99 protein-coding genes, 2 pseudogenes and 2 riboswitches (2 of these 103 running past the window's edge) are annotated in these 112682 nt (G+C 74.6%); of the genes and pseudogenes, 48 read left to right on the top strand and 53 right to left on the bottom strand.

The features are described 5' to 3' along the window. Nucleotides 1–1470, top strand: partial view of a transglutaminaseTgpA domain-containing protein gene (locus tag GTY84_RS06730; RefSeq protein WP_161225173.1) — the 3' portion only. It extends 933 nt beyond the left edge of the window; the window shows 1470 of its 2403 coding nt (coding positions 934–2403); the start codon falls outside the window, past its left edge; its stop codon occupies nt 1468–1470. Between the two features lie 368 nt (nt 1471–1838). Here GTY84_RS06730 and GTY84_RS06725 read toward each other — a convergent pair whose 3' ends face one another. The 3 genes from GTY84_RS06725 to GTY84_RS06715 all read right to left on the bottom strand — a co-directional run bounded on the left by GTY84_RS06725 (nt 1839) and on the right by GTY84_RS06715 (nt 4075). Beyond that, the gene (locus tag GTY84_RS06725) at nt 1839–2240 is read right to left on the bottom strand and encodes a DUF3040 domain-containing protein (RefSeq protein WP_161225172.1); all 402 of its coding nucleotides are present in this window, start codon (nt 2238–2240) and stop codon (nt 1839–1841) included. Nucleotides 2241–2506: 266 nt separating this feature from the next. Beyond that, entirely contained in the window at nt 2507–3355 is an 849-nt protein-coding gene (locus tag GTY84_RS06720; protein WP_161225171.1) for a methyltransferase, read from the bottom strand. 201 nt (nt 3356–3556) lie between these two features. Continuing rightward, the gene (locus GTY84_RS06715; RefSeq protein WP_161225170.1) at nt 3557–4075 is read right to left on the bottom strand and encodes an SAV_6107 family HEPN domain-containing protein; all 519 of its coding nucleotides are present in this window, start codon (nt 4073–4075) and stop codon (nt 3557–3559) included. Between the two features lie 198 nt (nt 4076–4273). Between GTY84_RS06715 and GTY84_RS33530 the strand changes: the two are divergent. From GTY84_RS33530 to GTY84_RS06695, 4 genes and pseudogenes are all read left to right on the top strand, one after another. Continuing rightward, a pseudogene (locus tag GTY84_RS33530) lies at nt 4274–4529 on the top strand (ATP-binding cassette domain-containing protein); the annotation flags it as partial. After that, nucleotides 4518–5071 (top strand): annotated as a pseudogene (locus GTY84_RS06705) (YhgE/Pip family protein); the annotation flags it as partial. The pseudogenes GTY84_RS33530 and GTY84_RS06705, both read left to right, overlap by 12 nt. Nucleotides 5072–5120: 49 nt before the next feature. Further along, nucleotides 5121–5750, top strand: coding sequence for a TetR/AcrR family transcriptional regulator (locus GTY84_RS06700; protein ID WP_161225169.1), 630 nt, complete (start codon nt 5121–5123; stop codon nt 5748–5750). A 442-nt stretch (nt 5751–6192) separates the two neighbouring features. Further along, on the top strand, nt 6193–7692 hold the full coding sequence (locus tag GTY84_RS06695) for an NAD(P)/FAD-dependent oxidoreductase (protein WP_161225168.1): 1500 nt from the start codon (nt 6193–6195) through the stop codon (nt 7690–7692). A gap of 88 nt (nt 7693–7780) precedes the next feature. On the opposite strand, the gene GTY84_RS06690 is transcribed toward GTY84_RS06695, so the two are convergent. The 5 genes from GTY84_RS06690 to GTY84_RS06670 all read right to left on the bottom strand — a co-directional run bounded on the left by GTY84_RS06690 (nt 7781) and on the right by GTY84_RS06670 (nt 12712). Continuing rightward, on the bottom strand, nt 7781–8764 hold the full coding sequence (locus GTY84_RS06690) for a hypothetical protein (RefSeq protein WP_161225167.1): 984 nt from the start codon (nt 8762–8764) through the stop codon (nt 7781–7783). Between the two features lie 55 nt (nt 8765–8819). Next, nucleotides 8820–9743: a methylenetetrahydrofolate reductase [NAD(P)H] gene (gene metF, locus GTY84_RS06685; protein WP_161225166.1), complete on the bottom strand. Its 924-nt coding sequence runs from the start codon at nt 9741–9743 to the stop codon at nt 8820–8822. 160 nt (nt 9744–9903) lie between these two features. Continuing rightward, nucleotides 9904–10554, bottom strand: coding sequence for a thiamine phosphate synthase (gene thiE, locus GTY84_RS06680; protein ID WP_161225165.1), 651 nt, complete (start codon nt 10552–10554; stop codon nt 9904–9906). A 246-nt stretch (nt 10555–10800) separates the two neighbouring features. After that, nucleotides 10801–11166, bottom strand: a complete 366-nt coding sequence (locus tag GTY84_RS06675; RefSeq protein ID WP_161225164.1) for an Rv2175c family DNA-binding protein — start codon at nt 11164–11166, stop codon at nt 10801–10803. Between the two features lie 304 nt (nt 11167–11470). Next, nucleotides 11471–12712 carry an FAD-dependent oxidoreductase gene (locus tag GTY84_RS06670; RefSeq protein WP_345943355.1) on the bottom strand — a complete coding sequence of 414 codons (1242 nt, stop codon included), beginning with the start codon at nt 12710–12712 and terminating at the stop codon, nt 11471–11473. Between the two features lie 221 nt (nt 12713–12933). Beyond that, nucleotides 12934–13045, top strand: a riboswitch (TPP riboswitch). Between GTY84_RS06670 and thiO the strand changes: the two genes are divergently transcribed. From thiO to GTY84_RS06645, 5 genes are all read left to right on the top strand, one after another. After that, a complete protein-coding gene (gene thiO / locus GTY84_RS06665) occupies nt 13042–14241 on the top strand; it encodes a glycine oxidase ThiO (RefSeq protein ID WP_161225163.1) in 1200 nt (399 codons plus the stop codon). (Overlaps the previous riboswitch by 4 nt.) After that, the gene (gene thiS, locus GTY84_RS06660; RefSeq protein ID WP_161225162.1) at nt 14238–14462 is read left to right on the top strand and encodes a sulfur carrier protein ThiS; all 225 of its coding nucleotides are present in this window, start codon (nt 14238–14240) and stop codon (nt 14460–14462) included. The genes thiO and thiS overlap by 4 nt, the downstream gene beginning before the upstream one ends. Nucleotide 14463: 1 nt before the next feature. Beyond that, complete coding sequence (locus GTY84_RS06655; protein ID WP_161225161.1) at nt 14464–15261, top strand: thiazole synthase; 798 nt, start codon at nt 14464–14466, stop codon at nt 15259–15261. A 336-nt stretch (nt 15262–15597) separates the two neighbouring features. Further along, the gene (pknB, locus tag GTY84_RS06650; protein WP_161225160.1) at nt 15598–17517 is read left to right on the top strand and encodes a Stk1 family PASTA domain-containing Ser/Thr kinase; all 1920 of its coding nucleotides are present in this window, start codon (nt 15598–15600) and stop codon (nt 17515–17517) included. Nucleotides 17518–17591: 74 nt separating this feature from the next. Next, entirely contained in the window at nt 17592–18470 is an 879-nt protein-coding gene (locus GTY84_RS06645; RefSeq protein ID WP_161225159.1) for a deoxyribonuclease IV, read from the top strand. Between the two features lie 112 nt (nt 18471–18582). On the opposite strand, the gene GTY84_RS06640 is transcribed toward GTY84_RS06645, so the two are convergent. After that, on the bottom strand, nt 18583–19230 hold the full coding sequence (locus GTY84_RS06640; RefSeq protein ID WP_161225158.1) for a sulfite oxidase-like oxidoreductase: 648 nt from the start codon (nt 19228–19230) through the stop codon (nt 18583–18585). Nucleotides 19231–19412: 182 nt separating this feature from the next. On the opposite strand from GTY84_RS06640, the gene bfr reads away from it, so the two are divergent. Next, nucleotides 19413–19931: a bacterioferritin gene (gene bfr / locus GTY84_RS06635; RefSeq protein ID WP_161225157.1), complete on the top strand. Its 519-nt coding sequence runs from the start codon at nt 19413–19415 to the stop codon at nt 19929–19931. Between the two features lie 49 nt (nt 19932–19980). On the opposite strand, the gene GTY84_RS06630 is transcribed toward bfr, so the two are convergent. Together GTY84_RS06630 and GTY84_RS06625 are read right to left on the bottom strand one after the other, a co-directional pair. Further along, nucleotides 19981–20229, bottom strand: coding sequence for a (2Fe-2S)-binding protein (locus GTY84_RS06630; RefSeq protein ID WP_345943354.1), 249 nt, complete (start codon nt 20227–20229; stop codon nt 19981–19983). A 167-nt stretch (nt 20230–20396) separates the two neighbouring features. After that, a complete protein-coding gene (locus GTY84_RS06625; protein WP_161225155.1) occupies nt 20397–21752 on the bottom strand; it encodes a 3-deoxy-7-phosphoheptulonate synthase class II in 1356 nt (451 codons plus the stop codon). A gap of 281 nt (nt 21753–22033) precedes the next feature. On the opposite strand from GTY84_RS06625, the gene GTY84_RS06615 reads away from it, so the two are divergent. Next, nucleotides 22034–23917, top strand: coding sequence for an anthranilate synthase family protein (locus tag GTY84_RS06615; protein WP_161225153.1), 1884 nt, complete (start codon nt 22034–22036; stop codon nt 23915–23917). Here GTY84_RS06615 and GTY84_RS06610 read toward each other — a convergent pair. From GTY84_RS06610 to GTY84_RS06595, 4 genes are all read right to left on the bottom strand, one after another. Next, nucleotides 23869–24864, bottom strand: coding sequence for a 2-hydroxyacid dehydrogenase (locus tag GTY84_RS06610; RefSeq protein WP_161225402.1), 996 nt, complete (start codon nt 24862–24864; stop codon nt 23869–23871). The genes GTY84_RS06615 and GTY84_RS06610 overlap by 49 nt on opposite strands. A 739-nt stretch (nt 24865–25603) precedes the next feature. After that, the gene (locus GTY84_RS06605; protein WP_161225152.1) at nt 25604–26281 is read right to left on the bottom strand and encodes a response regulator transcription factor; all 678 of its coding nucleotides are present in this window, start codon (nt 26279–26281) and stop codon (nt 25604–25606) included. Between the two features lie 127 nt (nt 26282–26408). Beyond that, nucleotides 26409–27611 carry a DUF5931 domain-containing protein gene (locus tag GTY84_RS06600; RefSeq protein WP_161225151.1) on the bottom strand — a complete coding sequence of 401 codons (1203 nt, stop codon included), beginning with the start codon at nt 27609–27611 and terminating at the stop codon, nt 26409–26411. 46 nt (nt 27612–27657) lie between these two features. Continuing rightward, nucleotides 27658–28425, bottom strand: a complete 768-nt coding sequence (locus GTY84_RS06595; RefSeq protein WP_202549990.1) for a lysophospholipid acyltransferase family protein — start codon at nt 28423–28425, stop codon at nt 27658–27660. 175 nt (nt 28426–28600) lie between these two features. Here GTY84_RS06595 and GTY84_RS06590 point away from each other — a divergent pair, with 175 nt between their 5' ends. Then, the gene (locus GTY84_RS06590; protein WP_161225149.1) at nt 28601–29404 is read left to right on the top strand and encodes an alpha/beta fold hydrolase; all 804 of its coding nucleotides are present in this window, start codon (nt 28601–28603) and stop codon (nt 29402–29404) included. Then, complete coding sequence (locus tag GTY84_RS06585) at nt 29397–29993, top strand: hypothetical protein (protein ID WP_161225148.1); 597 nt, start codon at nt 29397–29399, stop codon at nt 29991–29993. The genes GTY84_RS06590 and GTY84_RS06585 overlap by 8 nt, the downstream gene beginning before the upstream one ends. Before the next feature lie 344 nt (nt 29994–30337). Here the strand turns inward: GTY84_RS06585 and GTY84_RS06580 are convergent, their stop codons facing one another. The 6 genes from GTY84_RS06580 to GTY84_RS06555 form a co-directional block, all read right to left on the bottom strand. Further along, nucleotides 30338–31102: an endonuclease/exonuclease/phosphatase family protein gene (locus GTY84_RS06580; protein WP_161225147.1), complete on the bottom strand. Its 765-nt coding sequence runs from the start codon at nt 31100–31102 to the stop codon at nt 30338–30340. Between the two features lie 387 nt (nt 31103–31489). Beyond that, on the bottom strand, nt 31490–32443 hold the full coding sequence (locus tag GTY84_RS06575; protein WP_161225146.1) for an ROK family glucokinase: 954 nt from the start codon (nt 32441–32443) through the stop codon (nt 31490–31492). 181 nt (nt 32444–32624) lie between these two features. Next, a complete protein-coding gene (locus GTY84_RS06570) occupies nt 32625–33296 on the bottom strand; it encodes a DUF5304 family protein (protein WP_161225145.1) in 672 nt (223 codons plus the stop codon). Nucleotides 33297–33353: 57 nt separating this feature from the next. Further along, nucleotides 33354–34577, bottom strand: coding sequence for an ArsA-related P-loop ATPase (locus GTY84_RS06565; protein WP_161225144.1), 1224 nt, complete (start codon nt 34575–34577; stop codon nt 33354–33356). 29 nt (nt 34578–34606) lie between these two features. After that, nucleotides 34607–35047, bottom strand: coding sequence for an SRPBCC family protein (locus GTY84_RS06560; RefSeq protein ID WP_161225143.1), 441 nt, complete (start codon nt 35045–35047; stop codon nt 34607–34609). A gap of 487 nt (nt 35048–35534) precedes the next feature. Further along, a complete protein-coding gene (locus tag GTY84_RS06555; protein WP_161225142.1) occupies nt 35535–36338 on the bottom strand; it encodes a metallophosphoesterase in 804 nt (267 codons plus the stop codon). A gap of 260 nt (nt 36339–36598) precedes the next feature. On the opposite strand from GTY84_RS06555, the gene GTY84_RS06550 reads away from it, so the two are divergent. After that, complete coding sequence (locus GTY84_RS06550; RefSeq protein WP_161225141.1) at nt 36599–38395, top strand: AMP-dependent synthetase/ligase; 1797 nt, start codon at nt 36599–36601, stop codon at nt 38393–38395. Nucleotides 38396–38529: 134 nt separating this feature from the next. Here GTY84_RS06550 and GTY84_RS06545 read toward each other — a convergent pair whose 3' ends face one another. Next, nucleotides 38530–39672, bottom strand: a complete 1143-nt coding sequence (locus GTY84_RS06545) for a glycosyltransferase family 4 protein (RefSeq protein ID WP_161225140.1) — start codon at nt 39670–39672, stop codon at nt 38530–38532. Between the two features lie 292 nt (nt 39673–39964). Here GTY84_RS06545 and GTY84_RS06540 point away from each other — a divergent pair, with 292 nt between their 5' ends. Then, a complete protein-coding gene (locus tag GTY84_RS06540; RefSeq protein ID WP_161225401.1) occupies nt 39965–41212 on the top strand; it encodes a glycosyltransferase 87 family protein in 1248 nt (415 codons plus the stop codon). A gap of 251 nt (nt 41213–41463) precedes the next feature. Here GTY84_RS06540 and GTY84_RS06535 read toward each other — a convergent pair whose 3' ends face one another. The 5 genes from GTY84_RS06535 to GTY84_RS06515 all read right to left on the bottom strand — a co-directional run bounded on the left by GTY84_RS06535 (nt 41464) and on the right by GTY84_RS06515 (nt 47262). Continuing rightward, nucleotides 41464–42657 (bottom strand): hypothetical protein, encoded by a 1194-nt coding sequence (locus GTY84_RS06535; RefSeq protein ID WP_161225139.1) that lies wholly within the window; start codon nt 42655–42657, stop codon nt 41464–41466. A gap of 170 nt (nt 42658–42827) precedes the next feature. After that, nucleotides 42828–43850, bottom strand: coding sequence for a C40 family peptidase (locus tag GTY84_RS06530; RefSeq protein ID WP_161225138.1), 1023 nt, complete (start codon nt 43848–43850; stop codon nt 42828–42830). Between the two features lie 214 nt (nt 43851–44064). After that, nucleotides 44065–45165 carry an NlpC/P60 family protein gene (locus tag GTY84_RS06525; protein ID WP_161225137.1) on the bottom strand — a complete coding sequence of 367 codons (1101 nt, stop codon included), beginning with the start codon at nt 45163–45165 and terminating at the stop codon, nt 44065–44067. A 448-nt stretch (nt 45166–45613) separates the two neighbouring features. Beyond that, nucleotides 45614–46963, bottom strand: coding sequence for an NYN domain-containing protein (locus GTY84_RS06520; protein WP_161225136.1), 1350 nt, complete (start codon nt 46961–46963; stop codon nt 45614–45616). A gap of 59 nt (nt 46964–47022) precedes the next feature. After that, entirely contained in the window at nt 47023–47262 is a 240-nt protein-coding gene (locus tag GTY84_RS06515) for a hypothetical protein (protein WP_161225135.1), read from the bottom strand. Between the two features lie 159 nt (nt 47263–47421). Between GTY84_RS06515 and GTY84_RS06510 the strand changes: the two genes are divergently transcribed. Together GTY84_RS06510 and GTY84_RS06505 are read left to right on the top strand one after the other, a co-directional pair. Continuing rightward, nucleotides 47422–48183: a rhomboid family intramembrane serine protease gene (locus GTY84_RS06510; RefSeq protein WP_161225134.1), complete on the top strand. Its 762-nt coding sequence runs from the start codon at nt 47422–47424 to the stop codon at nt 48181–48183. Beyond that, nucleotides 48180–48461 (top strand): Lrp/AsnC ligand binding domain-containing protein, encoded by a 282-nt coding sequence (locus GTY84_RS06505; protein WP_161225133.1) that lies wholly within the window; start codon nt 48180–48182, stop codon nt 48459–48461. The genes GTY84_RS06510 and GTY84_RS06505 overlap by 4 nt, the downstream gene beginning before the upstream one ends. Nucleotides 48462–48663: 202 nt before the next feature. Here GTY84_RS06505 and GTY84_RS06500 read toward each other — a convergent pair whose 3' ends face one another. The 6 genes from GTY84_RS06500 to GTY84_RS06475 form a co-directional block, all read right to left on the bottom strand. Further along, complete coding sequence (locus GTY84_RS06500) at nt 48664–50109, bottom strand: aminotransferase class V-fold PLP-dependent enzyme (RefSeq protein WP_161225132.1); 1446 nt, start codon at nt 50107–50109, stop codon at nt 48664–48666. Nucleotides 50110–50277: 168 nt separating this feature from the next. Then, nucleotides 50278–50394: riboswitch (SAM riboswitch) on the bottom strand. An 84-nt stretch (nt 50395–50478) separates the two neighbouring features. After that, nucleotides 50479–51543, bottom strand: a complete 1065-nt coding sequence (gene trpD, locus GTY84_RS06495) for an anthranilate phosphoribosyltransferase (RefSeq protein WP_161225131.1) — start codon at nt 51541–51543, stop codon at nt 50479–50481. Nucleotides 51544–51670: 127 nt separating this feature from the next. Next, nucleotides 51671–53329 (bottom strand): cytochrome bc complex cytochrome b subunit, encoded by a 1659-nt coding sequence (locus GTY84_RS06490; RefSeq protein WP_161225130.1) that lies wholly within the window; start codon nt 53327–53329, stop codon nt 51671–51673. Next, nucleotides 53326–54384 carry a Rieske 2Fe-2S domain-containing protein gene (locus tag GTY84_RS06485; RefSeq protein ID WP_161225129.1) on the bottom strand — a complete coding sequence of 353 codons (1059 nt, stop codon included), beginning with the start codon at nt 54382–54384 and terminating at the stop codon, nt 53326–53328. Before GTY84_RS06485 ends, GTY84_RS06490 begins: the two co-directional genes overlap by 4 nt. Continuing rightward, a complete protein-coding gene (locus tag GTY84_RS06480) occupies nt 54381–55190 on the bottom strand; it encodes a c-type cytochrome (protein WP_161225128.1) in 810 nt (269 codons plus the stop codon). The genes GTY84_RS06485 and GTY84_RS06480 overlap by 4 nt, the downstream gene beginning before the upstream one ends. A gap of 64 nt (nt 55191–55254) precedes the next feature. Then, on the bottom strand, nt 55255–55866 hold the full coding sequence (locus GTY84_RS06475; RefSeq protein ID WP_161225127.1) for a heme-copper oxidase subunit III: 612 nt from the start codon (nt 55864–55866) through the stop codon (nt 55255–55257). A 206-nt stretch (nt 55867–56072) separates the two neighbouring features. Here GTY84_RS06475 and GTY84_RS06470 point away from each other — a divergent pair, with 206 nt between their 5' ends. Continuing rightward, nucleotides 56073–56474 (top strand): hypothetical protein, encoded by a 402-nt coding sequence (locus GTY84_RS06470; RefSeq protein WP_161225126.1) that lies wholly within the window; start codon nt 56073–56075, stop codon nt 56472–56474. Nucleotides 56475–56712: 238 nt separating this feature from the next. Here the strand turns inward: GTY84_RS06470 and GTY84_RS06465 are convergent, their stop codons facing one another. The 4 genes from GTY84_RS06465 to coxB form a co-directional block, all read right to left on the bottom strand. Next, entirely contained in the window at nt 56713–57987 is a 1275-nt protein-coding gene (locus GTY84_RS06465; RefSeq protein WP_161225125.1) for an Ig-like domain-containing protein, read from the bottom strand. A gap of 129 nt (nt 57988–58116) precedes the next feature. Beyond that, on the bottom strand, nt 58117–58515 hold the full coding sequence (locus GTY84_RS06460) for a cytochrome c oxidase subunit 4 (RefSeq protein ID WP_161225124.1): 399 nt from the start codon (nt 58513–58515) through the stop codon (nt 58117–58119). Further along, the gene (ctaD, locus tag GTY84_RS06455; RefSeq protein ID WP_161225123.1) at nt 58512–60248 is read right to left on the bottom strand and encodes a cytochrome c oxidase subunit I; all 1737 of its coding nucleotides are present in this window, start codon (nt 60246–60248) and stop codon (nt 58512–58514) included. Before ctaD ends, GTY84_RS06460 begins: the two co-directional genes overlap by 4 nt. Next, nucleotides 60245–61204 (bottom strand): cytochrome c oxidase subunit II, encoded by a 960-nt coding sequence (coxB, locus tag GTY84_RS06450; RefSeq protein WP_161225122.1) that lies wholly within the window; start codon nt 61202–61204, stop codon nt 60245–60247. The genes ctaD and coxB overlap by 4 nt, the downstream gene beginning before the upstream one ends. A gap of 235 nt (nt 61205–61439) precedes the next feature. On the opposite strand from coxB, the gene GTY84_RS06445 reads away from it, so the two are divergent. Continuing rightward, nucleotides 61440–62822: a cysteine desulfurase/sulfurtransferase TusA family protein gene (locus tag GTY84_RS06445; protein ID WP_161225121.1), complete on the top strand. Its 1383-nt coding sequence runs from the start codon at nt 61440–61442 to the stop codon at nt 62820–62822. Between the two features lie 175 nt (nt 62823–62997). On the opposite strand, the gene GTY84_RS06440 is transcribed toward GTY84_RS06445, so the two are convergent. Continuing rightward, nucleotides 62998–63972: a carbohydrate kinase family protein gene (locus GTY84_RS06440; protein ID WP_161225120.1), complete on the bottom strand. Its 975-nt coding sequence runs from the start codon at nt 63970–63972 to the stop codon at nt 62998–63000. 129 nt (nt 63973–64101) lie between these two features. On the opposite strand from GTY84_RS06440, the gene GTY84_RS06435 reads away from it, so the two are divergent. Together GTY84_RS06435 and GTY84_RS06430 are read left to right on the top strand one after the other, a co-directional pair. Then, a complete protein-coding gene (locus GTY84_RS06435) occupies nt 64102–64326 on the top strand; it encodes a hypothetical protein (RefSeq protein ID WP_161225119.1) in 225 nt (74 codons plus the stop codon). A 388-nt stretch (nt 64327–64714) separates the two neighbouring features. Beyond that, entirely contained in the window at nt 64715–66241 is a 1527-nt protein-coding gene (locus tag GTY84_RS06430) for a hypothetical protein (protein WP_161225118.1), read from the top strand. A 135-nt stretch (nt 66242–66376) separates the two neighbouring features. Here the strand turns inward: GTY84_RS06430 and erpA are convergent, their stop codons facing one another. After that, on the bottom strand, nt 66377–66733 hold the full coding sequence (gene erpA / locus GTY84_RS06425; protein WP_161225117.1) for an iron-sulfur cluster insertion protein ErpA: 357 nt from the start codon (nt 66731–66733) through the stop codon (nt 66377–66379). A 261-nt stretch (nt 66734–66994) separates the two neighbouring features. On the opposite strand from erpA, the gene nadA reads away from it, so the two are divergent. After that, complete coding sequence (gene nadA, locus GTY84_RS06420; RefSeq protein ID WP_161225116.1) at nt 66995–68179, top strand: quinolinate synthase NadA; 1185 nt, start codon at nt 66995–66997, stop codon at nt 68177–68179. A gap of 299 nt (nt 68180–68478) precedes the next feature. On the opposite strand, the gene GTY84_RS06415 is transcribed toward nadA, so the two are convergent. The 5 genes from GTY84_RS06415 to GTY84_RS06395 all read right to left on the bottom strand — a co-directional run bounded on the left by GTY84_RS06415 (nt 68479) and on the right by GTY84_RS06395 (nt 75300). Then, nucleotides 68479–71610, bottom strand: coding sequence for an efflux RND transporter permease subunit (locus GTY84_RS06415; RefSeq protein WP_161225115.1), 3132 nt, complete (start codon nt 71608–71610; stop codon nt 68479–68481). Nucleotides 71611–71768: 158 nt separating this feature from the next. Further along, nucleotides 71769–72455, bottom strand: coding sequence for a response regulator transcription factor (locus GTY84_RS06410; protein WP_161225114.1), 687 nt, complete (start codon nt 72453–72455; stop codon nt 71769–71771). Continuing rightward, nucleotides 72452–73741, bottom strand: a complete 1290-nt coding sequence (locus GTY84_RS06405) for a histidine kinase (protein ID WP_161225113.1) — start codon at nt 73739–73741, stop codon at nt 72452–72454. The genes GTY84_RS06410 and GTY84_RS06405 overlap by 4 nt, the downstream gene beginning before the upstream one ends. Before the next feature lie 468 nt (nt 73742–74209). After that, the gene (locus GTY84_RS06400) at nt 74210–74494 is read right to left on the bottom strand and encodes a hypothetical protein (RefSeq protein WP_161225112.1); all 285 of its coding nucleotides are present in this window, start codon (nt 74492–74494) and stop codon (nt 74210–74212) included. 20 nt (nt 74495–74514) lie between these two features. Continuing rightward, nucleotides 74515–75300, bottom strand: coding sequence for a PspA/IM30 family protein (locus tag GTY84_RS06395; RefSeq protein WP_272919161.1), 786 nt, complete (start codon nt 75298–75300; stop codon nt 74515–74517). A gap of 187 nt (nt 75301–75487) precedes the next feature. Here GTY84_RS06395 and GTY84_RS06390 point away from each other — a divergent pair, with 187 nt between their 5' ends. The 3 genes from GTY84_RS06390 (at nt 75488) to GTY84_RS06380 (ending at nt 78331) form a co-directional block, all read left to right on the top strand. Then, entirely contained in the window at nt 75488–76159 is a 672-nt protein-coding gene (locus GTY84_RS06390; protein WP_161225399.1) for a DUF3043 domain-containing protein, read from the top strand. 83 nt (nt 76160–76242) lie between these two features. Beyond that, entirely contained in the window at nt 76243–76947 is a 705-nt protein-coding gene (locus tag GTY84_RS06385) for a methyltransferase domain-containing protein (protein ID WP_161225398.1), read from the top strand. Nucleotides 76948–77248: 301 nt separating this feature from the next. Beyond that, a complete protein-coding gene (locus GTY84_RS06380) occupies nt 77249–78331 on the top strand; it encodes a trypsin-like peptidase domain-containing protein (protein ID WP_161225111.1) in 1083 nt (360 codons plus the stop codon). Between the two features lie 145 nt (nt 78332–78476). Here GTY84_RS06380 and GTY84_RS06375 read toward each other — a convergent pair whose 3' ends face one another. Then, on the bottom strand, nt 78477–78776 hold the full coding sequence (locus GTY84_RS06375) for a hypothetical protein (RefSeq protein ID WP_161225110.1): 300 nt from the start codon (nt 78774–78776) through the stop codon (nt 78477–78479). Between the two features lie 164 nt (nt 78777–78940). Between GTY84_RS06375 and GTY84_RS06370 the strand changes: the two genes are divergently transcribed. Beyond that, nucleotides 78941–80140, top strand: a complete 1200-nt coding sequence (locus GTY84_RS06370) for a bifunctional adenosylcobinamide kinase/adenosylcobinamide-phosphate guanylyltransferase (protein ID WP_161225109.1) — start codon at nt 78941–78943, stop codon at nt 80138–80140. Here GTY84_RS06370 and GTY84_RS06365 read toward each other — a convergent pair. Continuing rightward, nucleotides 80129–80800, bottom strand: a complete 672-nt coding sequence (locus tag GTY84_RS06365) for a methyltransferase domain-containing protein (RefSeq protein ID WP_237532091.1) — start codon at nt 80798–80800, stop codon at nt 80129–80131. The genes GTY84_RS06370 and GTY84_RS06365 overlap by 12 nt on opposite strands. 199 nt (nt 80801–80999) lie before the next feature. Between GTY84_RS06365 and cobT the strand changes: the two genes are divergently transcribed. Beyond that, on the top strand, nt 81000–82058 hold the full coding sequence (cobT, locus tag GTY84_RS06360; protein WP_161225107.1) for a nicotinate-nucleotide--dimethylbenzimidazole phosphoribosyltransferase: 1059 nt from the start codon (nt 81000–81002) through the stop codon (nt 82056–82058). Nucleotides 82059–82734: 676 nt separating this feature from the next. Here the strand turns inward: cobT and GTY84_RS06355 are convergent. Then, complete coding sequence (locus GTY84_RS06355; protein ID WP_161225106.1) at nt 82735–83475, bottom strand: hypothetical protein; 741 nt, start codon at nt 83473–83475, stop codon at nt 82735–82737. A 60-nt stretch (nt 83476–83535) separates the two neighbouring features. Here GTY84_RS06355 and GTY84_RS06350 point away from each other — a divergent pair, with 60 nt between their 5' ends. Together GTY84_RS06350 and GTY84_RS06345 are read left to right on the top strand one after the other, a co-directional pair. After that, on the top strand, nt 83536–84321 hold the full coding sequence (locus GTY84_RS06350; RefSeq protein ID WP_161225105.1) for an adenosylcobinamide-GDP ribazoletransferase: 786 nt from the start codon (nt 83536–83538) through the stop codon (nt 84319–84321). Nucleotides 84322–84414: 93 nt separating this feature from the next. Then, nucleotides 84415–85032 carry an RDD family protein gene (locus tag GTY84_RS06345; protein WP_161225104.1) on the top strand — a complete coding sequence of 206 codons (618 nt, stop codon included), beginning with the start codon at nt 84415–84417 and terminating at the stop codon, nt 85030–85032. Here the strand turns inward: GTY84_RS06345 and GTY84_RS06340 are convergent. Further along, entirely contained in the window at nt 84980–85777 is a 798-nt protein-coding gene (locus GTY84_RS06340; RefSeq protein ID WP_161225103.1) for an endo alpha-1,4 polygalactosaminidase, read from the bottom strand. The genes GTY84_RS06345 and GTY84_RS06340 overlap by 53 nt on opposite strands. A 242-nt stretch (nt 85778–86019) precedes the next feature. Between GTY84_RS06340 and GTY84_RS06335 the strand changes: the two genes are divergently transcribed. The 7 genes from GTY84_RS06335 (at nt 86020) to GTY84_RS06305 (ending at nt 97270) form a co-directional block, all read left to right on the top strand. After that, the gene (locus GTY84_RS06335) at nt 86020–87546 is read left to right on the top strand and encodes a leucyl aminopeptidase (RefSeq protein WP_161225102.1); all 1527 of its coding nucleotides are present in this window, start codon (nt 86020–86022) and stop codon (nt 87544–87546) included. Between the two features lie 502 nt (nt 87547–88048). Continuing rightward, nucleotides 88049–89437, top strand: a complete 1389-nt coding sequence (gene lpdA, locus GTY84_RS06330; protein WP_161225101.1) for a dihydrolipoyl dehydrogenase — start codon at nt 88049–88051, stop codon at nt 89435–89437. A 60-nt stretch (nt 89438–89497) separates the two neighbouring features. After that, on the top strand, nt 89498–91303 hold the full coding sequence (gene sucB, locus GTY84_RS06325; protein ID WP_161225100.1) for a 2-oxoglutarate dehydrogenase, E2 component, dihydrolipoamide succinyltransferase: 1806 nt from the start codon (nt 89498–89500) through the stop codon (nt 91301–91303). Nucleotides 91304–91513: 210 nt separating this feature from the next. Then, nucleotides 91514–92137 (top strand): GntR family transcriptional regulator, encoded by a 624-nt coding sequence (locus tag GTY84_RS06320; RefSeq protein WP_161225099.1) that lies wholly within the window; start codon nt 91514–91516, stop codon nt 92135–92137. A 480-nt stretch (nt 92138–92617) separates the two neighbouring features. Next, nucleotides 92618–95320, top strand: coding sequence for a pyruvate dehydrogenase (acetyl-transferring), homodimeric type (aceE, locus tag GTY84_RS06315; RefSeq protein ID WP_161225098.1), 2703 nt, complete (start codon nt 92618–92620; stop codon nt 95318–95320). A gap of 85 nt (nt 95321–95405) precedes the next feature. Beyond that, a complete protein-coding gene (locus GTY84_RS06310) occupies nt 95406–96749 on the top strand; it encodes a WYL domain-containing protein (RefSeq protein ID WP_237532090.1) in 1344 nt (447 codons plus the stop codon). After that, nucleotides 96749–97270 carry a DUF4240 domain-containing protein gene (locus tag GTY84_RS06305; RefSeq protein ID WP_202550068.1) on the top strand — a complete coding sequence of 174 codons (522 nt, stop codon included), beginning with the start codon at nt 96749–96751 and terminating at the stop codon, nt 97268–97270. The genes GTY84_RS06310 and GTY84_RS06305 overlap by 1 nt, the downstream gene beginning before the upstream one ends. 251 nt (nt 97271–97521) lie before the next feature. Here the strand turns inward: GTY84_RS06305 and GTY84_RS06300 are convergent, their stop codons facing one another. Both GTY84_RS06300 and GTY84_RS06295 read right to left on the bottom strand, forming a co-directional pair. Further along, entirely contained in the window at nt 97522–98343 is an 822-nt protein-coding gene (locus GTY84_RS06300; RefSeq protein WP_161225096.1) for a peptidoglycan recognition protein, read from the bottom strand. 73 nt (nt 98344–98416) lie between these two features. Then, nucleotides 98417–98914, bottom strand: a complete 498-nt coding sequence (locus GTY84_RS06295; protein ID WP_202549985.1) for a GNAT family N-acetyltransferase — start codon at nt 98912–98914, stop codon at nt 98417–98419. 73 nt (nt 98915–98987) lie between these two features. Here GTY84_RS06295 and GTY84_RS06290 point away from each other — a divergent pair, with 73 nt between their 5' ends. Then, nucleotides 98988–99926, top strand: coding sequence for a TIGR01777 family oxidoreductase (locus GTY84_RS06290; RefSeq protein WP_237532089.1), 939 nt, complete (start codon nt 98988–98990; stop codon nt 99924–99926). A gap of 439 nt (nt 99927–100365) precedes the next feature. Then, nucleotides 100366–101769, top strand: a complete 1404-nt coding sequence (locus GTY84_RS06285) for an NAD(P)/FAD-dependent oxidoreductase (RefSeq protein ID WP_161225094.1) — start codon at nt 100366–100368, stop codon at nt 101767–101769. Nucleotides 101770–101830: 61 nt separating this feature from the next. On the opposite strand, the gene GTY84_RS06280 is transcribed toward GTY84_RS06285, so the two are convergent. Beyond that, complete coding sequence (locus GTY84_RS06280; protein WP_161225093.1) at nt 101831–103297, bottom strand: regulator; 1467 nt, start codon at nt 103295–103297, stop codon at nt 101831–101833. 255 nt (nt 103298–103552) lie between these two features. Here GTY84_RS06280 and lipB point away from each other — a divergent pair, with 255 nt between their 5' ends. From lipB to GTY84_RS06260, 4 genes are all read left to right on the top strand, one after another. Then, on the top strand, nt 103553–104440 hold the full coding sequence (gene lipB / locus GTY84_RS06275) for a lipoyl(octanoyl) transferase LipB (RefSeq protein WP_161225092.1): 888 nt from the start codon (nt 103553–103555) through the stop codon (nt 104438–104440). Between the two features lie 253 nt (nt 104441–104693). Then, nucleotides 104694–105659 carry a lipoyl synthase gene (gene lipA, locus GTY84_RS06270; RefSeq protein ID WP_161225091.1) on the top strand — a complete coding sequence of 322 codons (966 nt, stop codon included), beginning with the start codon at nt 104694–104696 and terminating at the stop codon, nt 105657–105659. Between the two features lie 271 nt (nt 105660–105930). Next, a complete protein-coding gene (locus tag GTY84_RS06265; protein WP_161225090.1) occupies nt 105931–106134 on the top strand; it encodes a hypothetical protein in 204 nt (67 codons plus the stop codon). Nucleotides 106135–106287: 153 nt separating this feature from the next. Next, nucleotides 106288–106992: a DUF4191 domain-containing protein gene (locus GTY84_RS06260; RefSeq protein WP_161225089.1), complete on the top strand. Its 705-nt coding sequence runs from the start codon at nt 106288–106290 to the stop codon at nt 106990–106992. A 389-nt stretch (nt 106993–107381) separates the two neighbouring features. Here the strand turns inward: GTY84_RS06260 and GTY84_RS06255 are convergent, their stop codons facing one another. Beyond that, the gene (locus GTY84_RS06255; RefSeq protein WP_161225088.1) at nt 107382–107849 is read right to left on the bottom strand and encodes an RDD family protein; all 468 of its coding nucleotides are present in this window, start codon (nt 107847–107849) and stop codon (nt 107382–107384) included. A 383-nt stretch (nt 107850–108232) separates the two neighbouring features. Between GTY84_RS06255 and glnA the strand changes: the two genes are divergently transcribed. The 4 genes from glnA to GTY84_RS06235 all read left to right on the top strand — a co-directional run bounded on the left by glnA (nt 108233) and on the right by GTY84_RS06235 (nt 111815). Further along, the gene (gene glnA, locus GTY84_RS06250; RefSeq protein WP_161225087.1) at nt 108233–109642 is read left to right on the top strand and encodes a type I glutamate--ammonia ligase; all 1410 of its coding nucleotides are present in this window, start codon (nt 108233–108235) and stop codon (nt 109640–109642) included. A gap of 281 nt (nt 109643–109923) precedes the next feature. After that, nucleotides 109924–110181 (top strand): hypothetical protein, encoded by a 258-nt coding sequence (locus GTY84_RS06245; RefSeq protein WP_161225086.1) that lies wholly within the window; start codon nt 109924–109926, stop codon nt 110179–110181. 57 nt (nt 110182–110238) lie between these two features. Beyond that, a complete protein-coding gene (gene htpX / locus GTY84_RS06240) occupies nt 110239–111150 on the top strand; it encodes a zinc metalloprotease HtpX (protein ID WP_161225085.1) in 912 nt (303 codons plus the stop codon). Nucleotides 111151–111155: 5 nt separating this feature from the next. Then, nucleotides 111156–111815 (top strand): hypothetical protein, encoded by a 660-nt coding sequence (locus GTY84_RS06235; protein ID WP_161225396.1) that lies wholly within the window; start codon nt 111156–111158, stop codon nt 111813–111815. A 173-nt stretch (nt 111816–111988) separates the two neighbouring features. Here the strand turns inward: GTY84_RS06235 and GTY84_RS06230 are convergent, their stop codons facing one another. Continuing rightward, complete coding sequence (locus tag GTY84_RS06230; protein WP_161225084.1) at nt 111989–112321, bottom strand: hypothetical protein; 333 nt, start codon at nt 112319–112321, stop codon at nt 111989–111991. Nucleotides 112322–112664: 343 nt separating this feature from the next. On the opposite strand from GTY84_RS06230, the gene GTY84_RS06225 reads away from it, so the two are divergent. After that, nucleotides 112665–112682, top strand: partial view of an arsenate reductase family protein gene (locus GTY84_RS06225; protein ID WP_161225083.1) — the 5' end (the start) only. 342 nt of this gene lie beyond the right edge of the window; only the first 18 of its 360 coding nucleotides appear in the window; it begins with the start codon at nt 112665–112667; the stop codon falls past the right edge of the window.

The following is a 112682-nucleotide window of genomic DNA, read 5'->3' as shown; positions in this document are numbered from 1 at the left end:
TCCAAGCGGCGCATCACCACCGTGCCGGAGGGCGCCTTCCCGCCCCCCATGGGCCTCGGCCCGGACGTCGCGCGGACGCAGGTGCGCAGCACGATCACGGCGGCCGGCGGATACGCCCAGGAGTGGCTGCCGATGCCGTACCCGCCCACCGGTGTGGCGGTCGGTGGCAAGTGGCGCTTCGAGCCGGTGGGAATGACCCTGATCGGCGACCACGGGCAGCGCACGAGCGGGCTGACGTACGAGGTGACGAGCCTGGACGTGCGCCCGACGGCAGCGCAGCTGGCCGGGGCTCCCCCACCGCCGGCCGCGGTGGTGCGGGAGTACACGGAGCTGCCGGACTCACTGCCGGAGGTGGTGCGCCGCACCGCCCGGGAGATCACGGCGGGCGCGGCGAACCCGTACGAGCGGGCCGTCCGGCTCCAGGAGTTCTTCGCGGTCAACGGCGGCTTCACGTACGACACCGAGGTCGACGTGGGCAGCGGTCCCGCGGGCATGGTCCGGTTCCTCGACGAGCGGCGCGGCTTCTGCGTGCACTTCTCCTTCGCGATGGCGGCGATGTCCCGCTCGCTGGGCATCCCGGCGCGGGTCGCGGTCGGCTTCGCGCCGGGCTCCACGCGGGCGGACGGCTCGGTGTCGGTGAGCCTGAAGGACGCGCACGCCTGGCCGGAGCTGTACTTCGAGGGGGTGGGCTGGACCCGCTTCGAGCCGACGCCCACCCGCGGCTCGGCCCCGTCGTACACGATGACGGACGCGCCGGACCGCGCGGACGCGGACCCGGCGCTGCCGTCACGGGCCCCGGAGGCGGAGCCCTCGGCGGCGCCCTCGGCCGAGGAGGAGTGCGCCGCGGGCGGCGGGCAGCCCGGCATGTGCGCCGGTGAGTCGGCCCGGGCCGCGCCGGTCACGGGCGGCGGCGGTCCCGGATGGCCGGGGGCGGCGGGCAAGGTACTGGGCGGGCTGCTCCTCCTGCTGGTCCCGCTGACGCCGATGCTGTGGCGGCTGCGGGTCCGGGCCAGGCGGCTGGGGGCGCCCGGCCGCTCGGAGGCGGACGCGGTGACGGCCGCGCTGGCCGCCTGGGAGGAGCTGACCGACTCGGCCTGGGACCACGGCATCCCGCCCCTGGAGTCGCGGACACCGCGCCGGGCGGCGGACCGGATCGTGCGGCTGGGCCGTCTCGGCCCCGAGCCCTCGGCGGCGGTGCACCGGGTGGCCGGTGCCGTGGAGCAGGCGCTCTACGCCCCGCACCCGCACCCGACGGCGGGACTGGCGGAGGACGTCCGCCGGGCGGCGGCCGGACTGCGGGACGGCGCCGGGCGCGGCGCGCGGCTGAGGGCACGGGTCGCTCCGCGTTCGGCCGTGCGGGTGGTCTGGGCGGTCTCGGCCCGCTGGACGTCCCTCCGGGGGCGTATCGCGGCGGCGCTGCGCGTGCCGCGGATTCCGCGGATGCGGAGGGCGGCGGACAGACGCGGCTGAGGAGCGCCGGGGGCCGCAGGCGCCCGGGGCACCAGGGGCCGGAGGCCCCGGGCTGCGGCCCCCTGGTGCTCGGAAGCCCCGGGCGGCGGCTTCCCGTGACGGCGGCGCCCGCCGGTGGCCGGGGCGTGGTGCCCGCCCGAGGCTGTCGGTGGTTCCGGGCGGATGCGGTCCCGGGCGGGCCGGCCCTCCCCCGGGGCGAGCCGGTGGATGCCGCACCGGGATGGCCAGTGGCCCCCTGGGCTGTCCGGGGCCGGGGAGCGGTGAGCGTTCGGCGCCGTCCGGCATGTGCGCGGGGGCACCGGCACGCGTGGAGGGGGCGACCACCTTCGCGGTGGTCGCCCCCTCACGACGTGACGGGATGCGGGCGGCTACTGGCCGCCCTGCTGTTCGTCGCGGCGACGCTGCCAGCGCTCCTCGATGCGGTCCATCACCGAGCGCCGCTGCCGCGCCTGGGGGCCCGCCTGCGGCCCGGCTCCGGCCGCCGGCTGCTCGCCCGGCTTGGGCGCCTTGCGCCAGCCGGTCACGGCGAGGACCGCGCACCCCAGCATGACCAGGAAGCCCACGACACTCAGCCAGACCTGCTGGGCGACCATTCCGGCCATGAGGAGCGCAATACCCACGAGGAAGCCCGCGACCGCCTGGTAGACCCGCCGTCGGGTGTACGTGCGCAGCCCGCTTCCCTCGAGCGCCGACGCGAACTTGGGATCTTCGGCGTAGAGCGCTCGCTCCATCTGCTCGAGCATGCGCTGCTCGTGCTCCGAGAGCGGCACGGAGTCCTCCTCATCGTGCAGTCGCCGGGGCGACCCGGGGGGGTCTCTTCAGGATAGGCAGGGAATCGCCCCCGTGAAACCCGCCCCTCTGCGCCAATTGGCCAACCGGTTTCCGCCATGCGCACGCCGGCTCGCTGAAGTTCCCATTCCCCAGCGGCCGACCCGTCATGCCGGATGGTGTCCTTCGATCATACGGCGCCCGGCCGCGGTTCGGGCGGCCTGTGTCGTACTCCATCTGCCGCCGCGCCGCTGCTCAGCGGCGTACCTCAGCCGGCGGCCCGGGCATCCGGCGCCTCCTGGGCCCCTTCCGTCTCGCCCAGCACGTGGAGCTGCGTGGCCATGGAGTGGAAGGCGGCGAGTCCGGCCGCCGCGGCCTCCAGCTCCAGGAGGGCGTCCAGGGCGCCGGGCTCGTTGTCGACGAGGCCGCCGGGCACGAGGTCGGTGAAGATCCGCACGCCGTGCACGGCCGCGACCCGCAGGCCCGCGTCCCCGACCAGCGCGGTGAGCTCCTCGGCGGTGAAGCGGTGCGGCACCGGGTCACCCTCGCCCCACCGTCCGTTCGGGTCGCCGAGGGCGTGCCGGGCCTCCTTGAAGTGCCCGGCGAGGGCCCGGGCGAGCACGGCTCCGCCGACACCGGCGGCGAGCAGGCTGAGGACGCCCTCGGCGCGCAGGGCGGCCACCACGTTGCGGACGCCCTCGGCCGGGTCGTCCAGGTACTCCAGCACGCCGTGGCAGAGCACCACGTCGTAGCCGCCGCGCTCGGCCACCTCGAAGAGGCCGCGGGCGTCCCCCTGGACGCCCCGCACCCGGTCGGCGACGCCCGCCTCGGCGGCACGGCGCTCCAGGGCGAACAGGGCGTTGGGACTCGGGTCGACGACGGTGACCCGGTGGCCGAGGGCGGCCAGGGGCACCGCGAGGCTGCCGCTGCCGCCGCCGGTGTCCAGGACGTCCAGCGAGGGGCGGCCGGTGGCCCCGGTCCGGCGGTCGACCGCGTCCCGCAGGACGTCCCAGACGACGGCGGTGCGCTGGGCGGCACGGGGGCGGGAGGGGTCGGAGCGCGGGGACGCCGCCCGGGGCCGGTGGTGCGGGGCGGGCTGGCGCATCGGGTCCGGCACGGCAGTTGACTCCTCGGCGCGGCACCGCCTCCGGGAGGGGCGGAGCGAACGGACCGCCGGCCCCTCCCGGACACGGGAAGGAGGGCGGTTTCAGGCACCTCCCACCCTATGGCCTCCGGCGGGCGGACCGATCACTACGGTGCCGGCGTACGCGGCGGCCGGGCCCGGCCCGCGCGCTCGGGGACCGCCCGGGGGCCGGGATCAGCCCGCGTCGGGGCGGGGGCGGGGCAGGAGGGGCTGGAGGACCAGCAGCCGTTCGACGATGCGCAGGAACACCGCGGCGTCCCGTATCAGGTCGTCGGCGTCCCGCCTGCCGGCCGCGCCCCGGATGCCCGCCTCGGCGCGGGCCCGGCGCGGGGCGCCCGAGGCGAAGAGCGCGCTCCACTCGGCCAGCTCGGGGGCGATCTCCGGGAGCACCTCCCAGGCGCTGCGGATGCGGGCCCGCGCCCTCGGGGTGGCCTCCGGGCGGCCCCGGGCGGCGAGCACGGCGGCGGCGGTGCGCAGGGCGGCGAGGTGGGCGGTGGCGTAGCGCTCGTTCGGCGTCTCGAGGCGGGCGGCCTCCTCGAGGTCGGCGTGGGCCTGGGCGAGCAGGTCCAGGGCGGCCGGCGGGGCGGTGGTCCGGCGGAGCACGGGGTGCACGTCGCTCGCCGGGCCGGTCGGTGAGGGGGCAGGGCCGGCCGTGTGGGGCCGCCGGGGGGCGGCCGCGGACGAATGGGCCATGACGATCCTCCTGTCGTCGCGTGACGGCGCGGGGCCGCATGGGTCCATCGTCGGGGGCGCCACTGACAATCCGTTCCGACCTGCGCCTTTGCCCTGATCGGGGGTTCGGGTTGGTTTTTGCGCTGACCAGTCGGTTCAAAAACGGGATCGGGACGTCCGCAGGTCCACGCGGTCCCGGCGGAGCAGTGGGTGGGGGCCGTGGACGGCCCGTTCGGACCGGAGGTGACGGCCCGCGGCCTCGGCGTGCGGGGGGCCGCACGGCTGGGCGTTCCGGGGGGTGTCGTTCGACGCGGAGCCCGGGGCGCTGGTCGCGGTGCGGGGACCGTCCGGCTCGGGGCGCACCGCGCCGCTGCTGACGCTGACCGGGCGGATACGGCCCACCGAGGGGCGGGCCGTCGTGGGCGGGCTGCGGCTGCCCCGGGGGATGGCCGCCCTGCGGCGGGTCAGCGCCATGGTGGCGTACATGCCGGTCCCGCCGCTGAACAGGGGGGCGCTCGCCGCGGGAGCCTTGACCCGGCGGACCGCACCGGCCGGCTGCCGGTGGTGGCGCTCGGGGCCCTCCGGACCACGGCGCTGATGGCGGTACCGCACTGGGCGGTGGGCCCGGAGATGGTCCGGGCGGCCGGGACGGTGGGCTTCCTGTGCCTGGTGTCGGCGTGCTTCGCGGCGATCGTGCGGTGGCTCGACGCCCGCTTCGGGGCGGCCGGGCGCGTCCTGGTGCTCGCCCTGCTGATGCTCCAGCCCACCTCGGCGGGCGGCACGTACCCGGTGCGGACGAGTCCGGGCCTCTTCAACGCGCTGCACCCCTCCCTGCCGATGAGCCATGCCGTCGAGGCGCTCCGCAGTCTGATCACGGGCGGCGGCCTGGTACCGGTGTGGCAGGCGTGCGCGGTGCCGGCGCTGTTCACCGCGGCGGCCCTCGCGCCGACCGCGCCGGCGGCCCTCCGCCGCCAGGTGTGGACCCTGGACCGGCCGCACCCGGAGCCGAGCCTGTGATGATCCGTTCGGTGACCGCGGGCGGGGGGTTCCTGTGACAATCGGGACCATGGACAGCAGCAGCACCTCCCCGCCGGGCGGCGGCCGGCGCGAGGCCACCCGGCAGAAGCTCTACGAGGCGGCGGTCACCCTCATCGCCGAGCAGGGCTTCTCCGCGACCACCGTGGACGAGATCGCCGAGCGCGCCGGGGTCGCCAAGGGCACGGTCTACTACAACTTCTCCAGCAAGTCCGTCCTCTTCGAGGAACTGCTGCGGCACGGGGTGGGGCTGCTCACGGCGTCGCTGCGGGAGGCGGCGGAGCGCACCGAGCGGGAGGGCGGCGGCCGGGTCGACGCGCTGGACGCGATGGTCCGGGCGGGGCTGGTCTTCATCGACCGCTACCCGGCCTTCACCCAGCTCTACGTGGCCGAGCTGTGGCGCACCAACCGCGCCTGGCAGTCGACGCTGCTGGTGGTGCGGCAGGAGGCGGTGGCGGTGGTGGAGGGCGTGCTGCGGGCGGGGGTGGCGGGCGGCGAGTTCAGCCCGGAGACCGATGTGCAGCTCACCGCGGCGGCGCTGGTCGGCATGGTGCTGGTGGCCGCGCTGGACTGGAAGTCGTTCCAGGCGGAGCGCTCCCTGGACGACGTGCACGCCGCGCTGTCCCGGCTGCTCCAGGGACGCGTGGGCGCCCCCTCCTGAACGCCGCGGGGCCGGGGACGCTCCGGGCGCTCCCCGCGCCCGGCGCCCGACGGTCGGCGGTCGGCGGTCGGCGGTCGGCGGTCGGCGGTCGGCGGTCGGCGGTCCGGTACGGGAAACACCGGCCGCGAGCGGGAACCGCGGCCCCGGACGGGAACGCCGACCCGCCGCGGCCGCGTCCCCCGCGGGCCTCCGGCGGGCCGGCGCCGTCCTGCTCCCCCGTGCCTCCCCCGTCGGATCGCGGCCCCGCTCCCGCTCCGGCGCCCCGTGTCGCCGGTACCGGGCAGTGCCCCTCTCCGTCACCCCCCACTCTCCCCTCCGGGACGGTCCTCCCCCATCCGTGCCCGTACTCATCCCGGGCCCTGAGTACGGCTACTCAGGGCCCGGTACCCGGACCCGGTCCCTCGGGCCGGGGCGGCTCCCGGTGGCCGATAGGGTCCCCCACATGGCACGGATTGCGGTGATCGGCGCCGGGACGGGCGCGATGGCTGCCGCCGCCCGGCTGGCCGTCGCGGGCCACCGGGTGACGGTGTACGAGCGGACGGAGACGTACGGCGGAGCGGTGCGCCGGGTGGAGCGGGACGGGTTCCGCTTCGACACCGGCCCCGGGCTGCTGCCGCTGCCCGCGGTCTGGCGCGATCTGTTCGTCAAGACCGGCCGGGAGCCGCTGGAGGAGCGGGTCGGCCTGGTCCAGGTCGACCCCTCGGCGCGGCACGTCTTCGCCGACGGCACCGCCGTGTCGCTGCCCAACGCCTCGCGCGCCGGTGTGGTCGCCGCCCTGGACGCGGCACTGGGCGCGCCGGCGGGGCGGCGCTGGGGCGACTTCCTGGTCCGGGCCCGGGAGGCCTGGGACCGGACGCGGCGGCCCCTGCTGGAGGAGCCCCTCTGGCCCGACTGGGAGGTGCTGGCCGGACGCGAGCCCTATCCGGCGGTCCCCCACAAGCGGCTGCTGCGCACCCGCCGGGCCGGGACGCTGGCCGAGGTGGGGGCGTGGGAGCTGCGGGACCCCCGGCTGGCGGCGCTGCTGGAGGGCCACGCCCTCGCGCACGGGCTGGACCCGCGCACCGCCCCGGCCAACGCGGCCGTACTGCCGTACATGGAGTACGCCTTCGGCATGTGGTACGTCCGCGGTGGGATGCGGGAACTGGCGCGGGCGGTGTACGAGCGGTGCCTGGCCCGGCGGGTGGAGTTCCGCTTCGGGCACGGGGTCACCGGGATCGTGGTGGAGGACGGCCGGGTCGCGGGCGTCCGGACGGGTGACGACGGGACCGTGGAGGAGGCGGAGTTCGTGGTGGCCGGGGTCGCGCCGGACGCGCTGGAGCGCCTGTGCGGGACGGTGCCGCCGCGCGGCGCGGGCGACGTCCCGGCACCCGGGGGGGCGATGAGCCGGCTGACGGTGCTGCTGGCGCTGCGCGGTGCGCGTCCCGAGGGCACGCCGCACCGCACGGTGGTGCACGCGGCGGACCGCGACGCCGAGTTGGCGGCGCTGTTCGGTGCCGTGCCGTCGGCGCCCGAGCACCCCACGGTCACCGTGCTGCGGCCCGGTGACCCCGGGTCGGTGCCGGACCCGGACCATGAGGCGGTCACGCTGACCTCGGTGGTGCCCGCGGACGGCGCCGGGGAGGCGGAGGCGCACGCCGGGCGTATGATCACCGCCGCCGCGGGCGCGGTCCCGGGGCTGCGCGAGCGCCTGCTGTGGCACGAGACGCGCACCCCGGCCGACATCGCGGCGGAGACGGGCGCGGCGGGCGGCGCGGTGCCGGCGCCCGCGCTGGCGGCGGCCGGTGGGCGGCTGCTGCGCCCGGCCAACGGCACGCGGATCGCGGGGCTGTTCACGGTGGGCGGCTGGTCGCACCCCGGCGGCGGCCTGCCGCACGCGGGCATGTCGGGCGCACTGGTCGCCGGACTCGTCGTGGAGGGGCCGGAGTTCCGCGGCTCCCAGTGAGCCGGGGGCGTCCCCGGGGGCCGCGGCGTCCGGCGCGCCGGGACGACCGCCGGGCCGGGCCCCCGTGTCCCGGGCGGGCGCCGGACCGTCAGAAGCGGTACTGCTGCTCGTCGTACCCCTGGTTCCGCTGCTGCCCGTCGCCCGGGTAGGGGTACTGCTGCTCCGGTGGGAGGTCGCCGCCGTAGGGGATGTCGGTGGTGCGCTGCTGCGGGACCCACACCCCGCCGGGCGGGGTCTCCCCGGCGTAACCGTCCGGCGTGCCGGGGGTGCCCGGGGCGTACGGGTCCTGCCCGTAGCCCTGCGGGTCGTGGGGGGCACCGCCGGGGGCGGCGTAGCCGCCGGTGTCGTAGGCGGCGCCGCCGTAGCCGTGGCTGGTGCCGATGTACGGGTCGGAGTAGGCGGCGTACTGCTGCCCGTTGTTGTCGTAGCCGTAGTCCTGGCCGGTGTAGCCCTGGTAGTCGTAGCCGTAGGACTGGTCGGCGCCCTGCGCGGCGGCCGGCTGCGGCTGCTGGTCGCCGCCGTAGCCGGGGTCGCCGCCGTAGACGCCGTAGGAGCCGGAGTCGTCCGGCATCGGCTGGGGCGCGTAGACGGAGGTGGTCCCGGCGTCGGGCGCGTCGGCCGGGCGGGCCGGGGTGAACACGTCGTCGCCGTCGAACTCCTCGTGGCCCTGGCCCTCGTGGGCGCCGGGAGCGGGAACGGCCTCCTGGAGCTGGGTCGGCGCGTCGTGCAGCGCGTCGGCGGCCTCCGGGCCGGAGACCTCCGGCGACGGCTGCTGGCGCCCGCGTTCGGGACGGCGCCGCTTGCGGGCCAGGCCCGCGGGGGCGTTGACGGCCCAACCGGAGTCGAAGCCCCGGCGGAAGGACAGGGTGACGTAGGTCTGGCCGACCGCGAACGCCGCCGCGCCCAGCGCGATGACGACCACGGACGGGATCAGGACGCCGAGGACGACGCCGAGGAATCCGCCGAAGGCCAGCAGCCGCCAGCGCAGCCGCGCCTTGTACTGCAGCAGGACCTCGCCCAGCAGCCACAGTGCGACGCCGCCGAACGCGATGTAGAGGACCGTCCAGCCCATGTACGCCCCTCTCCCAGTGGCCGCAGTGCAGTGTCTCGCACGACTGGCGACCGGTCTAGACCTGCGGAGGTTGGTGCAGGCCCAGGTTCTCGTAGATTTCCAGGGTCGCCGTGGAACTGTTCAGCGTGATGAAGTGCAGACCCGGCACTCCCTCGGCCAGCAGCCGCGCGCTGAACTCCGTGGCGAACTCGATCCCCATGGAGCGTACAGCGGCCGCGTCCTCCCGTGCCGCGAGGATGCGCTCTTTCAGCTCGTCGGGGAAGGCCGCGGTGCTCAGCCGGGGCAGCCTCTCCAGCATCCTCACACTGGTGACGGGCATGATCTCGGGGATGACCGGGGTCTCGCAGCCGGCCGCGACCACCCTGTCGCGCAGCCGGAGGTAGGACTCGGGGTCGAAGAACATCTGCGTGATCGCGTAGTCCGCGCCGGCCCGGCACTTGTCCACGAAGTGGGCCACGTCCGCGTCCCAGTCCGCGGAGCGCGGGTGCATCTCCGGGAAGGCGGCCACGCCCACGCAGAAGTCACCGGACTCCTTGATGAGCCGGACCAGTTCGGCGGCGTAGGTGAGGCCCTGGGGATGCGGGACCCACTCGCCCATCGGGTCGCCGGGCGGGTCGCCGCGGACCGCGAGCATGTTGCGGATACCGGCGTCGGCGTACTGGCCGATGATGTTGCGCAGTTCCGCGACGGAGTGGTCGACGGCGGTGAGGTGGGCGACCGGGGTCAGCGTGGTGTCGGCCACGATCTGCTCGGTCTCCTTGACCGTCCCGGCCCGGGTCGAACCGCCCGCGCCGTAGGTCACGGAGACGAAGTCGGGGGCGACCGCCTCCACCCGGCGGAGCGCGTTCCACAGATTCTTCTCGCCCTTGGGGGTCTTCGGCGCGGAGAACTCGAACGAGAACGTCGCCTTGCCGGTGGCGAGCATGTCACGCACAGTACGGGCGCGATCCGTCCTGATGGACGCGGTTCCTAGGGCCATACCGGAAGGGTAGCCAGGGGACGGCGGCCCCCCAACCGGATGAGCGACTTTGTCCCGATTTGACGGTTTGGCTGTCCATCCCTTGGACAATTTTCCGGACACCCGGGCCGGGTGGACACCCGGGGCCCGGGGCGGGCCGGCCGCCCGGCCCCGGACCCCGTCAGGCGGCCTCGCGCAGCCGTGCGGCGAAGGCCGCCGCCGCCGCTCCCGGGTCGTCCGCCCCGGTGATCGCGCGGACGACGACGACCCGGCGGGCGCCCGCCTCCAGCACCTCGTCGAGGTTGCCCAGGTCGATGCCGCCGATGGCGAACCAGGGGCGGGCGGTGCCCAGCGCGGCGGTGTACCGCACGAGGTCCAGTCCCGGCGCGTGGCGGCCGGGCTTGGTGGGGGTGGGCCAGCACGGACCGGTGCAGAAGTAGTCCACGCCCTCCTGGACGGCGGCAGCGGCGGCCTCCGCCTCGGCGTGGGTGGACCGCCCGATCAGCACCTCGCCGCCGAGGACGGCGCGGGCGGCGGGGACGGGCAGGTCGCCCTGGCCCAGGTGCAGCACGTCGGCGCGGGCGGCGTGGGCCACGTCCGCGCGGTCGTTGACGGCGAGCAGCCTGCCGTGGCGGGCGCAGGCGTCGGCGAAAACCTCCAGGTGCGCCAGTTCCTCGGCGGCCTCCATGCCCTTGTCGCGCAGCTGCACGATGTCGACGCCGCCAGCCAGCACCGCGTCCAGGAACTCGGGCAGGTCGCCCTGCCGGGTGCGGGCGTCCGTGCACAGGTACAGCAGGGCGCCGGAGAGCCGGTCGCGCGCGGATTCGGGCATAGGAGTCCCCCAGATCGGTGACGGTGTGCGGACGGGCCCCGCCGGGAGGACGCTCGGGGCCGGGACGGTGTGGGGCGGAGCGGGATGGCTCCGGGTGGCCGGGGCGGCGTACGGGCGGGTCGGCGGTCCGCCCGTACGCCGGGTGGTGCCCGGTGGCCGACGCTCCGGCGCGCGCCCGAGCGCGGTGCGCGTGGACGCGGTGCGTGGGAGCGGTGCCCGGGTGCCGTGTCCGGGCGGACGCCCGGGTCAGACGGCGAGTGCCTGGGCCCGGCGCTTCACCTCCGTGCCGCGGTTCTCAGCGAGCGCCTGGGCGGGGGTGCCGGGCAGGCTCGGGTCGGGGGTGAACAGCCACTCCAGCATCTCCTCGGCCGTGAAGCCGTCGTCCCGCAGCAGGGTGAGGGTGCCCACCAGGCCCTTGACGACCTTGTCGTCGTCGATGAAGGCGGCGGGGATGTGCAGCGCGCGGTTCTCCCCGCGCCGGACGGCGATGAGCTGGCCCTCCTTGATGAGCTGCCGGACACGGGTCACCTCGACACCGAGCATCTCGGCGATGTCGGGGACGGTGAGCCAGGCAGGCACGAGCGCATCGGTCTTTGCGTCAGTCTCGGTCACGCTTCCAGCCTGCCACCTTCCACCGACACCGGGAAACCGGCCCCCGTCGGCCCGGGCGCACGCGCGGGGGTCCGGACCGGTGGACCCGGACCGCCGGGGCCCTTCCCCCCGGATCCCGTCGCGATCCCGTCGCGCGCGGAGGCGGTCCGCTCCGCCCGCCCGGACGGGGCCGGTGCGTACGGACGCGCGACGGAGGGGGCGATGCGGGGCGCCGACGAGGGAGGACGGCCCCCGCGGATGTGCGTACGAGGCGCCGCGACCCGCGGTGGCGTCCGCGAGCCCGGCATGATCCAAACGAGAGGCCCTAGACCACGGCCTTCTTGAGGGGGACGGAGGGGTCGGACAGGAGGGCCCGGTCCATGGGGGTGCCCGCCTCGATCAGGCGGCGGCCCTGGGCCAGGTCGCGGGGGCGGCCGACCGCCAGGAGCGCCACCAGCCGGCCCTCGCGCAGCCAGCAGACGGTCCAGGCGGGCCCGGAGGGGTCGCCGCGCCGGACGGTGGTGTCGGCGGACGGGTGGTGTCCGGCGTACTGGACGAAGCGGCCGAACTGCTCGGACCAGAAGTACGGCACCGGGTCGTAGACCTCGGGGGCCTCGCCGGTGGCGGCGCCGGTGATGTTCGAGGCGACCACCCGGGGGCCCTGGAGGGCGTTGTCCCAGTGGTGCACCAGGAGCCGTTCGCCGTAGCGCCGGGAGGGGAAGGAGGCGCAGTCGCCGACCGCGTACACGTCCGGCGCCGAGGTGCGCAGCAGATCGTCGGCGAGGACCTCGCCCCGCTCGCCCAGCGCGATCCCGGACCCGGCGAGCCATCCGGTGGCGGGCCGGGCACCGACGCCGACGAGGACGGCGCCCGCGGGCAGCCGGGTGCCGTCGTCGAGCACCACCTGGCCAGGCTCGACGCGCGCCACCCGGGCCCCGGTGCGCAGCACCACCCCGGCGTCGGCGTACCAGGCGGTCATGTGCGCGGCGATCCCGGCGGGCAGGGCGTCGGACAGCGGCCGGTCGGCGGCCTCCACGACGGTGACGGCGCAGCCCGCCTCGCGCGCGGCGGTGGCGAACTCGGCGCCGATCCAGCCCGCGCCGACGACCACGACGTCGTGCCGGCGGGCGAGGACCGGGCGCAGCCGCTCGGCGTCGTCGAGGGTGCGCAGCAGGTGCACGCCGGGGGTGTCCGCGGTGCCGGGCAGCCGGACCGGTTCGGCGCCGGTGGCCAGGACGAGGACGTCGTACGGCTCGGGGCCGTCGGAGGTGTCCAGGACATGGTCGCCGGGGCGGACTCCGAGCGCCTCGCGGCCGAGACGGAGTCCGACGCCGAGGGACTCGAAGTCGACGTCGAGGGCGGAGCCCTCGGCGGTGCCGAGCAGGACGGCCTTGGACAGCGGCGGCCGGTCGTAGGGCCGGTGGGGCTCGGCCCCGATCAGGGTCACGGCGCCGGTGAACCCCTGCTCCCGCAGCGCGACCGCAGTCTGCACCCCCGCCATTCCCGCGCCGACCACGACCACGCGCCGCGGCGCGTCCGCTCCCGGTTCCCGCCTCTGCTCGCTCACCCGATCACCATAGACACCCGGCGGGGCCGGGGCGGGCGGCACCCGGCACAACCACCGGGACGGAGGCCCGACGGGCCCGGCGGCACCACCCCCCGCCCGGGTCCCCCGGGCCACCCGGCGGTGCCGCCGCCCCCTCCCCGGTGGCGCCCCCGCGCCCCGCCCGGGGCGGTGCCGCGGCTCCCTTACGGGGCCGCGACGGTGAGGACTAGGCTGGCGGGCGTACACACACTCGCGGGAGTCCGGCGCACCGGGCTGAGAGGGAGGCTGGCGGCCTCCGACCGTACGCACCTGATCCGGGTCATGCCGGCGAAGGGAGGAGCTGGACGCCCATGCCGTCCCCAGCTTGCTCTGTCCATGTACCGCCACCGACGCGCACGCCCGACGTGCTGGTCGTCGGGGGCGGGATCATCGGTCTGGTCACCGCCTGGCGGTCCGCGCAGCGCGGACTCGCCACGGCGCTCGTCGACCCCGAGCCGGGCGGCGGGGCCGCCCAGGTGGCGGCCGGGATGCTCGCCGCCGTCACCGAACTGCACCACGGCGAGCAGACCCTGCTCGCGCTCAACCTGGCCTCGGCCCGGCGCTACCCGCGGTTCGCGGCGGAGCTGACCGAGTGCACCGGCCGCGATCTCGGCCACCGCCGCTGCGGCACCCTCGCCGTGGCCCTGGACGCCGACGACCGTGCCCATCTGCGCGAGCTGCACGCCCTCCAGCAGAGCGCCGGGCTGGAGTCCGAGTGGCTCTCGGGGCGGGAGTGCCGGCGCCTGGAGCCGATGCTCGCCCCCGGGGTGCGCGGCGGCCTCCGGGTGGACGGCGACCACCAGATCGATCCCCGCCGGCTCGCCCGGGCCCTGGTCATCGCCTGCGAACGGGCGGGCGTGGCCTTCCACCGGGTGTGGGCCGAGCGGCTCACCGTGGCCGGCGACCGGGCCACCGGCGTCGTCACCGCCGACGGGACCGCCCTGACCGCCGGTCAGACCGTCCTGGCCGGGGGCAGCTTCAGCGGGCGGCTGGCGGGCGTGCCCGAGGAGGTGCGGCCCCCGGTGCGGCCGGTGAAGGGGCAGGTACTGCGGCTGACGATGCCGCGGGCGCACGGCCCGCTGCTGCACCGCACGGTGCGCGCCGTGGTCCGCGGCGGCCACCTCTACCTGGTGCCCCGGGAGAACGGCGAACTGGTCGTCGGCGCCACCAGCGAGGAGCTGGGCTGGGACACCACGGTGACCGCGGGCGGCGTCTACGAACTGCTGCGGGACGCCCACGAGCTGGTGCCCGGCATCACCGAGCTGCCCCTGACCGAGACCCGGGCCGGGCTGCGCCCCGGCTCCCCGGACAACGCCCCGCTGCTCGGCCCCACCGGCCTGCCGGGGCTGCTGCTGGCCACCGGCCACCACCGCAACGGCGTGCTGCTGACCCCCGTCACCGGCGACGCTCTGGGGCACGCCCTGGTCACCGGGGAACTCCCGGACGAGGCCCGCCCCTTCACCCCCCGGCGGTTCGACGCCGCCCCCGTCCTCACGGAGCGGTCCGCATGAACAACCCGCCGCACACCGCGGTCGCCATCTCGGTCAACGGAGAGCCCCGCCGGGTGGCCCCCGGCACGCCCCTGGACGCGGTGGTGGCCACGCTCACCGCGGCGCCCTCCGGGGTGGCCGCCGCCGTCAACGAGGCCGTCGTCCCGAGGAGCCGCTGGGCGTCCACCGCCCTGGCCGAGGGCGACCGCGTCGAGATCCTCACCGCCGTGCAGGGAGGCTGAGATGGCCGACGACCCCCTCGTCCTGGGCGGGCTCTCCCTCACCTCCCGCCTGATCATGGGCACCGGCGGGGCGCCCAGCCCGGAGGTGCTGGAGCGGTCGCTCGCGGCCTCAGGCACGGAGCTGACGACGGTCGCGATGCGCAGGGTGGACCCCTCGGTGCGCGGTTCCGTGCTGTCGGTGCTGGAGCGGCTCGGCATCCGGGTGCTGCCGAACACCGCGGGCTGCTACACCGCCGGGGAGGCCGTCCTGACCGCGCGGCTGGCCCGGGAGGCGCTGGGCACCGACCTGGTCAAGCTGGAGGTGGTCGCGGACGAGCGGACCCTGCTGCCCGACCCCGTCGAGCTGCTGGACGCGGCCGAGACCCTGGTCGACGACGGCTTCACCGTCCTGCCCTACACCAACGACGACCCGGTGCTGGCGCGGAAGCTGGAGGACGTGGGCTGCGCGGCGGTGATGCCGCTCGGCTCCCCCATCGGCTCCGGGCTCGGCATCCGCAACCCGCACAACTTCCAGCTCATCGTGGAGCGGGCCCGGGTGCCGGTCATCCTGGACGCGGGCGCCGGGACGGCGTCGGACGCGGCGCTGGCGATGGAGCTGGGGTGCGCGGGGGTGATGCTCGCCTCGGCGGTGACCCGGGCCCGGGAGCCGGTGCTGATGGCCGCCGCGATGCGCGGGGCGGTGGAGGCCGGCCGGCTGGCGCGGCTCGCGGGCCGGATGCCGCGACGGCACTTCGCCCAGGCGTCCTCCCCGGTGGAGGGCCTGGCGGCGCTCGATCCGGAGCGCCCGGCGTTCGGCTGAGGGACGGCTCCCGGGCCGGGAGGGCGGCGGAGCCCCGGCCCGGGCCGCTGCCGTCCGGGGGCCGGCCCGTGCACGCGTGCCGCACCCCGCGCTCTCGCCCGCGCGTCCCGGAGTCCGGCCCCCGGGAGACGGGCTCCGGGGAGGCGGACTCCGGGACGCGGCCCCGCCTCGAACCCGGCGGGGCGGGATCCCGGGCGCCCGCCCTCCCGGGGTCCGTTCCGCCCCGGCGGCCGTCCCGTCCGCCGCGCCCCGGCCCACGTCACAGGTGGGCCGCAGTACGGGCGGGAACCCCGGCCGGGGCCCCGGTGGGCGCGCGGCGGCTCGTAGACTCGGCCCGTGGACACGACCCTTCAGGACCCTCTGGTCGGGCAGGTGCTCGACGGCCGGTACCGCGTCGACGCGCGGATCGCGGTCGGCGGGATGGCCACGGTCTACCGGGCCGTGGACACCCGCCTGGACCGCGTGCTCGCGCTGAAGGTGATGCATCCGGCGCTGGCGACCGACGCCACGTTCGTCGAGCGGTTCATCCGCGAGGCGAAGTCGGCGGCCCGGCTCGACCACCCCAACGTCGTCCAGGTCTTCGACCAGGGCGCCCAGGGCGCGTACGTCTACCTGGCCATGGAGTACATCGCCGGCTGCACCCTGCGGGACGTGCTGCGCGAGCGGGGCGCGCTGCGTCCGAGGGCCGCGCTGGACATCCTGGAGCCGGTGCTGGCCGCGCTCGGCGCCGCGCACCGGGCCGGGTTCGTGCACCGGGACATGAAGCCGGAGAACGTGCTCATCGGCGACGACGGCCGGGTCAAGGTCGCCGACTTCGGCCTGGTCCGCGCCGTGAACACGGTCACCAGCACCACCGGGGCGGTCCTCGGCACCGTCGCCTACCTGGCACCGGAGCAGATCGAGAAGGGCACCGCCGAGCCGAGGGTCGACGTGTACGCCTGCGGCGTCGTCCTGTACGAGATGCTGACCGGCGGCAAGCCGCACGACGGGGAGTCCCCCGCGCAGATCCTCTACCAGCACCTCCACGAGGACGTGCCGCCGCCGTCGGCCGAGGTGCCGGGGCTGCCGTACGAGCTGGACGGGCTGGTCGCCTCCGCGACCGCGCGGAACCCGGAGGTCCGCCCGCACGACGCGGTGGCGCTGCTCGCCGAGGCGCGCGAGGCGCGGTCCCGGCTGAGCGCGGAGCAGCTCGACGCGGTGCCGCCGGGGGCGCTGGCCGCCGGCCACGACAACGCCGAGGACCGCACCAGTGTGATCCCGCGCCCGCCCGCCGCCGGGCCGTCGGCCAGCGGTGCCGGGGACGACGGCGTGCTGCGCACCAGCCGGCTGGCCGCTCCTCCCCCGCCGCCGCCCCGCCGCCGCGGCCCCGGCGTGCCGCGCGGACCGCTGGCGGTCGTGCTGGCGGTCCTGCTGGTGCTCGGGGTGGGCACGGGGGTGTGGTACATCAGCTCGGGCCAGTTCACCGAGGTGCCGCCGCTGCTGTCCAAGACCGAGGCGCAGGCCCGGGAGCGGCTGGAGTCGGCCGGGCTGGGCGTGGGCACGGTGGGGCACTCCCACAGCGACACGGTCGAGCGCGGCCGGGTCATCGACAGCGACCCCGGGGCCGGCGCCCGCATCCGCAGGAACGGCTCGGTGTCCTTCACCGTCTCGGACGGGCCCCGGACGGTGAAGCTGCCCGACGTGGGCGGCTACCGGCTGGACCGCGCCCGGGCCGCGCTGAAGGACGAGGGGCTGGAGCCCGGCATGGTGACCGAGGAGTTCAGCGAGGACGTGCCCGCGGGCTACGTCGTCGCCACGAAGCCGGGCGCGGACACCTATGTGCGCGGGGGCGCCGCGGTCGCGCTGGTCGTCAGCAAGGGCCGCGCCGTGGAGGTCCCGGACGTGACCGGCGACTCCCTCGACGACGCCCGGGAGGAGCTGGCCGACGCCGGTCTGAAGGTGGAGGTCGCCCCGGGGCGGGTCACCTCCGAGTACGAGGAGGGCGAGGTCGCCCGGCAGAGCCCGGAGGGCGGCGGCGAGGCGGCCGAGGGCGACACGGTGACGCTGACGGTGTCCAAGGGGCCGGAGCTGGTCGAGGTCCCGGACGTGGTCGGGGACAGCGTGGACGACGCCACCCGGGCGCTGAGGGACGCGGGCTTCGAGGTCCGGGAGGAGCGGGGGCTGCTCGGCCTCTTCGGGGACACCGTGAAGAAGCAGTCGGTGGAGGGCGGCGACACCGCGCCCCGGGGCTCCACGGTCACGATCACCATCAGGTGACCGGGCGCGGGGCGGGCGCGGGCCGGGGGCGCGGGCACGTCCGGTCGGGTGATCCCGCATGACACCCTGGACGGGTGACGACACAGCGCACCGCCCTTCCCCGCAACCCCGTCGGCGGCCATGTCCCCGTGGCCGGCGGACTGCACTCCGTCGGGATGTCCTACGCCCGTGAGCTGGGGGCCGAGGCGGTGCAGGTCTTCGTCGCCAATCCGCGCGGCTGGGCCACCCCGGCCGGGAACCCGGCGCAGGACGAGGCGTTCCGGGAGGCGTGCGCCGCCGGGTCGGTGCCCGCGTACGTGCACGCGCCGTACCTGATCAACTTCGGCTCGCACACCGAGGCGACGGTGGAGCGCTCGGTGGAGTCGCTGCGGCACTCGCTGCGGCGGGGCAGGGCGATCGGGGCGCGGGGCGTGGTGGTGCACACGGGCAGCGCGACCGGCGGCCGGGACCGCGCGGTGGCCCTCCGGCAGGTCAGGGAGAAGCTGCTGCCGCTGCTGGAGGAGCTGACCCACGACGACGACCCGTACCTGCTGCTGGAGTCGACGGCCGGGCAGGGGTCCTCGCTGTGCTCCCGGACCTGGGACTTCGGGCCGTACTTCGAGGCGCTGGACGCGCATCCGAGGCTGGGCGTGTGCCTGGACACCTGCCACGTCTTCGCGGCGGGGCACGACCTGACCGGCCCGGACGGGATGCACCGGACACTGGACCTGCTGGTGGGGACGGTGAGCGAGGGGAGGCTGCGGCTGATCCACGCCAACGACTCCCAGGACGTCGCCGGGGCGCGCAAGGACCGCCACGCGAACATCGGCGCCGGGCACATCGGGGAGGACCCGTTCCGGGCGCTGATGACGCACCCGGCGACAAAGGGCGTGCCACTGGTGATCGAGACGCCGGGCGGCCGGGAGGGGCACGCGGCGGACGTGGAGCGGCTGAAGAAGCTGCGCGACGGCTGATCCGGGGCACGGGGCCCGGGGCCGGCCGGGCCGGCCGGCCGCCGCGGGGCCGCGGACGGAGGGCGGGGCCCGCGGACGGGTGCGGGGCAGCGGGAGGCGGTCCGCGGACGGCTCAGAGCTCCGGGCCGTCCCCGGGCTCCTCCTGGTAGGAGTAGCGCTGCTCCCGCCAGGGGTCGCCGATGTTGTGGTAGCCGCGCTCCTCCCAGAAGCCCCGCCGGTCGGCGGTCATGTACTCGACGCCCCGGACCCACTTCGGGCCCTTCCAGGCGTAGAGCTGGGGGACGATCAGGCGGAGCGGGAAGCCGTGCTCGGCGGTGAGCAGCTCACCGTCCTTGTGGGTGGCGAAGAGGGTGCGCTCGGCGGCGAAGTCGGCCAGCCGCAGGTTGGAGCTGAAGCCGTACTCCGCCCACACCATCACATGGGTGACCGAGGGCGCGGGCGGGGCGAGGCCGAGGATGGTGCGGGCCGGGACGCCGCCCCACTCGGCGCCGAGCATGCTGAACCGGGTGACGCAGTGCAGGTCCGCCACGACCGTGGTGTACGGCAGGGCGGTGAACTCGTCGTGGTTCCAGCAGTGCTTCCCGCCGTCGGCCGTGGCGCCGAAGACCCGGAACTCCCAGCGCTCGGGGCGGAACTTGGGAACGGGGCCGTAGTGGGTGACCGGCCAGCCGCGCTGGAGCCGCTGCCCCGGCGGAAGCTCGAACCGCGGGGCTTCCTCCGTACCGCCTTCTCCCGACGCGCGTTCCACCGGCTGACCCATGTCTCCATCCTGACAGACCGGGACCGATGCCCCCGCTCGGGGTCACCCGAACACGGACAGAGGACGACCAATGCGTGCAAGCGTGCACGTACTCACTAAGTCAAGACTTACTGGACGATCTTCCCCTCCGGTGCAATCATGCGGCGCAACCCTCCTGTTCCCGCTGGAAGGAGTCCCACACGATGCAGGGCGACCCCGAGGTCATCGAGTTCCTCAACGAACAGCTCACCGCCGAGCTGACCGCGATCAACCAGTACTTCCTGCACTCCAAGCTGCAGGACCACAAGGGCTGGACGAAGCTGGCGAAGTACACCCGCGCCGAGTCCTTCGACGAGATGCGCCACGCCGAGCTGCTCACCGACCGCATCCTGCTGCTGGACGGGCTGCCGAACTACCAGCGGCTGTTCCACGTCCGGGTGGGCCAGTCGGTGACCGAGATGTTCCAGGCCGACCGCGAGATCGAGATCGAGGCGATCGACCGGCTGCGCCGCGGCGTCGAGGTGATGCGGGCCAAGAGCGACATCACGTCGGCCAACATCTTCGAGGCGATCCTCGCCGACGAGGAGCACCACATCGACTACCTGGAGACCCAGCTCGACCTGATCGAGAAGCTGGGCGAGTCGCTGTACCTGTCGACGGTCATCGAGCAGTCCCAGCCGGACGCCTCGGGACCGGGCACGGACGGCTTCTCGTCCCACTGACCGGGACGGGCGGGCCGCCGGCGCCGGGCCGGACCCGGCAGGGGGCCGCTCAGGCGGCTTCGGGGAGGCCGGTCCCGGGAAGTTCCGCGAGAACCGGTCCGCCCCGGTCGGCGACGGTCCGGCGGGGGCAGGCGCCGCGGCCCAGCAGGGCCTGGATGCGCCGGACGCAGCCGCCGCAGTCGGTGCCGGCCTTGCAGGCGGAGGCGATCTGCCGAGGCGTGCAGGCGCCCGCCTCCGCGTGGTTCCTCACCTGTTCCTCGGTCACACCGAAGCAGCTGCAGACGAACACGCGGTTCACCTCCCGACGGGATCGATCAGTGGCGCCGCCCCGATTGATCGGTGAGGCAAACCTAACCTTACCCATGTCGGCGGAGGTGCGACAGGGAAAGGGGCGCGGATCGGCTGTGACCCGCGCCCCACTCCGTGCCGTGCCGCCCCGCGCACGGGGCGCGCACGGGCCGGGCCTCACTGGTCCCGGTACATCTCCGCGACGAGGAACGCCAGGTCCAGCGACTGGCTGCGGTTGAGCCGCGGGTCGCAGGCCGTCTCGTAGCGCTGGTGCAGGTCGTCGACGAAGATCTCGTCGCCGCCGCCCACGCACTCGGTGACGTCGTCGCCGGTCAGCTCCACGTGGATGCCGCCCGGGTGGGTGCCGAGGCCCTTGTGGACCTCGAAGAAGCCCTTGACCTCGTCGAGCACGTCGTCGAAGCGCCGGGTCTTGTGACCCGAGGCCGCCTCGAAGGTGTTGCCGTGCATCGGGTCCGTCACCCAGGCCACCACGGCGCCGGACGCGGTGACCTTCTCGACCAGCTCGGGGAGCTTGTCGCGGACCTTGTCGGCGCCCATGCGGACGATGAAGGTCAGCCGGCCGGGCTCGCGGTCGGGGTCGAGGCGCTCGATGTACTGCAGCGCCTCCTCGGCCGTGGTGCTGGGGCCGAGCTTGATGCCGATCGGGTTGCTGATCCGGGAGGCGAACTCGATGTGCGCGTGGTCGAGCTGCCGGGTGCGCTCACCGATCCACACCATGTGCCCGGAGACGTCGTAGAGGTTCCCGGTGCGCGAGTCGACGCGGGTCAGCGCGGACTCGTAGTCGAGGAGCAGCGCCTCGTGGGAGGCGAAGAACTCGACGGTCCGGAACTCCTCCGGGTCGGTGCCGCAGGCCCGCATGAAGTGCAGCGCGTTGTCGATCTCCCGGGCGAGCTGCTCGTAGCGCTGGCCGGACGGGGAGGACTTCACGAAGTCCTGGTTCCACGCGTGCACCTGGCGCAGGTCGGCGTAGCCGCCGGTGGTGAAGGCGCGCACCAGGTTCAGCGTCGAGGCCGAGGCGTGGTACATCCGCTTGAGCCGCTGCGGGTCGGGCACCCGGTCGGCCTCGGTGAACGCGAAGCCGTTGACCGAGTCGCCGCGGTAGGTCGGCAGGGTCACGCCGTCGCGGGTCTCGGTGGGCTTGGAGCGCGGCTTGGAGTACTGGCCGGCGATCCGGCCGACCTTCACCACGGGCACGGACGCGGCGTAGGTGAGGACGGCGCCCATCTGGAGCAGCGTCTTCAGCTTGGCCCGGATGTGCTCGGCCGACACCGCGTCGAACGACTCCGCGCAGTCACCGCCCTGGAGCAGGAACGCCTCGCCCCGGGCGACCGCGGCCATCCGCCCGCGCAACTGGTCGCACTCACCGGCGAAGACCAGCGGGGGATAGGTGCCCAGCTCGGCGATCACATCGCGCAGGGCCTCGGCGTCCGGGTACTCGGGCTGCTGCGCCGCAGGCAGGCTTCGCCACGTCGCCTCGGCGGCGACACTTCGGGAATCAGCGTTGACGGTCACGCTCCAAACAGTACGCGGTCGGCCGGGGTGCACCGCCGCCCGCCCAGTCCGTGAGACGGCACTGTCCGGACACGGTCCGTCACGACCGCCACCCGCCCGATCGTGTACGCTGCCCGCCATGTTCGCGCACTCGACCCGTTCCTGGTGGTGGACCGCTCATCCGGCGGCCCACTGACTGCGCGTACGCACGACTTTCGCGAAGGCCGCCCCGAGGGGCGGCCTTCGGTGTCTCCGCGGCCGGGACCGTCCCTCTCCTCCACGACGAGAAGGACCCGGATCACATGAACCCGCTCGACACCCTCGCGGCCGGCACCCGGCCGTTCGCCCTGCTGCGCCGCCGCTCCCCCGGCCGCGACCACGACGTGGTGGAGCTGCTGACCGGACCGGTCACCGAGCACGCCCGGCTGGCGTCGCTGCCCGACGAGGGGCTGGCCCTCGTCCCCTTCCGGCAGATCCGCGAGCGCGGCTTCGACGTCCGCGACGACGGCACGCCGCTGCTGGTGCTCACCCCCGAGGAACGGCACGAGGTGCCGCTGGCCGAGGCACTCGACGCGCTCCCGGGGCACGCGGTGCGCGTCGAGGACGGCGGCTTCGACACCGGCGACGAGGAGTACGCCGCGATCGTGCGGCGGGTGCTGGAGGAGGAGATCGGCCGGGGCGAGGGCGCCAACTTCGTGATCCGGCGCACGTACCGGGGCACCGTCCCGGGCTTCGGGCGGGCCGACGCGCTGGCGCTGTTCCGGCGGCTGCTGGAGACCGAGCGGGGCGCGTACTGGACGTTCGTCGTGCACACCGGGGAGCGGACGCTGGTCGGGGCGAGCCCCGAGGCGCATGTGCGGATGTCCGGCGGGACGGTCGTGATGAACCCGATCAGCGGCACCTACCGCTATCCCGCCGGGGACCCCTCCCCGGAGCACCTGCTGGAGTTCCTCGCCGACGCCAAGGAGATCGAGGAGCTCTCGATGGTGGTCGACGAGGAGCTGAAGATGATGTGCGACGTCGGGGACATGGGCGGGGTCGTCGTCGGTCCGCGGCTGCGGGAGATGGCGCATCTCGCGCACACCGAGTACGAGCTGCGCGGCCGGTCCTCGCTGGACGTGCGCGAGGTGCTGCGGCGGACCCTGTTCGCGGCGACGGTGACCGGCTCGCCGGTGCAGAACGCCTGCCGGGTCATCGAACGGCACGAGAGCGGGGGGCGCGGCTACTACGCCGGGGCGCTGGCGCTGCTCGGGCGGGACGCGGGCGGTGCCCGGACCCTCGACTCCCCCATCCTCATCCGCACCGCCGACATCGACGCCGCCGGGCGGCTGCGGGTGCCGGTCGGCGCGACCCTGGTGCGCGGCTCGGACCCGGCCGGCGAGGTCGCGGAGACGCACGCCAAGGCGGCCGGGGTGCTGGCGGCGCTGGGGGCGCGTCCCGCGCGGCCCCGCACCGGGGCGGCGCGGCCCCGGCTCGCCGACGACCCCCGGGTGCGGGCGGCACTGGACGGGCGCCGGGCCGCGCTGGCGCCGTTCTGGCTGCGGATGCGGGAGCCGGTGCCGGCGGACGCCGGACACGCCCTGGTGGTGGACGCGGAGGACACCTTCACGGCGATGCTCGCGCACCTGCTGCGCTCGGCCGGGTACGCGGTGGACGTCCGGCGCCACGACGAGCCGGGGCTGCGCGGGGCGGTGCGCGGGCACCGCGGGCTGCTGGTGCTCGGGCCCGGACCCGGCGATCCGGCGGACGCCGCCGACCCGAGGATGCGCCTGCTGCGGGCGCTGACCGCCGAGGCGCTGCGGGAGCACCGGCACGGGCTCCTCGGGGTCTGCCTCGGGCACGAGCTGATCGCGGCCGAGCTGGGGCTGGACATCGTCCGCAAGGAGGTGCCGTACCAGGGGGCGCAGACGGAGATCGACCTGTTCGGACGGACGGAGACGGTCGGCTTCTACAACAGCTTCGTGGCCCGCTGCGACGACGGGCGGGCCGCCGCGCTGGCCGCGCGGGGCGTCGAGGTCAGCCGGAGCCCGGGGCACGAGGTGCACGCGCTGCGCGGGCCCGGGTTCGCCGGGACGCAGTTCCACCCCGAGTCGGTGCTGACGCTCGACGGGGCGGCGCTGGTGCGGGAGCTGGCCGGTCAGGCGCGCGGCACCAGCACGTTCTCCGAGCGGCGCCCGACCCGGTAGTCCGCGACGTTGCGCACGGTGGCGTCGATGATCTGGCCGACGGCGTCCCGGGTGTAGTACGCCTGGTGGGAAGTGACCAGGACGTTGGGGAAGGTGACCAGGCGGGCCAGGGTGTCGTCCTCGACGGGCTCCAGGGACTTGTCGAGGTAGAACAGGCCCGCCTCCGCCTCGTACACGTCCAGGCCGACCCCGGTGAAGCGGCCCGCGCGCAGCTCCCCGACCAGGGCGGCGGCGTCGACCAGTCCGCCGCGGCTGGAGTTGACGAGGATGGCGTCGTCCTTCATCGACTTCAGCGCGGCGGCGTCGATCAGGTGCCGGGTCTCGGGCATCAGCGGAACGTGCAGGGTGATCAGGTCGGACTCGGCGAGCAGCCGCTCCCGGGTGACGTACTCCATGCCGAGCGCGGCGCAGGCCGGGTTCTCGGCGACGTCCCAGCCGAGCAGGCGCATGCCGAAGCCGTGGGCGATCCGGGCGAACGCCTCGCCGATCTTCCCGGTGCCGAGCACCCCGGCGGTGCGGCCGTGCAGGTCGCGGCCCATCAGCCCGTCGAGCCGGAAGTCGAAGTCGCGGGTGCGGTTGGAGGCCCGCACGATGCGGCGGTTGACGGCCGTCGCGAGGGTCCAGGCGAACTCGGCGACCGAGAACGGGGAGTAGTACGAGACCCGTGCGACGGTCAGCCCGAGCCGCTCGGCCGCGGCCAGGTCGATGTTGTTGAAGCCGGTGGAGCGCTGGGCGATCAGCCGGGTGCCCCCTGCCGCGAGGATCTCCAGCACCGGGGCGCCGAGCACCGCGTTGACGGACGAGGAGACGATCTCGTGGCCGGCCGCGATGGGGGCGGTGTCCTCGGTGAGGAAGACGTCCAGGCAGCGGATCTCCTCCAGGCCGAGGAACGCCCGCTCGATCAGGGGCTTCTCGTCGGCCTGCACGCCGAAGGCGAGGATCTCCACGGACACTCCCGGATCGCCGGTCGGTCCGGACGGCCGCCCGGACCCGGGCCCGAATATACGGCGCGCGGCCGTCCGGCGCCGGACGGAACGGGGGCCGGGCGTGCCCGGCGTGGCGGGGCACGGACCGTGGCCGGACGGACCCACCCGGTGTGCCCGGCACGGGCGCGGGCCGGAATGCCCAGCGGCGTGTCCGGTGCGCAGGCGCGAGCGGTACCGGGACGGGCCTGCCCGGCGCACGGGGGGCCGGGCGGTGCCGGGGCGGGAGCGCGGGCCGGGACCGCCGGGGGCCGTGCCCGGTGTGCCGGGGCGGGCGGGCCGGACGGCGCGGGGAGGGTGCCCGGTCTACCGGGCAGGCCAGGCGGCGCCACGGGCGGCAACCGGGGCGGGGCCGCGGGCCGGGACCGCCGGGGACCGTGCCCGGTGTGCCGGGGGCGGGGCCGGGCGGCACGAGGAGAGTGCCCGGTGTGGCGGGGCGAGCCGGGCGGCGCCGTGGGCGGCAGCCGGGGCGGGGCCGCGGGCCGGGACCGCCGGGGGCCGTGCCCGGTGTACAGGGGCGGGCTGGACGGCGCGGGGAGGGTGCCCGGTGTGCCGGGGCAGGCCGGGCGGCGCCATGGGCGGCAGCCAGGCCGGGAGCGCGGGCCGGGACCGCCGGGGCCCCGTGCCCGGTGTGCCGGGGGCGGGCCGGGCGCGGCACGGGGAAGGTACCCGGTGTGCCAGGGCGGGCCGGGGGCGGCGGGGCTCAGTCGGTGTCGAGTCCGCGCTCTATGGCGTAGCGGACCAGCTCCACCCGGTTGTGCAGCTGGAGCTTGCCCAGGGTGTTCTGGACGTGGTTCTGCACGGTGCGGTGGGAGATCACCAGGCGTTCCGCGATCTGCTTGTAGCCCAGGCCCTTGGCGACCAGCCGCAGCACCTCGGTCTCCCGGTCGGTGAGCCGGGGGGCGCCCGGCTCACCGGTGCCGGACGCCGGGGCCGGCTCCGAGGCGAGGCGGCGGTACTCGCCGAGGACCAGGCCGGCCAGGCCGGGGGTGAAGACCGGGTCCCCGGCGGCCGTGCGGCGCACCGCTTCCTGGAGTTCCTCGGTGGAGGCCGACTTCAGGAGGTAGCCGGTGGCGCCGGACTTGACCGCCTCCAGCACGTCGGCGTGCTCACCGCTGGCGGAGAGCACCAGGACGCGCAGCGAGGGATCGGCGCCGACGGCCTCCTTGCAGACCAGCGCGCCGGGCTTGCCGGGCAGGTTGAGGTCGAGGACGAGGACGTCGGGCCGGACCGCCCGGGCACGGCGCACCGCCTGGTCGCCGTCGCCCGCCGTGGCGACCACCTCGAAGCCGGACTCGGCCAGGTCGCGGGCGACCGCGTCGCGCCACATCGGGTGGTCGTCGACGACCATGACCCTGATCGGCCGCTGCTCTTCACTCATGGCCCGCTGCCTTCCCCCGGACGTGGATCCCGCCGGTGTTCGTCGATGCCTTCGGTACCTTCCGCGCGCCCGCGCCACCCGCGTGCCCGCGCCGCTGCCGTCCGCGGGCCCGGTCGCCGCCGCGCCCTCAGGTCCTCCTGGGGACCCTCAGTTCGACCTCCGTGCCCTGGCCGGGCACCGAGATCAGCTCGGCGGTGCCGCCGAGGTCCCGCAGCCGCCCCCGGATGGACAGGGCCACGCCGAGCCGCCCCTGGCCCTCCGCCTCCGCGAGCCGCCCCTCGGGGATGCCGGGGCCCTCGTCCCGGACGGTGACGACCACCCCGTCCGGCTCGTCCTCGACCAGCAGCCAGGCGCGGGCGTCCGCGCCCACGTGGCGGCGGACGTTGTCCAGAGCGGCGCCGACGGCCGCGGCCAGCTCCCGCGCCGCCGCCGGGGCCATCGGCACCGGGGTGCCCGGCTCGGCCAGGTGCACCCGGGCGCCCGCGTACGGGGCGAGCAGCGCGCGCAGGTCCACCGGGGCGTCCGGGGCGTCCTCCTCCGGCTCATCCACCACGCGGACCACCGCGCCGTCGGTGCTGTCCTCGGAGACCCGGGAGACGGGCACCAGCCCGCCGGAGACCAGGGTGCGCAGCGCGACCTCCTGCTCCCCCGCCATCCGGCCCAGCTCGGCCGCCTCGCCGCCGATGACGGCGCCGCGCCGCTGCACCATCGCCAGCACCTGGAGCACCCCGTCGTGGATGTCCCGGGCGAGCCGCTCCCGCTCCCTGGTCGCCGCCTCGATCTCCAGGGCGCGGGCGAGGGTGCGCTCGGAGGCGCGGGCGACCTCGACGACGTAGCCGATGGCGATGGAGGCGATCCAGACGAGGAGGACGTTGTGCAGGGTGTCGCGGGCGAAGGTGCCGCGCTCGGCCAGGTTGGCGGCGGCGACCAGGGTGGAGGCGAGGGCCGCCCAGCGCCAGCCGCCCTTGAGGGCGAAGGCCAGCACCGAACCGGCGGTCCATATCGACGGCAGGGTCGGGCCGCCCCCCATGACCCGCTCCGGGTCGTCGGTGAAGGGGGTCAGGAGGATGCCGGTGAGCGCGACGGTCAGGTCGGCGGCGAGGAACCGCTTGGTGCAGCTCGCCGCGTTGGCGACGCGGGGCAGGGTGGCGAGGGTCCAGACGAGGAGGACGGTGTAGTAGCCGACGGCCGGCCAGGGGCGGACGAAGCCGGAGTGGGCGGTGGCGAAGAAGCCGATGGCGTACAGCATGGTGAGCACGCGGTACCCGGCGAGCGCGCGCCACATCGGCAGCTCGACCGACATCCTCATGACCCTCGCGCGACCGGCCATCCGCCCCGCCCCCCGTCCCCGCTCCTCGCTGTGCCCCGCCCCGGCGCTACCGCGCGGGCCGGTCCCTCTCCTCCCGGGCGAGCGACGCCCGGGCCCCCCGGCCCGCGTCCTTCTCCGCCCGCCCGGCCTCCCGGCCGGCCTTCGCCGCCTCCATGAGCTGCCGCTTCATCGCGGTCGCGTACACGTCGACGTACTCCTGGCCGGAGAGCTTCATGATCTCGTACATGACCTCGTCGGTCAGCGCCCGCAGGACGAAGCGGTCGTGCTCCATGCCCTGGTAGCGGCTGAAGTCGAGGGGGCGGCCGATGCGGATGCCGGGCCGCATCAGCTTGGGCACGACCTTCCCCGGCGGCTGGATCTTCTCGGTGTCGATCATGGCGACGGGAACGACCGGCGCGCCCGTCGCCAGCGCCACCCGGGCGAGGCCGCCGGGCTTGCCCCGGTAGAGGCGGCCGTCCGGGGAGCGGGTGCCCTCCGGGTAGATGCCGAACAGCTCGCCGTGCTCCAGGACCTCGATGCCGCTCCGGATGGCGGCCTCCCCCGCGCCCCGGGCCCCCGAGCGGTCCACCGGGAGCTGGCCGACGCCCTTGAAGAACGCCGCCGTCAGCCTGCCCTTGACGCCCGGGGTGTTGAAGTACTCCGCCTTGGCGATGAAGGTGACCTTGCGGTCCAGGACGGCGGGGAGGAAGAAGGAGTCGGAGAAGGACAGGTGGTTGCTGGCCAGGATGGCGGGCCCGTGGGCCGGGATGTGCTCGCGGCCCTCCACCCAGGGACGGAAGGCGAGCTTCAGCGAACCCCCGATGGTGAGCTTCATCGCGCCGTACAACAACCGAATGCCTCCCGTATGCGTGGGTCGACCTTATCCCGGGGGACCGTCAATGGCCCCGACGGCCCTGGTCGGTGTCGGTGTCGTCGCGTACGGTGAAGTACCCGCACGTACCGCACCCCCGCGCCGGCTGCGCCGGCCCCCCACGACAGGAGACCGACCCGTGCCGGTCCTGCCCGGAGCCGAGCCGTACCGCCACGAGGGCGGTGACACCGGCGTGCTCCTCTGCCACGGCTTCACCGGCTCCCCGCAGTCCCTGCGCCCCTGGGCCCGGTACCTGGCGGCGCGCGGTCTGACCGTCTCGCTGCCACTGCTGCCGGGCCACGGCACCCGCTGGCAGGACATGCAGCGCACCGGCTGGCAGGACTGGTACGCCGAGGTGGACCGGGAGCTGCGCGCCCTGCGCGGGCGCTGTGCCCGGGTCTTCGTGGCCGGGCTGTCCATGGGCGGCGCCCTGGCACTGCGGCTGGCAGCGCGGCACGGGGACGCGGTGAACGGCGTGATGGTGGTCAACCCGGCCAACCGGATGCACGGGGCGGCCCGGCACGCGCTGCCGGTGCTGCGCCATGTGCTGCCCTCGACGCGGGGCATCGCCAGTGACATCGCGAAGCCGGGGGCCGAGGAGCTGGGGTACGACCGGGTGCCGCTGCACGCCGCGTACTCGCTGCGCTCGTTCTTCCGTCTCGTCGACGGCGAACTGCCGCAGGTGACCCAGCCGTTGCTGCTGATGCGCAGCCCGCGGGACCATGTCGTGCCGCCGGCCGACGCGGCGCGCGTGCTGGGCCGGGTGTCGTCGGCGGACGTGACGGAGATCCTGCTGGAACAGAGCTACCACGTGGCGACGTTGGACCATGACGCGGACCGGATCTTCGCGCGGAGCGTCGCGTTCATCGGCCGGCTCGCGCCCGGTGCGGTGGGGGAACCGGTGCCCGGTCTCGGTGAGGAAGGGACGACAGCAGGTGGCTGAGTACGAGTCCGAACGCGAGGACCGGGAGGACCGGGAGAGCGGGGAGCGCCGGGACGAGGCGGCCCGGGGCCAGGGCGTGCCGTTCGACGAGGACGCCGCCTGGCAGTCCATCGTCGCCGGGTACGGGCAGGAGCCGCCGGACCCGCCGGGCGCCAAGCCGTTCAAGTCGGTGGAGGACCTGGCGCTGCTGGAGGCGGAGCCCAACGACGGGAAGCCGGACCCGGAGCCGGAGGCGTCGCCCGCGGCCCGGCCGCTGGGCAGCTCGATCGCCTTCGCGCCCGGGGTCGGCCCGCGCGACCACAGTCTGGCCGAGGCGTCCGAGGACGACTTCGACGAGGACGACGAGGGCCACTTCGTACCGCCCGAGCCGCCCCCGATGGCCGGTGGCGACGCCACCGACCGGTTCGCCTGGCTGGGTGTGCTCGGCGGTCCGGTGCTCCTGCTGCTGGCGGTGCTGCTGTCCTGGGACATGACCTGGTGGCTGACGACGCTCAGCATCGGCGGCTTCCTCGGCGGTGTCGCGACGCTGGTGACGCGGATGCGCACGGACGAGGACGACGAGGACCCGGGGCGCGGGGCCGTGGTCTAGGCCCTGTCCGACGGTTGCCGTCGTCGCCCCGGGGCGGCCGCGCGGCGTCGTCCGCGTACTCCCGGCGCGCGGGCCCCAGGGCTTCGTCCGGGACGTACTCGGGGCCGGGGCCGGTGCGGCGAGAGTGCGTGCACGGCCTCGTGAGGCGGACGGGAATCCTCGGACAGGTCTCAGGCCCTGTCGTCGCCCCTCCCCCGTCCGCGCGGGCGGGTCCGGCGGCGTCCGATGGGTGCTCCCGGTGGCCCCGGCCCGGTGGGCAGGGCCCACCGGCCCGCCGCGCCGCCGTCCGGCCGGGGCCGGGCGCGGTCCCGGCCTCCCGCCGGGCGGGCGCCGGTGACGCGGCCTCAGGCCGCGGGGACGCGGAGGGCGGCCAGGACCGGCAGATGGTCCGTGGCCGCCCGCAGATCGGCCGCCGCCACCCCGGGCAGCCCCGACGGCACCCCGCAGCCCAGCACCTCGACGCCCGCGGTGGCGAAGACCGCGTCCACGCGCCGCCGGGGGTCGGCCGGGGTGAAGGTGTGCTCGCCGCCCCAGGGTGCGACGGTCCGGCAGTCCCGCAACTCCTCGCCGAACCGCTCGAAGACCGGGCCGCCGGGGGCCTCGTTGAGGTCGCCGCCCACCACGGCGTGCTTCACGTCCAGCCCGGCGAGGGCGTCGAGGACCAGCCCGGCCTGCGCGTGGCGCTCCCGCGGGTCCAGGGAGAGGTGGCAGCCGATGACGCCGAGCCGGGCGCCACCGATCCGGACCACGGCCGTGGCCAGGCCCCGGCGGTGCCGCCCGGGGACGAGCGGGAGCAGCAGGTCCCCGGTCCGCTCCACGGTGGCCCGCAGCGAGCAGAGCAGGGCCGGACCGGCGGCCGTGCCGCCTCCGGAGAGGATCACCAGGCCGGAGGCCGCGGCGAGCCGGGCGAGCTTCTTGCGCCAGCGGAAGAAGCGGGGGGCCTCCTGGAGGAGGACCAGATCGGGGGTGCAGGCGGCGATGACCCGGGCGAGCGCGCCGGTGTCGTCGCGCAGCGAGCGGACGTTGTAGCTGAGCACCCGGACGACCGCGGAACCGTCGGTCTCGGTACGGGAGTTGGGGAGCGGGGGGAGGGAGGTGGGCGTGGCCATGCGCGCCAATCTACGCCGCGTCCACCCACCACACCCGCTGGTCACGCCGGGTACGGCGCCGACCGGAAGACCCCGGACACCCGACGCACACCGGCACGGCCCGCCCGACAGCAGCCGGGAGGGCGGGGCCGCCAGGTGGAGACCGGAACGGGCACACCGGACCGGGACCGGCACGGTCGCACCTGGCGGACACCGGCGGGACACCGGACACGTCCGACGGGGAGCGGTCCACCCTGGTGGACACCAGGAGCAGCGGAACGGGGGCGGGTACGCCCGGCCGCGGGCAAGGGCCGGACGTGCCCCGGAGGTGCGGAACCCGGAGGTGCGTGCGAGCGAGCGCGCGGGTCCCGGAGGCGCGGGACCCGGGGTCCGGTCCGGCCCGGGCCGTCACATGATCGGGTCGGGCTCCCGGGCCAGGTCGGCCGCGCCCACCAGCCCCGCCTTGTTGCCCAGGCGCGCGGCGATGACCTCGGCGACGGGGCGCCAGTTGCCGCCGACCAGCCAGCGCTTGTAGGACTTGCGGATCGGGTCGAGGACCAGCTCGCCCTCGTCCGAGAGGCCGCCGCCGACGATGAAGGCGGACGGGTCGAACAGCGAGGCCAGGTCCGCGAGGCCGGCGCCGGCCCAGCGCGCCAGCTCCCGGTAGGAGTCGACGGCGACCGGGCAGCCCTGCCGGGCGGCGACGGAGATGTGCTTGCCCTCGATGCCGTCGGGGGTGCCGTCGCCCAGCGCGAGCAGCAGCTCGGCGCGCTCGGGGGTGGCGCGGGCGCGCTGCCTGGCGTAGCGGACGAGGGCGCGGCCGGAGGCGTACTGCTCCCAGCAGCCCTGGGAGCCGCAGCCGCAGAGCAGGCCGTCGGGCACCATGCGGATGTGGCCGAACTCGGCGGCGACGCCGAAGTGCCCGCGCCGCAGCTTGTTGCCGATGATGATGCCGCCGCCGAGGCCGGTGCCGAGGGTGATGCAGATGACGTTGCGGTGGCCCTTGCCCGCGCCGAAGCGGTACTCGCCCCAGGCGGCGGCGTTGGCGTCGTTCTCCACGACCACGGGGAGGCCGACGCGGGCCTCGACCTTCTCCTTGAGCGGTTCCTGGCGCCAGTCGATGTTGGGCGCGAAGTAGACCGTGGACCGGTGGCGGTCGACGTATCCCGCGGCGCCGATGCCCACGCCGACGATCTCGTGCCCCGAGCGGGCGCCCTCCACTGCGGAGGCGATGGCGTCCACGATCGCCTCGGGGGTACCGGGGGTCGGCACCTTGAAGGTGGAGAGGATGGCGCCTTCCTCGTCGACCACGCCGGCCGCGATCTTCGTGCCGCCGATGTCGACGCCGATGGTGAGTCCCATGAATCCCTCAGTTCGGTCGAGCCCGCTACGGCCAACCGTACCCGAGCCACCGCAGCCGGGAGGGCGCCGTCCGCAGGCCCCCCGCCCCTCGGACGGAGGCCCGGCGGGCATGCCGGAAGAGGCGCCGGCCACCGCGCCTGGACGGCCCCCGGCGCGGTGGCCGGGAGCGGGCCGGAGGGCGTCAGTCCAGGTCGATGCGGCGGCCCGGACCGGTGCCGTCGTCCCCGCCGTCGTCCCCGTCCCCGCCGGGCCCGTCCCCGTCGCGGGCGTCCGGGTCGCGGGTGTCGCGCGGGTCCTCCCCGGAGGTCCAGCGGGCCTCCTGGCCGCGCACGGCCGAGCGGTAGGCGGCGAGGATCTCGCCCCCGGCCGCCGCGAGGTGGTCGAAGACATCCGGGTTGCGCTCGATGACGGGCTCCACGGCGGCCCGGGCCTGCTGGACGACCTGCCGGACCACCTGCTGTGCGGCGGGCCCGGCGAACGGGCCGAACGGCGGCGGCTGGAGGCCGGAGAGCTTGTCGGCGACGGTCTCGACGAGCCGCCGCAGCTCCTCGGCGGCGGAGCCGGGCGGCGCTCCCCGGTCGGCCCGGCGGCGGGCCCGCTCGGCCTCCAGGTCCTCGGCGCAGGCGGTGGCCCAGGCGTCGGCGTCGGTCGCGCGGACCCGGTCGCCGTCGGCGCGGGCGGACCGGGCGGAGGACGCGGTCGGCCCGGACGGCGCCCCGGACGCCTCCTGCGGCTCGGACGCCCCGGGGCCCTCGGACGCTCCCGACGGCTCCGGCGGTCCGGACGGCCGGTTCCCGGCCGGGTCGGTCCCGTCCGGGCGGTCCGCCTCGGACGGGGGGAGGTCTTCGCTCATGACGGGCTCCTGATGACGGTTCGCCCTTACGACGTTACCCGAACGGCCGCCCCGTGTTCACCGGCTCCGGGGCCACAGCCGGGGGTCCGGGGCGAAGCGGACGGTGAGGGTGCCGTCCCTGAGGGCGGCCCCGTCGACGGTGCAGCGGCGCAGCGCGGAGGGCAGGGCGACGATGCGGCGGAACGGCCCCGCGGTGAGGACGAGTTCGTCGCCGCGCCGGATCAGGTCCAGCTCCTCGCGCAGGGCGCCGGGCAGGGGGATGTGCCAGACCAGGACGCCGTCCCCGGCCAGCCGGTCGGTGACCGGCCACGCGACCCGCCCCACCGCGGGGGCGCCGTCCCCGCCGGTGCCCGGGCCCGCCTCCGCGCCCGGGACGGCCGGGGCCGCGGCGAGCGCGGCGAGGTCGTCCGCGCCGCGGGGGTCGCGTCCGAGGTGGGCGACGCGGTGCACGGCGTGGGTGCCCTGCCACTCCTCCAGGGCCTTGCGCTGCTGCGCCACCGGCCCGGCGAGCCAGCCGTCGGCCGCGCCGTCCCCGGGCAGGACGCGGTTGGCGACCAGCAGGTCGGCGCGCAGTCCGTGCAGGGCGAGGCCGAGGACGGCGGTGCGCACGGCGTCGGCCCCGGCCGGGCCGGGTTCGGCGACCAGCCGGACGACCGTGCCCGGGTCGGCCAGGACGTCCTCGGTGGCGGCCAGCTCCAGGTCCCAGCGGGCGGCGGCCTCGTAGAAGGACTCGGTCGGCATGGGCACCCCGGCGAGCCGTCCGAGGACGGGGCGCAGGGCGCGGGCCGCCTGCCGTTCGGGCGGGAGGAGGCGGCGCAGATAGCGGCGCAGCTCCCCGGGCAGGGCGAGCAGCGCGAGGGCGCGCGCGGCGGGCGGCAGGTCGACGACGAGGAGGTCGTACGCCGGTCCGTCCCCGCCGGGGGCGGCGGTGCGCAGGGCGCGCAGCAGGGCCAGTTCGTCGGCGCCGGGCAGGGGGGTGAGTTCCTCGGGGTCGAGTCGGGCGGCGCCGAGCAGTTCCAGGGCGGAGGCGGCGCGTTCCTGGAGGGCGGCGAGGTCGTCCCGGAAGCCCTGCGCGGCGTCGGGGCGCCAGGCGGTCAGCCCGGGGGCGACGGCGGCCGGGGCCGGTCCGGTGGGCGTCCCGAGGACGGCGCCGAGGGTGTCGTCGCGGTCGGCGCCCAGGAGCAGGGTGCGGGTGCCCGCACGGGCGGCGGCGAGCGCGGTGGCGGCCGCCACGGTCGTCCGTCCGCTGCCGCCGGGGCCCGTGATCAGGAGGGTGCGCATGAGGGTGAACGCTACCCGCGCGGGCGGGGCTACTTCGCGGTCGTCTCCACGCGCTTCTTCAGCCCGGCGAGGGCGCGGTCGATGATGACCTTCTCGGCCTTGCGCTTGATCATGCCGAGCATCGGGATCTTGACGTCGACGGTCAGCCGGTAGGTGACCTCGGTGCCGGTGCCGGACGGGGTGAGCAGGTAGGTGCCGTCCAGGGAGCGCAGCATCTGGGACTTGACCAGCGTCCAGGAGACCTCGTGCTCGCCGGTCCAGGTGTAGGCGAGGGTCTGGTCGTCCTTGATCGCCCCGGCGTCCATGACGAGGCGCACCTGCTCGGCGCGGCCCCGGTCGTCGGTCGCGAGGACCTCGGCCTCCTTGACCTCGCCGGTCCAGTCCGGGTACCGGGCGAAGTCGGCGATGACCGCCATGACAGCGCCGGGTGCCGCCTCGATGGTAATGCTCGAACTGGTGTGTTCCGCCATCGTCGTGGCTCCTCCGGATGCGGACGGGTGTGATGGGTGGCCGTGCGTCGCGGTGCGCCGCCGCACGCCGCCGTGACGCTCGTGCGCGCCGCGTGCAGGCTATCGCGCACGGACCCCCCGGATGTCACCACCTGCCCCGGGGCTCCGGGCCGCCCCGCTCCCGTCCGGCCCGCACACTGCTCCCGTCCGGCCCGCACACTGCTCCCGCGCCGCTCCTCCGTCTCCCCGGGCCGCGCCCCCGGCGCCTCCCGGGCGCGCCCCTCGCCCGCCGACGGCTCCCCCGGGGCGACGCCCCGGACCGCGGGACCCGGTGCGCGGCCCGGCGCGGGTTCCCCGCGCTCGCGGCACCCGGCGGGGCCCGACGCACCGCGTCCACGCGGGGCCCGCGTCGCGCCGCCGGCCCCGGGTGCGGCGCTCACCGTTGCCGGCGGGCCCGCCGGGAACGGCACCGGCCCCGTCACCGCTCCCACCGTCCGCGCCGCCGCCGTCACCACTCCAGCACCCACGGCCTCCCCGTGGCCGCGAAGTGGCCGACGTTGACGCACTCGGTCCGGCCGATCCGCATGCGCCGCGCCAGCGGCTGGTGCACGTGGCCGAACAGCGCGTAGCGCGGCCGGGTGCGCCGGATCGCGTCCAGCAGGGCCCGGCTGCCCTGCTCGAACCGGCGCGCCACCGTGTCGTAGACCAGCTCCGGGACCTCGGGCGGGATGTGGGTGCAGAGCACGTCGACCTCGCCGACGGCCTCGATCTTCGCGGCGTACTCCTCGTCCCCGATCTCGTACGGCGTGCGCATCGGGGTGCGCAGTCCGCCGCCGACGAAGCCGAAGACCCGGCCGCCGATCTCCGCCCGCTCGCCGTCGAGCACGGTGGTACCGGGCCGGGCGTACTCCGGCCACAGGGGCGGCATGTCGACATTGCCGTAGGTCGCGTACGTCGGGGTGGGGAAGGCGGCGAACATCTCGGCGTATTGTCCGCGCACCGCCCGTTCGATCAGTCCGGCGCGCTCCCCGCCCACCCCCGCCCACAGCCGGCTCGCGAACTCCCGCGCCTCGGTGAAGCGGCGGGCGGTGCGCAGCGCCACGATGCGGTCGGCGTTCTCGACGCCGAACAGGTCGGGGAAGATGCCGCGCGCGTGGTCGGCGTAGTCGAGGAAGAGGACGAGGTCGCCCAGGCAGATCAGGGCGTCGGCGCCGTCACCGGCGCGGGCCAGGTCACGGGCGTTGCCGTGGACGTCGCTGACCACATGCACCCGGGTCGTGCGGGTGCCGGACGGGGAGGAGGAGGGTGCCATGGCGATCAAGCCTAGGCAGAGCCGGGAGCCGCTGAACAGACCGTTCCGACCTGCGGTTACTGGCTCGGCTCCCGGAGTGTCGACTACTGTGCGCGAAGCAGACCCCAACCGTGTGACGCGGCGAACATCTCGCGGAGACCCCCTGTCGGAGAGGCCATACCGGCGGGTAACGTCCGGCCCGTCCACTCGTGCCCGAGCCATGGACACACCGTCGCAGCACACAACGTCGTGGCGCCGGCGCCCTATGAGGAGCAGCAGTCTTGCGCGAGTTCAGCCTTCCGGCCCTGTACGAGATCCCCGCGGACGGAAACCTCACCGACATCGTCCGCAGAAACGCCGCGCAGCATCCCGAGGTCGCCGTCATCGCCCGGAAGGCGGACGGGGTCTGGCAGGACGTGTCCGCCCGCGACTTCCTCGCCGAGGTGTGCTCCGCAGCCAAGGGGCTCATCGCCTCCGGGGTGCAGCCGGGCGACCGGGTGGGCCTGATGTCGCGGACCCGCTACGAGTGGACGCTGCTGGACTTCGCGATCTGGAGCGCGGGCGCGGTCACCGTGCCGGTGTACGAGACCAGCTCGGCGGAGCAGATCCGGTGGATCCTCGGCGACTCGGGCGCGACGGCCTGCGTCGTGGAGTCGGCCGGGCACACCGCCGCCGTGGAGTCGGTGCGCGAGGACCTCCCGGCGCTGAAGAACCTCTGGCAGATCGACGCCGGGGGCGTGGCGGAGCTGGAGCGGCTCGGGCAGGACGTCAGCGACGCGGCGGTCGAGGAGCGCGGCTCCATCGCGAAGGCCGACGACACGGCGACCATCGTCTACACCTCCGGCACCACCGGGCGCCCCAAGGGCTGTGTGCTCACCCACCGCAACTTCTTCGCGGAGTGCGGCAACGTCGTCGAGCGGCTGCGCCCGCTGTTCCGCACCGACGAGTGCTCCGTGCTGCTGTTCCTTCCGCTGGCCCACGTCTTCGGCCGGCTGGTGCAGATCGCGCCGATGATGGCGCCGATCAAGCTGGGCTGCGTCCCGGACATCCGCAGCCTCACCGACGAGCTGGCCGCCTTCCGGCCGACCCTGATCCTCGGGGTGCCGCGGGTCTTCGAGAAGGTCTACAACGCGGCGCGGGCCAGGGCGCAGGCCGACGGCAAGGGGCGGATCTTCGACCGGGCCGCCGGGACGGCCATCGCCTACAGCCGGGCGCTGGACAGCCCCTCGGGCCCCTCCCTGGGGCTGCGGATCAGGCACCGGGTCTTCGACCGGCTGGTCTACGGCAAGCTCCGCGCGGTGCTCGGCGGGCGCGGCGAGTACGCCATCTCCGGCGGCGCCCCGCTGGGCGAGCGGCTCGGCCACTTCTTCCGCGGCATCGGCTTCACCGTCCTGGAGGGCTACGGCCTGACCGAGTCGTGCGCGGCCACCGCCTTCAACCCCTGGGACCGGCAGAAGATCGGCACCGTGGGCCAGCCGCTGCCCGGCTCGGTGGTGCGCATCGCGGACGACGGGGAGGTGCTGCTCCACGGCGAGCACCTGTTCAAGGAGTACTGGAACAACCCGGCGGCGACGGCGGAGGTGCTGGCGGACGGCTGGTTCCACACCGGCGACCTCGGCACCCTCGACGAGGACGGCTATCTGCGGATCACCGGCCGCAAGAAGGAGATCATCGTCACCGCGGGCGGCAAGAACGTGGCCCCGGCGGTGATCGAGGACCGGGTCCGGGCGCACGCGCTGGTCGCGGAGTGCATGGTGGTCGGCGACGGGCGCCCGTTCGTGGCCGCGCTGATCACCCTGGACGAGGAGTTCCTCGGCCGCTGGTGCGCGGAGCACGGCAAGCCCGCCGGGTCGACGGCGGCGGCGCTGCGGGACGACCCGGACCTGCTGGCGGCGGTCCAGACGGCCGTCGACGACGGGAACGCGGCGGTGTCCAAGGCGGAGTCGGTGCGCAAGTTCCGGGTGCTGGCCACCCAGTTCACCGAGGAGTCGGGGCATCTGACACCGTCGCTGAAGCTGAAGCGGAACGTGGTGACGCGGGACTACGCGGCCGAGATCGAGACGCTCTACACCACGTAGACGGCGGCGCGGGCACGTCGGCCGGGGAACGCCGGGCTCCGGGCCACCGCCCCGCGTCCCCGGCCCGTGCCCGGACCACGGCCCCCGCTCCCGTACCCGTGCCGGACCACCGCCCCGCGCCGGACCGCGGCCCGCTACAGCAGCGCCCTCAGGTTCCCCGCCAGCAGGTCCCACCGCCAGGTCTCCTCGACCCAGGCCCGGCCCCGCTCCCCCATCCGGCGGCGCAGCTCCGGGTCGCCGAGCAGGGTGACGAGCCGGTCGGCGGTCTCCTCCGGGGAGCCGCCGCGCACCACCCAGCCGGTCTCGCCGTCGAGGACCGCGTCCGGGGCGCCGCCGGAGTCACCGGCGACGACGGGCAGCCCGGTCGCGGACGCCTCCAGGTAGACGATGCCGAGCCCCTCCACGTCCAGGCCGCCCCGACGGGTCCGGCAGGGCATCGCGAACACGTCGCCGGCGCCGTAGTGCGCGGGCAGCTCGGCCCAGGGGACGGAGCCGGTGAAGCGGACCGCGTCGGCGACCCCGGTCCCGCGGGCCAGGCGGCGCAGGTCCTTCCCGTACGGTCCCCCGCCGACGACCAGCAGCACCGCCTCCGGGTGAGCGGCCAGGACCCTGGGCATGGCCCGGATCAGCGTGTCCTGGCCCTTGCGGGGCACCAGCCGGGAGACGCACACCACGACCGGCCGCCCGGCGAGCCCCAGCCGGGCCCGCACGGCGTCGCCGCCGCTGCCCGGGTGGAAGGTCCCCTCGTCCACGCCCGGCGCCAGCCGACGCATCCGGGCGGCGGCCGACGGGGTCAGCGCGGAGGCGATCCGGGAGCGCGTGTACTCGCCCAGGTAGGTGATGGTGTCCGTCGACCCGCCGATGCGGCGCAGCAGTCGCCGGGCGACGGGGAGCTGGGCCCAGCCCGCCTCGTGGCCGTGGGTGGTGGCGACGATCCGCTCGGCGCCGGCGGCCCGCAGCGCCGGTGCCATCAGCCCGAGGGGCGCCGCCGCCCCGAACCACACCGCCGTGCACCCGTGTTCGCGCAGCAGCCCGGCCGCCCGTCGGGTCGCGCCCGGGGTGGGCAGGAGCATGGTCGTGCGGTCGCGCACGACGGTGAAGGGCTGCTCGGCGTCGAAGGCGGCGGTGGCCTCGGCTCCCTCCCGGCCACGCTTCCAGGTGGAGGCGTAGACGACCAGCCGCTCGGGGTCCAGGCGCAGCGCCATGTTGTGCAGGAACGCCTGGATGCCGCCGGGGCGGGGCGGGAAGTCGTTGGTGACGATCAAGGTCTTGCGCATCGCCGCCGACCCTACCGAACGGCCCCTCCGGGACGGCTCCGGGCCGCGCGGCGGCACCGGGTGAAGGGGCGCGGGGCGCGGGTGGCGCGGGGGTGAGCGGGTGTGGAGGGCCCGGGGGAAGCGGCGGACACGGGTGGCGCGGGCGCGGGTGGCCGGGACATCATGGCCCGACCGGCAGGACAGGCGCGGACGGGTGGTCGAACAGGTGGAGACGACGGACACGAGGCCCTCCCGGGCCCCGCTGCCGGTGACCGGAACGAAGGGACTGCCGCTGCGCCTGCCCCTGGGCGGGCTGTCGCCGGCCCGGCTGGCCCGGGGCGGGCCCGCGGTGGCCGCGCTCGTGGCGGTGTGGGCCCTGTCGCGGCTGGCACTGCTGCTGTTCGTGCTGAAGGTGTGGATCTTCCCGGGCTCGGACGTCACCGGCGACGTGTCGGTGATCTACCAGGGCTGGTCCGACGTCCTGCGGGGCGGAAGGTTTCCGCTGGACGACATCACCTGGCAGTACCCCCCGGCCGCGGCCCTGCCCGTCCTCTCCCCGGCGCTGCTGCCGTTCCTGGACTACGCGACGGCCTTCTTCGTCCTGGCCTGTGCCGCCGATCTGACCGTCCTCGCCCTGCTGGGGTACGCCGGCCGGGGCGGGGGGCGCTCCCTGCTCGGGGCCTGGGCCTGGGTGGTGGGCATGCCGCTGATCGGGCCGACGGTGTACGCCCGCTACGACGTGATGGTGACCGCCGTCGCGGTGGCCGCGGTGCTGGCCGCCGGTCGGCACCCCCGGGCCGCGGGGGCGCTGGCGGCGTTCGGGGCGCTGCTGAAGGTGTGGCCGGTCCTGGTGCTGCTCGGGATGCGCGGGCGCCGGGTGTGGGCCGCGGCGGTGGTGACCGGGGCGGGGCTGGCGGCGCTGTTCGCGGCGGCCATGCCCGGGGCGTTCGCCTTCCTGACGTTCCAGCGCGACCGGGGCACCGAGGTGGAGTCGCTGGGCGCGCTCGTCTTCCACTTCGCCCGGCAGGCGGGCTGGGAGGGCCGGGTGCTGCTGAACTACGGCTCGATGGAGTTCCTCGGCCCCCATGTGGCCACGGTGAGCACGGCGGCGATGGCGCTGACCGGGATGGTCCTCGGCTGGCTGCTGCTGTGGCGGCTGGCGGCGTCGCGGTTCACGGCGCACACGGCGGCGGACGCGGCGTTCACGGCGGTGCTGATGTTCACGGTGACCAGCAGGGTGCTCAGCCCGCAGTACATGGTGTGGCTGGTCGGCCTGGCGGCGGTCTGCTGCTGCTTCCGCACGACCCGGATGCGGCAGCCCGCCGCGCTGGTGCTGATGGCCTGCCCGGTGACCGCGCTGGAGTTCCCCGTCTGGTTCGGCCATGTCGTCACCAGCGACGCGCTGGGCGTCGGGCTGCTGCTGATGCGCAACGGGCTCCTGGTGGCGGCCGCGGTCATCGCCGCCGTCGCCCTGTGGCGCGACGCGGTCCCCCGCGACGCCGCCCTCCCGCTCCCCCACCGCGCCGGGACCCGCCCCGAGGGCGCCCCGGCGGGGCGCTGACCCGGACGAGACGCGCACCGCGTCCGGCCCCGGCCCCGGCCCCGGCCGACGGTCAGCCGGGGACGGAGCCCCCACGGCCCGGGACCCGGCTGCCCTGGGACCCGGTATTCGTGTGGACAGTGCGCCCCCGGCGGGCGCGGCCCCGCCGGTCCCCGGGGCGCCCGCTGACCGCGGCGCCCCGGGACACCGGTCCCAGGGGCCCCGGCGGCGTACCGGAGCCCCTGGACGCCGCCCCGGGCGCATCCGCCCCGTCAGCCCAGTTCCGTCCGCAGATAGGCGCGCCAGCGCTCCGTGAAGGCGTCCGGGGTCGTGCCGAGGATCCGGTCCATCGCGTCCTCCAGGGCGCCCGGACGGACGTCGTGGGAGCCGACGGCGCGGTAGAAGGCGCCGAGCCGCTCCTCGCCCCACCGGTCGGCGATCATCCGGCAGGCCAGCCAGCCGCCCTCGTAGGCGCGGGCCAGCCGGTCGGTGCGGCCGGTGAAACCGAAGTCCTCGTCCAAGGGCAGCACGGCGGGCAGCCGCCCCGCCACGACGGCGCGGGCCAGTTCGGGCGCGGCCCCGGACACGGAGCGCTCGCCGCCCCGGTAGCCGACCCAGTCGGCATACCCCTCGGAGAGCCACAGCGGGGTCGCGGGGGTGGTGTGCGGTCGGGTGGCGACATGGGCGGTCTCATGGGTGAGCACCATCTGCCTGCCCTGGTCGCCGAGGAGTTCGTACGCCTCGGGGTTGACGATGATCCGGTCGGCGGGGCCGAGACCGCTGCGACCGGTCTCGCCGGTGGTGACCGCGGCGATGCCCCGGTAGGAGGAGGGGGGCGCGGCCAGCAGCCCGGCCATGCCCGCGAGGGACCCCGGGACGAGGACGACGACCCGCCCGGCCCAGTCGCCGTCCCACGCGTCCCGCACGGCGGGCACCGCCCGGTCGGCCAGGGCGGCGAAGCCGCGCAACTCCCCGGCGGACCGGCCGACGCCCAGCACGAGGCTGTGCGCGCCCCGGACGGCCTCGACGCGGCCCTGGTCCCACGGCTGCTGGGGCGCCCCCGCCGCCGGGCGATCGGTCTCCACCTTCCAGCGCCCCTCCTCCCCCATGCGGAGCCGGACGGTGCGCCGGGCGAGGACGTCGCCCCGGTCGTACCCCTCGACCCGGTAGCGCAGGTCGACGGCGGCGGTGGCGGAGCCGCCCGTCCGCTCCACGCCCGTCACCCGGTAGGACCAGGTGGCCAGGGGCAGCGCGCCCAGGTTCGCGGACCCGGCGTCGGCGCCGGAGCGGGCGAGCACGGCCGGGTCGCGGGCCAGGACCGCCGCCGCGCGCAGGTTCAGCGTCCGCTGCACCTCGTCCCGCACGGTGTCGGCGGGCGTCCGGGCGCCGCAGCCCACGAGGGAGACGAGCAGCAGGAGCACCGCTCCCGCCGCGCGCCCCGATGTCCGACGTCCACGACCAGCCACCCGCCCGATCGTACGGGCGGCGGAACGGCGGAGTCCGGAGGGTCGGCGGTGCGGGGCTGATCGGACCCGGGTGACGAACCGCTCAGACCCCGGTGACGAACCGCTCAGACCCCGGTGACGGACCGGTCGGACCCCGGTGACGGACCGGTCGGGCCCCGGTGGCGGACCGCTCAGACCCGGGTGACGGAGGAGACCGGCATCATGCCGACCGGGTCGTAGCGCACCGCGGCCCCGGGGTAGGGGGCGTGGATGACCCGGCCGCCGCCGACGTACATGCCGATGTGGCTGGCGTCGTCCCGGTAGGCGACGAGGTCGCCGGGCCGGGCCTCGGAGAGCGGGACCCGCCGCCCCGCGTACCGCTGCGCCTGCGAGGTGCGCGGTAGCCCCACCCCGGCCCGGGCGTACGACCACTGCATCAGGCCCGAGCAGTCGAAGCCGCCGGGGCCGTTGGCGCCCCAGACGTAGGGCCTGCCGAGGGCGGAGCGGGCGGCGGCGACGGCCGCCGCGGCGCGGCCGGAGGCGGCCGGCCCCTCGGGCCCGGCCAGTCCGGCGCGGCCGGAGCGGGAGGCGCGGCCGAATCCGGCGCGGTCGTCCTCCGGGAGGGAGTTGAGCAGCCGCCGGGCGGCGGCGAGCTTGCGCTCCACGGTCTTCTTGTGGGCGGCGACGGTCCGCCGCCCCCGCTCCAGCTCGCCGAGCCTGCGGGCGGCCTCGGCGCGTTCCTGGGCCAGCTCCCGCAGGGCGCCCCGCAGTTCGGTCAGCCGGCCGGCCGACCGGCCCTCGATCCGGTCCAGCACGGAGGCCCGGTCGAGGTAGTCGTCCGGGTGCGCGGAGAGCAGCAGCTCCAGGGACGGGTCGATGCCGCCGGAGCGGTACTGGGCGCCCGCCAGCGAACCGAGGCCGTCCCGCAGGGTGTTGACCCGCTCCTGGTCCCGGGCGATCCGGTCCTGGGCGGTGCCGATCTCCGCGCGCAGGGCGCGGGTGCGCTCCCCGGCCCGGTTGTACGCCTCGGTCGCCCGCTCCGCCTCGGTGTACAGGCGGTCCACCTCGGCCCGCCGGTCCCGGCGGGAGTCGTCGTGCGGCGCCGCGGCGGCCGGCACGGCGGCGAGCACGGCGGCCGCCGCGGAGAGCAGGCCGACGGCGGCGACGGCGCCGCGGTCCGGACCGGACGGTGCAAGGCGGCGATGGGAGCCCACGGGAAGCCGCACTCCTTCCGCTGTCTGTCGGGGAAACGCGGCAGACAGTAGCCCCGTGACGGGACCCCGGCCAACGACCGAGCGGTTCGAACAAGCCGACGCCCCGTCGCTGACGCAGGTCAGCGGCGGGGCGGGAGGCGGCGACGCCGTACCGTGATTCGCCCGAACGGGCGGCACGGCAGGGGGGTGTTCCGGGGTGGCGCGGCGCCGGGTGTCAGACGCGGACGCCGAACATGAAGGGGCCGCCGATGGTGTTCATGGACTCGTACCGGACGTTGGTGCCGGTGCGCGGGGCGTGCAGCACCTGGCCGTTGCCGGCGTAGAGGCCGACGTGGTGCAGGTCGTTGAAGAAGAAGACGAGGTCGCCCACCTGGAGCTGGCTCGCGGAGTAGATCCGCGTGCCGTAGTTGGCCTGCGCCTGGGAGGTGCGCGGGATGCCGACTCCCGCCTGGGCGTAGGCCCAGGACGTCAGACCGGAGCAGTCGAAGGAGGACGGGCCGGTGGCGCCGTACACGTAGGGCGTGCCGATCTTGCCCTGCGCCGCGCCGAAGGCCGCCCCGGCACGGCCGGAGGAGGGCGCCGCGGGGGTCGCCGTCGACGGGGAGGCGGAGGACGAGGAGGAGGAGGACGACGACGAGGACGGGTTGGCGGAGAGCGCCTGGCGCTCGCTGGCGCGGGTGGCGCGCTGCTCCTCGGCGGCGATGGCCGCCTTCTCCGCGGCGGTGAGGGTGTTCAGCAGTCTCTGGGCGGAGGAGAGCTTGCCCTGGACTTCCTTCTTCTTCTTGCCCAGTTCGGTGCGGGTGGCGGAGAGGTCCTTGAGCTTCTCCGTGGCCTCGGCACGCTGCTGGGAGAGGGTGCGCTGCTTCTCCTGGATCTTCTTCAGCGCCTCGACCTGCTGACCGCTGAGCTGGTTGAGCGTGGACGCCTTGTCCAGATAGCTGTCCGGGTCGGCCGACAGGAAGAGCTGCAGGGACGGGTCTATGCCGCCCGAGCGGTACTGGGCGCTCGCCATCGAACCGAGGCCGTCGCGCAGGTCGTTGAGCTCCTCCTGACCGCGGGCGACGTTGTCCTGGATGGTGGAGATCTCCTTCTGGAGCTTCTCCTGCTTCTCCTTGGCCCCGTTGTACTTCTCGGTGGCCTGCTCCGCCTCTTCGTAGAGCTTGTCGACCTTGGACTTGACCTCGTCCTTGTTCGGCTTCTCGCTCGGCGCGGCGTTGGCGGCCTGCGAGCTGAGAGCGACAGCGGCGGCGGCCGCGGTGGTGAGCACGGTCACACGGGTGCGGCTCGGCTGTTTGGGACGACGGTGGGACGCCACGGAGACGAGCTCCTTCTTGAGAGGGACAACCCGTTCGAGGGTTCGAAGCCAGACCCTAGTGACCAAGTCGTGATGAGTTCAAATCCTCAGCCGAAAATAGTGTGAGTGGTGAGGCATATTTTGCCGTGAAATCACCGCTGGTGAGGCGCCCCTGACAGTCCGTCGCCCCATATCACCTCAATCCGGTCATGCGGCATGTGAGCCGCATACGGAACATGGATGAGCTGAACGGATGGATCGGTCACAGCGGTTGACACGGACGGTCCGGACGGTCTTGCAGGGGCGGCGGGGCGGCCCGGGCCTCCTCGCTCGGGGCACGGACGGCGGGGCGGCCGTGCCGTTCACGGCGACGGGAGGCGCGGGACGGACGGCACCGGAGGGGGCGCGAGGGCGCGGGAGGGCACGAGGGACCGCGGCGGGAGGCGGAACGCCGGGAGGGGGCGGAGGCTCAGCCCCGCGAGAAGCGCTTGAGGAGGACCGCCGAGGCCACCGGCCTGGCCCCCGCCCTGGCCACCCCGTCGGCCACCTCGCGGTCGGTGGAGGCGACGATGACCGGGCGTCCGGGCGGCTCGGCGCGCACCAGCTGGCGGATCAGCTCGTCGGCGGTGACCCCCGGCTTGGAGAACAGCACCCGCACCCCGCGCGGCGGCGCGAGCAGCACCGGCGCCGCCAGCTCCGCGCCGTCGAAGACGCAGGTGGTCTCGGCGCCGGTCTGCGCGGCGAGCTGGGAGAGCTGGCCGAGCAGCCGCAGCCGCTGCTTCTCCAGCGGCATCTGCGGATAGCCGGTCTTGGTGACGTTGTAGCCGTCGACCACCAGATGGGCCTGGGGCAGCGCGAGCAACTGGTCGAGAATGGCCGGGTCGTTCTCGGAGAGCGCGCGGGCCGCGATGTCCTTCGGCGTCATCCGGCCGGGCTCCACCGCGTCCACCGTCTCCGCGGGCCGCACCGACACCGGCGGCAGCGCCAGCTCCCGGCGCAGCCCCTGCGCGGACTCCAGCACGGTGTCCAGCAGCAGCCGCACCCGCATGTCCTCGACGCTGCGGCCCTCGCGCGCCGCCCGGCGGGTGGCCTCCAGGGCGGCCTCCGCCTCCCCGAGCCGGGTCCGCAGCCGCCGCGTCTCGCTCTCGGCGGCGGAGACCTGGGCGTGGCTCTCGGCGCGGACCGCCTCGGCCTCGTCGCGCGCCTTGCGCAGCGCCGCCTCGCCCCGCTTCACGTCGCTGAGCGCGGAGCGCAGCTTGCGGTGCAGGGAGTCGGCCTCCTTCCGCACCGCCTCCAGCTCACCGCGCAGCCGCTCCGTCTCGGAGCGGGTGTGGTCCCGGGCGCGGGCCAGCTCCTCGCGCAGCCGCTCCAGTTCGGCGCGGCTCTCCTCGCCGGCCCGCTCGGCGTCCGCGCGCTGCGCCTCCTCGCCTGCGGCGGCGACCAGCTTGACCCAGCCGTGGGGGCGCAGCACATAGGCAGCGGCGGCCACGTCGAGGGGGTCGGCGGCGGGGGGCAGGGAGCCGGAGTCCAGGGCCCCGGCCAGCTCGGGCTGGGCCTCCCGGAGCTTCTCCCCGATGCGCTGGCGGAACAGCGGATCGCTCTCCACGGCGGCGGCCATGGCGTTCCCGGCGAACTTGGTCCGGCGGTTCGGGGCGAAGCGGGCGTACTGGCGCAGCTGCGCGGGCAGTTCGGTGAGGGTCAGCCCGCCGAAGCCGTCCGAGACGATCTGGACGACCCTGCGGCGCACGCCGTCGGGCAGCGGCCGGTCGAGCACCTCGGCGGCGCCGTCGTCCGGCTCCCCGCTCCGCGTCTCCGCCATCCGTCACCCCAATACTGAGCAGGGTCCCGCAGGGGGACCACCTGCCGGGTCCGCTCCGCTCAGGAGCCGGCGCCCGGCCTGTCCACGAGTTCGACCTGGTCCACGGCGTTGCACCAGCGGCACCGCACCGACTCGATGGTCTCACCGAGCACCTCGCGCTCCTCGACCTTCGGCTCTCCGGCCAGGTCCAGGTGGACGTACTCGACGACCTTCGACGCCCGGGTGACGTCGAAGCGGGTGAGGTTTCCGCAGAGGGTGCAGCGCCACCGGGTGGTGGCCGTGGGCAGGGGAACCGTCATCGTGGCTGTTCGCTCTCTTCCGCAGGCGATGACGCGCCGGACCGCGCCCGGTGCGTGTAGGCACGTAACCCTACGGCCTGGCGGGTACGCTCCGCCCGCCCGTCCGCGGCGGCGAGGCGATACGGGGTGATTCGTACCGTTGCGTCATGCTCTGTAGTCATGATCCGCACCTGGTTCTCGGCGGCCCTCCGGACGGTCCGGGCCCCGCGCCGGTCCCGCCCGCCGCGGAGCCGGGCCGCCCCGGTGACCCATGCGCTGATCGCCCTGTGCTGCGCACTGTTCGTGATCAGCCCGGCGGCGGGCCTGAACCCGGCGTACGGCACCGGAGAGGAGCTGCTCACGGCGCAGCGCGCCCACTTCCACCGCTGGGGGGTGATCCCGGCGGACCTGTTCGCGCCCCTGCCGGGCTCCTGGGCGACCCCGGTCACCGCCCTGTTCGTGCACGGAAGCTGGGTCCACCTGCTCGGGAACATGCTGTTCCTGTACGTCTTCGGGGCGATGACCGAGGCGCGGCTGGGCGGGGTGCGGTACCTGCTGTTCTACCTGGGCTGCGGCGCCCTGGCCCTGCTCGGCTACGCGGCCGACAACCCGGGGTCGGAGCAGTCCCTGGTGGGTGCCTCGGGGGCGATCTCGGCGGTGCTCGGCGCGTTCCTGTTCCTGTTCCCGCGCGCCCGGGTGACCAGTCTGCTGCCGTTCGCCTTCTTCCTGCCGCTGCGCTTCCCGGCCTGGGTGGTGCTGCCGTTCTGGGCGGCGTTGCAGTGGGCGGCCGCCGGACGGGCGGGCGACGGGCCGGGGGTCGCCTATCTGGCCCATCTGGTCGGCTTCGGGCTGGGCTTCCTCTTCGCCTGGGTGGGCCCCGGGCGTACGACTAGAGTGAGGAGCGTTCCAGCGACGGCCCCCGAGGGAGAGAACCAGCCGTGATCAGCGCGATCGTCCTCATCAAGACCAGCGTGGACCGGATTCCCGAGATCGCGGAGCGGATCGCCGCGCTGGAGAACGTGACCGAGGTGTTCTCGGTGACCGGCACCTACGACCTGATCGCCATGGTGCGGGTGCGCCGCCACGACGAGCTGGCCGAGGTGATCCCCGGCCGGATCAGCAAGATCCCGGGGGTGGAGGGCACGGACACGCACGTGGCGTTCCGCACCTACTCCCAGCACGACCTGGAGGCGGCCTTCGCGATCGGGCTGGACAACTAGGGCATCTCGTCTGGATCATGCCGGGCTCGCGGGGTCTGGCCTGATCCAGACGAAAGACCCCAGGCTCCCCCCGGCGGCTCCCCCCGGCGGCTCCGCCCCGTCCCTCCGGCCGCGGGCCCCCGTCCCGCCCGGCCGCAGGCGCCCCGCCCCGTCGGCCGGGGTCCCGGCGGGCGCCGCCCGACGGAGCCGGAGCGGGCCGGGCTCAGCGCGCCGCGGAGGTGTCCGGGACGCAGCGGCCGTCCACCGCGCGGTACGTCCAGCGGGCGCCCTCGCCGACCAGCTCCCCCACCGCGGCCAGGAAGCGTTCCACGTGCTCGTCCGGAGTGCCCGCGCCGAAGCTGACCCGGACGGCGTTCAGCGGCTGCTCCCCCGCGTCCCCCTCCGGCGCGCCGCAGGCGCCCCCGGTGCCGGGGTCGCCGCCGAGCAGGAGCCGCACCAGCGGATGGGCGCAGAACAGCCCGTCGCGCACCCCGATGCCGTACTCGGCGGAGAGGGCGGCGGCGAAGTGGGAGCTGTTCCACCCCTCGACGACGAAGGACAGCACGCCCACCCGCGGGGCGTCGTCGCCGAACAGGGACAGCACCCGGACCCCGGGCACCCGGGCGAGCCCCTCCCGCACCCTCTCGACCAGCCGCCGCTCGCGGGTGACCAGGGTGTCGAATCCGGCCTCGGTGAGCGCCTCGCAGGCGGAGGCGATGGCGTAGGCGCCGATGACGTTGGGCGATCCGGCCTCGTGCCGGGCGGTGCCGTCGTGCCAGACCACGTCGACGCCGCCGTCGGCGCGCCGGGTGACCGCGCGGCTGGCGCCGCCCCCGGCCAGGTACGGCTCCGCGCCGCCGAGCCAGTCGGCGCGGCCGGCCAGCACCCCGGAGCCGAAGGGGGCGTAGAGCTTGTGACCGGAGAAGGCGACCCAGTCGACGTCGAGCGCGGTGACCGAGACGGGGTGGTGCGGGGCGAGTTGCGCGGCGTCGAGCACGATCCGGGCACCGTGGGCATGGGCGGCGGCGGCCAGTTCGCGCACCGGCCACAGCTCGCCGGTCACGTTGGAGGCGCCGGTGACGCAGACCAGGGCGGGGGCGTGGGGTTCCCGGGCGGCGAGGGCGCGCTCCAGGATCTCGACGGCGCGGCCGGGCGAGCGCGGGGCGTCGAGGACGGTGACGTCGGCGTTCCGCCAGGGCAGCAGGGCGGCGTGGTGCTCGGTCTCGAAGACGAACACCCGGCAGCCCTCGGGCAGCGCCCCGGCCAGCAGGTTCAGGGAGTCGGTGGTGGACCGGGTGAAGACGACCTGGTCGTCCTCGCGGCAGCCGAGGAAGCGGGCGACGGTGGCGCGGGCGTTCTCGAACAGGTCGGTCGAGAGCTGCGACAGGTATCCGGCGCCCCGGTGGACGCTGCCGTAGTACGGGGCGTAGGCCGCCACGTCGTCCCAGACCCGCTGGAGCGCGGGGGTGCTGGCGGCGTAGTCGAGCGCCGCGTAGGTGACCTCGCCGCCGGTGACCAGCGGCACGGTGACGTCCCGGCCCAGCACGGGCAGCGGGGCGGAGCAGGCGTCGGTGCCGGGTGCGGGGATCGCCTCGGCGGGGCCGCAGGCCGGGGCGGCGGACCGGTGGGCGGCGGAGGAGGCGGAGGCGGGGACGACGGAAACGGACATGACGGAACTCCCGTGAAGGCAGGTGGGATTCACCGCGCGGGGACAGGGGGGGCACCGGCGCGGGAAGGGTGACAGGAAACGCGGAGGCGGGGCTCGGCGGCCCTATCGCATTCGCTGGTTCACGGAAGAGGCTCCCTCGTACGACCAGGACCCCTGGTGTTCGCGAGGGGTCCGCGCTTGCCGTGGACCTTGCTGTCCACTGCCTGGTCCTCACCCGGGGCACCCCGCCACGGACGGAGGGTTGCCGGACAGTCGGCCGGGGCCGCATGACTGTCACTCATGACCTGGAAAGGAAGTTACGGGAAGACGGCGGCGTCCCGCAACCCCGGACCGGATCGCGGGACGCCTCGCACGGGGGACGCCGGTGTGTCAGCCGTTGCTGGCGGCCACCCAGCGCTCCAGGGTCCGCGCGGCCGCGCCCGAGTCGATCGCCTCGGCGGCCCGGTCCATGCCGGCCCGGATCCGCTCCGTCAGGGTCCCGCCGCCGGGCCGCAGGGCCACCAGGGCCGCCGCCGAGTTCAGCAGCACCGCGTCGCGCACCGGCCCCCGCTCGCCGCTCAGCAGCCGCCGGGCGACATCGGCGTTGTACGAGGCGTCGGCGCCGCGCAGCGCCTCGACGGGGACGAGGTCGATGCCGACGTCGCGGGGGTCGAAGGCCTCCTCGGTGACCCCGCCGTCCCGGACCACCCAGACCCGCGAGGTGGCGCAGGTGGTCAGCTCGTCCAGCCCGTCGTCGCCCCGGAAGACCAGGGAGGAGTGGCCGCGCTCGGCGAACACCCCGGCCATGATGGGCGCCATCCGGGCGTGGGCGACGCCGATCGCCTGTGCCTTCACCCGGGCCGGGTTGGTCAGCGGACCCAGGTAGTTGAAGACCGTGCGGATGCCCAGCTGGCCCCGCGCGGCGGCGACATGGCGCAGCGAGGGATGGAACTTCACCGCGAAGCAGAAGGTGATCCCGGCCTCCTCGGCGACCTCCGCCACCCGCTGCGGCGCCAGCTGCAGATTGACGCCGAGCTTCTCCAGGACGTCGGAGGCGCCGGACGCCGAGGAGGCGGCCCGGTTGCCGTGCTTGACGACCCTCGCCCCGGTGCCCGCCACCACGATGGCGGACATGGTGGAGATGTTGACGGTCTTGGCGCCGTCGCCGCCGGTGCCGACGATGTCGACGGTCTCGCCCGGCACCTCGATCACATTGGCGTGCTCGTACATCGTGCGGACCAGCCCGGAGATCTCCTCGACGGTCTCGCCCTTGGCGCGCAGCGCCACCGCGAACCCGGCGATCTGCGCGTCGGTCGCCTCGCCGCGCATGATCACGTCCAGCGCCCAGGCGGTCTCGTCGGCGGACAGGTCCCGCCCGTCGAGCAGTCCGTTCAGCAGGGCGGGCCAGGAGCGGCCCGCCGCGGTGTCGCCTCCAGCGGGTGCCACAGCGCTCATGAGCCGTCCTGCCTTCGTGTGATTCCGGGAGATGGTCTCCCCCACCCTATCCAGGCACGGGCACGGCGCAGGGCCCCGTCCGGGGAACGGACGGGGCCCTGCGTCGTGGTGTGGCGACGTCGGAGGATCAGTGGTGGCCGTGGCCGCTCGTGATCTCCTTGTACTCCTCGGCGGTCGGCTTCGGGATCTGCGAGTCCTCGCCGAAGTAGGCGTCGCTGAGCTTGGCGCGCAGCTTCTCCGGAGCCTTCGGCTTGCGCTCGACGCCGTTCGCGTCGACCGTGGGGCCGATCTCGGCCGGCTTGTACTGCTCGTGCGCGGTGAGCGTGTGGAGCTGGTCCTGGCTCAGCGGCTCGTGCACCTCGATGAACTCACCGTGCGGCAGGCGCTTGATGATGCCCGACTCGCGGCCGTGCAGCACCTTGTCCTTGTCCCGGCGCTGGAGGCCGAGGCAGATCCGCTTGGTGATGACGAACGCGACGACCGGGCCGAGGAAGAACCCGATCCGCACGAACCAGGTGACCGCGTTGATCGACAGGTGGAAGTGCGTGGCGACGATGTCGTTGCCACCGCCGATCAGCATGATCAGGTAGGCGGTCACCCAGGCCACGCCGAACGCCGTCCGGGTCGGGGCGTTGCGCGGGCGGTCCAGGATGTGGTGCTCGCGCTTGTCCCCGGTGATCCAGGACTCGATGAACGGGTACAGGGCGATCATGCCGAGGAACACGCCGAAGAGGACCAGCGGGACGAACACGCCGAGGACCAGCGTGTGACCCCACAGGTTGATCTCCCAGCCGGGCATGGCCCGGACGAGTCCCTCCGCGAAGCCCATGTACCAGTCGGGCTGGGCGCCCGTGGACACCATGTCCGGACGGTAGGGGCCGATGCCCCAGATCGGGTTGATCGCCACCAGGCCCGCGACCACCGCGATGACGCCGAAGACCAGGAAGAAGAAGCCGCCCGCCTTCGCCATGTACACCGGCAGCAGCGGCATGCCGACCACGTTCTTGTTGGTCCGGCCGGGACCCGCGAACTGGGTGTGCTTGTGGTAGAAGACCAGGATCAGGTGGGCCACCAGCAGACCGAGCATGATGCCGGGCAGCAGCAGGATGTGGATCGAGTAGAACCGGGCCACGAAGTCGTGGCCGGGGAACTCCCCGCCGAACAGGAACATCGAGATGTACGTGCCGACGATCGGCACGGACAGGATCGCGCCCTGCGTGAAGCGGACACCGGTGCCGGAGAGCAGGTCGTCCGGGAGCGAGTAGCCGGTGAAACCGGTGAACATGCCGAGGACGAACAGCAGGAAGCCGAACAGCCAGTTGATCTCGCGCGGCTTGCGGAACGCGCCGGTGAAGAAGACGCGCATCATGTGCACGAACATGCCGGCCAGGAAGACGATGGCCGCCCAGTGGTGGATCTGCCGGATCAGCAGACCACCGCGGATCTCCAGGCTGATGTCGAGCGTCGACCGGTAGGCCTCACTCATCAGCTGTCCCTGGAGCGGGACGTACGAGCCGTTGTAGACCACCTCGTTCATCGACGGGTGGAAGAACAGCGTCAGGTACACACCCGTGAGGATGATGATGATGAAGCTGTACAGGCAGATCTCACCCAGCATGAAGGACCAGTGGTCCGGGAAGATCTTGCGCATGTTGGTCTTGGCCAGGGCGTAGATGCCCAGCCGGCCGTCCGCCCAGTCGGCGACGCGCTCGCCGGCCGGAGCCTTGCGCCCGCGTTCCGCCGGGGACCCGGCGGACGGGTTCGGGTTGCTCGCTGCGGTACTCATCCGCGCTCCCAGAATGCAGGACCGACGGGCTCCTCGAAGTCGCTGAGCGCCTCCAGATAGCCCTCGTCGTTCACGCCGATGCGAAGCTGAGGCAGAGCGTGACCGGCGGGACCGAAGATCACCCGGGCGCCGTCGGAGAGGTCGAAGGTGGACTGGTGGCACGGGCACAGCGCGTGGTGCGTCTGCTGCTCGTACAGGGAGATCGGGCAGCCGACGTGGGTGCAGATCTTCGAGTACGCGACGATGCCCTCGTGCGACCATTCGAGTTCGCGCTTGTCCTTGATGTTCTCCGGCTGGATACGGATGAGCATCAGGGCGGCCTTGGCGATCTCGCTCTGGAAATCCTCGTCGTGCTCCTCCAGGCCGTCGGGCCTGGCGAAGGTGAGCGAACCGACGGTGATGTCCGAGGGGCGCATCGGCTCGTTGGTGTTCATGTTGATGATCAGCTTGCCCTGGGACCACCGGGTGTGGCGGAGCTTGGTGCCGGGCAGCGGACCGAGTTCGCGCAGCAGCACGACGCCCGAGAGGGGCACCAGCGCGACCGCGCCGAACATCGTGCCGCGGATGAGCTTGCGGCGTCCGATGACGGACTCCTTGGCACCCTGCTTGAAGTCCGCGTGGACCTTCGCGCGCAGTTCCTCGTCGGCCGCGATCGGGTGGCGCTCGTCGGTGATCTCCACGTCGGACATCAGGGTGCGGGCCCAGTGGACCGCGCCCGCGCCGATGGTGAACAGGGCGGTGCCCAGGGTCAGGCCCAGCGCGAAGTTCAGCGCGCTGATGTGACCGATCGGGAAGACGAAGATCGACTTGTCGTGCGGGATCGACACGAACGAGGCGATGAAGCCCGCCGTGGCCAGCATCGAGATCGTGAACAGCAGGGCGACGACGCGCTCGGACCGCCGGGCGGCCTGCTCGTCGATGTCCTGCACACGGTGCTCGTGGGGCGGCAGCCCCGGGTCCGCGAACGGGTGCTCCTCGTCCGCGATGCCCTCCACGTCGTGCGAGGGGTCCTGCGCTGCGGGCAGGTTCTCTTCTGGGATGTCTTGGCTACTCATGACTTCCTGGCCTTTGCGGTCCGAGCGGCGACCCACACGGCGACGGCGATGCAGGTGCCGAGACCGAAGATCCAGCCGAAGAGGCCCTCGCTGACCGGCCCGAGGCCGCCGAGCGAAAGACCGCCGGGGTTCACGGTCTTGTCACCGTTGACCGCGTCCAGGTACGCGATGATGTCCTTCTTGTTCTGCTCCGACAGGGTGGTGTCGGGGAAGGCGGGCATGTTCTGCGGGCCCGTCTGCATGGCCTCGTAGATGTGCTTGGGGTCGACACCCTCAAGGCCCGGGGCGTACTTGCCGCGCGTCAGCGCGCCACCCTTGCCGGTGAAGTTGTGGCACTGCGCGCAGTTGTTGCGGAACAGCTCACCGCCGCGGGCGGAGTCCGCGCCCTCCGGGCTGTACTTGTCCCCGGCGGGGACGGCCGGACCGGCGCCGAGCGAGGCGACGTAGGCCGCGAGCTGGTCGATCTCGGCCTGGCTGTAGATCACCTTCTTGCGCGGGACCTGTGCGCCGGGCTGCTGGGCCGGCATACGGCCGGTGCCCACCTGGAAGTCCACGGCGGCGGCACCCACGCCCACGAGGCTGGGGCCGTCGGAGCTGCCCTGGCCTCCGGTGCCGTGGCAGCTCGCGCAGCCGACGGCGTAGAGCTTCTTGCCCTCTTCGATGGCGAGGGACTGGGCGGTGTCATCGGCCTGCGCCTTGTCCGCGGGTGCGAACACGGCGTACAGCCCCCCGGTGCATGCCAGCGCGAGGAGTAGGACGACGAGCGCCGCCAGCGGATGGCGTCGTCGTGCGGAGAGCTTTTTCACGGATTACCCCGGTGTCAGGATCTTCTGCGTCGATGCTTCTGGATTGCGCGGGAGCGTGCCGCGACTACTTGATCATGTAGATCGTGGCGAAGAGGCCGATCCAGACGACATCGACGAAGTGCCAGTAATAGGACACGACGATGGCGGCGGTCGCCTGCTCGTGGGTGAACCTCCGGGCCGCGTAGGTGCGGCCGAGGACCAGCAGGAAGGCGATGAGGCCGCCCGTCACGTGCAGTCCGTGGAAGCCGGTGGTCATGTAGAACACCGAGCCGTACGGGTCGGACGAGAGCGAGAGGCCCTCGTGCTTGACCAGCTCGGTGTACTCGAACACCTGACCACCGATGAAGATCGAACCCATCACGAAGGTGACGATGAACCACATCCGGAGCTTCTTCACGTCACCGCGCTCGGCGGCGAAGACGCCGAGCTGGCAGGTGAAGGAGGAGAGCACCAGGATCGTGGTGTTCGTCGCGGAGAACGGGAAGTTCAGCGCGTCGGCCTTCTCGGCCCAGAAATCCGGGCCGGTCACCGATCGCAGGGTGAAGTACATCGCGAAGAGGGCCGCGAAGAACATCAGCTCGGAACTCAGCCAGATGATGGTTCCGACGCTGGTGAGGTTCGGTCGGTTGACCGACGGGTGCGCGTGCCCGGTATCTACTGTCGTTGCTGTCGCCACGCCGACATTATGTCGGTCGCTTATCCCGCCCTCACCCCGGGGGGTGCTGTTCGGAGTGTCCGCCCCGTCTGGACTGCCCGGATGGCCCATCGAACGGCCCCGCGAAGCCGTGCGGCGAACCGGTGTTGAGGGCATGCCCGAGGGAGTAGCATCCGGCGGAACGGGCTACGACAGCCTCATGCGTATCACTGCGTATCGGAGGAAGCATGCAGCCGACCGTCACGGTGCTGGTCTACAGCGACAACTCCAACACCCGCGAGCAGGTGCGGCTCGCCACGGGCCGGCGCCCGGCCCCGGACGTGCCGGTGGTCGAGTTCGTGGAGTGCGCCACCCCGGCCGCCGTCGTCAGGGAACTGGACCGGGGCGGCGTCGACGTCTGCGTCCTGGACGGCGAGTCCGCGCCCATGGGCGGCATGGGCCTGTGCCGGCAGATCAAGGACGAGGTCTTCGACTGCCCGCCGGTGCTCCTCCTCATCGGCCGCCCTCAGGACGCCTGGCTGGCCACCTGGAGCCGCGCCGAGGCCGCGGTGACCCTCCCGGTGGAACCGGTGGAGTTCGCGGGCTCCCTGGCCGCCCTGCTGCGCCGGAAGAGGCTCCAGGGGGTCTGAGGCAGGTCCGGCCCTTCCCCTCCGCCTCACGGCGGCAGTCTCACGGCGGCAGTCGTCGGACCGGCCCCGGGTCCCGCCGTCACCGCTCCGGCCGCCCGGCGACGCCCTGTACGCCTCTGGGGCGGACGGGAGCGACACGACGGCACCCAGGTGCCCGCGCGGGCGCCCCGGAGGTCCCAGGGGCCTCCGGGGCGCCCGCGGCCGTCTCCGGGGCGCCCCGGAGGGGACGCCCCGCGGCTCACACCGCCGCCGGGCGCAGCCGCGCCGCCTCCTGGGCCCCCGTGCCGTCGGCCCCGCCGGACGTCAGGGCGCTGCCCCGGCGCCAGTCGGCCCAGTCCAGGTTCCAGTCGCCGAAGCCGTTGTCGAAGGTCTCCATCGTCTCGCCGTCGGAGTTGACGACCTGGACGACGTCGCCCTCCTGGACCGCGTCGAAGAACCACTCGGCGTCCTCGGTGCTCATCCCGACGCAGCCGTGGCTGACGTTGGCCGAGCCCTGGGAGCCGACGGACCACGGGGCGGCGTGCACGTACTCCCCGCTCCAGGTGACCCGGGTCGCGAAGTACACCGGCAGGTCGTACGACTCCGCGGAGCCCTCCGCGATGCCGATGGAGGTGCTGCGCATGCGTACGAAGCGTTCCTTGCCCAGCACGACCTTGACGCCGTTGCGGGTCTCGAAGCCGGGCTTGCCGGTGGTCACCGGGATCTCCCGGACGTCCTCGCCGTCCCGGTAGACGGTCAGGGTGTGGGCCGCGGCGTCGGTGACGGCGACGACCCGGTCGTCCGTGGTGATCTTCAGCGGCTTGGCGGCGCCGCCCCACAGCCGGTCGCCGATCTTGATGCCGTCGAGGTTGCTGCGCACCTGGACGGTGGCGTGGGCCGGCCAGAACTCCTTGGGCCGGTAGTGCAGCTTGCGGTCGTCCACCCAGTGCCAGGCGCCCTCCGCGGCGGGGGTGGAGTCCACCTTCAGCGCCCGTTCCACTATGGCCCGCTGGGCCGGGTCGGAGACGGGCCGGCTCAGCTCGGCGGTGACGGGCTGGCCGACGCCGTAGGAGCCCGCGGCGGGCCCGAAGGCGACGTCCAGGGTCTTCTTCGCGCCGGGCTTGCCGGTCTCGAAGGTGAGGACCTTGCGGCCGGGCGCGCCGTCCCCGTCCTCGGTGCTGACCCGCACCGTGTAGCGGGCCGAGGCGGCCAGCGGGGAGGTGCTGTGCCAGCGGCTGCCGTCGGCGGACAGCTCGCCCGCCACGTAGCGCCCCGCGGCGTCCTCGGCGGTGACGTCCGTGATGCGTCCGTCGGCGCCCTCGGCGACGACTTCCAGGGGCTTGTCCGGGTCCGCCTTCTTCCCGGCGTCGGCGGGCCCGCTGAAGGAGATCCGGTCGGCCGCGTCGTAGGGGGCGGAGGCCAGGGGGTTGGCGTCGCCGCCGCACGCGGTCACGCCGGCACCGAGGGCGATCACCAGCAGGGTGCGGCCGATGGCGGCACGCCCCCGCGTCGGGTTGTGATGCGTGTTCCTCATGGGTTCACGCTAAGGAGGGTCCCCCGGCGCGGCGCGGTGGGTCAGCCGTACGGGTGAGCGGGCCGGGGCATGCGAAGGGGCCCGGACCCCCCTCTCGGAGTGTCCGGGCCCCTCGGCGCTCGGCGCGTGCTACTGGGTGCGGTTCTCACCGCGGTAGTACTCGAACACCCAGCCCCAGATGGAGGTCAGGATGACCGGGAGTGCGAAGTACATGATCCACCAGCCGACCGCGATGCTCAGGAAGGCCAGCGCGCCGCCGATGGCGAGCCCGAGGGGCTGCCAGCTGTGCGGGCTGAAGAATCCGACCTCGCCGGAGTCGTCCGCGACGTCCGCGTCCTTGCGGTCCTGCGCACCGGTGTCGACCCGCCGGGCCGTGAAGGCCAGGTAGAAGCCGATCATGATGGCCAGGCCGAAGGCCAGGAACAGCGCGGTGGTGCCGACCGGCTCCTTCGACCAGACGCCGTACACGACGGCCATGATCAGGAGGAAGACGGCCAGCCAGAGGAACAACTTGCCCTGGATCTTCACTTGCCGTCCTCCTTGCCACCGGCGAGGGCCTTCTCGTGGAGGTCGGCGTTCTCGAGCTGGTCGATGGCGGCGATCTCGGGGTGGTGCAGGTCGAAGGCGGGGGATTCGCTGCGGATGCGCGGCAGGGTGAGGAAGTTGTGCCGCGGCGGCGGGCAGGAGGTCGCCCACTCCAGCGAGCGGCCGTAGCCCCACGGGTCGTCCACGCCGACCGGCTTGCCGTACTTGGCGGTCTTCCAGATGTTGTAGAAGAACGGCAGCAGCGACATGCCGAGCAGGAACGAGGCGATGGTCGAGACCGTGTTCAGGGCGGTGAACCCGTCGGCCGCCAGGTAGTCGGCGTACCGGCGCGGCATGCCCTCGACACCCAGCCAGTGCTGGACCAGGAAGGTGCCGTGGAAGCCGACGAACAGCGTCCAGAAGGTGATCTTGCCCAGGCGCTCGTCCAGCATCTTGCCGGTGAACTTGGGCCACCAGAAGTGGAAGCCGGCGAACATCGCGAACACCACGGTGCCGAACACCACGTAGTGGAAGTGCGCCACCACGAAGTACGAGTCCGTCACGTGGAAGTCCAGCGGCGGCGAGGCCAGGATGACACCGGTCAGACCACCGAAGACGAAGGTGATCAGGAAGCCCAGCGTCCAGAGCATCGGCGTCTCGAAGGAGAGGCTGCCCTTCCACATGGTGCCGATCCAGTTGAAGAACTTCACCCCGGTCGGGACCGCGATCAGGAAGGTCATGAACGAGAAGAACGGCAGCAGCACCCCGCCGGTGGCGTACATGTGGTGCGCCCACACGGTCACCGACAGGCCCGCGATGGAGATCGTGGCCGCGATCAGGCCCATGTAGCCGAACATCGGCTTGCGGGAGAAGACCGGGATGATCTCCGAGACGATGCCGAAGAACGGCAGCGCGATGATGTACACCTCGGGGTGGCCGAAGAACCAGAAGAGGTGCTGCCAGAGCAGCGCCCCGCCGTTGGCCGGGTCGAAGATGTGGGCGCCGAACTTGCGGTCCGCCTCCAGCGCGAACAGGGCCGCGGCGAGGACCGGGAACACCATGATCGCGAGGAGCGCGGTCAGCAGCACGTTCCAGGTGAAGATCGGCATGCGGAACATCGTCATGCCGGGCGCGCGCATGCAGATGATCGTGGTGATGAAGTTGACCGAGCCGAGGATCGTGCCGAAGCCGGAGAAGGCCAGACCCATGATCCACAGGTCACCGCCGATGCCCGGCGAGTGGACCGCGTCGGACAGCGGCGCGTAGGCGAACCAGCCGAAGTCGGCCGCGCCCTGGGGGGTGAGGAAACCGGCCACCGCGATCAGCGAGCCGAACAGGTAGAGCCAGTAGGCGAACATGTTCAGCCGCGGGAAGGCGACGTCCGGCGCACCGATCTGGAGCGGCATGATCCAGTTCGCGAAGCCCGCGAACAGCGGCGTCGCGAACATCAGCAGCATGACCGTGCCGTGCATCGTGAACGCCTGGTTGAACTGCTCGTTCGACATGATCTGCAGACCCGGACGGGCCAGCTCGGCGCGCATGACGAGCGCCATCACGCCACCGATGCAGAAGAAGGCGAACGACGTCACCAGATAGAGCGTGCCGATCGTCTTGTGGTCGGTGGTCGTCAGCCACTTGACCACGACATTGCCGGGTCGCTTGCGCCGCACCGGCAGCTCGTTCTCGTACGAGTCCTCCGCTGCCGCCGCACCCTGGGGTTCATTGAGGATGCTCACAGGATGTTCGCCTTCCGGTCCTTCTCGTGGCTCGTCTGGGCGATGCCTGCGGGAACGTAACCGGTCTGCCCCTTCTTCACGAGGTCCTGGAGGTGCTGCTCATAGCGCTCCGGGGAGACGACCTTCACGTTGAACAGCATCCGGGAGTGGTCCACGCCGCACAGCTCGGCGCACTTGCCCAGGAACGTGCCCTCCTTGTTGGGGGTCACCTCGAAGGCGTTGGTGTGGCCCGGGATGACGTCCTGCTTCATGAGGAACGGCACCACCCAGAAGGAGTGGATGACGTCCCGCGAGGTGAGGACGAAGCGGACCCGCTTGCCCTCGGGAAGCCACAGGGTCGGCCCCGGGTTGTTGGTCTGCGGGTTCCGGGTGCCGGGGACCCCGCAGTCGTAGACGCCGCCGGCGTTGGCCGGGAAGGCGTCCTTGAACCGCTGCGGAACGGCGTCCAGGTCCTTCGAGGTCTTGGCGTCACCGGTGGAACCAGGGACGTCCGCGACGTAGTTGAAGCACCAGCTCCACTGGAAGCCGACCACGTTGACCGTGACGTCGGGCTTCTTCTCCAGCTTCAGGAGCTCGGACTGGTCGCGAGCGGTGAAGTAGAAGAGCACCGAGACGATGACCAGCGGAACCACCGTGTACAGCGCCTCGATGGGCATGTTGTACCGGTTCTGCGGAGGGATTTCGACCTTGGTGCGCGAGCGCCGGTGGAAGAAAGCACTCCACAGGATCAGGCCCCACACCAGCACGCCCACGGCGAGCGCGGCGGCCCACGAGCCCTGCCACAGGGAGAGGATCCGGGGAGCCTCCTCCGTGGTCGGGGTGGGCATGCCAAGGCGGGGGAAGTCCTTGTATGTGCAACCGGTGGCGGTCGCCAGGACCAGGCCCGCGGTCAGTGCCTGCAGCAGCTTCCGCCGCATCGGGCGCCGCGGCGAGCGGTCGGAGCCGTTGGGACTCACGTAGCGCCTTCCCGAGAGTCTCGCCCGCGCTGGTTGGCTGCGGCCTTCTCGCTGGTCGGTCGCCGCCCTGCGTCGGGCAGGGGTTTGATGTTTATGCGGACCAAACCCTACTGGACGCCATTTGGGGTCGCGCGGGGAGGGTGCCCAACGCGCCGCCGGTCACCCCGAAGGGGTGGAATCACCTGTCCAGGGGTGGTTCTGACACCCCTTCCGCGGCAGGGGTTAGCGTGGCCGCGTGCCCTACTTCGACGCCGCTTCCGCCGCCCCTCTGCACCCCGTCGCCCGCCAGGCCCTGCTGGCCTCCCTGGACGAGGGCTGGGCCGACCCCGCACGGCTCCACCAGGAGGGGAGGCGGGCCCGGCTGCTGCTGGACGCGGCGCGGGAGGCGGCCGCCGAGGCGGTGGGGTGCCGTCCGGACGAACTGGTCTTCACCCCGTCCGGGACGCACGCGGTGCACGGCGGGATCGCGGGCGCGCTGGCGGGGCGACGGCGCACCGGAGGTCATCTGATCGTGTCATCGGTCGAACACTCCTCCGTGCTCCACGCGGCGGAGGCGCACGAGGCCGCCGGGGGCTCCCTGACCCGGGTCGCCGTGGACCGGGCCGGCACGGTCGACCCGGCGGCCTACGCGGCGGCGCTGCGTCCGGACACGGCGCTGGCCTGCCTCCAGTCGGCCAACCACGAGGTGGGCACCGAGCAGCCGGTGGCGGAGGCGGCCGACATCTGCCGGGCGGCCGGGGTGCCGCTGCTGGTGGACGCGGCCCAGTCGCTCGGCTGGGGGCCGGTGCCGGGCGCCTGGTCGCTGCTGGCGGCCAGCGCGCACAAGTGGGGCGGCCCGCCCGGAGTGGGGCTCCTGGTGGTCCGCAAGGGCACCCGGTTCGCCCCCCGGGGCCCGGCGGACGAGCGGGAGTCGGGGCGCTCGCCGGGCTTCGGGAACCTTCCGGCGGTGGTGGCGGCGGCGGCCTCGCTGCGGGCGGTGCGGGCGGAGGCGGCCCGGGAGGCGGCCCGGCTGCGGGAGCTGACGGAGCGCGTCCGGGAGCGGGTCCCGGCGCTGGTGCCGGACGTGGAGGTGGTCGGCGACCCGGTCCGGCGGCTGCCCGGCGTCGTCACCTTCTCCTGTCTCTATGTCGACGGGGAGGCCCTGCTGCACGAGCTGGACCGGTCGGGCTTCTCCGTCTCCTCCGGATCGTCCTGCACGAGCAGCACGCTGACACCGAGCCATGTGCTCCGGGCGATGGGCGTGCTCAGCGAGGGCAACATCCGGGTGTCGCTGCCGCCGGGCACCCCGGCCGAGGACGTCGAACGGTTCCTGGCGGTGCTGCCCGGGGCGGTGGCCGGGGTGCGGGCCCGCCTCGGGGCGCCGGAGGCGGCGGAGGCCGCCGGGGGGACGGCGGACGCGCTGGTGGTGGACGCCCTGGGCCGGCGCTGCCCCATTCCGGTGATCGAGCTGGCCAAGGTCATCGGGAGGGTGCCGGTGGGGGGCACGGTGCGGGTCCTGGCGGACGACGAGGCGGCCCGGCTGGACATCCCGGCCTGGTGCGAGATGCGGGGCCAGGAGTACGCGGGCGAGGAGCCGGCGGACCGGGGCACGGCGTACCTGGTCCGCCGGCTGGTCTAGAGGGGCGGATCGGGGCACGCCGCACCTGGTCCGTCGGCCGGTCCGGGGCGCGGGCCGGGGCGCGGCGCATCCGGTCCGCCGGCTGCTCGGGGGACGGACCGGGACGGGGCCGCCCCGACCGGTCCGGCCCGCCCCGCACGGAACGGGGCGGGCCGGGCGGCACGGGCGGGCCGGGTCAGCCCAGGTGGGCGTGGACCTCGGTGGCCGCGTCGTCGCCGTAGGTCTTGGTGAAGCGCTCCATGAAGTGGACGCGCTGGAGCTGGTACTCCTGGGTGCCGACCGTCTCGATGACGAGGGTCGCGAGCATGCAGCCGATCTGGGCGGCGCGCTCCAGGGAGACGCCCCAGGCGAGGCCGGAGAGGAATCCGGCGCGGAAGGCGTCGCCCACACCGGTCGGGTCGGCCCGGCGCTCCTCGTCCGGGACGCCGACCTCGATCGTCTCCCCGCCCCGCCGCTCGATCCGCACCCCGCGCGCGCCGAGGGTGGTGACCCGGTGGCCGACGCGGGAGAGGATCTCCTCGTCGCTCCAGCCCGTCTTGGTCTCGATCAGGCCCTTCTCGTACTCGTTGGAGAAGAGGTAGGTGGCGCCGTCGAGCAGGATCCGGATCTCGTCGCCGTCCATCCGGGCGATCTGCTGGGAGAAGTCGGCGGCGAAGGGGATGGAGCGGGTGCGGCACTCCTCGGTGTGCCGGAGCATCGCCTCCGGGTCGTCCGCGCCGATGGAGACGAGGTCCAGGCCGCCGATCCGGTCCGCGACCGTCTTCAGCTCGATCAGGCGGGCCTCGCTCATCGCCCCCGTGTAGAAGGAGCCGATCTGGTTGTGGTCGGAGTCGGTGGTGCACACGAAGCGGGCGGTGTGCAGCGTCTCGGAGATGCGCACCGAGTCGGTGTCGACGCCGTGCCGCTCCAGCCAGGCCCGGTACTCGTCGAAGTCCGAGCCGGCGGCGCCGACCAGGACCGGGCGGGTGCCGAGCTGCCCCATGCCGAAGGCGATGTTGGCGGCGACACCGCCTCGGCGCACATCGAGCTGGTCGACCAGGAAGGACAGCGAGACCGTGTGGAGCTGATCCGCGACGAGCTGGTCGGAGAAGCGTCCGGGGAAGGTCATGAGGTGGTCGGTGGCGATGGAGCCGGTGACAGCGATGCGCACGGCGTGGACTCCTGAAGGGAGGTTGGGTGGACGACTCACGCTACCCGGGGACGGGCCCGCGCCGAAGCGTACGAAACTACCCGTTAGTACCACTTTCTCCGCGCTTCGGAACGTGCCTACGGTGCCGTTATGACGAACCGGAAGACCGACTCGACCACCGCTCGGCCGGACCTCGACCCCGGCCTGGCGGAGCTGCGCGGCGACTGCGCCCGGATGGCACCGCACTGGTCCCCTCCCGCGAGCACCGCCGGCCGCGCCGTACCGCCGGGACCGGCGCATGTGCTGCCGCACGGGGTGACGGTACCGGGCAGGTCGGCACGGCTGCTGGAGGCGATGTCGGAGTACGGGGACTGAGGCGGGGGCCGCCATCGGGGCGTCGTCCCGCCGGGCCCCGGGACCGTCGGCCGGTGAGGCGGGACGCCCCGCGCCACCACCGCCGGGTACGGGTCCCGGGCCGAGTGTCCCGGGGCCACCTGGGCGTGGAGGGCCGCGGGACTTGAGTGCCGCGGGTGCCGCGCCGCGGGCCTTGGGCGCGCGGGTGGCGGGCCCCGTGGATGTCGGGCGCCCGGGTGTTGCGCACATGGCTGCTGGGCACCGCCGGGGTGCGGGCGGTCGGCGGGGGGCGTCCCCCTGACGGGGTGGATCGCTGGGCCGTTCGGGTGGTGCGGGCCGGGTGGCGGGAACCGGACGGCTCCGGGCCGCGTCCCATGGCTGTCCCAGCACCGGCCGAAGGAGCGATGCGGTGAACAGCGAGCGACCCGACAACGACGACGCCACCCGGGACGCCGGGTCCGGCACCGGACGTGCCGCGCGGCGGCGCTCCCCCGGGGTCGCCGCCGTCTCCGTCGCCGCCGCGGTCCTGCTGATCGGGGGCGGCGGCGCGGTCCTGGCCGCGACGTCCTCCGGCGGCGGACCGGACGGCGGCAGGGCCCCCGGCGCCTCCCGGAGCGCCCCCGAGCCCCTGGCCCTGGACGACCTCGCCGCCCCCGCGGACGGCACCGCCGCGGCCGAAGGCGGCGGCAGCGGCCCCGGCATCGCGCCCGGCGAACCCGACCCGCGCGGCGTCGTCTACCGCGCCGCCCGTCCGCTCCCCGGCGGCCCCCGCTCGGCCCCGGTGTACGCGGCGCGGGAGGACGTCACCGCGGCCGAGGTGGCCCGGCTGGCCGGGGCCCTCGGGGTGGAGGGCACCCCCCGGGTGCAGGGCGGCGCGTGGAAGGTGGGCACCTCCGGGGACGGTTTCGGCCCCCTGCTCACCGTGAACGTGGAGGCACCCGGCTTCTGGACCTTCCAGCGCCACGCCCCCGGCACCGACAACTGCGGCACGGGCCCCGTCTGCAAGGCGCCCTCGACCGGCGGGACCCCGGTGGGCGAGGGGGCGGCGGTGCGAGCGGCGGCCCCGGTGCTGGAGGCGGTGGGCCAGGAGGGCGCCGCGGTGGACGCGAGCCAGCTCATGGGGGCCCGGCGAGTGGTGAACGTCGAGCCCGAGGTGGGCGGGCTGCCCACGTACGGCTGGACGACCGGCGTCGTCGTCGGTCCCCTGGGCGAGGTGGTCGGCGGCAGCGGACGGCTGAAGGCGCCGGCCGAGGCGGACACCTACCCGGTGCTGAACGCCGAGCGGACGCTGGAACTGCTGAACGCGCAGGGCGCCGCCGCACCGGACTCCGGCAGTTGTGCGGAGCCGGTGCCGCTGCGGGAGGGGACGCGGCCGCCGTGCGCGCCCCCGGCGGCGGTGCCGGACGAGCGGACGGTCACCGTGGAGGAAGCGGTGTTCGGGCTGGCCGCGCACTCGGTGCGGGGGCGGCAGGCCCTGGTGCCGTCCTGGCTGTACCAGGTGCGGACGGCGGGCACGGAGAACACGTTCACGGTGACGTACCCGGCGGTCGAGCCCTCGCACCTGGCGCCCCCGGCCGGCGCCGGGACGGCGCCCTCCGGGGAACCGGAGACGACCCCGGCGGAGCCCGCGGCACCGGCCTCGCCGCGCGGGGTGCAGGTGACCGGCTACACCGCCGAGGGCAGCGAGCTGACGGTGCACTTCATCGGCGGGGTCTGCGCGGACTACGCGGCGGCGGCGCGGGCCGACGACCGGCGGGTGACGGTCACCGTGACCGAGACTCCGCGGCCGGGCGGGGCGTGCATCCTGGTCGCCAGGGAGTACACGCGGACGGTGACGCTGGACCGGCCGCTGGGCGACCGCGGCGTGGTGGGCTCCGACGGCGCTCCCGTGCCGCCGCACAAGCCGGGGGCCCGGCTCCCGGCCGAGGCCCGCTGACCCGCGCGGACGGCACGAGGGCGGCGGCCCCGGGAGGAATCGGATTCCTCCGGGGCCGCCGCCCTCGTGCGCGGGTCCGGTGCGCGACGCGGACCGGCGGACGGTGCCCGGGGCCGGGCCGGCCGCCGGGGCCCGCTAGTTGAACGAGTCGCCGCAGGCGCAGGAGCCCGTCGCGTTCGGGTTGTCGATGGTGAAGCCCTGCTTCTCGATGGTGTCGACGAAGTCGACGGTGGCTCCGCCCAGGTACGGGGCGCTCATGCGGTCGGTGACGACCTTGACCCCGTCGAAGTCCTTCACCACGTCGCCGTCGAGCGAGCGCTCGTCGAAGAAGAGCTGGTAGCGGAGGCCGGAGCAGCCACCGGGCTGGACGGCGACGCGCAGCGCGAGGTCGTCACGGCCTTCCTGGTCGAGCAGGGCCTTGACCTTGGCCGCGGCGGCGTCGGTCAGGATGATGCCGTCGGTGACGGTGGTGGTCTCGTCCGATACGGACATCTACATCTCTCCCGGGTTGTACGGAGACTGCTTGCCGACGTTTCAACCGGCGGGGCCCCGGATTCATTCCGGGTCGGCCCCCGGGTTCTCCGGGTCCTTCCCCACGGCCCTCTCCCTCATGCTCGCACATGCCTCCGGAGGCGGACAGCCGCTCCGGCGCCGGGATTCACGTCACATCGACATGATGGGCATCGTCAAAGTGACGTGAACCGGATATGATATATAGCGTCAGTTAGACGAAAAGTAGAAAGGGTGCGTGTCGTGACCACCGCCCAAACCCAGGAGCTCGACGTACAGCCGACGCCCCTCGCCCTGCTGCTGCTCGGCCGGGAGGCCGATCCGAGGAGCGAGCGCGGCGTGGAGTGCCCCGGCGACCTGCCCTCGCCCTCCGACCCGGATCTGGTCGCGCGCGCCCGGGCGGCCAAGGAGAGGCTCGGGGACAAGGTCTTCGTCCTCGGCCACCACTACCAGCGCGACGAGGTCATCCAGTTCGCGGACGTCACGGGCGACTCCTTCAAGCTGGCCCGGGAGGCGGCCGCGCGCCCGGAGGCGGAGTACATCGTCTTCTGCGGCGTCCACTTCATGGCGGAGTCGGCCGACATCCTGACCTCCGACGACCAGAAGGTGGTCCTGCCCGACCTGGCCGCCGGCTGTTCGATGGCCGACATGGCCACCGCCGAGCAGGTCGCGGAGTGCTGGGACGTGCTGACCGAGGCGGGGGTGGCCGAGCGGGTCGTGCCCGTCTCCTACATGAACTCCTCCGCGGACATCAAGGCGTTCACGGGCCGGCACGGCGGCACCATCTGCACCTCCTCGAACGCCCAGCGGGCCCTGGAGTGGGCCTTCCAGCAGGGCGAGAAGGTTCTCTTCCTGCCCGACCAGCACCTCGGCCGCAACACCGCGGTGCGGGACATGGGCATGTCGTTGGAGGACTGCGTCGTCTACAACCCGCACAGGCCGAACGGCGGGCTCACCACCCAGGAACTGCGCGACGCCCGGATGATCCTGTGGCGCGGCCACTGCTCGGTGCACGGCCGCTTCAGCCTCGACTCGGTCAAGGACGTGCGCGAGCGCATACCCGGCGTCAGGGTGCTGGTCCACCCCGAGTGCCGGCACGAGGTCGTCGCGGCGGCGGACGAGGTGGGCTCCACGGAGTACATCATCAAGGCGCTGGAGGCGGCCCCGGCCGGGTCCAAGTGGGCCATCGGCACCGAGCTGAACCTCGTCCGGCGGCTGGCGAACCGTTTCGCTCCCGAGGGCAAGGAGGTCGCCTTCCTCGACCGGACGGTCTGCTTCTGCTCGACCATGAACCGCATCGACCTGCCGCACCTCGTGTGGGCCCTGGAGTCGCTGGCCGACGGCAACACGGTCAACCGCATCGAGGTCGACAAGGAGACAGAGGCGTTCGCCAAGCTGGCGCTGGAGCGGATGCTGGCACTGCCGTAGCGGGCGGCCCCGCCGGGCGCGTGTGCGGCCGGGCGCGGGCCCGGCCGGGCCCGTGCGGCCGGGTGGCAGACGGACATCGGGCACGGCGGGGGGCGGGGCCCCTCTCCCCCGAGGACCGCCGGACGCTCTCCCCCCGCCCCGAGGAGAGGGACCGCCGGACGACGGAGAGGGCCCCCGCCCGGTACACCTCGCGGTGTGCCGGGCGGGGGCCCTCTCCTGTGCCCGGTGGTCCGGTGACCGGTCCGGCCGGGTCCGGCGGACCGCGTGACCCGCGGAACCCGCCGGACCCGTGCCGCCCGTCAGACCTGCGCGGGCTCCGGGTCGTCCGAGGACTCGGACCGGCTCGGGCCGGTCTTCCCCCCGGCCGCCTCCCGCTTGGCCGCGCGCTTGTCGCGGCGGCGCTCCTTGCGCAGCTCCAGCATCGCGTAGAGCGTCGGGACCAGCAGCAGCGTCAGCAGCGTCGAGGTGACCAGACCGCCGATCACCACCACGGCGAGCGGCTGCGCGATGAAGCCGCCCTCGCCGGTCACGCCGAGCGCCATCGGGAGCAGGGCGAAGATGGTCGCCAGGGCCGTCATCAGGATGGGCCGCAGCCGGTGCCGGCCGCCCTCGATCACCGCCTCGACGATGCCGTGTCCCCGTGCCCGGTACTGGTTGATCAGGTCGATCAGCACGATGGCGTTGGTGACCACGATGCCGATCAGCATCAGCATGCCGATCATCGCCGGGACGCCCATCGGAGTGCCGGTGACGATCAGCAGGCCGATGGCACCGGTCGCCGCGAACGGGACGGACACCAGCAGGATCAGCGGCTGGGCCAGCGACCGGAAGGTGCCGACCAGCAGCATGAACACGATGGCGATGGCCGCGAGCATGGCCAGGCCGAGCTTCTTGAACGCGTCGTCCTGGTCGGCGCTGACGCCGCCGATCTCGGCGGTGGCACCGGCCGGCAGGTCCAGCCCGTCGACCTTCGACTGGAGGTCGGCGCTGACCGCGCCGGTGTTGTCGCCGGTCGGGCGGGCGGTGACGGTCGCCGCGCGCTGGCCGTCGATCCGGGTCATCGAGACGGGTCCGTCCACCAGCTCGACGGTGGCGATCTCACCGAGCTTGACCGGGCCCAGGTCCAGGGCCTTCAGCTCGGCCATGGTGCGGGCCGGGCGGTCCGAGCCGATGACGACGTCGCGCTCGGCGTCGCCGAGCATCGCCTTGGCGACCGGGGTGCCGCGCACCGCCTGGGCGACGGCCGCCCCGAGCGTCTGGTCGGTGAAGCCGGCCGCGGCGGCCTTCTCGTTGGTCCGGACGGAGATCCGGGGCACGCTGCGGGACAGGTCGCTGCTGACGTCGGTGACGTCGTCGAGCCCGGCGACCGCCTCGCGGACCTGCTCGGCGGCCTTGCGGAGCACCTCGGCGTCGGCCGCCTTCACGACGACGCTGAGGTCCTGGCTGCCGAAGCCGTCGCCGGAGGCGACCGTGGTGGTGCCGATGCCGTCGAGCTTCGCGAGCCCGGCCTCGATGCGGTCCCGCACGTCGCCGGAGGAGGCCGAGTCCTCCAGCATCACCTGGTACGAGGCCTGGTTGGTGTCGGTGCCGCCGCCGAAGGCCGCCATGAAGCCGGAGGAGCCGACGGTGACCTGGTAGTCCTTGACGCCGTCGGTGCCGGCCAGCAGCTTCTCGACCTTCTTGGCCTGTTCGTCGGTCGCGGCCAGGCTGGCGCCCGGCTCCAGCTCCTGCTTGATGCTCAGGACCTTCTGCTCGCCCGGGTCGAAGAAGTTCGTCTTCAGCAGCGGCGCCATGCCGAAGGTGCCGAGGAGGACGACGACCGCGATGGCCAGGCTGGTCAGCCGGCGCCGGGTGGCGAAGCGCAGGACGGGGACGTAGAGGCGCTGGAGGCGGCTGCGCGCCTCCTTCTCCTCCGCGAGGCGGCGGGCCTCGGCCGCGTCCTCGGGGGTGCCCTTGGGCGGGCGCAGGAACCAGTACGACAGCACCGGGACCACCGTCAGCGACACCAGCAGTGAGGCCAGCAGCGCGGCGGTGACGGTGAGGCTGAAGGAGCCGAACAGCGCCCCCACCATGCCGCCGGTCAGGCCGATGGGCAGGAAGACGGCGACGGTGGTGAGCGTGGAGGAGGTGACCGCGCCGGCCACCTCGCGGACGGCCTTGAGGATGGCCTCCTGGCGCTCCTCGCCGTAGCCGAGGTGCCGCTTGATGTTCTCCAGGACCACGATCGAGTCGTCGACGACGCGGCCGATGGCGATGGTCAGCGCGCCCAGCGTCAGCATGTTCAGCGACAGGTCGCGGGTCCACAGCACGATCAGCGCCAGCACCACCGACAGCGGGATGGAGACGGCGGTGACCAGGGTGGAGCGGATGGAGGCGAGGAAGACCAGGATGACGAGGACCGCGAAGACCAGGCCGAGGGCGCCCTCCGTGGTCAGCCCGCTGATCGCCTCGGAGACGGCGGGGCCCTGGTCGCTGACGACGGTCAGTTCCGCGCCGGAGCCGAGCCGCTTGCGCAGGTCGGGCAGCTTGTCCTGGACGGCTTCCGAGATGGCGACCGCGCTGCCGTCGTGGTCCATGGTCACGGCGACGGCCAGGCTCGGCCTGCCGTCGGTGCGGGTGAGCGAGTCGGCCCTGGCCTCGCGCTGCTCGACGGTGGCCACGTCACCGAGGCGCACCGGCTTGCGGCCGCCCTCGCCCGGGATCATCAGGTCCTGGATCTGGCGCAACGAGGTGAAGCCGCCGCCGACCCGGACGGTGCGGTTGGCGCCGTCCTCGTCGAAGGAGCCGGCCGGGACGGTGGCACCGCCGGCCTGGAGGGCCTGGGCGAGGGACTGGGGGCCGAGCCCGGCCTTGGCGAGCTTCGCCCGGTCGGGGGTGACGCCGACCTGGAGGTCGCGGACCCCGTCGATGACGACCTGGCCGACGCCGTCGATGCCCTTCAGCTCGGGGACGACCGAGCGGTCGAGCTGGTCCGCCAGGGCCTGCTGGTCCTTGGCGGAGGTGACGGCGAGGACGACGGTCGGGATGTCGTCCGTCGAGCCGGAGATGACCTGCGGGTCCACTCCCTCCGGCAGCATCGGGCGGGCCCGGTTGACGGCCTGCTGGACGTCCGCCACGAGCTGCTGGGTGCCGTTGCCGTAGTCGAAGGACGCCATGATGACGGCGTTGCCCTCGCTGGCCGTGGAGGTGATGCCGGAGATGCCGTCGACGGCTTCGAGCATGTCCTCCAGGGGCTGGACGACCTGCTTCTCGACCACGTCGGGCGAGGCACCCTGGTACGGCGCCAGCACCGACACCATGGGCAGTTCGATGGTGGGGAGCAACTGCTGCTTGAGCTGGGGTATGGCGATCGCCCCGAAGAACAGGGCTATGACCGACATCAGCCCGATCAGGGCCCGTTGCGCCAGACTGAATCTCGACAGCCAGGACATGGATCAGGGTCTCTCTTCTGTGGCCGAGCGGAGGACGGGGCACACAGCGGGCGCGCCCATTCCACCACCCTGGTCCATGCCCGGTGCCCGTTCCCTAGACCGCAGGTGCAATTTCCTTACCTGGGACATACTCCGGGCGCAGTACGCCCGGAGCCGGCTCACTCCACCCTTGGACGTACCAGTCCGGACTCGTACGCCGTGACGACGAGTTGGGCCCGGTCGCGGGCGCCGAGCTTGGCCATGGCCCGGTTGACGTGCGTCTTGACGGTCAGCGGGCTGACTTCCAGCCGCTCGGCGATCTCGTCGTTGGAGAGCCCGCCGGCCACCTGCACCAGCACCTCGCGCTCGCGCACGGTCAGCGAGTCCAGCCGCTCGGCGCGGGCCGGGTCGCGGTCGGGGTCGTCCGCGGTGCCCTCCTGGGCGAGGAACCGGGCGATCAGGCCCTTGGTGGCGGCCGGGGAGAGCAGCGCGTCCCCGGCGGCGGCGACCCGGATGGCGTTCAGCAGTTCCTCGGGCTCGGAGCCCTTGCCGAGGAAGCCGGAGGCCCCGGCGCGCAGCGAGCGCACCACGTAGTCGTCGACCTCGAAGGTGGTCAGGATGACCACGCGGACCCGGGCCAGCTCCGGATCGGCACTGATCAGACGGGTCGCGGCGAGGCCGTCAGTACCGGGCATCCGGATGTCCATGAGGACCACGTCGGGGCGCCGCTCGGCGGCCAGCCGGGCCGCCTCCGCGCCGTCGGACGCCTCCCCCACCACCTCCATGTCGGGCTCGGAGTCGACGAGCACCCGGAAGGCGCTGCGCAGCAGCGCCTGGTCGTCGGCGAGCAGGACACGGATGGTCATGCGGGGTCCTCCGCGGCGTCGGTGCGGTGTGTGACGGGCAGGATCGCATGGACCCGGAACCCGCCCCCGTAGCGGGGGCCGGTGGCGAGGGTGCCGCGGACGGCGGTGACCCGCTCGCGCATGCCCAGCAGGCCGTGCCCGCCGCCGGGGCCCTCGCCCGGCCCGGCGGCGGAGGCCGGTTCGTGGCCGGGGGCGGCGGGCGGGGGCGCGGGGGCGGCGGGGGCCGGGGCGGCGGCGCGGGCACCGTCGTCGATGACGGTGATCTCCACGGCAGGTCCCACCCGGATCACGCTGACCTCGGCCCTGGCGCCCTGCCCGGCGTGCTTCTGGACGTTGGTCAGGGCCTCCTGGATGACCCGGTAGGCGGCCAGGTCGACGGCGGTGGGCAGGGCGGTGCCCTGGTCGGTGCGGGCCACCTGGACGCTCAGTCCGGCGTGGTGGAAGGTGGCGACCAGTTCGCCGAGCCGGTCCAGTCCCGGCGCGGGTTCGGTGGGGGCCTCGGGGTCGCCGGACTGGCGCAGCAGGCCGACGGTGGCGCGCAGTTCGTTGAGCGCGGAGCGGCTGGCCTCGCGCACATGGGCGAGGGCCTCCTTGGCCTGGTCGGGCCGCTTGTCCATGACGTGGGCGGCGACCCCGGCCTGCACGTTGACCAGGGCGATGTGGTGGGCGACCACGTCGTGCAGGTCGCGGGCGATGCGCAGCCGCTCCTCGGCGACCCGGCGGCGCGCCTCCTCCTCCCGGGTGCGCTCGGCCTTCTCCGCGCGGTCCCGGATGGCCTGCACGAAGGCGCGGCGGCTGCGGACGGCGTCCCCGGCGGTGGCGCCGATGCCGGTCCAGGCGAAGACGGCGAGGTTCTCCTGGGCGTACCAGGGCAGCGGCCCGGCGAGCATGGCGGCGCCGGTGAGCACGGTCATGGTGAGCAGGCCTACGCGCAGGGTGGTGGTGCGGTCGGTGCGGGTCGCGACGGTGAACAGGGCGACGACGGCCGCCATCACCACGGGGGCGCGGGGTCCGCCGGTGACGCTCTCGGCGACGGAGACGCAGCCGGTGACGGCGAGGACGGCGAGCGGGGCCCGGCGGCGGAGCACCAGGGCCGCGGCCCCGGCCGTCATCAGGGCCAGGCTGAAGGCGTCGGGGGTGCGCAGGCTCCAGTTGACGCCGTCGGACCCGTGGGCGTCGACGAAGGAGCCGGCCACCATGCACAGCAGGACGGCCGCCGCGAGGGCGGTGTCCAGGGCCAGGGGGTGCGCGCCCAGCTGGCGGCGGGCGCGCGCGAGGGTGCTCACACGGGCCTACGGTAGCGGGGCGCGGGGCCCACCGGGGCCGGACCGCGCACCGGTTCCCCCGCCGGTGCGGTGCGGCCGGCCGGAGCGCCCGTCGACGCGGGGCGCCGCGCGGCACCGCCGGGAGCGCCGGTACGGGGCGGCGCGCTCACGGACCGGGCTCGACGGACGCGCTCACGGGGCCGGGCACGGGCGCCCGACGCGACGGGCGGGTCCGCGATCCGGTCGGCGGGTCCATGGGCCGGGCGGGGCTCGGCCCATGGGCGGCCCAAGCGGGTGTCCCGGCCGGGCCGGGCGGGGCTCGTCCCGTGGCGGACCAAGCGGGTGTCCCGGCGGCGCGGCTCCGCCGGGAGCCCTGCGGCACGGGACGGCGGCGCGCGCCCGCGTCTCGCGGCGGGCCGCCCCGGGGCCACCGCGCCCGCCCGGGGCGCGCCCCCGGCGTCGGGTCCCGTGCCGCCGTGCCCCGGAGGGTCAGGCGCCGCCCGGGATCAGGCCGTCGTCGCTGAGGAGGGCGCGGACCTCCTCCAGGGTGGCGTCGGCGGCCGGGAGGATGAGGTCGGACGGCTGGAGGGAGTCGTCCGGCACGGGTTCGCCCAGGTCGCGGACCTTGGACAGGAGCGCCTGGAGGGTGGCCCGGAAGCCCGGGCCGTCGCCCTTCTCCACCTCGGCCAGAAGCTCGTCGTCCAGCTCGTTCAGCTCGGTGAGGCGGCCGTCGGCCAGCGACACCTGCCCCTCCCCCATGATCCGTACGATCATGTCGCCCTCCTCGGCGTGGCCTACTGCTTGTCGAAGCGCGGGGTGTCCTGCGACTGCTGCTGGGGACGCGCCTCGCCCTGGCCTCCCTCGATGGCCTGGCGGTCGGCGCCGGAGCCCCCGGCCAGTTCGGCCTTCATCCGCTGCAGTTCCAGCTCCACATCCGTACCACCGGAGAGCCGGTCCAGCTCGGCCTGGATGTCGTCCTTGTGCATGCCGGACTGGTCGTCGAGGGCACCGGAGGCGAGCAGTTCGTCGATGGCGCCGGCCCGGGCCTGGAGCTGGGCGGTCTTGTCCTCGGCCCGCTGGATGGCCAGGCCCACGTCGCCCATCTCCTCCGAGATGCCGGAGAACGCCTCGCCGATGCGGGTCTGCGCCTGGGCGGCCGTGTAGGTGGCCTTGATGGTCTCCTTCTTGGTGCGGAAGGCGTCCACCTTGGCCTGGAGCCGCTGGGCCGCGAGGGTGAGCTTCTCCTCCTCGCCCTGGAGCGTGGCGTGCTGCGTCTCCAGGTCCGTCACCTGCTGCTGGAGCGCGGCGCGGCGCGAGAGCGCCTCGCGGGCCAGGTCCTCCCGGCCCAGCGCGAGAGCCTTGCGGCCCTGGTCCTCCAGCTTGGAGGACTGCGACTGGAGCTGGTTGAGCTGGAGCTCCAGGCGCTTGCGGCTGGTGGCCACGTCGGCGACGCCGCGGCGCACCTTCTGCAGCAGCTCAAGCTGCTTCTGGTACGAGTAATCGAGGGTCTCGCGCGGGTCCTCGGCCCGGTCAAGGGCCTTGTTGGCCTTTGCGCGGAAGATCATCCCCATACGCTTCATGACACCGCTCATGGGCTTCGCGCGCCCCCTTCTGACCGACTCCGGCTGCACCGACTGCATCAGAACCCACAGTACGGGCCATGTCTCCATTACCGCACTGTCCGGGACCCGATGCGCTCCTCCCCGAGGACGACTGCGCGCCCCGCCTCCTCCCACGGAAGGAGGAGCCGTGTCCGCTCTGTCCCCCTTGGAGACGCGTGGCGTTGCCGGATCGTTCCCGACCGGGCGACGGGCCGCCCTCCCCCACCCCGTACCCTTGGGTGTTGTGTTCCGTAGCCGTGCCAAGGAAGAGAAGGCCTCCGCCGCCAACGCGCTGGACGCCTCCAAGCAGCCCCGTGACCCGCAGGCCCCCAAGGGCAGGCCCACGCCCAAGCGCAGCCAGGCCCAGTCCCAGCGCCGCAGCGTCGCCAACACGCCGATGACGCGCAAGGAGGCCTCGAAGCGCCAGCGCGAGGAGCGCCGCAGCGCGCTGGAGCGCCAGCGCCAGGCGCTGGCCAACGGCGACGAGCGGTACATGCCCGCCCGGGACAAGGGCCCGGTGCGCAAGTACGCCCGCGACTTCATCGACTCTCGGTTCAACATCGCCGAGTACTTCCTGCCGATGGCCGTGGTCATCCTGATCCTGAGCGTGATCCAGGTGCCCGCCCTGCAGAACGCGGCGCTGCTCCTGTGGATGGTCGTGATCGTGCTGATCGTGCTCGACTCGATCAGCACCGGGTTCCGGCTGCGCAAGCGCCTCACCGAGCGCTTCCCCGACACCTCCCGCCGCGGCGCGGTCGCCTACGGCCTGATGCGCTCGCTCCAGATGCGCCGGCTCCGTCTGCCGAAGCCGCAGGTCAAGCGCGGAGAGAGGCCCTGAGCGCGCCACCCCTTCCCGAGGGCGCCGCGGACGCCCGGCCCGTGGAGGCCGCCGATCTGCGCGGCATCGTGCGCCAGGAGCTGGTGGCCCGCCAGCTCGACGAGCAGATAGCCGGCCGGTTCCCGGTCGGCCGGCGGCTGCGCGTGCTCGACGTGGGCATGGGCCACGGCACCCGGGCGCTGCGGCTGGCGCGGGCCGGGCACCAGGTGACCGGCCTGGAGCGGGACGCGGCGCTGACCGCCGCGGCGCGCCGGGCCCTGGCGGGCGAGCCCGAGGGCATCCGGGAGCGGATGCGGATCATCGAGGGCGACGGCCGGGACACCGGGGTGCACTTCCTGCCCGGCAGCTTCGACGTCGTGCTCTGCCACGGCGTCCTGATGTACACCGAGGAGCCGGACCCGCTGCTGGCGGGGCTGGCCCGGATGCTCGCCCAGGGCGGGCTGCTGTCGCTGCTGGTGCGCAACGGCGACGCGCTCGCGATGCGTCCCGGTCTGGCCGGTGACTGGTCCGGCGCGCTGGCCGCCTTCGACGGCGTCTCCTGCCGCGACCGCGAGGGACTGGAGGTCCGCGCGGACCGGCTGGCCACCCTGACCGCCAAGCTGGCGGGCATCGGCGCGCCCCTGCACTCCTGGTACGGCGTACGGGTGCTCACGGACACGGCCGCCGACGGCACGGTGCCCCCGAAGGACCTGACGGCCCTGCTGGCCGCCGAGGAGCGGGCCGGACGGACGGACCCCTACCGGGGGGTCGCGGGACTGCTCCACCTGTGCGGGGTGCGCGGCCGCTGAGGCCCGTCCGGCGGTTCCCGTCCGCCTCACGACGCCATGCACGCACTCCCGCCGCCCCGGCCCCGGCCCCGAGTACGTCCCGTACGAAGGCCCGGGGCCGGTGCGGCGGGAGCACACACACCTGACGCCGCGCGGCCGCGCCACGAGCGCCGACGACAACCGCCGGACAGGGCCCGGCACGGTGGCGGAGGGGCTTGCCGGTGGCCCCTTCCGCCCGCGGCACTGGGCGCGGCTCCGCCCGGGGCGCCCGTTCGGGTGTGCACCGGGGGCCGGGCCGCCGGGGCCCGGTGAGACTCGGGGCATGGACGCTTCCCGTACTCGTGTGTTCCGCGCCGCCGCCCCCGCGACCGCGCTGGCCTGCTCCGCGCTCCTGATCGCCGGGTGTTCCGCGGCGGGTTCCGGCGGCGGCGCCCGGGGCGCGGCGGAGGGCGTCGCGGCGCGGGCCGCGGCTCCGCGCGCGGCCGACGACCTCCAGTCCGACTACCAGCGGGTGATCAAGGACGTACTGCCGTCGGTGGTGCAGATCCAGGCCGGGGACTCGCTGGGCTCGGGCGTGGTCTACGACGGCGAGGGGCACGTGGTCACCAACGCGCACGTCGTCGGCGACGGCAGGTCCTTCCGGGTGACCACCGCGCACAGCGAGGAGCCGCTCGACGCCACGCTGGTCTCCTCCTACCCGCAGCAGGACCTCGCCGTGATCAAACTCGACAAGGTGCCCCGCGGGGTGAAGGCGGCCTCCTTCGGCGACTCCTCGAAGGTGGAGGTCGGGCAGATCGTGCTGGCGATGGGCTCGCCGCTGGGGCTGTCGTCCAGCGTGACGCAGGGCATCGTCTCCGCGACCGGGCGGACCGTCACGGAGGGCCGCAGCGGCGGCGGCACGGGCGCGACCATCGGCAACATGGTGCAGACGTCGGCGGCGATCAACCCGGGCAACAGCGGCGGCGCCCTGGTGGGTCTCGACAGCCGGGTCATCGGCATCCCAACGCTCGCCGCGACCGACCCCGGCCTCCCGGACAGCGCGGCTCCCGGCATCGGGTTCGCGATCCCCGCGTCGATGGTGCGCACGGTGGCCGACCAGATCATCGCCAAGGGCCGGGTCACCGACTCCGGCCGGGCGGCGCTCGGGATCACCGTCCGGACGGTGGTGAACGACTCCTACCGGCCCGCCGGGGCGGCCGTCGTCGAGGTGAGCGACGACGGGGCGGCGAAGAAGGCGGGGCTGCGGCCGGGGGACGTCATCACCGGTGTGGGCGACGCGCGGATCACCACGGTGACCTCGCTCGCGGAGGCCCTGGCGCCGCTGGAACCGGGCGACCGGACGAAGGTGACGTACACGCGGGGCGGTGACGAACACTCCGCCGAGGTGACGCTGGGTGAGCAGTGAGCGGGGAGCGGGGAGCGGGGAGCGGGCGGGGCCGGGGCCGACGGCGGGCGGCGCCTTGGCGCCCGCGCCGGACCTCCCGGGGCGTCGGCCGGGCGGGGCCCGCCGGACCGTGCCGCCAGAACCCGCCCGGCCCCGCCGGACCCCGTCAGCCCTCGGCACTCCCCGGGGCGGCGGCGCCCTCCGCGGCGTCCGCGGAGCCGGCCCCGCCGTCCGCCTCGGCGCCCTCGGACCCCTCGGACCCCTCGGCGTGCAGGCTCATCGGGCCGTAGATCTCGGTGGCGTCCTCGAACAGCCGCACCTGGTCCGCGCCGCCGTCCTTGAGTTCCTTCCAGTACTCGCCGATCCAGGACTCGGCGTCCCCCTGCGTGGTGAACTCCTCGGGCCGCACCGAGGGCTGGACCTCCGTCCCGTCGGCCGTCTCGAACCGCCACGTCCATGCCGCCATGTACGCCTCCCAGATGTGAGCACCCGCTGCGGTGCGGGGACCGGCGCGTCGTCCGGCCCCCGGTCGCAGCCTATGCGCTGAACGGGGCGCTTCGTAGAAGGTCCGGGTGCGGCGGCGGGGGCGCGGGCGCGCGTCGGGCGGGGGCACCGGCGAAAATCGTCTGCGTGGACGTGACTCTGCTCGGCACCGGTGCCCCCGCGGGACTCCCCCGCCCCGACTGTCCCTGCGCGGCCTGTGCCGTCGCCCAGGGCGAGGACGCGCGCGGGGCGACCGCGCTGCTGGTGGACGGGGCGCTGCTGCTCGACCTGCTGCCCGGGGCCGCGTTCGCCGCCGCCCGCGCCGGGCACTCCCTGGCCGGGGTGCGCCAGGTACTGCTCTCCCATCCGCACGACGGCCCCGCCGTGGAGGTCCCGGCGGGACTGCCGCAGCCGGGGCGGGTTCCCGACGGGCGGCGGCTGGCGCTGCTGACCGGGCACCGGGTGCGGGCGGTGGCGCTGGACGCGCCGGGCACCGGGTACGAGGTCACCGGCCCGGACGGGCAGCGGCTGCTGTACCTGCCGCCGGGCGGGGCGCCGGCCGGTCTGGAGGAGCCGGCCGGGCCCTACGACCTGGTGCTGACGGACGTGGTGGGGCGGCCGGACGCGCTGGCCCGGCTGCGGGCGGCCGGGGCGGTGGGCCCGACGACCGACGTGGTCGCCGTCCACCTGGACCACGGGGTGCCGCCGGGCCGCGAGCTGGCCCGGCGGCTCGCGGCGGCGGGGGCGCGGGCGGTGCCGGACGGGACGACGCTGGTGGTGGGGGCGTACGAGGACGTGCCGGACGTGCCGCGCCGGACCCTGGTGCTGGGCGGCGCCCGGTCGGGCAAGTCGGTGGAGGCCGAACGGAGGCTGGAGTCGTTCCCCGACGTGCTGTACGTGGCGACGGGCGGCTCGCGGGGCGGGGACACCGAGTGGGGGGAGCGGGTGCGCGTGCACCGGGAGCGGCGGCCGGGCTCGTGGCGGACCGCCGAGACCTGCGACCTGGTGCCGCTGCTGACCGCCCAGGGGCCGCCGCTCCTCGTCGACTGCCTGTCGCTGTGGCTGACGGACGCGATGGACGAGGTCGGCGCGTGGGACGACGCCCAGTGGGCGGACGGCGGCGAGCGGGCGCTGCGCGAGCGGACCCGGGAGCTGACGGAGGCGGTGCGCGGGACCCGGCGCACCGTGGTGGCGGTCTCCAACGAGGTGGGGTCGGGGATCGTGCCGGCCACCGCGTCGGGCCGCCGCTACCGGGACGAACTGGGGCGGCTGAACGCGGCGTTCGCGGGCGAGTGCGAGCAGGTGGTGCTGGTGGTGGCCGGGCAGGCCCTGGTGCTACGCGGCTGACGCCCCCTTGCGGGCGACGACCCGGCGGGAGCGCTCGCCGGTGAGCACCGCGCAGCCGCGGTCGCGCAGTTCGGCGCGGAGGCCCTCCGGGGGCGGGGCGAGCGGGCGGCGCGGGTCCAGGACCTCCACGAGCAGGTGGCCGCCGGGACGCAGGGCGTCCACGGCGGCGCGGAGTTCGGCGCGGGGGTCGGCGGCGTCCGCGAGGTGGCGCAGGAGGCTGACCACGTCGTAGCGGGCCCGCAGCCGTGCGGCGAGGTGCGGGTCCGTCAGGCGGCCGACGTACGCCTCCTCGACGCGTTCCGCCGCGTGGGCGCGGAGCACGCGGTGGCCCGGGTCGGTCCCGTCGAAAGAGGTGTACGGGAACAGTTCGCGGGCCGCCGCCGGGAAGGCGCCGTCGCCGGTGCCCACGTCCAGCCAGCTCTCCGGCCCGGGGCTGTGCCGGAACAGCGCGCGGGCGGCGCGGCGGTGCCCGCGCCGCACCCCGGCGCGCAGCGGGGAGCCGGGCGGCGGGCCGTCGGGGCGGGCCGGGTTGCGGAAGGCGTGACGGCAGTCCCGGCAGGCGTCGTACCCGGCGCGGGGGCCGCGCAGCCGGGGCGAGCCGCACCAGGGGCAGTCGGCGCGGCGCGGGAGGTGCCGGGGCGGGGGCGGCGCCTGCGGCATCCGGCTGACGGGAGGTACCGGGGGTGGCGGGGGGACGGAGGGGACGGACATGGGCGGCTCCCGGGAGCGTGCGGAACGTAGGACACACCGTGTCGAAACGGTATGTAGCGGATGCCTGTGTCGGGTGGAGCGACTCCCGGGGGGCGCGGTCCGGATGTGACCCCCCGGGCCACCCCTCCGGGCCGGTACTGTTCGACGAATGAGCTCGCTGAATCTCGACGACTTCTCCGACCTGATCGAGCGCCCCGACGGCGGGGTGCGTCGCGACGCCGAGGCGCGCCGGGAGCGTCAGGACGTGCCGCCCGGTGCGCTGGGCCGTCTGGACGACCTGGGTGAATGGCTGGCCACGGCGCAGGCGTCCGTGACGGTGCGGCCCATCGAGCACCCCCGGGTGGTGCTCTTCGCCGGCGACCACGGGATCGCGGAGCTGAACGTCTCGGCGCGGCCCGCGGGCGGTGCCGGGGAGCTGGTGCGCGAGGTGCTGGAGGGCGCCCGGCCGGTGTCCGTGCTGGCGCGGCGGATGGGCGTGCCGGTGCGGGTGGTCGACATGGCGTTGGACTGCGACCCGGAGTCGCTGCCGGGCGGGGTCTCGGGGCACCGGGTGCGGCGCGGTAGCGGCCGGATCGACCGGGAGGACGCGCTGACCGTGGAGGAGGCGGAGGCGGCCTTCCGCGCGGGCGTCGCGCTGGCCGACGAGGAGGCCGACTCCGGTACGGATCTGGTGGTGCTGGGCGATCTGAGCGTCGGCGGCACCACGGCGGCGGCGACGCTGATCGCGGCGCTGTGCGGCACGGACGCGTCGGTCGTGACCGGGCGGGGCGGGGTGGCCGTCGACGACCTCGCGTGGATGCGCAAGTGCGCGGCGATCCGTGACGCGCTGCGCCGGGCGCGGCCGGTGCTCGGCGACCAGTTGCGGCTGCTGGCGACGGTGGGCGGGGCGGACCTCACGGCGATGACGGGCTTTCTGCTGCAGAGCGCGGTGCGGAAGACCCCGGTGATCCTGGACGGCGTGGTCGCGGCGGCGTGTGCGCTGGTGGGCCAGCGGGCGGCGTTCCGCGGGCCGGACTGGTGGCTGGCGGCGCACGACAGCGGCGAGCCCGCGCTGGCGAAGGCACTGGACCGGATGGCGCTGGAGCCGCTGCTGTCCCTGGGCGTCCGGGTGGGCGAGGGCACCGGTGGCCTCCTGGCCCTGCCCCTGGTCCAGGCCGCGGCGGCCCTTCCTGCCGAGCTTCCGGAGACCGTGCCCACGGAGGCTTAGCGGAGGGGGGGTGCCTGCCGCCTGCGGCCTGTTTTGCCTGCTGCCTGCTGTTGTCGGGTGCGGGTGGGGTGTGGTTGTGCCTGCGGCGCAGCTTTCGGTGGGTGGGGGTGTTTGTTGCGCCTTGTTCGTGTGGGGGGGTTGGGGCCGGGGGGGGTGGTGGTCCTCGGAACGGCGCGGAATGGGGTGATCAGGGGGCGCACTCTGTTGACGCGCCAACCTCTGCGGGCGACCACCCCCGCCCCGTCCCCTTCCCGCCGTGCGCGACTGCGGGGTCCACGCCCACCCTTCTCCATCCCCTTGCCGCCGTGCGCGGGTGTGGGGCCCACGCCCACCCTTCCTCGTCCCCTTCCCGCCGTGCGCGGGTGCGGGTACCCGGCACCCCCCGTCCTTGTCCGTCGGCTCGCCGTGCGCGGGTGCGGGGTCCACGCCCGCCCTGCCCTGTCCCCTTGCCGCCGTGCGCGGGTGCGGGATTCACGCCCTCGGTTGCTCATGGCTTCCCGTCGTGCGCGGGTGCGGGGGGCTCGTTCTCGTCTTCCGGTGCTCGCCGGGCGTGGGTGCGGGGGCTGTTCTCATCCGGGTTCCGCCGGGTGCGGGTGCCGGGGGTGTCCGCTGTCGGATCGGTTTCTGGCCGGACGCGCGGGGGTGGGGGCGGGCGTGAGTCCGTCGGTCGGTGCCGTCATTCCGGGTCGGGGCGGCCCGCGATCCAGTCCTGGAAGGCGCGGCGCGGGCCCGACCAGCGTCGGTCGTGGTGGTAGGCCCGCAGCCGTGCGCGTGCCCGGGCGCGCGGGCGCCGGGAGTAGAAACGGCGGGCCCACGGTGAGTCCGGCCGGGCCAGCCTCACCGCACCCACCAGCGCCACCACCGGGACGATGGCTCCGAGGACCGCCAGCCGCGCCTTGCCCTTGCCGAGCGCGACCAGGGCGAACAGGAAGTTCCCGGCGACGGTGGTGATGACGCTGGCCCGGTCCTGCAGTTCGTCCTGGGAGACGTCGTCGACGCCGAACGGCGAGAACCCGGCCAGCACCAGGCCGACCAGCGCCGCCGTCAGCACCACCGCCTCCACGCTCTTGCGCCCGGCCTCGGTCCAGTAGACGTCGTCCAGGTAGAGGATCAGCGCGAACTCGTCGAGCACCAGTCCCACCCCGATCCCGAAGAGCACCGCCGCCGCGGCGGAGCCGAATCCATGGCGTCCCCCGGCGACGGCGCCGAAACCGCCGATCACGGTCAGGACGACGCCGGGGACCACGTGGTGGATGTGCAGCCCGCCCGCGCTCACGTTGCCGAACGGCCCCTTCCCGGCCCGGATCAGGCGGGTGATGGTCCGGGTGATCACGAACGTCAGCACGAAGGCGCTCAGGGCGAGGAGGAGCGGGAGCTTGCCGGGTTCGACGATGTTCCGGTGCCACCAATCTCCCATATGGGCACTTTATCCCCACCCGTCGGCGGCCCCCTCCCGACCGGCGGATAGTCTGCGCCGGTGTTCAGGAACCCCTTCCCCGACGGCCTCCGGTTCGCCTTCGGCACGCTCACGGTGCTCCCGGTGGCGGTGACCCGCTGGGACGGGGTGGCCGCGCGTTCCGGGATGCTGTGCGCGCCGCTGGCGGGCCTGGTGGTGGGTGCCGCCTCGGCCGCGGCGGGGCTGCTGTTCCTGCTGCCGGGCGGGTCGCCGCTGCTGGCCGCCGTCGCCACGGCCGCCGTGCCGGCGGTGCTCACCCGGGGGCTGCACCTGGACGGCCTGGCCGACACCGCGGACGGCCTCGGCAGCGGGAAGCCGGCCGAGGACGCGCTGCGGGTGATGAAGCGGTCGGACATCGGTCCCTTCGGCGTCGTGACGCTGGTGCTGGTGCTCCTCGCCCAGGTGGCGGCACTGGCCCAGGCGTACGCGGCGTCCTGGACGGGCGGCGCGCTCGCCGCCGTGGTGTCGGCGACGGCGGCCCGGCTGGCGCTGACACTGGCGGCGCGCGCGGGCGTTCCGGCGGCCCGTCCGGAAGGTCTGGGCGCGGCGGTGGCGGGCGTGGTCCCGGTCCCTGCGGCGCTCTGCGCGGTCGCGGTGACCGTGGCGGTGGCGGCGGCAGCGGCGGGCGGGCTCGCCGGACCGCGCGGCGCCGTGTCGGCGGCGGCCGCGGTGGTGGCCTCGCTGGCCGCGGCCGAGCTGCTGCTGCGGCGCTGTGTCCGCCGCTTCGGCGGGGTGACCGGGGACGTGTTCGGCGGGGTGGCGGAGACGGCGGCGACCGCGGCCCTCGTCGTCTGGTCACTGACCTGAGACGATCCCGCCGGGACGGCGCGCCCCGGAGGGGCGGCCGAGCGGGGCCCGTGCTGTGACGGGCCGTAACGCACAGACGGGCGGGGGGCGTTCATGGAGAGGACTCGTCGGGCCACGGCCTGGTTCATCGACGTGGGGCTGGTCGGGGCGGTGGCGTCGGGGCTGGCCGTGCTGACCTTCCACCGGATCTCCGCGCTCTTCACCGAGGTGCCCGGCCTCGCCACCCGGGGCGCGCTGGACCTGCTGGCCTCGCGCGGCGACGTGCTGGACGCCTCGCGCTCCTTCGGCGGGTCGCTGTGGGACAGGTCGGTGCTCTACGTGGAACAGGGCCTGGTGCTGCTGGTCCTGGCCGCGTTCCTGTACCAGTGGGGGTGTGTGACGCTGCTGGGGCGGACCCTCGGCAAGGGCCTGGTGGGGCTGCGGGTGGGCCCGGTGCCGCCGCGCCGGGCGGCGCGGCGGGCGGCGGCGGCGACCGCGGTGGACCTCGTCCTGTTCGCGGTGGCGTGCGTGCTGCTGGTGGAGGGCCGGATCTTGCTGTCGGTGCTGGTCTGGGCGGCGGCGGTGGCGGTGCTGCTGCTCAACGCCCTGTTCGTGCTGGCCCCCGGCCGGCGTTCGCTGGCGGACCGGGCCGCGGGCACCACGGTGACCGGGGCGCGGCTCAGCAGGCCCGGCGCCACGGCCCCAGGTCGTACTTCTTCTGGATCGAACTGAGCCGCAGCCTCCGGGAGTCGGGGCAGAAGCGGTCCGTGGGCAGTTCGTACTCGGCGTGGAAGACCGCCTTGTCCGCGTCGATGAACGGCTTCAGGTCCTCGCACTCGCCGTACTGGGCGCACTGCTCGTTGACCGCGAAGTCGAAGTCGCCGACGAGCCGGGGGATCTGGTCGAGGTCGTTCTTGAGACCGACGGCCAGTCCGCGCTCGTGGGCGAGGCGCGCGATCAGCCGGTTGTAGCGGAGCTGGTCGGCGTCGGTGAGCGGGAAGCCGGTGCCGTTGCGGTAGCCGTCCATGTTGTCCGGTTCGACGGCGTCGAAGCCCTTGTCCCGGCACATGTCGAGGCGGGCGGCCATCAGGGGCTCCAGGACGTCGGTGGCGCGGATGTCGAGCCAGCGCTCGCCCTCCCAGCCGTTGCCCCGGCCGAGCACGGACGCGGGGAAGTCCCCGGCGTCGGGCCGGAACTCCTCCCAGGCTCCGGTGGAGAGGTAGCAGATCACCTTGCGCCCGGCGCGGTGCAGCGCGGTGACGGCGGACGCCGGGTTCTCGAAGCCGTCGATGTCGTAGACGGGAACGTCGACGGAGGTGTCGAGGCGTCCGCCGAGCTGCCACTGCCAGGCGGTGCCGGGCCGGGGCCGCCAGTGGTCGCCGGGCGGGGCCGCGTCGGGGGGCTCGTCGCCGGAGGGGGCGGCGACGCAGCCCGCGAGGAGCAGGAGGAGGAGTGTCAGCAGGACCGGACGGCGCATTCGGGCGGGCTCCAGGGCCGGGGACGGCGTACCGGAGGATGATCCCGCGGGCGGGGCGCCGGACCGGAATCCGCGGGCGTGGCGGGAAGTGCGCGGGCCCGCGAGCGTAGGCTCGTCCCGGGTGTTCCGCCCTCCCGGTGGGCACCGCGTCGTGGGAGGGATCTAGGGTCGGTGGCCGGGGCAGGTCGACCCACCCACTTTCGGCCACATCGGACTTCATACGGAAGCGAGAATTCACCACCGTGACTGCTCTCACTCTCTCCACCGCAGCGGCGGCCGGCCTGCGGGCCGACGCCATCGTGATCGGTGTCGCCAAGGGCGCGCGCGGCCCCGTCGTCGCGCCGGGCGCCGAAGCCGTGGACACGGCGTACGACGGCACGCTGGCCGACGTCCTGGAGACCCTCGGCGCCTCCGGCTCCGAGGGCGAGGTGACGAAACTGCCCGCGCCCCCCGGCTTCAAGGCCCCCCTCGTGGTGGCGGTGGGTCTGGGCGCCGAGCCCGAGGAGGGCGAGGACTTCGACGCCGAGGCGCTGCGCCGGGCCGCCGGTGCCGCCGCGCGCGTCCTGACCGGCGCGAAGAAGGCCGCGTTCGCGCTGCCGCTCACCGGGGCCGCCGACGCCGGCGCCATCGGCGAGGGCGTGCTGCTCGGCGCGTACTCCTTCGACGCCTACAAGGCCGAGGGCAGGAACGCGAAGGCCGCGCGGGCCAAGGCCCCGCTGGGCGAGGCCGCGCTGCTCGGGGGCAGGCCCCGCGACAAGGCGTTCAAGGCGGCGGTCGAGCGCGCCACGGCCGTGGCGCAGGAGCTGAACCGCGCCCGCGACCTGATCAACACCCCGCCGAACGACCTGGACCCGGAGGCGTTCGCGGCGGTCGCGCAGGCCGCCGCGAAGGAGCACGGCATCAAGGTGCAGGTGCTCGACGAGAAGGCGCTCGCCAAGGGCGGATACGGCGGCATCCTGGGCGTCGGCGCCGGTTCGGCGGCGGCCCCGCGGCTGGTCAAGCTGTCGTACACGTCGTCCAGGGCGACGCGGACGCTGGCCTTCGTGGGCAAGGGCATCACCTATGACTCGGGCGGCATCTCGCTGAAGCCGGCCGGGCACAACGAGACGATGAAGTGCGACATGAGCGGTGCCGCCGCCGTGTTCGCCGCGGTCGTCGCCGCCGCCCGCCTCAAGCTGGAGGTCAACGTCACCGGCTGGCTGGCGCTGGCCGAGAACATGCCCTCGGGCTCCGCGACCCGGCCGGGCGACGTGCTGCGCATGTTCAGCGGCACGACCGTGGAGGTGCTCAACACCGACGCCGAGGGCCGCCTGGTGCTCGCCGACGCGCTGTGGGCGGCGTCGCTGGAGGAGCCGGACGCGATCATCGACGTGGCGACGCTGACCGGCGCCATGATGCTGGCGCTGGGCAACCGGACCTACGGGATCATGGCCAACGACGACGCGCTGCGCGCCGCGGTGCACGAGGCGGCCGAGGAGGTCGGCGAGCCGGCCTGGCCGATGCCGCTGCCGGAGCACCTGCGCAAGAGCATGGACTCCCCCACCGCCGACATCGCCAACATGGGTGAGCGGATGGGCGGCGGACTGATCGCGGGCCTGTTCCTGCGCGAGTTCGTCGGCGAGGGCATCGCCTGGGCCCACCTGGACATCGCGGGCCCGGCGTACAACGAGGGCGCCCCGTTCGGGTACACGCCGAAGGGCGGCACGGGCAGCGCGGTGCGGACCCTGGTGCGGATCGCGGAGCTGGCCGCCGAGGGCGAGCTGGGCTAGGACCTGTCCGACCATTGCCGTCGTCGCCCGTGGGGCGGACGGGAGTGGTCGGGCAGGCCTTGGGCCCCGTCGGACCGGTCCCGGGTCCCCGGGACCGGTCCGGTGCGTGCGCCCGCCCCGGATCCGGTGCCGCCCGCCGGAACATCCGGGTACGTCCGGTATGTGGACGCATCACCTCCGTGCGGCGCTCCGCGTCCGGCCCGCACGCCCGCCCACCGGGGACGACGGGCGGAACCCGCCGTCCGCGTCCGGACCGCGCGGGGCTCCGGGAGCCCGCCGCGGCCCGGACCGCGGCGCCCGGCGGCGCCGTGCCGGTGTCCGCGCCGAGCGAACGTGGGGTGTCTCACACCCCGGCCCCGCGTCTCGTTCGGCTCCCACAAGTGCGAAGATGGGGCTCGGCAGGACAGGGCCCCACCTAAGGGCCGAGAACAATGAGCGGCCGGACACCAGCCGCCGACCGGTCACTGGAGACCGGCGTGGCGCAATGCATGGAGGACGTGACGTGGCGAACGACGCCAGCACCGTTTTCGACCTAGTGATCCTCGGCGGCGGCAGCGGTGGTTACGCCGCGGCGCTGCGCGGGGCGCAGCTGGGCCTGGACGTCGCCCTGATCGAGAAGGACAAGGTCGGCGGTACCTGCCTGCACCGGGGCTGCATCCCCACCAAGGCCCTGCTGCACGCGGGCGAGATCGCGGACCAGGCTCGCGAGAGCGAGCAGTTCGGTGTCAGGGCCACCTTCGAGGGCATCGACGTACCGGCCGTCCACAAGTACAAGGACGACGTGGTCGCGGGCCTGTACAAGGGCCTGCAGGGTCTGATCGCCCTGCGCAAGGTGAACTACATCGAGGGTGAGGGCCGGCTGTCCTCCCCGACCTCCGTCGACGTGAACGGGCAGCGTATCGAGGGCCGCCACGTCCTGCTGGCGACCGGCTCCGTGCCGAAGTCGCTGCCGGGCCTGGACATCGACGGCAACCGGATCATCTCCTCCGACCACGCCCTCGTCCTGGACCGCGTGCCGAAGTCCGCGATCATCCTGGGCGGCGGCGTCATCGGCGTCGAGTTCGCCTCCGCGTGGAAGTCCTTCGGCACCGACGTGACCATCGTCGAGGGCCTCAAGCACCTGGTGCCGGCCGAGGACGAGAACAGCTCCAAGCTGCTGGAGCGCGCCTTCCGCAAGCGGGGCATCAAGTTCAACCTGGGCACCTTCTTCCAGAAGGCCGAGTACACCCAGGACGGCGTCAAGGTCACCCTCGCCGACGGCAAGGAGTTCGAGGCCGAGGTCCTGCTGGTCGCCATCGGCCGCGGCCCGGTCTCGCAGGGGCTCGGCTACGAGGAGGCCGGGGTCGCCATGGACCGCGGCTATGTCCTCGTCGACGAGTACATGCGCACCAACGTCCCGACGGTCTCCGCCGTCGGCGACCTCGTCCCGACCCTCCAGCTCGCCCACGTCGGCTTCGCCGAGGGCATCCTGGTGGCGGAGCGGCTCGCCGGCGTCAAGGCCGTCCCGGTCGACTACGACGGTGTGCCCCGGGTGACGTACTGCCACCCGGAGGTCGCCTCCGTCGGTCTCACCGAGGCCCGGGCCAAGGAGATCTACGGCGCGGACAAGGTCGTCGCACTGAAGTACAACCTGGCGGGCAACGGCAGGAGCAAGATCCTGAAGACCTCCGGCGAGATCAAGCTCGTCCAGGTCAAGGACGGCGCCGTGGTCGGCATCCACATGGTGGGCGACCGCATGGGTGAGCAGGTCGGCGAGGCCCAGCTCATCTACAACTGGGAGGCGCTGCCCGCCGAGGTGGCCCAGTTCATCCACCCCCACCCGACGCAGAACGAGGCGCTGGGCGAGGCGCACCTGGCTCTGGCCGGCAAGCCGCTGCACGTCCACGACTGACCCTCGGGCACTGGGCGCGACGACACAGACTTCCGCAATTCGTAAGGAGCAACCGAAACCATGGCGGTTTCCGTAACCCTTCCCGCGCTCGGTGAGAGCGTCACCGAGGGCACCGTCACCCGCTGGCTGAAGGCCGAGGGTGAGCGCGTCGAGGCCGACGAGCCGTTGCTCGAGGTCTCGACCGACAAGGTCGACACCGAGATCCCGGCGCCCGCCTCCGGCGTGCTGTCCTCCATCAAGGTCGCCGAGGACGAGACGGTCGAGGTCGGCGCCGAGCTGGCCGTCATCGACGACGGCTCCGGCGCCCCGGCGGCCCAGCCCGCCGCCGAGGCCCAGCCGGTCGCCGAGGCGGCTCCCGAGCCCGCCCCGGCCGCCCCCTCCACCGAGCAGGCCGCCCCGGCGCCCGCTCCGGCCGCCGAGACCACCGCCGGCGGCGGCTCCGCCGAGGGCACGGACGTGGTCCTGCCCGCGCTCGGCGAGTCCGTCACCGAGGGCACCGTCACCCGCTGGCTGAAGTCGGTCGGCGACAGCGTCGAGGCCGACGAGCCGCTGCTGGAGGTGTCCACCGACAAGGTCGACACCGAGATCCCGGCGCCCGCCTCCGGCACCCTGCTGGAGATCGTGGTCGGCGAGGACGAGACCGCCGAGGTCGGCGCCAAGCTGGCCGTCATCGGCGCCGCCGGTGCCGCGCCCGCCGCCGCCCCGGCCGCCCCCGCCCCGGCGGCCGCTCCGGCCCCGGCCGCCCCCGCGGCTCCCGCCGCCCCGGCTCCGGCCCCGGCCGCTCCGGCCCCCGCCGCCGCTGCCCCGCAGGCGCCCGCCCCGGCCCCGGCCGCCCCCGCCCCGGTGGCGGCTCCCGCCCCGGCCCCCGCGGCTCCGGCCCCGGTCGCGGCTCCCGCCGCCCCGGCCGCCCCCGCCGCCGCCCAGCCCGCGGACGACGGCGCGTACGTCACCCCGCTGGTGCGCAAGCTCGCCGCCGAGCACGGCGTCGACCTGTCCACCGTCAAGGGCACCGGCATCGGCGGACGCATCCGCAAGCAGGACGTGACCGCCGCCGCGGAGGCCGCCAAGGCCGCCCCGGCCCCGGCGGCCGCCCCTGCCGCCGCTGCCCCGGCCGCGCGGAAGGCCCCCTCCCTGGAGGCCTCCCCGCTGCGCGGGCAGACCGTCAAGATGCCCCGCATCCGCAAGGTCATCGGCGACAACATGGTCAAGGCCCTGCGCGAGCAGGCCCAGCTCTCGTCGGTCGTCGAGGTCGACGTCACGCGTCTGATGAAGCTGCGCGCCCGGGCGAAGGACGCGTTCGCGGCCCGCGAGGGCGTCAAGCTCTCCCCGATGCCCTTCTACGTCAAGGCCGCCGCCCAGGCGCTGAAGGCCCACCCGGCCGTCAACGCCCGGATCAACGAGGCCGAGGGGACCATCACCTACTTCGACACCGAGCACGTCGGTATCGCGGTGGACTCCGAGAAGGGCCTGATGACCCCGGTCATCAAGAACTCGGGCGACCTCAACCTGGCCGGCATCGCCAAGGCCACCGCCGACCTGGCGGGCAAGGTGCGGGCCGGCCGGATCACCCCGGACGAGCTGTCCGGCGCGACCTTCACCATCAGCAACACCGGCTCGCGCGGCGCGCTGTTCGACACGATCATCGTGCCGCCGGGCCAGGTCGCCATCCTCGGCATCGGTGCCACGGTCAAGCGTCCGGCCGTCATCGAGACGGAGGACGGCACGGTCATCGGCGTCCGCGACATGACGTACCTGACCCTGTCGTACGACCACCGTCTGGTGGACGGCGCCGACGCCGCCCGTTACCTGACGGCGGTCAAGGCGATCCTGGAGGCGGGCGAGTTCGAGGTCGAGCTGGGCCTGTAGAACCCCCTGCCAGAGGGTCTGCGCGGTGCCCCCGTCCGGAAGCTTCCGGACGGGGGCACCGTTGTGTCGCGGCCCATGTGCGCCGTGTAAGCCTCGTCTCACCTGCGTGAAAGCGCCGCCGCGCGCCCCTCGCGCGCGCCGTGACGGCCGTATTGTCTAAACCGTCAACGCCCCACGGGGGCCGAAGGGGCCCCCTCCTAAGGAGCCCTCATGACCGCGCCCGTCGTCCACTCGCTGCGCGAACAGATCCGCGAGCACATCCTGGAAGGGATCATCAGCGGGCGCTGGAAGCCGGGCGAGCGGATCGTGGAGCGGCGGATCGCCACGGAGCTGGAGGTCAGCCAGACACCGGTGCGGGAGGCCCTGCGCGAGCTGGAGTCGCTGCGGCTGATCGAGTCGGCGCCGAACAAGGGCGTCCGGGTGCGCAACCTGACCGCCGCCGACCTGGAGGAGAGCTACCCCGTGCGGGCGGGCCTGGAGGCCATCGCGGCGGAGCTGGCGGCGGACCGGCTGGCCCGGGACTGCTCGGCGCTGGAACCCCACGTGGCCGCGCTGTACGAGGCCGACCGGGTCTCCGACGGGACCGGCCAGGTCCGGCACACGGTGGGCTTTCACCGGGAGATGGTGCGGGCGGCGGGCAACGCGGTGCTGCTGCACACCTGGGAGGGGCTGGGCATCGAGGTGTTCACGGCCCTGTCGATACGGTGGCTGGGCACCGTGCAGCAGTCCTACGCCGAGGAGCACGAGGAACTGGTGGCCGCCTTCCGGCGCCGCGACCCCCTCATCGCCGATCTGGTCAAGTCCCACGTCCTGGGCTGCGCCCCCCGCGCCTGACCGCCGCCGGGCCCCGAGCACCCGGCCCCGCCCCACCGGGCACCCCCGCGCACACCCGCGCACACCCGGAACCGGCTCCCGGCAGCGCGATCGACGATGCGACCAACTGTACGGAAACATCCCTTGCGCGCCCGTACCGGTCATATCATCCAGAACCTCCCCATCAGGGGCGCGGAGAGCGCGCGAACACCCCCCGCGCGGCCCCGTCCGGGACGCCTCCGCGGTCGCGCGGACACCCCCGCTCACCTGCGAAAATCCCCGCTCCACACCGTCACTCCGTGCCACTGCCGGAGGCACCCCGTGCCGACTTTCTCCATATCAAGAGGTTTTCCCCCGCAACCCTTTGATCGATCATCGATCAGCGCGTTACAGTCACCGATGGGCTTCCACCAGAGCTCCAGCCCTGTCCTGCCAAAGACCAAGGGCACCCCTGAACCCTTACCGATGAGGGAACCCCCTTCGACTGAGGAAGGCGGCGACATGACCGACCCCAAGGCCATCCAGCCGAGCGAGCTCGACCAGCTCCCGGACCGCGACCCGGAGGAGACCGCCGAATGGCAGGCCTCCCTGGACGCCGTCACCAAGGCGGCCGGGCCGCACCGTGCCGCGTATCTGATGCGCCGCACACTGGAGCGCGCCGAGGGCGCCGGCATCGCCCTGCCGAAGCTCCTGGAGACCGACTACGTCAACTCCATCCCCACCGCCGCCGAACCCACCGTGGACGGCGACGAGGAGATGGAGGCCAGGATCACCGCCTGGAACCGCTGGAACGCGGCGGCCATGGTGACCCGCGGCAGCAAGTACGGCGTCGGCGGCCACATCGCCACCTTCGCCTCCGCCGCCTGGCTGTACGAGACCGGCTTCAACCACTTCTTCAAGGGCAAGGAGGGTGACGGCTCCGGCGACCAGCTCTACATCCAGGGCCACGCCTCACCCGGCATCTACGCCCGCGCCTTCCTCGACGGCCGCCTCTCCGAGGCGCAGCTCGACAACTTCCGCCGCGAGGCCGGCGGTGACGGCCTGCCGTCCTACCCGCACCCGCGGCGGCTGCCCTGGCTGTGGGAGTTCCCGACGGTCTCCATGGGCCTCGGCCCGATCTCCTCGATCTACCAGGCGCGGTTCAACCGCTACCTGACCAGCCGCGGCATCAAGGACGTCTCCGAGTCCCACGTCTGGGCGTTCCTCGGCGACGGCGAGATGGACGAGCCGGAGTCGACCACCGCGCTCACCCTCGCCGCCCGCGAGGGCCTGGACAACCTGACCTTCGTCATCAACTGCAACCTGCAGCGCCTCGACGGTCCGGTCCGCGCCAACTTCAAGATCGTGCAGGAGCTTGAGGCCCAGTTCCGCGGGGCCGGGTGGAACGTCGTCAAGACCCTGTGGGGCACCGCCTGGGACGAGCTGTTCCAGCTCGACACCACGGGCGCGCTGGTCCGCCGGCTGCGCCAGGTACCCGACGCGCAGGTACAGACGTACCAGACGCGCGACGCCGCCTACATCCGCGAGGACTTCTTCGGCAAGGACCCGGCACTCGTCGAGATGGCGAAGCTGCTGAGCGACGACAAGATCCTCGAGTGCTTCCACCTCTCGCGCGGCGGCCACGAGTCCCGCAAGGTCTACGCCGCCTACCGGGCCGCGCTCGCCCACAAGGGCGCGCCGACCGTGATCCTGGCGCAGACCGTCAAGGGCCACACCCTCGGTGACGGCTTCGCCTCCAAGAACGCCAACCACCAGATGAAGAAGCTCTCGGTGGACGAGTTCAAGGCGATGCGCGACCGCCTCGGCCTGCCGATCCAGGACAGCGCCTTCGTCGACGGCGTGGTCCCCTACGGCCACCCGGGCGCCGACTCCCCGGAGGTCCGCTACCTCCAGGAGCGCCGCGCGGCCCTCGGCGGCCCCGCCCCGGCCCGCCGCGTCCACCCGGTCGCGCCGCTGCCGATGCCCGCGGACAAGGCGTTCACCGCCTTCGACAAGGGCTCCGGCACCCAGAACGTGGCCACCACCATGGCCTTCGTCCGCCTGGTCAAGGACCTGGTCCGGGACAAGGAGACCGGCAGGCGCTGGGTCCCGATCGTCCCCGACGAGGCCCGCACCTTCGGCATGGAGAGCCTCTTCCCCTCCCTCGGCATCTACTCGCCCCTCGGCCAGACGTACGAGCCGGTCGACCGCGACCAGCTGATGTACTACAAGGAGGCGAAGAACGGCCAGATCTTCAACGAGGGGATCACCGAGGCCGGTGCCATGGCCGAGTTCATCGCCGCCACGACGTCGTACGCGACGCACGGCGAGATGATGATCCCGTTCTACATCTACTACTCGATGTTCGGCTGGCAGCGCACCGGCGACCAGATGTGGCAGCTCGGCGACCAGCTCGGCCGCGGCTTCCTGGTCGGCGCCACCGCCGGCCGGACCACGCTGACCGGCGAGGGCCTCCAGCACGCGGACGGCCACTCCCCGGCCATCGCGGCGACCAACCCGGCCGCGCTGACGTACGACCCGGCGTTCGCCTACGAGATCGCCACCATCGTCAAGGACGGCATGCGCCGCATGTTCGGCGAGCCGCGTCCGGGCGAGGACCAGGACGTCTTCTACTACCTGACGGTCTACAACGAGCCGCTCCGGCAGCCCGCCAAGCCGTCCCTGCCCGGCATCGACGAGGGCATCGTCAAGGGTCTGTACCGCTTCAACACGGCCGAGTCGGCCGGGCTGTCCCCGGCGGCCAACGCGCCCCGCATCCAGCTCCTCGGCTCGGGCACCGCGATCCACTGGGCGCTGAAGGCGCAGCGGCTCCTCGCCGAGGAGTGGGGCGTGGCCGCCGACGTGTGGTCCGCGACCTCCTGGACGGAGCTGCGCCGGGACGCGATGGAGGCCGACGCGGCGGTGCTGCGCGGCGAGGACCGGGTGCCGTACGTGCGCCAGGCGCTCCAGGGCGCCGAGGGTCCGGTGCTGGCGGTCTCCGACTACATGCGCCAGGTCCCGGACCAGATCGCGCAGTGGGTCGAGCAGGACTGGTCGTCGCTGGGCACCGACGGCTTCGGCCTGTCGGACACCCGGGAGAACGCCCGCCGCTACTTCGGGGTGGACGCCGAGTCCATCGTGGTCGCGGCCCTGGCCCGGCTCACCCGCCGCGGCGAGGTCAAGGCGACGGCCGTGAAGGAGGCGCGCGAGCGCTACGGCCTGTAGGGACGGGTGCCGGCGCCCGGAGTGCCGGACCGTTTCCGGTGGCAGGGCCCCCGCTCCGGCGGGGGCCCTGCCGCATGCTGTCCCCATGCGTGCTGCCCGGTTGATCAGAATGGTGCTGCTGCTCCAGTCCCGCCCGTCCATGACCGCCGCCGAACTCGCCCGGGAGCTGGAGGTGTCGGAGCGGACGGTCACCCGGGACGCGCAGGCGTTGTCGGAGGCCGGGGTGCCGGTCTACGCGGAGCGGGGCCGGACGGGCGGCTACCGGCTGGTCGGCGGCTACCGGACCCGGCTGACGGGGCTGGCGCGCGGTGAGGCGGAGGCGCTGTTCCTGTCGGGGGTGCCGGGGGCGCTGCGCGACATGGGGCTGGAGGACGCCGCGTCGGCGGCCCGGCTGAAGGTGTCGGCGGCGCTGCTGCCGTCCCTGCGGGACGCGCCCCGGACTGCGGCGCAGCGGTTCCACCTGGACGCGCCGGGCTGGTTCCGCGAGCCGCGCACGCCCCCGCTGCTGCCCGCGGTGGCGGAGGCGGTGTGGGACGACCGGCGGATCGCGACGCGCTACCGGCGGGGGGACCGGGAGGTCGTGCGGGAGCTGGAGCCGTACGGGCTCGTGCTGAAGGCGGGCGTCTGGTACCTGTGCGCGCGGGCCGCGGCGGGCGGAGCCCCCGGTGCCGCCGGCCCGGCGGGCGGAGCCCCCGGTGCCGTCGGCCCGGTGGGCGGAGGCCAGGACGCCGGTGTCCCGCCGGACGGAGGAGCTGACCACCGCGGGGCCTCTGGGGGCGGTGCCTCCGGTGGCGGAGCGCCGGGCGGCGGACCGGAGGGCCGCCCGGCCGCGGAGGGCAGGGCGCCGGGCGGCGGGGGCGGCGGGGGCGGCTTCCGGGTGTACCGGATCGACCGGTTCACGGCCGTCGGACCGGGCGGGGAGGACGGCGGACCGGGCGGCGGAGCGGGCCGCGGCGGGCGGTTCGCGCGGGACGAGGGGTTCGACCTGCCCGCGTTCTGGGCGGAGCGTGCGGCGGGGTTCGCGCGCTCGCTGCTGCGGACGCGGATCGTGGTCCGGCTCTCCCCCCAGGGGGTGCGCGCCCTGCCGCACGCGGTGGACGCCCCGGCCGCGCGGGAGGCCCTGGAGGGCGCGGGCCCGCCGGACGCGGCGGGCTGGGTGACGGTGACGCTCCCGGTGGAGTCCGAGGAGGTGGCCCACGCGCAGGTGCGGGGCCTCGGTCCGGAGGCGGAGGTACTGGAACCCGGGCCACTGCGGGAACGCCTCGCCCGGGACGCGCGGCGGATCGCGGACCTCTACGGGGGTGAGCGGGGCGGGAGCCCGGCCCGTCCGGCCCGGGGCGGGCGTGCCGTGCCCCCGTCGCCCCGGCCCCGGCACCTCCCCCACCCCGGGGTGCGTCGTCCCCGCGCAGGGACGATGCTGGACCCGTGATGGACGAGACGGAGTTCTGGGAGCTGATCGACACCACCCGGCAGGGTGCCGACGGGGACCCCGAGGACCAGGCCGACCTGCTGCTGGAGCGGCTCCTGGAGCAGGACCCGGAGCTGGTGCTGGACTTCTCCCGTCACTTCGAGGCCCGCTACAACCGGGCCTTCACCTGGGACCTGTGGGCCGCCGCCTGGCTGCTGCTGGGCGGCGCCAGCGACGACGCCTTCGACTACTTCCGCTGCTGGCTGATCGGCCAGGGCCGCGAGACGTACGAGGGCGCGGTGCACGACCCCGACGCCCTCGCGGAGCTGCTGGACGACTTCGACGAGGAACTGGACGGGGACGGCGAGGACCTGGGGTACGCCGCCGACGAGGCGTACGAGCAGCTCACCGGCACCGTCGCCCCCGATCTGGGCATCGCCCCGGCGCCCCCGGAGCCGCTGGGCACCCCGCTGGACCTGGAGGACGCGGGGGCGGTGGCCGCGCGGCTGCCGAGGCTCTGGGAGCGGTTCGGCACCGACTGAGCGGCGCGGCGCCCTGCCGACGGGGGTGCCCGGGACGCCGGGAGCGGCGCCCCGCTCCGGACGGCGGGACGGGCACGACGGCGGAACGGCGGCGCGGGCACGGCGGCGGGACGGGCCCGGTGACAGGACGGCAATGCGGGCGCGGCGGCGGGAGACGCGACGCGGGCCCGGTGACGGAACGAGACCCGTGACGGGACGCGCACGGCGGCGGGACGGGCACGGCGGCAGTTGGAAGGGGCCGGGGCGGAGGTTCAGCGGGCCGGGGTGGCGGTCGCGCGGCCCTGGAGGCTCGCGGCCAGGTCTCTGATGCCGGGGAGGCGGGCGGTGAGGGCCGCTCCCGGGCAGCTCGTCTGGTAGCCCTGGTCGTGCCCGGCGAGGGTGGGCAGCCGGGCGGTGGCTCCGGCCGCGTACCGGCTCAGTCCGTTGCTGGAGACCAGACCGACCCGGCCGCGCGGATCGGTGTCGGTGGTGCCGAGCTTCCACGCGGCGACAGCGGCGATGGAGTCGGCCAGCGCGTCCGGCACCGGAACGCCCTCGGTGAAGGTGCCCAGGGCGGCGATGCCGACCGTGCGGTGGTTGAAGCCCTGGGTGTGCGCGCCGGTGACCGCGCGGTCGATGCCCCCGGCGCGGCCCTCGTAGACGGTGCCGCAGCGGTCGACGACGAAGTTGTAGCCGATGTCGTCCCAGTCCCGCGCCCCGGTCTGGCCGGCGTACACCCCGCGCAGGATGGCCGGTGTGTCGGCGCAGTCGTAGTGGTTGGGGGTGTCGGTGTGGTGGACGAAGACGGCGCGGACCTCGTCGTCGTAGCGGGGGGCCGGCTGCGGCCGGGCGGCGGCGCCGAGCCAGACGGAGCGGGGCACGATGTCCGGCCGGGGCGCGGTGTGTCGGCCGGGGGCGCGGACGGCGCCGGCGCCGGTGTCGCGCCCGGCGGCCCGCTCCACACCGGCCGCGCACAGGCCCAGGGCGGCGACGGCGGCGAGGCCGGGCAGACAGCCGAGCAGCACGGTGCCCGCCCGTCGCAGGCGGGCCCGGCGCGGGGTGCGGGCCCCGCGCGGTCCTCGGGGATCACGCATGGACCCACTGTCCGCCGGGTCGGGCCCGCCCGCGACGCGGGCGCTGCCGCCCGGTGGAACCGGGGCCGGGAGGTCAGGCCGGGGCCGTGAAGGTCAGGCCCATCAGGACGTCGTCGACATAGGCGTCGCCGAGGTGGAACTCCCCGGGCTGGACGCCCTCGACGACGAAGCCCTCCGACTCGTAGAGCCTGCGGGCGGCGGTGTTGGGGCCGAGGACGCGCAGGGTGATGCGGCGGGCGCCGACGTCCCGGGCGTCCTGGACGGCGGCGCGCACCAGGGCCCGCCCGGCACCGTGGCCGCGGGCGGCGTCCGAGACGGCGAGGCCGCGGATCTGGCGGACGTGGCGGTTGGCGGCCAGCGGGGTGGGGAAGCCGAGTCGGACGTAGCCGACGACGCGGCCGTCGAGTTCGGCGACGAAGTGGTCGTCCGGCCCCGAGTGGTCGCGGAAGAACGGGTCGTCCGGTCCGGGCGGGGGTGAGACGGCGTGCAGTGTGGACCAGGTCTCCCGGTCGATCAGGCGCAGCGCCTGCTCGTCCTCCGACCTGCCACGACGTATGTACGGGACGGGCATGGCGCCCACTGTACGACGCGTGCCGGGCCGCGCGGTCCCGGGTTTTCCCCGGTCCGACCGGCAGGATGCCCTCATGGACGACGAGGAGATGGACGGCGGGCGCGGCGGCGCGGGCGGCCGGGGGCGGCGGATCGCGGTGGCGGGGGCGTCGGGGCTGATCGGCGGCGCCCTGACGCGGTCGCTCACCGCGGACGGGCACGAGGTGGTGCGGCTGGTGCGCCGTGACCCGCGCGGCCCGGACGAGGTGCGGTGGGACCCGGAGGCGGGCCGGGTGGACGCGGCCGGGCTCGACGGGTGCGACGCGGTGGTCAATCTGGCCGGGGCGGGCATCGGCGACCGGCGCTGGACCGACGCGTACAAGACGCGGCTGCGCAGCAGCCGGGTGCACGGCACGACGGCGCTCGCGGAGGCGGTGGCCTCGCTGGAGCGTCCGCCGGAGGTCTTCCTGAACGGCAGCGCGATCGGCTACTACGGCGAGACGGGCGACCGGGCGGTCGACGAGGACGCGCCGCCGGGCGAGGGCTTCCTGCCCGCGCTCTGCGTGGAGTGGGAGGCGGCGGCGGAGCCCGCGCGGCAGGCGGGGGTGCGGACGGTGTTCGCGCGGACGGGGCTCGTCGTGGCCCGCGGGGGCGGCGCCTGGGGGCGGCTGTTCCCGCTGTTCCGGGCGGGGCTCGGCGGTCGGCTGGGCGACGGTTCGCAGTACTGGTCCTTCGTGGCGCTGCACGACGAGGTGGCCGCGCTGCGGCATCTGCTGGAGCGCGCGGACCTGTCGGGGCCGTTCAACGTGACCGCCCCGGACCCGGTGACCAACCGCGAGGTCACCGCGGCGATGGGACGGGTGCTGCGCCGGCCGACGCCGTTCCCGGTGCCCGCGCCGGTGCTGCGGGCGGTCCTGGGCGAGCTGGCCGGGGACGTGCTGGGCAGCGCCCGGGTCCGGCCGGCCCGGCTGCTCGGCTCGGACTTCCGCTTCGCGTTCCCCGCGGTGGACGACGCGATCCGGGCGGCCCTGTAGGGGCGGTCCCGGGCACGGGGCACGGGGCACGGCGGGTCCCTTCCCCGGCCGCCCGATGGGGCACCCGGTGCAGGGGGCCGGCAGGCACCGCGGGGATCTCCGGGCCGGGCGGGCCGGTCCCGTACGGGGAGGGTGCCGGGCGGGCCCCGGCGAGCGGGGGTGCCGTGCGGGCGTCCGGGGCCGCACCGGGCCGCCGGTTCCCCGGCCCCGGCCCGGTGGCCCGGCCGCCCCCTGCCGCCGCCGGTGCTCCCGGCGGGCATCCCGTGCCGGTGCCCGGGCCGTCGCGGCACCCGTGTGCGACCGTCGTGCGACCGTGCCCTCGGTCCGTGCCACCCCCGCCACGGAGGGGCGGCCCTAGTCTGGGAGCAACTCGGGTATCCCACAAGCTGGTTGGGGGCTCCCCACCCCCGGCGGCCGCGCAACCCCAGAGGAGGGGCACGTGCTTGAGCCCGCGTACCAGGTGGATGTCGTCGTCGTGGGGGCCGGTGTCGCCGGTCTCGCCGCGGCCCACCGGCTGACCGGCGCAGGAGTGTCGACCGTGGTCCTGGAGGCCGCCCCCGCCGTGGGCGGCCGGATGGCGACGGAGAAGATCGACGGCTTCCGGCTCGACCGGATCGGGCAGCTGCTGCCCACCGCCCACCCCGAAATGCGGCTCACCCCCGGACTGGACGGCCTGGCCGTGCTGCCGTTCGCCCCCGGGGTGCTGCTGCACAGCGAGGGGCGCCACCACCGCGCCGGCACCCCCGCCCGGCCGCGAAGCGCGAGGGGCGCACTGCATGCCGTACGCGCCCTGGCGAGCGCCCCCCGGACCGGTCCGGGGGCCCGGCTGCCCTCCGCCGCGCACCGGGCGCCGCGCCTGCCGGTCCCCGGGCCGCGCACCCGGGCGGGCGCCCCGCTCGGGTCCTCCGTGGACCAGGCCCGGCTCGGGGCGGCGCTCGGCCGCCTCGCGGGCACCCCGGTCGAGCGGCTGCTGGCCCGGCCCGAGCTGCCCGCGGCGCGGGCGCTCGCCGCCCGGGGGCTGCCCGCCCGTACCGTCGACGGCTTCCTGCGGCCCCTGCTCGCCGCGCTGCTGTGCGATCCGGACCTGACCACCTCCAGCCGGTGCGCCGACCTGGCGCTGCACGCCTTCGCCCGGGGCCGGCTCGGCCTGCCGGAGGGCGGCGCGGAGGCCCTGCCGGAGACGCTGGCCGGGGCACTGCCGCCGGGCACCCTGCACACCGGGGTGCGGGTCACCTCGGTGGCCACCAACGCCGTGACCACGGCCGAGCACGGCGTCTTCCGCTGCCGCGCCGTCCTGGTGGCGACCGACGCGCGCGCCGCGGCCGAGCTGCTGCCCGGTCTGCGGGTACCGGACTTCCACCCGGTGACGGTGGTCCACCACACCACCGACATCCCCCCGGCGACGGGCGCCTCCCTCCTGCTGGACTCCGACCGCGGCGGGCCCGTCGCCCACACGGCGGTCGTCAGCCAGGTGGACCCGTCGCGCGCCCCGGCCGGCCGCGCCCTGGTCTCCTCCACGGTGCTGGGTCCACCGCCGGCCGACGTGGACACCGCCGTCCGCATCCATCTGGGGCGGCTGTACGGCACCTCGACCGCCCGCTGGGAGACGCTCGCCGTGCACCGCACGGACGAGGCGGTTCCCACGATGCGGCCGCCGCACGATCCGCTGCGGCCGGTGCGCCTGCTGGCGGGCCTGTACGTGTGCGGCGACCACCGCGACACCAGCACCGTCGAGGGCGCGCTGCGCTCGGCCCGGCGCGCCTCGGCGGCCGTGCTGGCGGACCTGGGCGCGGGCCGCCCCATGCACACCGCCGAGTCCGCCGCCGCGGTCCGGGCGGCCTGAGGCCTGTCCGGCCGTTCCCGCCCGCCTCACGACGCCCCGCACGCACTCCCGCCGGGCGCGGCTACCGGAGCGCGGCCACCCGGTCGCGGTAGCCGCGCACGGGGGCCGCGTCCCGGTAGGGCTCCAGCCGCCGTTCGAAGTCGCGGACGTACTCCGCCGCCCGCACCGACCGCATCTCCACGGCCTGTCCGGCCGCCTCCGCGCCGAGCTGGCACGCCTGGTCGAGTTCGCCGAGGCCGAGGCGGGCGGTGGCGAGGACGACCCGGCAGAAGAGCCGGCTGCGGGCGAAGACGGGAGCCCGCAGCAGCAGCGAGCGCTCCGCGTACTGGGCGGAGGCGCGGAACTGCTGGAGGTCGCGGTGGCAGTGCCCGAGTTCGTCCGCGAGCTGGGCCTCGTCGAAGAAGCGCGCCCAGTGCGGCACGTCGTCGCCGGGCCGGGCGGCCTCCAGCGCGCGCTCGGCCCGCACCAGGGCGGCGGTGCAGGCCCGGACCTCGCCGATCACCGCGTGCGCCCGCGCCTCGGCGGCGTGCAGCAGCGTCTGCACCACGGGCGGCGCGGAGGTGCCGACGCCCTGCTGGGCGACCCGGGTGAGCTGGACGGCCTCGCGTCCGTGGCCGAGGTAGACGGCCTGGCGGCTCATGGTGACCAGCACATAGCTGCCGTACGCCCGGTCCCCGGCGGCCTGGGCCAGCCGCAGCGCCTGCACGAAGTACCGCTGGGCGAGCCCGTGCGCGGCGATGTCGTACGAGGTCCAGCCGGCCAGCCGGGTCAGGTCGGCGGCGGCGCCGAACAGCCGGCGGCCGGTCTGCTCGCCGTAGGTGGCGCGCAGCATGGGCTCCAGCTCGTGTTCGAGGTAGCGCACCAGGGCCTGGCGGGCGTGGCCTCCGCCGTACCGGTCGTCGATGCTGCGGAACAGCTCGCCGACCGAGCGCAGCGCGGCGAGGTCGCCGCCGGAGATCCGCTGGCCGGGGCCGCGGTCCCCGACGGGGCGGCGGCGGGCGGGGCCGCCGGGCGCCGGAACCCGGGGCGGCACGGGGCGCCCGCCCTGGGCGGGGACGCGGACGGGCTTCTCGGTGTGGGCGACCCGGTCGTCGGGGCGGCCGATCAGCCAGTCCCGGCTGGGCACGACCAGGCCGGCCGGGGTGAAGGCGATCTTTCGCAGTTCGGCGTGGCTGCCGGAGTCCTTGCGCCAGAGCCCGCTGACGATGTCGACGGCCTCGGCGGGGGTCGCGGCGAACTCCAGCCCCGCGTAGACCGGGGCGCAGGCGTCCAGGCCGAGGTCCTGGGCGGTGAGGCGGCGGCCGAGGCGGCGGGCGAAGACCTCCGCGATCAGTGCGGGGGCGGTGCCGCGCGGCTGCTGGCCGCGCAGCCACCGGGTGACGGAGGTCTTGTCGTATCTGAGGTCCAGCCCGTGTTCGGTGCCGAGCTGGTCGACGCGTCGCGCGAGACCCGCGTTGGAGAACCCCGCTTCGGCGATGAGCGCGGCGAGCTGGCGGTTGGGGGTGCGCTGCGCGGGTCGTTCCGTCATGGTGCGGTGCGGTCTCCTGCCTTCCGGGGCGTTCGACGTCCCGGAGCGCCTGTGAGCAGCCCTTATGGCTCGTGGTCGGCGTGAATGTAGCGGAGGGTGAACGGACGCTCGCACAAATCGACAGGCATTCATCCGATCGTGTGAGGATTGCCCCTCGCGGCTGACGGGACCGACGGCGGTGGTCCGATGAACGCCGGACGTACAGTGGCGTGGGCACGTTGCGTGCCTTACGACCGTCCAGGGGAGGCTCCTGCCGTGAGTGAGCTGCGGTTCGTCCGCATGGGGTTCGGTGAACGGGCCGTGGAGTACCGGGAGGCGTGGGACGAGCAGCGCCGGGTGCACGCGGCGCGGTTCGCCGACGAGATCCCCGACACCGTGCTGCTGGTCGAGCACCCCCCGGTCTACACCGCGGGGCGCCGCACGGCGGACGTCGAGCGGCCCCTCGACGGCACCCCCGTCATCGACGTGGACCGCGGCGGCAAGATCACCTGGCACGGTCCGGGCCAGCTCGTGGGCTACCCGATCCAGAAGCTCCCGCGCCCGGTGGACGTGGTGGCGCACGTGCGGCGGCTGGAGGAGGCGCTGATCCGCGTCTGCGCCGAGTTCGGCCTGGAGGCGACGCGGATCGAGGGCCGCAGCGGCGTGTGGGTGCTGGGCGACCCGGTCGCCTCCCTGCCGTCGGCCGGCGGTCTCTCCCTGGACCTGGACCCCCGGCTGGCGGACGAGGAGTTCGACCCCCGGCTCAACGGGCCCGAGTACGCCCCCTCCAACGCGGGCCAGCGCCGCGAGGACCGGAAGATCGCCGCCATCGGCATCCGGGTGGCCAAGGGCGTCACCATGCACGGCTTCTCGCTGAACGTGAACCCGGACAACAAGTGGTTCGACCGGATCATCCCGTGCGGCATCCGGGACGCGGGCGTCGCCTCGCTCTCCGCGGAGCTGGGCCGCGAGGTGACCGTCGACGACGTGCTGCCCGTGGTGGAGCGCCATCTGCGGGAGGTGCTGGAGAAGGCGGAGCCGCGCCCGCGCGAGGTCGCGGGGGCGGCGGAGGACGGGAAGACGGCACGGGAGGGGACGCCGGCACGGGAGAAGGTGTCGACGGCCGGGCAGGCGCCCCCGGCCGGGCGGGTTCCGGCGGCCTAGCGGTCGGCCCTCCCGCCCGGCCGTTCGCCTGTCGCGCGCTCCGTCGCGGCGGTCCCGGCGGCCGGGCCACCGCACCGCCGGGGCCGGGCGGCCGGAGCCGGGCCGGAACCGCCGGAGCCGTACGGGACCCGGCCGGAGCCGGGCCGGAGCGGCCCGGCGGGCCGGTCACACCAAGGCGGACGCCCCCACCGGGCATCAAATCAACGGGCGTACCCTGAAGGTCGCCGAAGAATCAATCGCTAGGGAGCCGGTCGTGTCCGCAGTCGCACCCGACGGACGCAAAATGCTGCGCCTTGAGGTCCGCAACAGCCAGACCCCCATCGAGCGCAAGCCCGAGTGGATCAAGACCCGGGCGAAAATGGGCCCCGAGTACACCAAGATGCAGAACCTCGTGAAGAGCGAGGGCCTGCACACGGTCTGCCAGGAAGCCGGCTGCCCGAACATCTACGAGTGCTGGGAGGACCGCGAGGCGACCTTCCTCATCGGCGGCGACCAGTGCACCCGGCGCTGCGACTTCTGCCAGATCGACACCGGCAGGCCCGAGGCGCTCGACCGCGACGAGCCGCGCCGGGTGGGCGAGTCCGTGGTCAGCATGGACCTCAACTACGCCACCATCACCGGCGTCGCCCGCGACGACCTGGAGGACGGCGGCGCCTGGCTCTACGCCGAGACGGTCCGCCAGATCCACGAGCAGACGGCGGGGCGCGAGGAGGGCCGGACCAAGGTCGAGCTGCTCGCCCCGGACTTCAACGCCGTGCCGGAGCTGCTGCGCGAGGTCTTCGAGTCCCGCCCCGAGGTGTTCGCGCACAACGTCGAGACGGTGCCCCGCATCTTCAAGCGCATCCGCCCCGGCTTCCGCTACGAGCGCTCCCTGCGGGTCATCACCGAGGCCCGCGACTTCGGCCTGGTCACCAAGTCCAACCTGATCCTCGGCATGGGCGAGACCCGCGAGGAGATCAGCGAGGCCCTCGCCCAGCTCCACGAGGCCGGCTGCGAGCTGATCACCATCACCCAGTACCTGCGCCCCTCGGTCCGCCACCACCCGGTGGAGCGCTGGGTCAAGCCGCAGGAGTTCGTGGAGCTGAAGGAGGAGGCCGAGGAGATCGGCTTCTCCGGCGTGATGTCCGGTCCGCTGGTCCGGTCCTCCTACCGCGCCGGGCGCCTGTACCGGATGGCCGTGGAGAAGCGCGACACCGTCGTCGCCGGGCAGGCCCTCTGACGCACCACCGCGCGCCGCCGCCCGGAGCCGGACGGGGGCGTGTGAGGTCGGGCACAGGATGCTACCGACCAGTAGAAGCCGTGACGACGCGGCCCCGACCGTTCCCGCAGCCAGGGGGCACGGCCGGGGCCGCGCCGTCGTTCCGGGCCCCGGCACCGGTGCTTCATGCGCGTTTGACCAGTGGGTCACGCCCTGGTAACACGAGTCAGTGACCCTGGTTTCACGCCATGCGCACCGTATGCCGGAGCCGTATCGAGGGGGGACCTCCACCATGCAGGCCGCGCCGTCCGTCCGCGCCACCGCGATCCCGTCGTTCACCGGCGCCCTGCGGGCCGTCGAGTCACTGCTCCTGAGCGGCGGCCAGCGCACCGCGCGCCGCAACGCCTGGAACTCCGTCCTGGAGGACCGCCGCCGGGCCAGGGACCGGGTCGAGGCAGAGCGGGTGCTGGAGCGGGCCGTCGCCTCCGAGCGCTGACCCGCCTCCCCGCCGGGCGGGCCGCGCCGCGCGCCGCCCCGCCCCTCTCCACGCCGTTCCGGCCGGACGCCGTCGGCCCCCGGCCGGGCGCCGTCGGCCCCCGGCCGGGCGCCGCCGTCGTCCGCGCTTTCGGGGGCACGTAGACTTCCCGGCATGGCGAGGAAGGAACCTGCAGCGGACGCTGCGAATCCCGGGCGGCTGAAGCAGATCGCCCTGACCTACAAGATGACCCGCAAGGCCGACAAGAAGATCGGTCTTGTACTCGCGGCTGTCGGTGTCACCGTCCTCGGTGTCCTTCTCGCGATCGGTTTCCTGGTCGGTCACCCCATCTATCTCGGCATCCTGGGCCTGCTGCTCGCCTTCCTCGCGACGGCGATCGTCTTCGGGCGCCGTGCCGAGCGGGCGGCCTTCGGGCAGATGGAGGGCCAGCCGGGCGCGGCGGCCGCCGTGCTGGACAACATCGGCCGGGGCTGGACGACGACCCCGGCGGTGGCGATGAACCGCAGCCAGGACGTGGTGCACCGGGCGGTCGGCAAGGCCGGCATCGTGCTGGTCGCCGAGGGCAACCCGAACCGGGTGAAGCCCCTGCTCGCGGCCGAGAAGAAGAAGATGAACCGGATCGTGGCCGACGTCCCGGTGCACGACCTGATCGTGGGCACCGACGAGGGCCAGGTGCCGCTGAAGAAGCTGCGCACCTCCATGCTCAAGCTCCCGCGCGTCCTGACCGGCCCGCAGGTCACCGTGACCAACGACCGGCTGCGCGCGCTGGGCGACCTGATGAGCAACATGCCGCTCCCCAAGGGCCCGATGCCGAAGGGCATGCGCCTCCCGAAGGGCGGCAACCCCCGCCAGCGCTGACCGCACCGCCCGCCACTCCGACGGCGGTACGGCGATGGGGCACCCGGATCGCTACTCCGGGTGCCCCGTCGCCGTTCGCGGAGCGGCCCCGGCTCCCGTAGGGGGCTCAGGGCTCCGCGGGGGCCGGGAACTCCGGGAGGGGCCGGGGATCCCGGGAAGGGGCCGGGAACTCCGGCCGGTAAGCCGCGCACCCGGGGCGGGCGCTGAGGGGCGGCGGGCGGCACCCCTACGGGGAGGGCCGAGGGCCGGCAGACCCCTTCGGGGGGGGCGGGCGCCTACGGGGAGGGCGGCCGGTAGAGCCCGGAGGGACCGGCCCGGTACCCGTACGGGACGCCGGGCCGCTCCCGTACGGGGACCGGGCAGGGGCCTGACGGGAGGTGACCCGGAGGTCAGGTCCGGACCTCCACCGTGCGGGCCAGCCGGTCGTGCAGCCCTCGGCCGTCTCGGTCCCAGATCAGCGCCGGGACCGCCACGCACAGCAGCGCCGTCCGCAGCAGCGCGCGCAGCGGATTCACCCGGCCGGTGCCCAGTTCCACCACCCGCAGCCCGAAGAGGCGCTTGCCCGGGGTGAAGCCGAGGGTGCCGACGGTGAGGACGCCCAGGGCGAAGAAGATGAGCAGGGCCCAGTTGGAGGTCGTCTGCCCGTAGCCGTCGGTGATCAGGGCGTGGGCGATCAGGAGGCACAGCCCCCAGTCGACCGCCAGCGCCCCGAGCCGGCGCCCCGGGCGGGCGAGGGAACCGGGCCCCTCCTCCGGCAGGCCGAGCTGCTCGCCCCGGTAGCCGAGGTCGGCGCCGGCCTCCTCGATGGCCGAGCGCGGCCCGGAGAGCCACGATCCGATTGCTTGCCTGTTGTCCACCCGACCACGGTACTGCGCCCGCGCACGGCTCCCGGAGGGCGGGGTGCGGGCGGCGGGGGCCGTGCGCACCCCGCCCCGGGCCCGCGTCCCGCGATCCGCGGTCGGTCGGCGCGCGGCGCCGGACGCGGTGCGTCGCGGGGCGGCGGGGCGTCCGCATACTGGATGTATGCGGACGTTCGGACAGCGCGGTGAGGTGCCGCATCCGGCGTCGGGGACCGCGGGACGGCCCCGGGCCCGGATCCCGGCGGTTAACTTCTGTGAAACAAACGGGTCACGCACGAGAAACCCCCCGTCCCTAGGGTCGGGGGAGCGCGGGCCCGCCCGCACTGGCCGCACGAAGGATCTACCACCCCGGCGGGACGGTCGGGAGTAGGAGGAGCTGGATGTTCCAGAACGCCGACGAGGCCAAGAAGTTCATCGCGGACGAGGAGGTCAAGTTCGTCGACGTCCGCTTCTGCGACCTGCCGGGCGTCATGCAGCACTTCACGCTGCCCGCCGAGGCGTTCGACCCCGACGAGGAGCAGGCCTTCGACGGATCGTCGATCCGCGGCTTCCAGGCCATCCACGAGTCGGACATGTCCCTGCGCCCCGACCTGTCGACGGCGCGGATCGACCCGTTCCGCCGGGACAAGACGCTCAACGTCAACTTCTTCATCCACGACCCGATCACGGGTGAGCAGTACTCCCGCGACCCGCGGAACGTGGCGCGGAAGGCGGAGGCGTACCTGGCCTCCACCGGCATCGCGGACACCGCGTTCTTCGGCCCGGAGGCCGAGTTCTACGTCTTCGACAGCGTGCGCTTCAAGACGGCCGAGAACGAGTCGTTCTACCACATCGACTCCGAGGCCGGAGCCTGGAACACCGGCGCCCTGGAGGACAACCGGGGGTACAAGGTCCGCTACAAGGGCGGCTACTTCCCCGTCCCGCCGGTCGACCACTTCGCGGACCTGCGCGCCGAGATGGCGCTGGAGCTGGAGCGCTCCGGCCTGAAGATGGAGCGCCTGCACCACGAGGTGGGCACCGCCGGCCAGGCCGAGATCAACTACCGGTTCAACACGCTGCTGGCCGCCGCCGACGACCTCCAGCTCTTCAAGTACATCATCAAGAACGTGGCGTGGAAGAACGGCAAGACGGCGACCTTCATGCCGAAGCCGATCTTCGGTGACAACGGTTCGGGCATGCACGTCCACCAGTCGCTGTGGACCAACGGCGAGCCGCTCTTCTACGACGAGCAGGGCTACGCCGGGCTGTCCGACACCGCCCGCTACTACATCGGCGGCATCCTCAAGCACGCCCCGTCGCTGCTGGCGTTCACCAACCCGACGGTGAACTCCTACCACCGCCTGGTGCCGGGCTTCGAGGCGCCGGTGAACCTGGTGTACTCGCAGCGCAACCGCTCCGCCGCGATGCGCATCCCGATCACGGGCTCCAACCCGAAGGCCAAGCGCGTCGAGTTCCGCGCCCCGGACGCCTCGGGCAACCCGTACCTGGCCTTCTCGGCGCTGCTGCTGGCCGGTCTGGACGGCATCAAGAACAAGATCGAACCGGCCGATCCGATCGACAAGGACCTCTACGAGCTGGCTCCCGAGGAGCACGCGAACGTGGCCCAGGTCCCGACCTCCCTGGACGCGGTCCTGAACCGCCTGGAGGCAGACCACGAGTTCCTCCTCCAGGGCGACGTCTTCACGCCGGACCTGATCGAGACCTGGATCGACCTCAAGCGCACCACCGAGATCGCCCCCCTCCAGCTCCGCCCGCACCCCCACGAGTTCGAGCTGTACTTCGACGTCTAGGACGCGGACCGGGGGACGGACGCGGGCCGGGCGCCCGGGTCCGTCCCCCGGCCGTGCACGGACCCGCCCGTCGAGGGCCGCTTCCCTTCCGGTCGCCGGAGGGGGAGCGGCCCTCGACGCCGTTTGCGCGCCGGGTGCCCGCCGCCGACCGCCGCCGTCCCGGGGCGGACGGGGGCGCGGAACGTCCGCCCGAAAAACGCCGCTGGAGGCGGTGACGGTGAGAGCGATCGTGTTTACTGGCACGGTTGTTCGATCGGATCACACGGGGAGAGGGAACGGGGATGGCCGAGCGGGACGAGGAGCCCGAGTTCGATCTGAGGTGGGCGGAGGACGCCGCGCACAAGGAGCCCTCGGCGCGGGCGCGGATGCTGGCCGCCCGGTGGAAGGAGAACCCGCCCGGGCCCGTGCCCTTCCGGGCCGACCCGGAGTACCGGGGCGGGCGGCGGCGGTCCTCGTGGGTGTCCACGGCCGTGGTGCTGGGCTGCGTGGCCGCCGTGGTCGTGCTGCTGGGCTACGTGAACCTCCGGTCGCCCCACTGAGCCCTCCCGGGTGCACACTGGACAGCGGGACGAGTGCCTGACTGCGGGGTGATGGAGATGCCGAGCCGCTTCCGGAGCGACCGCAGGCTGACCGTGCGCATGGGGATCACCCTGTTCCTGCTCGGCCTGCTGTACGTGGGGTTCGTCGCGGCGCTGATCGCGCTGCTGAAGTCCTGGGTGCTGGTCGTGGTGATCGTGGGGCTGCTGTTCGCCGCGCAGTTCTGGTTCTCCGACCGGATCGCCCTCTTCGCCATGCGCGGCCGGGTCGTGGAGCGGGACGAGTATCCCGGGCTGCACGGCGTGGTCGACCGGCTGGCGGCGATGGCGGACATGCCGAAGCCGGTGGTCGCCGTGTCCGACATGGACATGCCGAACGCGTTCGCGACCGGGCGCAACCCGGACAACGCGGTGGTCTGCGTCACCACCGGACTGCTGCGGCGGCTGGAGCCCGAGGAGCTGGAGGGGGTGCTCGCGCACGAGCTGTCCCACGTGGCCCACAAGGACGTCGCCGTGATCACCGTCGCGTCGTTCCTGGGGGTGATCGCGGGGCTGATGGTGCGGTTCGCCTTCTACTCCCAGCTCTTCGGGCGGCGGGACCAGAACACCGTGGTCATCCTCGCGGCCGTGATGGGCGTCTCGGCCGCCGTGTACGCGATCAGCTTCCTGCTGATCCGGGCGCTGTCGCGGTACCGGGAGCTGGCGGCGGACCGGGCGGCGGCCTTCCTCACCGGCCGTCCCTCGGCCCTGGCGGCGGCGCTCACCAAGGTGAGCGGGGAGATCGCCCGTATCCCGACCAAGGACCTGCGCACGGCGCAGGCGTTCAACGCCTTCTACTTCACCCCCGCGCTCGGCGCGGACCCGGGTGTCGGCCGGTTCTTCTCCACCCACCCGAGCCTGGAGCAGCGCCTCGACCAGCTCGGCCGGATCTCCGCCGAACTGGGCGGGCCGGCCGGGCCCGGGGAGGGTTGAGCGCCGTGGGGCTGCTGGACATCCTGCTCGGCCGGACCAGGCCCGTACGGCCCGATCTCGACCGGCTCTTCGCCCTGCCCTCGGCGGCGGTGACGCTGGAGGCGGCGACCGGCTTCCGGCCCACCGGACAGGGGGCGGTGTGCTTCGCGACGGTGGAGGGCGCGGCCTTCGAGCAGACCCACCGCGAGGTCCGCGCCCTGCTCGACGCCGACGCGGGCCGTACGCCGGTCGGGCTGAGCCGCGACGCCTACGGCTACTCCTGGCTGGTCTCCCGCCGCTCCCCCGACGAGCTCCCGGAGCTGGTCAACGACCTGCACGCGGTCAACAGCACCCTGGAGGCGAACGGCTTCGGCCCGCAGCTCCTCTGCTCCCTGGCGGGATTCCTCGACACGGGCGACACTGACGGCGCGGGAGCCCCGGAGGACCCCAGGGGCGCCGGGGAGGGCCCGGCCGCCGCCGGGGACGGGGCCGCGGGCGGGCGGTCGCTGGCCCTGGTCTACCTCTACAAGCGCGGCACCTTCTATCCGTTCGCCCCGCTGCCCGGGACCCGGGAGCGGCGGGACAACCCGCTGGAGCTGCGGGTACGGGCGGCGCTCGGGGACGACCTGCCGGTGGAGAAGGACCTCGGCCGCTGGTTCCCGGTCTGGGGCGCGCCCGGCATGTGAAGCCGGGCCCCGACCGCTCCCCCGTCCGGCCCCGGCCTCCCCCTGCCCGGCCCCGGCCGCGCCCGGCGGACCGGGGAAGGGGACGCCGGGCGGGTGCGGTGCGGCGGTTCCGCACGCGGGACCCGGGTGCGGGGCCCGCCGGAGCCCGGGGTGCGGGCGGCCGGCGGGCCGGGTCAGCGGGGGTCGCGCATGAGGACGCGCACCATGCGGCAGGTGGTGGCCGACGGCGGGTGGACACCGATGGTCGCCGCGGTGCTGCGGATCCTCGCGTCGCGGGCCTGCTGGGGCAGGTAGACGCCGGAGTCCAGCAGGGCGATGGCCAGGCGCATCGCCTTGAGCCTCCGGTTGTGCGTGACGTACCACTCGCGGGGCCGCCCGGCGGGCAGCGGGTGCTTGGCCACGGGCTGGTAGGGCAGGTCGAGCGGGACGGGGCGCTGGGCGGTCGACTGGGTGGGCGGGGGCTTCGGCGCGGGTGTCGGCGTCTGCTTCGGTGCGGCAGCGGGCACGTCATCCTCCTGGCGCGGTCGGGTGCCGCCGGCCACCCCGGCGCCACCTTCGAACACTCCTCATATTTTACGTCCTGACACTGACATCCATGAAGTCCGCGACACCATCAAATGACCTGGTGGACAAGGCTGTTGGCGTACCGTCGCACAAGGGCGACTCCCGGGTGCGCGGGATGGCCAAAATTCGAACACCACTGGACAGGCGTCCGCCGGAGGAGGTCCGGGGCAGGTCCGGGACCAAGGGTGAGAAGTGAGCCCGGGCCGCCCGCGCGGCCGGGCCACGGGGCGGGCGTCGGGGCGCGGAGCCGGGCGGGGGTCGAGGCCCGTTGGCTACGGTACGGGCATGGAGATCTGGATCAAT

The organism is Streptomyces sp. SID8352, assembly GCF_009862265.1.
Lineage (GTDB): Bacteria > Actinomycetota > Actinomycetes > Streptomycetales > Streptomycetaceae > Streptomyces.
This window is presented reverse-complemented; position numbering and strand designations above follow the sequence as displayed.

Excerpts from the sequence above, each read along its gene's own strand:
- GTY84_RS06520 (WP_161225136.1), bottom strand. The coding sequence starts at position 46,963 with ATGGCGGAGACGCGGAGCGGGGAGCCGGACGACGGCGCCGCCGAGGTG.
- GTY84_RS06485 (WP_161225129.1), bottom strand. The coding sequence starts at position 54,384 with ATGAGTAGCCAAGACATCCCAGAAGAGAACCTGCCCGCAGCGCAGGAC.
- cobT (WP_161225107.1), top strand. The coding sequence starts at position 81,000 with ATGAGCTCGCTGAATCTCGACGACTTCTCCGACCTGATCGAGCGCCCC.
- htpX (WP_161225085.1), top strand. The coding sequence starts at position 110,239 with ATGCCGAGCCGCTTCCGGAGCGACCGCAGGCTGACCGTGCGCATGGGG.
- GTY84_RS06410 (WP_161225114.1), bottom strand. The coding sequence starts at position 72,455 with ATGACCATCCGTGTCCTGCTCGCCGACGACCAGGCGCTGCTGCGCAGC.
- GTY84_RS06415 (WP_161225115.1), bottom strand. The coding sequence starts at position 71,610 with ATGTCCTGGCTGTCGAGATTCAGTCTGGCGCAACGGGCCCTGATCGGG.
- GTY84_RS06695 (WP_161225168.1), top strand. The coding sequence starts at position 6,193 with ATGGCACGGATTGCGGTGATCGGCGCCGGGACGGGCGCGATGGCTGCC.
- GTY84_RS06515 (WP_161225135.1), bottom strand. The coding sequence starts at position 47,262 with ATGACGGTTCCCCTGCCCACGGCCACCACCCGGTGGCGCTGCACCCTC.
- GTY84_RS06600 (WP_161225151.1), bottom strand. The coding sequence starts at position 27,611 with ATGGCCGGTCGCGCGAGGGTCATGAGGATGTCGGTCGAGCTGCCGATG.
- GTY84_RS06690 (WP_161225167.1), bottom strand. The coding sequence starts at position 8,764 with ATGGGCTGGACGGTCCTCTACATCGCGTTCGGCGGCGTCGCACTGTGG.
- GTY84_RS06555 (WP_161225142.1), bottom strand. The coding sequence starts at position 36,338 with ATGGCACCCTCCTCCTCCCCGTCCGGCACCCGCACGACCCGGGTGCAT.
- GTY84_RS06340 (WP_161225103.1), bottom strand. The coding sequence starts at position 85,777 with ATGCGCCGTCCGGTCCTGCTGACACTCCTCCTCCTGCTCCTCGCGGGC.
- glnA (WP_161225087.1), top strand. The coding sequence starts at position 108,233 with ATGTTCCAGAACGCCGACGAGGCCAAGAAGTTCATCGCGGACGAGGAG.
- GTY84_RS06380 (WP_161225111.1), top strand. The coding sequence starts at position 77,249 with ATGGACGCTTCCCGTACTCGTGTGTTCCGCGCCGCCGCCCCCGCGACC.
- GTY84_RS06615 (WP_161225153.1), top strand. The coding sequence starts at position 22,034 with ATGAACCCGCTCGACACCCTCGCGGCCGGCACCCGGCCGTTCGCCCTG.
- GTY84_RS06570 (WP_161225145.1), bottom strand. The coding sequence starts at position 33,296 with ATGAGCGAAGACCTCCCCCCGTCCGAGGCGGACCGCCCGGACGGGACC.
- GTY84_RS06640 (WP_161225158.1), bottom strand. The coding sequence starts at position 19,230 with ATGGGTCAGCCGGTGGAACGCGCGTCGGGAGAAGGCGGTACGGAGGAA.
- GTY84_RS06365 (WP_237532091.1), bottom strand. The coding sequence starts at position 80,800 with ATGCCGCAGGCGCCGCCCCCGCCCCGGCACCTCCCGCGCCGCGCCGAC.
- thiS (WP_161225162.1), top strand. The coding sequence starts at position 14,238 with ATGAACAACCCGCCGCACACCGCGGTCGCCATCTCGGTCAACGGAGAG.
- GTY84_RS06580 (WP_161225147.1), bottom strand. The coding sequence starts at position 31,102 with ATGGCCACGCCCACCTCCCTCCCCCCGCTCCCCAACTCCCGTACCGAG.
- aceE (WP_161225098.1), top strand. The coding sequence starts at position 92,618 with ATGACCGACCCCAAGGCCATCCAGCCGAGCGAGCTCGACCAGCTCCCG.
- GTY84_RS06605 (WP_161225152.1), bottom strand. The coding sequence starts at position 26,281 with ATGAGTGAAGAGCAGCGGCCGATCAGGGTCATGGTCGTCGACGACCAC.
- GTY84_RS06395 (WP_272919161.1), bottom strand. The coding sequence starts at position 75,300 with ATGAAGCGTATGGGGATGATCTTCCGCGCAAAGGCCAACAAGGCCCTT.
- GTY84_RS06595 (WP_202549990.1), bottom strand. The coding sequence starts at position 28,425 with ATGAAGCTCACCATCGGGGGTTCGCTGAAGCTCGCCTTCCGTCCCTGG.
- GTY84_RS06320 (WP_161225099.1), top strand. The coding sequence starts at position 91,514 with ATGACCGCGCCCGTCGTCCACTCGCTGCGCGAACAGATCCGCGAGCAC.
- GTY84_RS06545 (WP_161225140.1), bottom strand. The coding sequence starts at position 39,672 with ATGCGCAAGACCTTGATCGTCACCAACGACTTCCCGCCCCGCCCCGGC.
- GTY84_RS06500 (WP_161225132.1), bottom strand. The coding sequence starts at position 50,109 with ATGTCCGTTTCCGTCGTCCCCGCCTCCGCCTCCTCCGCCGCCCACCGG.
- GTY84_RS06715 (WP_161225170.1), bottom strand. The coding sequence starts at position 4,075 with ATGGCCCATTCGTCCGCGGCCGCCCCCCGGCGGCCCCACACGGCCGGC.
- thiO (WP_161225163.1), top strand. The coding sequence starts at position 13,042 with ATGCCGTCCCCAGCTTGCTCTGTCCATGTACCGCCACCGACGCGCACG.
- GTY84_RS06560 (WP_161225143.1), bottom strand. The coding sequence starts at position 35,047 with ATGGCGGAACACACCAGTTCGAGCATTACCATCGAGGCGGCACCCGGC.
- GTY84_RS06510 (WP_161225134.1), top strand. The coding sequence starts at position 47,422 with ATGATCCGCACCTGGTTCTCGGCGGCCCTCCGGACGGTCCGGGCCCCG.
- GTY84_RS06290 (WP_237532089.1), top strand. The coding sequence starts at position 98,988 with ATGGACGACGAGGAGATGGACGGCGGGCGCGGCGGCGCGGGCGGCCGG.
- GTY84_RS06305 (WP_202550068.1), top strand. The coding sequence starts at position 96,749 with ATGGACGAGACGGAGTTCTGGGAGCTGATCGACACCACCCGGCAGGGT.
- GTY84_RS06565 (WP_161225144.1), bottom strand. The coding sequence starts at position 34,577 with ATGCGCACCCTCCTGATCACGGGCCCCGGCGGCAGCGGACGGACGACC.
- thiE (WP_161225165.1), bottom strand. The coding sequence starts at position 10,554 with ATGCCCGAATCCGCGCGCGACCGGCTCTCCGGCGCCCTGCTGTACCTG.
- GTY84_RS06400 (WP_161225112.1), bottom strand. The coding sequence starts at position 74,494 with ATGATCGTACGGATCATGGGGGAGGGGCAGGTGTCGCTGGCCGACGGC.
- bfr (WP_161225157.1), top strand. The coding sequence starts at position 19,413 with ATGCAGGGCGACCCCGAGGTCATCGAGTTCCTCAACGAACAGCTCACC.
- metF (WP_161225166.1), bottom strand. The coding sequence starts at position 9,743 with ATGGCCCTAGGAACCGCGTCCATCAGGACGGATCGCGCCCGTACTGTG.
- GTY84_RS06375 (WP_161225110.1), bottom strand. The coding sequence starts at position 78,776 with ATGGCGGCATGGACGTGGCGGTTCGAGACGGCCGACGGGACGGAGGTC.
- GTY84_RS06245 (WP_161225086.1), top strand. The coding sequence starts at position 109,924 with ATGGCCGAGCGGGACGAGGAGCCCGAGTTCGATCTGAGGTGGGCGGAG.
- GTY84_RS06655 (WP_161225161.1), top strand. The coding sequence starts at position 14,464 with ATGGCCGACGACCCCCTCGTCCTGGGCGGGCTCTCCCTCACCTCCCGC.
- erpA (WP_161225117.1), bottom strand. The coding sequence starts at position 66,733 with ATGTCCGTATCGGACGAGACCACCACCGTCACCGACGGCATCATCCTG.
- GTY84_RS06490 (WP_161225130.1), bottom strand. The coding sequence starts at position 53,329 with ATGAGTACCGCAGCGAGCAACCCGAACCCGTCCGCCGGGTCCCCGGCG.
- GTY84_RS06265 (WP_161225090.1), top strand. The coding sequence starts at position 105,931 with ATGCAGGCCGCGCCGTCCGTCCGCGCCACCGCGATCCCGTCGTTCACC.
- GTY84_RS06310 (WP_237532090.1), top strand. The coding sequence starts at position 95,406 with ATGCGTGCTGCCCGGTTGATCAGAATGGTGCTGCTGCTCCAGTCCCGC.
- GTY84_RS06470 (WP_161225126.1), top strand. The coding sequence starts at position 56,073 with ATGCAGCCGACCGTCACGGTGCTGGTCTACAGCGACAACTCCAACACC.
- GTY84_RS06295 (WP_202549985.1), bottom strand. The coding sequence starts at position 98,914 with ATGCCCGTCCCGTACATACGTCGTGGCAGGTCGGAGGACGAGCAGGCG.
- GTY84_RS06465 (WP_161225125.1), bottom strand. The coding sequence starts at position 57,987 with ATGAGGAACACGCATCACAACCCGACGCGGGGGCGTGCCGCCATCGGC.
- GTY84_RS06300 (WP_161225096.1), bottom strand. The coding sequence starts at position 98,343 with ATGCGTGATCCCCGAGGACCGCGCGGGGCCCGCACCCCGCGCCGGGCC.
- GTY84_RS06280 (WP_161225093.1), bottom strand. The coding sequence starts at position 103,297 with ATGACGGAACGACCCGCGCAGCGCACCCCCAACCGCCAGCTCGCCGCG.
- trpD (WP_161225131.1), bottom strand. The coding sequence starts at position 51,543 with ATGAGCGCTGTGGCACCCGCTGGAGGCGACACCGCGGCGGGCCGCTCC.
- GTY84_RS06345 (WP_161225104.1), top strand. The coding sequence starts at position 84,415 with ATGGAGAGGACTCGTCGGGCCACGGCCTGGTTCATCGACGTGGGGCTG.
- GTY84_RS06575 (WP_161225146.1), bottom strand. The coding sequence starts at position 32,443 with ATGGGACTCACCATCGGCGTCGACATCGGCGGCACGAAGATCGCGGCC.
- sucB (WP_161225100.1), top strand. The coding sequence starts at position 89,498 with ATGGCGGTTTCCGTAACCCTTCCCGCGCTCGGTGAGAGCGTCACCGAG.
- GTY84_RS06355 (WP_161225106.1), bottom strand. The coding sequence starts at position 83,475 with ATGGGAGATTGGTGGCACCGGAACATCGTCGAACCCGGCAAGCTCCCG.
- GTY84_RS06435 (WP_161225119.1), top strand. The coding sequence starts at position 64,102 with ATGACGAACCGGAAGACCGACTCGACCACCGCTCGGCCGGACCTCGAC.
- GTY84_RS06700 (WP_161225169.1), top strand. The coding sequence starts at position 5,121 with ATGGACAGCAGCAGCACCTCCCCGCCGGGCGGCGGCCGGCGCGAGGCC.
- GTY84_RS06260 (WP_161225089.1), top strand. The coding sequence starts at position 106,288 with ATGGCGAGGAAGGAACCTGCAGCGGACGCTGCGAATCCCGGGCGGCTG.